Raw genomic sequence first — 109895 nt, forward strand, 5'->3', positions numbered from 1 at the left:
GAAACCGTAGGTGTCTACCCTCTTGCCCCGCCGCGGGGCGCGGCGTCTCCCACCGCTCCGCCAGAGCGCATTTCATTCTTTAGGAAACCGCAAAGTAATGCAAGTCCCCTCGCCGAGTACACTCTTCAGTTCAACCTCCGCATGATGCAGTGCCGCACCATGCTTGACAATCGAAAGCCCCAGTCCGGTGCCGCCGGTCATCTTGCTGTGGCTTTTATCCACGCGGTAGAACCGCTCAAACACGCGCTGCTGGTCCGCCGGTGCGATACCGATGCCGGTATCCGCCACCTGCACGAACGGCCGGCCGTTCTCTGTGCCGGTCACAAGCGTCACGCTGCCCTGCGGCTTATTATAATTGATGGCGTTATCCGTCAGATTAAAGATCATCTGCTCAAGCGTGCGGCGCTGACCGGAAACCGCAGCCGGTTCTCCCTCGATGTGCAGCGCAATGCCCTTGCCTGCTGCCTTGCTCTGCAGGCGGTCGCGCACAGTATCACAGAGTGCGGACAGCTCCACCGGCTCAAAGGCCACCGTTTCTCCGCCTTCATCCAGTCGGGACAGATGAATGATATCCTCGATGAGCGCCAGCAGCCGCTGCGCTTCCGTGCGGATCTTGCCCGCAAACGGCGCCACGTCCTCCGGCTTGGCAATGCCGCCCGCGATGATCTCCGCGTAGCCCATGATGCTGGTCAGCGGCGTTTTCAGCTCGTGCGACACGTTGGCGGTAAATTCCTGCCGCTGCTGCTCGGCACGCTCGCGCTCGGTAATATCCACGATCAGCAGCACGGCCGCGTGCCATGCGCTGTTCTCCTCCACCGAGCTTGCCGTAAGTTCATAAATGCGGCCATTCCGCTCAAGTTTTCCGTGCGCGCCTTTGCCGTCGAGCGCCTGCTCGACCACCTGAATGTAATTCGCATCGCGGCACAGCGTCAGATAGCTTCTTTCCGCACTGTCATGCGGAAACAGCGCCCGCGCAGCGTGATTGGCGAACAGAATCATGCCCTTGCCGGAAAACAGCACCAGACCTTCGTCCATGCGGGCCGTAATGTCGTCAAACTCAGCCTGACGACGCTGCAGCTCGTCCATCTGCGCCTGAATTTTGTGGTTCTGCTTGTCCATGCGGTGCAGCAGCGGCGACAGCTCGTCATAGGCTTCGCCCTTCATCGGATCATGCAGGTCGAGCGCTTCGATCGGCTTGAGGAACAGACCGGTCAGCCAGCCTGCCAGCACAGCTGCAACCAACAGCGTCAGCAGGATGATCAGCACAATCCACGGTGACGCATTCGACAGTGCGCCGAACACGCTGTCCGCAGTTGCGGAAATACGCAGAACATCGCCGTTTTTCAGACGGACCGCGTAATAAAACGTCTGCTCAGCGAAGGTTTCGGACAGACGGTTGTCCTCACCCGCGCCTTTCTTCTCTGCCGCCGCAATCTCCGGACGGACGGCGTGGTTCTCCATCTCGGAGGCATTCGTGCGGTTGTCGTACAGCACCGTGCCGTCCTGCGCGACCAGCGTCAAACGGTCGGCGTACACCGAGCCGCACTCCTCCAGTTCCTCCCGAATGTCATCCACCGCAGACAGGTAGCTGCTCTCCGTTATCAGCCGCTGCCGCATATCATTGGTCAGACCGGCGTGAACCGCCAGCAGCAGCAGCCCGGTCGTCAGCAGCAGCGTGACAAGCGACGTGAGAAAAATGCTGCCGAATACGCGCTTTCTCATGTGTGCTCTCCCATACGGTAGCCGACACCGCGGACAGTCTCGATCAGCGCACCGTCCGCGCCCAGCTTTTGCCGCAGCGTGCGGATATGCACATCGACCGTGCGGGTTTCGCTTTCATTATTATAGCCCCAGATATTCTCGAGCAGCACATCGCGCGTGAGCACGGCACCGCGTTTTTTCATCAGCAGGCACAGCAGCTGGTACTCCTTGAGCGTCAACTGCACCTCCTGCCCGTTAACGAATACGGTGTGAGCACGCTCATCCACACAGATGCCGCCGGCTACCAGCGGACGCGGCTCATCCTTGTCCTGCATATCCTCGGTGCGGCGCAGGACCGCACGAATGCGCGCGATCAGCTCCATCATGCCGAACGGTTGGGAATGTAATCATCCGCACCGGTGTCCAGACCGACTACCTTGTCGTACTCCGTGTTTTTCGCAGTCAGCAGAATGACCGGAACCCTCGCCGTATACGGCGCTGCGCGCAGACGACGCAGAATAGTGATGCCGTCCTCACCGGGCAGCATGATATCCAGCAGAATCAGCTGCGGCTTGCATTTTTTCAGAGCAGCGGTCAGCGCCGCACTGTCCTCGAAGCCGTCAGCCTCAAAACCGGTGTTGCGCAGTGTATACACCACCAGTTCGCGGATACCCGCATCATCTTCCACACAGTATATCATATATTACACTCCGATTTCTGTCAGCGTGCCGCCGCTTCCGCGCCGTGCATTGCACTTTTATGCGAGCCGGTGATGGAAAACTCCACCCATTCGGCAATATTGGTCGCGTGGTCGCCGATACGCTCCAGATACTTGGCGATCATCAGCACATCGAGTACGCGCTCGCCGTCCTCCGGGTTCTGCGCGATCTCCGCGATGAGGTCGCTCTTGCACTCGTCAAACAGGCGGTCTACCACGTCATCATATTCAATAACGCTCCATGCAAGGGTCAGGTCACGGCGGACAAACGCGTCCAGGCTGTCGGTCACCATTTTAATGGTTGCCTGCGCCATCTGGTCGATATGCGTGTTGTGACCGCACGCACCGGACAGATACGTTACAATCTCCGCAATATCGCTTGCCTGATCACCTATACGCTCGATATCCGTGATCATTTTCAGCACGGAGGAGATCAGACGCAGATCGCTTGCCACCGGCTGCTGCTGCAGCAGCAGCTTGAGGCACATGGACTCGATTTCGCGTTCCTTGCGGTCGATCTCCTGATCGATGCGGATGGCGGCCGCCGCCAGCTTGATATCGCCCTCAAGCAGAGCCTTTACCGCACTGGCGATTGCGTTTTCGCACAGTGCTCCCATCGAGATCAGCTCATTGTTCATCTCCGCAAGCTGATTGTCAAAACGGTTTCTCATTAGCCGAACCTCCCCGTAATGTAGTCTTCCGTGCGCTTGTCCGACGGCATGGAGAACAGCTTTTCGGTGTCATCCACTTCGATCATGTCGCCAAGCAGGAAGAATGCGGTCGTATCCGAAACACGGGTGGCCTGCTGCATATTATGCGTTACCATAACGATAGTATAATCCTTTTTGAGCTCGAGCACAAGGTCCTCGATCTTCGCGGTGGAGATCGGATCAAGCGCAGAGGTCGGCTCGTCCATCAGCAGCACCTCCGGGTCTGCGGCAAGCGCACGCGCGATGCAGATACGCTGCTGCTGACCGCCGGACATGGACAGCGCGGATTTTTTGAGGTTATCCTTGGTCTCCTCCCAGATAGCGGCACGCTTGAGCGAAGTCTCGACGATCTCGTCAAGCTGCAAACGGCTCTTGATGCCGTGCGTGCGCGGACCATAGGCGATGTTGTCATAAATCGACATCGGGAACGGATTCGGCTTTTGGAATACCATGCCGACACGGCGGCGCAGCAGATTGACGTCACAGTTCTTGTAGATATCCTGACCGTCAAGCATGATATCGCCCGTGATACGGCAGTTTTCCACCAGATCGTTCATGCGGTTGAGCGAACGCAGCAGCGTAGACTTGCCGCAGCCGGACGGTCCGATGAATGCGGTGATCTCATTCTCCTTGATATCCAGATTGATATCGTGCAGGGCGTGAAAATCGCCGTAATGCAGATTCATATTGTGAATTTCGATCTTATTTTCCATGTTCATTCTCCATTTACTTCTTGGTCAGCTTTTTCGCTGCCAGAGCGGAAAGCGTATTCATCAGCAGGACCACCAGCAGCAGAACAACTGCGGTAGCATTTGCCTCGTTCATGTGCAGCGCCTCACCCGAGAGCACATACATGTGGATGGCCAGCGTACGGCCGGACTGGAACAGGCCGGGAATCTGTGCCATGGTGCCTGCGGTAAAGATGAGCGCCGCGGTCTCACCGACGATGCGTCCGATACCGAGGATAACACCGGACAGGATGCCGGGACCCGCAGCAGGCAGCACGATGCGGAATACCGTGCGCAGACGTCCGGCACCCAGACCGAACGAGCCTTCGCGGTAGGAATCCGGAACCGCAATCAGTGCTTCCTCAGCGGTACGCATGATGAGCGGCAGGATCATGATCGCCAGCGTCATCGCACCGGCCAGCAGCGAGTATCCCCAGTGCAGCCTGGTGACGAAGAACAGCATGCCGAACAGGCCGTACACAATGGACGGAATGCCGGAAAGCGTCTCGGTCGTGATGCGGATGACGTTTACCAGCTTATTGCCGCGCTTGGCGTACTCATTCAGGTACACGGCGGTGAACAGGCCGAGCGGCACGGCCAGCAGCAGTGCCAGCGCGGTCGTTTCAACCGTAGTGAGGATGGCAGGCATCATCGAGACGTTCTCAGAGGTATAATTCCACTGAAACAGCGACGGCTTGAGATGCGGAATGCCCGTCACCAGAATATAGCCGAGCAGGAACAGCAGTACCGCAAAAGTCAGCATAGCCGCGCCGTACACCAAACCCTTGAGCACAGCCGCAGATGCGGCGCCGTGCACCTTTTCGGTCTTTGCCTGTACGCGCACTGCCGGTTTTGCAGCAGAGACAGCTTCTCTTGTCATGCTTCCTTCCTCCTCTTGAGAACCGAGAATGCCAGATTGATGAGCAGAATGAATACGAACAGCACAACGCCGGTCGCAATAAGCGCCTCACGGTGCAGGCTGGTGGCGTAGCCCATCTCAAGCACGATGTTTGCCGTCATGGTGCGGATGCCCTTGAGCATACTGCCGGTCAGCCGCGGCTGGTTGCCCGCTACCATGATAACCGCCATAGTCTCGCCGATGGCGCGGCCGATGCCGAGCACGATGCCAGCCAGCACGCCGGACTTGGCAGCCGGTACCATAACCGTGAATATGGCACGCTCATGCCGTGCGCCCATGGCAACGGCGCCCTCGTAGTAACTCATCGGAACCGCACGCAGCGCCGCTTCGGACACACCGATGATGGTCGGCAGAATCATAATGCCGAGCAGGATGGACGCCGCCAGAATGGACGAGCCGGAGATATCCGCGCCGAACACGCCTGCCACCGCACGGACTGCCGGTACGATAATGACCATGCCGAAGAAGCCGTATACGATGGACGGAATACCGGCCAGCAGCTCGGTGCACGGCTTGAGCAGACCGTACAGCTTTTTCGGACAGTAGAATGCCATGAATACCGCGGTCAGCAGACCGATCGGCACGCCGATAACGATCGCACCGGCGGTGATGTACAGGCTGCCGAGGATCATCGGCAGGATGCCGTAAATGTCGTTGCCCGGCTTCCACTTCGCGCCTGTGAGGAAGTCCAGCAGGCCAATCTCCTTCATGGCAGGCACACCGTTCGCAAACAGGAAAATACAGATGAGCACCACCGCAAAGATGGAGGTCAGCGCACAGAGGAAAAATACCATGTGCATCAGGTTTTCCCGAAGGTTTTTCATAAATCTTTCTCCTATACAGGCACAGGGCGAATCGCTTCGCCCTGTTTTATCAGTCTGTGAATTCGCTTACGCGAGATCGCCCCAGTCAGTGATGTCACCGACATAGATACCCTTGATCTGATCCATAGACAGGTCGTCAATGGTGTTCGCCGGGTTTACGACTACTGCGATGCCGTCCAGCGCGATGGCGGTGCCGGTCAGCTGTGCAGTCTCGTCATCCTTCAGCTCGCGAGATGCCATGCCGATGGCAAAGGTGCCGTCCATTGCGCCGGTCATGCCGGAGGTGGAGTCAGAGGTCTGCAGGTCGATGCTTGCGTTCGGGTTTACAGCCTTGTACGCCTCGATCAGCTTCTCCATAACCGGGGATACCGAGGAGGAACCGCCAACTGCGATCTGGCCGGAGGAACCGTCGGAAGTAAAGGCTGCTGCATTGTCGTCAACAGCGATGTACTTGTTATCGGTTACAACAGCCTGACCTTCCTTGGAGAGGATGAAGTTGATAAAATCCTTGGCTACGCCGGTCGGCTCGCCCTTGGTTGCAATATTGAACGGACGGGACAGCTTGTAGGTGCCTGCCTTTACGTTATCTACGGCAGCTTCTGCGCCGTCTACCTTGACAGCCTTTACGGTGTCGTTCAGCGCACCGAGGGAAATGTAGCCGATAGCCTTCTCGTTGCCTGCTACGCTGGTCAGCACAACATCGGTCTTGTTGGCGATCTCGGCATCCGCGGTGGTATTGTCGATCTTCTCGCCTGCGTCGTTCTTCTCCTCTACACCAGTCAGTTCGATGAACGCGCCGCGCGTACCGGAACCATCCTCACGTGAGATAACGGTGATTGCACCGGATACGCCGCTGTCATTACCGCTTGCTTGGGAATCCGAAGAATCGGAAGAGGAGCTGCCTCCGCAGCCGCTCAGTGCACCGGTCAGCATCAGTGCTGCCAGAAGCATGGAAATGCTCTTTTTCATAATTAGTTCTCCTTTTACATTCGTCTTCGTTTTTTGTTACAAGATTATCTTACGGAAGTTTTGTAAAATGCAAAAGCGAGAGTTCGTTAAGTTTAAGTAAAGTGTGTGTTTTCGAGTAAAATCTATGTTAAACCGAGGTTTTCGCCTGCGATTCAGCGGGATTTGTGCTCTGCGGAGTGCAGGAACGTGCGGCATCCGCCGCAGGGGCAAAAAGGAAGGACAACCTGCGGTTTTCCTTCCTCTTTGGACTCCTACCTTTCCCTTGCTTCCTAATCTGACGCAGATTACCTACATGTGACCGCTGCGAAACAGGGGAACGGCAGAGGATTTTTTCTTCCGTGTTTTTCGTGACCTGTTCGCAGGGTCGGATAGTGTTCTGCTACACAGGTCGGCTACTTCCAGCAGGCGCGGCACAAGGTGAATTGCCCGTAGGGCAAGAGAGGGCCCCCTGGGGGATGACAGTGCCGCGCAACTCTTTAACACGTTATACCGCACGGCACCTGCGAATTAAGCGTTTGGTACAATTTATCCTCGCAGACCCTGTCTATTATAACGCGCTCACGAATTGCGCGGCACGGTCATGCCGCGCCTGCGCAGAGTAGCCCGTATGTGTAGCAGTACGCTGTCTGTGAACTGCGAAAAGGCGGAGAAAGACACGCAAGAGTAACCCGACTGCCGTGTCCTTTTCCTGCTTACGCAGTCTACCGTCTGCACCCAATCTATCCTAACAAGGGAAAGGTAGGAGTTCAAAGAGGAAGGGAAACCGTAGGTGTCCCTTCCTTTTTGCCCCCGCGGCGGCGCCGCAACGTTCCCGCCGTCCGCAGACGGCGAATCCCCCCGCTTGATCGCAAGCGAAAACTCCCCGCCCGTTAAGGGCGAACCGCCTGCGCGGTTCGTATGCCTCGCCGAGTCGGTGCCTAGAAAAAGAGAACCCTCTCACGAAGGTTCTCTAAAAAAATCAGGTTTTTCGTTTTCGGAAGTACCCGAGGTACATAACCGCTGCCGCCATGCTCCAGAAATACGCCATCATATACGGCACCTCGAAGATATTCTCGAAGTAGCAGTGCACCAGCACGCCGCACATACCTGCGAACATGGAAACCGCCAGCACGCGCGTGCGGTCGCCCTTGGTGTAGCCGGTACGGCCGATCGAGCGCAGGCTCCACAGCACCAGACCGAACAGCAGCAGGATGAAGAACGCCAGACCGAGATAACCCATCTCGACCAGCGTTTTCAGATAATAGTTATCCATGTAGAAGTAGGAGAAATCCTTGGTCTCCTCGATGACCTTGTTCTGCATGGCAACCGCGCCGCCGAAGCGGCCGAGGCCGAAGCCAAGCACCGGATTGCTCTCCTGCAGCAGCTTGAGACCCTTGGACCAGCGAATGACACGACCTGCACGGCGGCTTGCAGCAAGGTAATCCGCGGTAAACAGATAAGTGATGCGGTTCGCAATAGACGGGATTGCCAGCAGTGCACCGACACCGGCCACGCCCATCAGCGTGATCAGGCGGCGGTCCAGAAAGATGGCGAAAATCACAACGGCTACTGCCAGACCGCCCCAGGCACCCTTGGAGAAGGTGAAAATGCAGCTCAGGCACATCATGCCGGTCGCGCAGATAGCCAGCACCTTGACCCACATTTTACTGCTGTAATATGCAAGTCCTGCCACCATCGGGGCAAACAGCACCAGCAGGCTGCCCATGATATTCGGGCTGCCGGTGAGCGAGTACACGCGCGTACGCACGCTGGCCTCGGTCTGAGAGACCCAGCTCGACGGGATCGGCGCGGCTACGATATACTGGTAAATGCCGTGCGCCGCAATGCAGAGCGCCATCACGACGAGCGCACCGTAGAATACCGCGAAATCGCGGTCGTTCTCAATCAGGCGGGTGACGAGGAAGAACCAGAACAGGTACTCCACAACCGCACGGTAGCCCGCTACCGCGATATGCGTATTCGGAGAAACCGCACACATCAGGAAAAAGCCGACCGCGATGAACAGCAGCAGATATGCGTCCACCGGCGTAGCACGCGAGCCGAGCGGCGCACGCTTCATCGCCATGTGCCACAGGATGTACGCAAACGCGGCAAGCATCAGGCACTCATCCCACACGGATGCCACAAACGACGGCAGATAGCCGGCATCCGACACCCAGCGGACAGCGGAATCGAGCGGCAGATACATCGCCAGGCAAATGAGCAGCAGACCGCGCATGCCGACGAACCTGCAGGCTCTGCCGATCAGGCCGCCGCCTGCGACACGCTCGATCGGCCGCCAGACAGCAAGGCAGATGCGGTAGATCAGGCTGTTTGCCGCAATTCCGCCCAGCTTTTCGACAAACCGGCGCAGCGCTGCCAGAATCCGCGCATAGATGCTGTTCGCCGAGGTACATATCGGTGCCGCGCAGAATTTATTCCACAGACGGCAGAATACCGAGCCTGGGTACGCCTGTCGGATACGGTTAAAGAATCCCGCGATAGCGCCCTCGTGGTACCATGCGCGCAGACACATCAACAGCCGCACGAACAGACTGTTTTCAAATAACGCTTTCATAGGCTTTAATTATCCGCAATATCGACCGAATCAATGTTGCCGGTCGTCTCAAAATCGTTGGTCTTTACAATGAATGTACGGCCTGCACGCACCTCCTGCGTACCGATGGCCGGTGCAGGCGTGCCCTTGGAAACCTTGGTCGTGATGGTGAATACCAGATCCTTCTTCTCCGGATCGGTTGCCGTTACAATGCGGCCGTCAGCGGTGGTAACCTGCTGATTGTAATCATCGATCTTCATATCAGTGATCTGCGCATTGACATAGCTGTTGCCGTTCACCAGCGACTTGCCTACCTGGCTGTTGCGCTGCACCTCGTTTACCAGGAACGGCGTTGCACCGCGTACACGGACGGTCATCGTCAGGGAGACCTGCGGAGACGCAACCTCCTTGATCTGCTTGGCAAACAGCTTGTAGCCGACACCGGCTACGACAGCGATCGCAGCGACCAGCACCAGCAGATCGACAACATTGATGATGCCGAACAGCTTGCCCTTTTCGTTAATGATCTTCATAAATTTCCTCCGTTGGCAAATGAATTTCGTGTTTCACTGTGTCATTATACCATAGAGCGACTGAAAAGTTAAGTGTTATCTTTGTGAAGCAGCAAGTCTGCCAGAAGTGACCGAAATTCCACCCGGTCGCTGCCTGTTCTGCTCTCACCTGCCGCCTCCTCGCAGGTGATGGAGAACGCCGTACACCACCATGCCGCACGAGGACTCTGCGGCGCAAACGCCGACCAGAACAGCACATAAACCGCTGTCAGCACTGCCGCGAGTGCCTTTCTATCCTGTTTCTGCATAACAAAACCGCCTTCCTGCATCCGGTGTACCCAGTATGCCCGAAAGGCGGCTTTCTATACCCGTTTAATTGCAGGTTTCCGTCAGGAATGTATCTGCGAAACGGCGGCGCAGCATTTTCGCTGCCGTTTTGGCGCGGCTCTCATCCGAGAACAGGCCGTACACGGTCGGGCCGGAGCCGCTCATCAGCGTACCGTCCGCACCGTTTTCTGCGAGAAACGACTTGATTTCGCCGATCTGGCGGCGTTTTGCCGCCGTAACGGTCTCCATCACGTTGGACAAGTACGCGCACACGCCCTCGTAATCTCCCTGATCGAGTGCAGCCATCATGCCCTTGTTGTCCGGATGCTCGAGGATATCCACGCTGTCGATCTCCTGATAGACCTCCTTGGTCGGCACCGCAAACGGCGGCTTGCACAGCACGACCCAGCAGTGCGGCATATCGGGCAGCAGGCTCAACTCCTCGCCAATGCCCTGCGCCAGCATGGTGCCGCCGCGCAGGCAGAACGGCACATCGGCACCCAGTTTAAGTCCCATCTCGCACAGCTCGTCGTCGGTCAGACCGGCTGTATGCAATGCGTTGAGCGCACGCAGTACAGCCGCCGCGTCCGTCGAGCCGCCCGCCAGACCTGCCGCAACCGGAATGCGCTTTTCGATATGAATCTCGCAGGTTTCGAGTAGTGCGCCGGTCTCCTTGTAGAACAGCTCCGCCGCACGGTACGCCAGATTGCGCTCGTCGGTTGGCAGAAACGGCAGGCTGCAGCTCAGCACGATGCCGCGCGGCTTTTTCTCTCCGTGAATGGTGGTAACGCGCACGGTATCGTGCAGCGCGATCGACTGCATGACCATCTCCACCGTGTGGTAGCCGTCCTCCCGCCGTCCCGTGACGTCGAGCGTCAAGTTGATCTTTGCACGGGCACGAACAGTCGTATCCGCGTGTGTAATTTCCTGTTTTCGTCTAAAAAGCATGTTGTTTCAGCCTCTACATTTATTTCAGTGCGATTTGCACCGGTTTGCGCTCACGGAACACGGTAACGTGAGTAAAGCCTGCGTCGAGTGCATTCTTCACGCAGTCGTCTACGCCGCGCGCCACGGTGTCCAGCGTGTGCGAATCCGAGCCGATCGAGATGCGCTCGCCGCCCATGCGCTTGTATTCGTACAGAATATCCTGCGGTGGACCGACCTTTTTCTGCCAGCCCGCAATGCCGGCAGCATTCAGCTCAAGCGCATAGCCGTGGTCGATGCACGAGCGCAGCACCTGCCGGACGCGGTCCATATAATTGTCAAACGATGGGATATAGTCGCCGTGCTTCATCACGCGCAGCGGATAGTCAATGTGCGCCAGCACATCAAAACCGCCGTGCTCCTCGAGCAGCAGCAGCTGATCGAAATACTCGTGCAGGAACTTGTCGCAGTCCATATTGGGAAAGTCGTGAAAGTAGATATCCAGATCGTTCGGCATGGCATGCAGCGAGCCGATGACCATATCGAACGGATGCGTGCGGACAAAATCGTCCGCATCCGGTGTGGCGTGCAGCTGGCCGATCTCCATACCCGCCAGAACCTCAATACCGCTGTTCCCTGCCGGACGGCGCTTTTCCCATACCTCGCGCGCACAGACTTCCGGGTCACGGTTGTCGCGCGTGCCGCCCGAACGAAGAAAATCCAGATGATCGGTAATGCCGATGATATCCAGTCCGGCCTGCTCGCAGGCGTGAATTTTATCGTCGATGGACTGCGGATACTGGGCGTCAGCAGAATATCCGGTGTGCATATGCAGGTCTACCCGCATGGACGTTCCTCCTTATAGATAATTGAACACGGTCTGTACAAAGCAGGCGACGATCAGCAGAAACATACCTGCATTCTGCAAAACGGCTTTAAGCGACGGCGCACAGGGTCCGTGCAGCCAGACCTGCTGTTTTCTGCCGCGAACGAGCAGGATCATGCCGATCACCAGCATTGCCATCCAGAACAGACCGAGCGCCGACTGCGCGGCTATGGTATCCGGCAGCAGCATGGGCACCACCGAGCCGATGATGTTGAACAGCATGTGCAGCAGCACCGAGGTACGCAGCAGTCCGGTGCGGTAGTACGCATAGGACAGCAGCAGACCGAGCGCAAAGGCGTAGAAAAACTGCTCCAGATTGGCGTGATACAGGCCGAACAGCAGCGCAGAAATGAATGCGCCCGGCTTCTGCCCGTACCGCGCGAGACGGCCGGCCAGCAGGCCGCGGAACACCAGCTCCTCACACAGCGGACCGATAATGCAGGCACCGAGAACGATGGCCGTCATGGACATCTGCGAAAAGCTCTCGTCCACCATGCCGACCGGATCGCGTCCGGTCAAGGTGTAGACCATGTCGTTGATATTCGTGCCGATGAGCGAACCGAGCCACATCAGCGCACAGCCGATGACAAACCACCGGCCCATGCGCTTTGCGCCTGCCCGCTCCCTGCAGAACGGCATCGGCGGTGTTTTACGCCACAAACAGAACACAATCGGCAGCGATACCGCATAATGTCCGACGAGCAGCAGCAGATAATACAGCGTTTCCGGTATGCGGAACGGCAGGATCCAGCCATCCAGCCAGTACAGGCCGAACTGCCAGAGGATCGACCACAGCATGATCGCCAGCACGGAAAATCCCAGCTTCGAGCAGTAGCGGCGCTCCTGCGGGATATCAATTTGCTCCATAAAAGTTTCCTCTCCGGGCAAAAACAGAGGCGGAGCCTATGCTCCGCCCCCATATTTGTCTAATTGACGAAAGGCTTACTGAGCCTTGGCCTCGTTTACCAGACGCTCGGTATCCTTGGCGATCATAAGCTCCTCGTTGGTCGGAATAACCAGAACGCGAACGCGTGCCCAGTCGATGGAGATATCCATCTGCTTGCCGCGGTACTTGTTCTTCTCCGGGTCGATCTTGATGCCGAGGTACTCGAGGTGCTCGCAGACATCCCAGCGAACCGAACGGTCGTTCTCACCTACGCCTGCGGTGAAGATGATAGCGTCTACGCCGCCCATCTCAGCAACGTAGGAACCGATGATCTTCTTAACGGACAGGTTGAACATATCCTTAGCCAGAGCAGCACGCGCGTTGCCGTCAGCAACTGCAGCGTCCAGATCACGGAAGTCGGAGGATACGCCGGAGATACCCAGCATACCGGACTTCTTGTTCAGGATATTGATGACCTCGTGTGCGTCCATGTGCTCGTGCTCAGCCAGGAACTCGATGATAGCCGGGTCGATGTTGCCGGCACGGGTGCCCATCGGCAGACCGTCCAGCGGAGTAAAGCCCATGGAGGTATCGAAGCTCTTGCCGCCGTTGATTGCGCAGATAGAAGAACCATTGCCGAGGTGGCAGGTAATCAGGCGCAGCTCCTCGAGCGGACGGCCGAGCATCTCAGCAGCCTGCTGAGAAACGTACTTATGGCTGGTGCCGTGGAAGCCGTAACGACGGATCTTGTACTTCTCGTAATACTCATACGGTACTGCGTACATATAGTGGGACTGCGGCATGGTCTGATGGAATGCGGTATCGAATACTGCGACCATCGGAACATCCGGGCCCATAACCTCGCGGCAAGCCTCGATGCCGGTCAGGTTAGGCGGATTGTGAAGCGGTGCCAGCGGTACGCAGTCCTCGATAGCCTTGAGGACCTTCTCGGTGATGATAACGCTGTCCGAGAAGAACTCGCCGCCGTGTACAACGCGGTGACCTACTGCGTCGATCTCGCTCATAGAGGAGATGACACCCTTTTCCGGATCGAGCAGAATGTTGATAACAGACTGGATCGCTTCCTTGTGGGTGGGCATTGCGATGTCAAACTTGAACTTCTCATCGGACTTGTTGCCGGTGTGGGTCAGCACACCGTCGATGCCGATGCGCTCGCACAGGCCCTTCGCCATTACCTCACCCGACTCGGTGTCGAGCAGCTGGTACTTCAGCGAAGAACTGCCAGCGTTGATTACCAATACTTTCATTTGCGAAAACTCCCTTATGCCGTATTTGGCGGCTTGCATAAAGCCGCGGAAGCCTATATAATAATGCTATATTTTTATTCTACACGATTCTTTGCAAATGTACAACCCCTTTTTCGAGGTTTTTACCTTGCAGACCGCTGTCATCTCGCTGAAAGGAGCACCGTCATGACCGTATGCGGCATCACCGCCGAGTATAATCCGTTTCACACAGGGCATCTGCACCATATTGCCGAAACCCGGCGCAGCCTCGGCGAAAACGCCGTGATCGTGTGCGTGATGAGCGGCAATTTCGTCCAGCGCGGCGATTTTGCCGTGCTGGATAAGTACGCGCGTGCCGAAATGGCCGTGCGCTGCGGCGCTGACCTCGTGGTTGAGTTGCCTCTTGCGGCAGCGCTGTCCTCTGCGGAGGCTTCGCCAAGGGTGCGGTGCAGACGCTGCACGCACTCGGGTGCGGCACGGTGTCGTTCGGCGCGGAGACTGCGGATGCGGATTTGCTTTTACAGGCGGCAGAACTCCTGAACAGCCTGCCGATGGAGGGTGAATCCGGCTCTCCGCACCTGTCCTACGCCGCCAGACGGCAGGAGGAATTAGCGAAAGTTCACAAGCAGGCGGCAGCTCTTTTAGACAACCCAAACAACACGCTTGCCGTGGAATACTGCCGCTTCCTGCTCCCGCTCGGGATGCATCCGCTTGCGGTGCTCCGGCAGGGCGCGGCCCACGATGCATACGCGCCGCACAGCGGCTTTGCCTCGGCGAGTCTGCTGCGAGCGCATTTGCGAGACGGTGATTTCGCGTTCTGCGCACCGTTCCTGCCGCCTGCGGCTCGCGCCGTGTGGAAGAAGGCCGCAGATTGCGGTGAAGCGCCGGTCGCTTTGCCGGAAGACACACTGCTCGCGCTGCTGCGGACGGCACTCTATCAAGGCAGACTGCAGAGCGGCTCGGCAGACGGCTTTGATGAGCGGCTGTGCAAGGCGGTCTATACGTCACATTCGTTCTCGGATGCTGTAGAAAAGGCTCGAACGCGGCGGTTTCCGGCGGCTCGTGTGCGCCGTGCGCTCCTGCGGTCTGTGCTCGGTGTGGAGACGGACGCACCCGTCTCCCCTGCTTATCTGCGCGTACTGGCGCTCGGCCCGCGCGGGCGCTCTGTGCTGAAAACCGCCTCCCTGCCCGTTATCGTCAAACCGGCAACGGAAAAACGGCTGCCCGCAAATCTGCAAGCGGCACTCTGCCGCGATGCCTTCGCGGACGACCTGTTTGCGCTTGCACTTTCCGATCCCGAACGGAGAATCGGCGGCGGGCATTTCCGCAAAACGCCGTTCTGTCTACGCTGAATTGACAATCCTCTCATTTTGCTTTACAATAAACTTTAGCGTTGTAAAGTGAAACGAGGGGATTTTATGATTGGTCTTGGAACCATTGTAAATGTTGGCACGGTGCTTATAGGCACTACTATCGGTATACTGTTAAAAAACGGTCTGCCGAAACGCTTTGAAAAAACGGTCATGCAGGGACTGGGACTAACCACCTGCTTTATCGGTATAGGCGGAACACTCAGCGAAGTATTGACCATACAGAATGGCGAAATCGGCACCCAGCATACCATGCTGCTTATACTCTGTCTGGCACTCGGCGCTGTCATCGGTGAAGCGCTGAATATCGAGCAGCGACTGGAGGATTTCGGTGCATTCTGTCAATCACACTTTGCTGCCAAAGGGGACAGCCGATTTGTTGAAGGCTTCGTTACCGCATCTCTTCTGTTTTGTGTCGGTGCAATGGCAATTGTCGGTGCATTAAACGATGGTCTGAATGGTGACCCAACCATGCTGATTGCCAAGGCTATTCTGGATGGTGTTGCCTCGATTCTCTTCGCCGCATCTCTCGGCAAGGGCGTATACCTGTCTATTGTGCCGATTTTCTTCTATCAAGGCGGCATTACATTGATGGCACGATTCATCCGTCCCTGGCTGACCGATGTCTTGATTGGTCAAATGTCGTGTGTCGGCTCCGTGCTGATTTTTGCCATTAGCTTGAATCTTATCTTCAACAGCAAGCTGCGTGTCGGCAACCTGCTGCCTGCAATCTTCCTGCCGGTGCTGTTTTTCTTTCTGGCGCGGTTTTTCCCGACTCTCGGCACCTTATAAAATCGACACCGTTTGACTTTCTTTTCGCCCTCCCGTATAATGGATACAACATTTAACGAAACGGAGCCGTAAACTATGCTCGCTTACACTTATCGAAAACAGGGTGAGTTTGCCCTGCAGAACAAGCCGGAACCCGTTCTCACGCATGTAGGAGACGCGGTAGTGCGCGTTACCATGTCGAGCATCTGCACGAGCGATCTGCACATCAAGCACGGCTCGGTGCCGCGTGCCGTACCCGGTATTACGGTCGGCCATGAGATGGTCGGCGTAGTCGAGCAGGTCGGTTCGGCAGTCAAAACCGTCAAACCCGGCGACCGTGTAGCCGTCAACGTGGAGACGTTCTGCGGACACTGCTTTTTCTGTCAGCACGGCTTTGTCAACAACTGCACCGATCCCAACGGCGGCTGGCACTCGGCTGCCGGATTGACGGTGGTCAGGCGGAGTACGTCCGCGTGCCGTATGCCGATCAGGGTCTGACCGTCATTCCCGATCGCGTTTCCGACCGGCAGGCGCTGTTTGCCGGCGATGTACTCGCCACCGGCTACTGGGCAGCCAGGATTTCCGAGATCCGGCAGGGCGACACCGTGCTTATCCTCGGTGCCGGGCCGACCGGTATCTGCACCATGCTGTGCGCCATGCTGCATCACCCACACAGGATCATCATCTGCGACCCCGATCCGGCGCGGCTGCGCTTTGTGCGCGAGCGCTATCCCGATGTGCTCACCATCACGCCCAACCACGCGCAGGAGTTCGTGCAGCTGAACAGCCCGCACGGCGGCGCGGATGTGGTCTGCGAGGTGGCAGGCTCGAACGAAAGTTTCCGTCTTGCATGGGAGTGCGCCCGTCCGAACGCCGTTGTCACCGTTGTTGCACTGTATGACAAGCCGCAGGTGCTTCCCCTGCCCGATATGTACGGCAAAAACCTGATCTTTAAGACCGGCGGCGTGGATGGCTGCGACACCGCAGAAATCCTGCGGCTGATTGAAAACGGTCAGCTGGATACCACACCGCTCATCACGCATATTTTCCCGCTGAATGAGATTGAAGCGGCGTACGATCTGTTTGAGAAGCGCCGCGACGGTGTAATGAAGGTGGCAATTACGCCTCCGGATAAGTAAAAACAAGCGGCAGAGGCACAGCCTCTGCCGCTTTTGCATTTTATTCGCAGTCGATTCTCTCGATGTTGAAGATAACCAGCCGCGCTTCGTCCGAACAGCAGGTTATCATCTCGTTTTCGCGCTTCATCCAGCCTTTCATAATCGAGCCGCCCTGCAATCCAGTATAGATATAGCACGAAATCGCATCCCAGACCTCGGAGCAGAACGGCAGTTTCGGACCGCCTGCAACGGCATCAGCATCACCGGTGGTTTTGGTCAGCGTGTTGATACCCATGTGCCAGAAATCGTCCCGCACATCATCGCGGTAGAATTCAAATTCATCTCCCACGTTGTAACAGGGGCACACGCCGAAGGACGGGTCGGCGCAATACTGCTGCTGCAGCTCCGGATACAGTTTTTTGTCCAGAACAGTTACTTGTTCATCACCATTCACCTGCTGTATTCAAGAGAAAAGCCACCATATCAGTCGATACAGTGGCTTTTATAGCATTATTTTTTAATCAACCAGCTTATCCAGCTCGGCAACATGATGCGTGCCGGTTGCAGTCTGGTGTTCCGCCTGCTTGGCATACATGCCGACTACCGCAGCGGATTTCTTGATGGACTGCATCGTGCCCGCACCGGCTACACAGCCGCCCGGGCATGCCATGCCTTCGAGCAGATAACCGTTGTACTTGCCGGCCTTGGCGGCCATCAGCAGCTTGCGGCAGTCGCGCAGACCCTCGGCGTTTGCCACCTTGATCTCGCGGTCCGGGTGCTTCTCGTTGATGACGTTGACAACGGCCTTGGCTACGCCGCCGGATACCGCAAAGTTACGGCCGTCCGTGGATGCATCGTTGATGCCGTGCGGGTCCTCCTTGAGATTTTCCACGTCGATATGGCGTGCGGCGAAAATACCGGTCATCTCCTCGAACGTCAGCACGAAATCGACCTCGCTTCGTACGTCCGAACGCATTGCTTCGAGCTTCTTTGCCGCGCACGGTCCGATAAACGCAACCTTTGCGCCCGGCTGATGGTGCTTGACCAGTCGAGCGGTCAGCGTCATCGGGGTGAGGGCCATCGAGATGCAGTTTGCCTGATCCGGGAACAGCTTTTTCGCCATTGCGGACCATGCCGGACAGCAGGAAGTCGCCATGAACGGCAGCTTCTCCGGTACTTCCTCCACAAAGTCCTCGGCCTCCTGTGCCGCACACAGGTCAGCGCCGATGGCAACCTCGATAATATCGGCAAAGCAAGGCGCTTCATCGCGGCACGCAGCTTGCCCGGTGTCATCTTCGGGCCGAACTGGCCGACAAACGCCGGTGCGACAGCGGCGTAGACACGCTCGCCCGCCTGAATGGCGCGGATCATCTGGAAGATCTGCGACTTGTCTGCGATCGCGCCGAACGGGCAGTTTACAAGGCACTGGCCGCAGGAAACGCACTTCTCGTAATCAATATCGGCTCTGCCATTGCAGTCGCTGTGGATGGCATCCATGCCGCAGGCTGCCGCGCACGGGCGCTCCTGACGGATGATGGCGTGATACTGACAGACATCCATGCAGCGGCCGCACTTGATGCACTTCTCCTGATCGATAACAGAACGGCCGTTGAAGCGGTCGAGCGATACTGCGCCCTTGGGACATACCTCAACGCACGGATGCGCCATGCAGCCCTGACAGCCGTCCGTGACCATGACCTCGTTCTCCTTGCAGGCGTGGCACGCGAACTTGATCACGTTGATGAGCGGCGGCGTGTAGTAGGTTTCCTCTCGGGTGGCAGCCTCGATGTTGTCGGACAGCGGCGCGTGCTCGGCCGCACTGCGGCACGGCAGACCCATCGCCAGACGCAGGCGTTCGCCAACGATAGCGCGCTCGAGGAAAATATCATTGCGAATGTTGCCAACCTCACCCGGCATGATATCGTACGGCAGTGCTTCGATACGGCGGTCGGTCGGCCACTCGGTATGGTACGCCATACGGGCAACCTCGGTGAAAATGCGGTGGCGGATCTCCTGAATACGGGTTTCTACACCTCTCATAGCCATAGTTTGTTTTATCCTCCTGAATTCCTTTGCGACCCGTTGAGCGGGTCGTCCCTTTGTCCTATCTTATGAGCGCTCCCGGCAGAGCGCATGTGCTCTTTTAACAGGATACCATAAACAGGGCTTTCTGCAAAGGGTATTTGTAGATTTTTTAACAATTACTTTGTTACAATTTTACCTGTGTTTTTTGGGCATTCTGTTGAAAAACAACGCGCAGACGGACAGGTGTCTTTCTATCCCTTGCAAAATCGAAGGTTTTACGCTTGACGAAAAGCGAGAGGTACGCTCTGCGGCGCGCGGGAACGGTGCCCGCCAACGCATTTATGTTATAATAAATTTATCCTCTCTGTCAGGATACGCAATCCTCAATCGTATTATAGGTGAAACAACGTTGCTTTCCAAAGGAGCTGAGACCAATGAAACAATTTAACAGGGCGGACGCCGAACGTCTGGTGCAGACGTACTCCGACCTAATCCTGCGGCTGGCTTACACCTATTTGAAGTCCACGCACGATGCCGAGGACATCTGCCAGAATATCTTCCTCAAGCTGCTGACCGGCGGTCAAACCTTTGACAGTCCGGCGCACGAAAAAGCGTGGATCATCCGCGCGACCGCCAACGCCTGCAAAGACAGTCTGCGTGCCGCGCACCGGCGCAATGTCGGTCTGGAGGCCGCTGCCACGACACCCGCGCCTACCGCACCGGATTCCGATGTGCTCGATGCGGTGATGGCGCTGCCGCGCAAATACCGTGAAGCGGTCTATCTGCACTACTACGAGGGCTATTCCGTACGCGAAATCGCGTCTCTGCTCGGTCAGAGCGAGTCTGCCGTTTCCGCACACCTGAGCCGCGGGCGCAAAAGCCTGCGCACCACCTTGGGAGGGGATCTTTATGAACAGAGAGTATAATGATAACAAAATGTATAATTCCGCACTAGACGAGCTTCGCTTCTCCGAAGAAGCGAAAAGCCGCATGGTTGATCGCCTGATGACTGCCGCCGAGCAGCCGGAGCAGCCGGTTACCATTCATCGTGTACGCCGTTTTCCGCGCATCGCGATGGTCGGCGTGGCTGCCGCTCTGGTGCTGAGCATCGGTGCGGGTGCGACCGGCGTATTCAAGTCCGCCGGTGAAGCGTTTGCAGGCGTATTTGGACCGACGGCGGATACCGAGATTATTGATCAGATCGGTCATCCCATTGGCGCAAGCGACACAGCAGGCGGCGTGACCGTCACCGCGGATGCGATTCTGTTCGATGGCTACAACTACCTTATCTCCTACACGCTCGAAAAGGAGGACGGTTCGGCGTTCGACTGCACGAAAAACCCGGATACCGGTCTGCTGAATGTGTACTGGAATCGTGCAGACAGCAATATCGGCCTGAATGCGCAAGGCGCAATCGGCAGTAGCTATTTCTATGACGAAAATCCGAATGATAATGCCATTCAGTATGTTGAAACCATGTCGTACACTGACGCAGTTACGACCGGTGGTACAGCAAAGATTATGCTCGGCGACCTGACAGCAGTAACTGATAACGGCGCTGAAACCAAAACCATCGCCGACGGTACCTGGCATCTCAAGTTCAAGCTGGAGGCCGATAACAGCGCGGTTGAACTGCCTGCCGGTCAGTCTATTCAAGTAGGTGGCAAAACCGCAACGATCAATAAAGTCCTGCTCTCGCCTATCGGCTATAACTTTGTCTACACGGTTGATGGCAAAGCACCGTTTGAGAATGCCGAAAGCGGTCAGGAACCCGCCAGCCACCGCGATACATGGGACGCATTTTCTGCAAAACTGCTTATCAATAAGAAGGACGGCACTGTAATCGACGTGCCAGGCAACGGCAGCAGCATGGACGTGCATGACGGCAAGACCGTCTGCACCCGCCAGGGCACGTTCGATACCATTCTCCCGCTTGATGAAGTGGCGTCCGTCACCATCGGTGATACTACGATTCCGGTAAAATAATCGGCGGAGTGCTTGCATTATCGCAAGATCGGTGCTATAACTATTAACAACAATGTGACACAGCCATGAGCTGCGAAAACCCCGGAGAGTGGTAGTCTCTGGGGTTTTCTCATGCCTAAACAAAAATGGAGAACGGAATGCTGCATGAGCATTTTCCATTCTCCATTCTTCATTTTCAATTAAATCGTCGTCAGCAGCTTTGCGAACTCCGCACGAGTGAACGTACCCTGCGACTTGATCGTGCCGTCGCTGAAGCCCTGCACCAGACCCTTCTGCATACACAGCGCAACCGCATTTCGACGGTCTGCCGCGATCGTGTCCGCATCCTTGACAGACACCAGCGTCTGTGCCGTTTCCGCATCACTCATGGCTGCTGTGCCGTCCGCCTGCAGCAGATTTGCAAAAAGCTGCATCGCGTCCTCGCGGGTCATGGCAGCCGTCGGCCGGAAGTCATTCAGGCCCTCGAGCAGACCGTTTGCGTACACCGCGCTGACCGCCTCCGAGTACCACTCGCCTGCGCGAACGCCTGCGGGCAACGTGCCGCTGCCGGACAGACCGCGCTGACGCGCGATGGTCGTGCAGACCTCAGCCGCCGTGATCTTATCGTTCGGACGGAATTTACCGTTCGCGCCGGTCATCAGCTTGCGCTCGGTCACTGTATTGATATACTGCAGTGCCCAGCAGGTACTGCTCACATCGCTGTAGCCGGTCGCAGCAGCCGAAACTTCGGGCGAATACGACGTCATCAACGCCTTATAGCACGCGCTGTTCCGGTTCAGCACATCGGAAAGCTGCTCAAACGTCAGCAGATATTCCTCTGTATAAGCTCGGCGGGAAGCGCTCTCATATTCGTTGTAAAAATAGGTTACGCCTTTCGTGCTGATGCGCGGATAGCTGTACAGATAAATCGCATGATCGTCCGGCAGCAGCTTCTTGACCGTCTCGATGTAGTCATCGGTCAGCAGGTCGTTCAGTGTGTACTGCGTGCCGGTGTGCAGATCAAATGCCAGACAGTTATTCCACACCGATGAACCGGCGCCTTTGCCGCTCTCGCAGTTGGCCCAGACAACGAGCACCGAGCCTTCCACGGACGCACCGTAGCTGCCCTCGAGCGCATCATACTCGGCGGTAACGGACGGTCCCTTGAGGAAGAACGAGCGGATTTCGCTGTTGATGGTGCTCTGCACCTTTTTGTCGCTCAGGCCGCTGATCTCCGGAAAATCGACATCCCATCCATGCTCCGTGCCGTCCTGCTGATAGCCCATGAACTTTTCGTAATGCACGGTCTTTGCAGTGATGCCGCCGCCAAGGTCGAACGACTTCGGCTGCTCGAACAGCGTTTTGCCGCTGCGCAGGTCAATATATTTGCGGGTGTCGTCCTGCGTGACGCAGACCACGTTCTCGGTCAGAATGGTCGGGTTCTCCGCCTCTTTAACGGATGCTGCAAAGCCGCCGTTTTTGCGGAAGAAAATCAATGTGCCGTCTGCGGTGTTGTGCCACGACAGACCGTAGCGCAGCTCGGAGAAGCCGCTGATGTAGCTCAGTGTGCGGTAAGACAAGCTGCCGCCCGCATCCACCGCGGAAACCGAACCGTCCTCACTGCGGGCCGCGTACAGCCCCTCGCCCATGTAGGACAGATAGTAATACGTCGGCGCCGTCAGCAGCTTGCCGGTGGTATCCATAATGCCCCAGCGGTTGATCTGACGAACCATTGCTTCGCCATCGTGAAACTCCGAAATGGTGTTGTACAGAAACTCGGTCAGCAGTTTGCCCTCCGAAAGCGAATACAGCGCCTGATTGGTGCCGTTGGTGACGACCACCGTGCTCTCGCCGTAAATCGCCATGTAGGAAGGCGTTACGTCATTCGGCAGAGTGTACAGCACCGTGCCCTTGGTGTCGATTGCCTGATAATCGCCGTCCTGCGTCTGCACAAGCGTTCTGCCGTTTGAGAACGCGCCAGCCTTACGGTAGCTGCCCGAAAAGGCAGTCGAACCATCCTGCTTGACATAGGAATACAGACCGGTATCCGCATTTCTGCACAGCAGCAGTCCGTCCTCAAAGAAGCCGACCGCGCCCGGATATGAGCCAATGCGCTTGCCGTCAGTCGCATAATACACGCTGTGGTCAGTGTAACGATACGCAACTATCGTATCCGAAAAATCAACCGAAACCGGCGAATCCGTGTATGCAATGACGAGCTTTCCTGTGCGGTCGATCACCGCCGTCTGCCACTGCTCGTTTTCTACGGCAGCGAGTCCGCAGTCCGCGAAATCGCCTGCCTGTGCGTAAGCAAACGGAAGCACGGTCATGCCGTCCTCATCCAGATAGCCTGCGCGTGTCACGCCGTCAATGTCGGTGTACTCTGCCGGAAAAATGGTGCCGGCCGCAGCCGCACTCACCAGCATCACACACGCAACCGCCAGCGCGGAAAGTGTTTTTTTGAACATATGCTTCACCTGTATATTGTGTAAAGTTCTCTATCCTTGTTATTCTTATACAATATACATTATAAGCACTCACGCACTCTCATACAAGGTCAGGCGGCAAAGTGTAACAATGGTGAAACAACCCGCCGGAATGTTACGATTATGTTACATTCCCAGAATGCACATCAGCTGCCGATAATCGGTGTTGCGCTCTTGGCGATGGATACCTTTTCCACATACGGCACATGTGCGTAAACGTTGGCTGTGGTGGAGATGTCGGAATGCCCCAGCCAGTCCTGAATCTGCTTGAGCGAAAGCCCTGCTGCAGCAGAATCGTTGCAACCGAATGCCGTAAATCATGAAACCGGATACGCGGCAGGCACGCACGGCGGCACACCCGCTCGAACTCACGCGAAATGTAATCCGGCCGGAGCGGCGAACCGTCCTCACGGCAGCAGACGTAATCGCTCTGGCAGTAGGCTTTGCCGTACTTTTTGCGGTTGGCGTTCTGTCTGCGGCGCAGATCGGTCAGATACCGTCGGAGCGAGTCGGACAGCGGCAGCGTCCGATAGCTGGATTTGGTCTTTACGCTGTCCGCGTAGATCACACGTCCGGAGGACAGCACCGCCGTATGATTGATGATCATGCTCCGTGCCCGAAAATCCACGGCACGCCAGCGCAGACCGGCGCACTCGCTGCGGCGCAGACCATAGGTTGCCGCCAGCACGAACGCCGCCTCTGCCGGCGACTGCAGCGCCGCTGCCAGAAAAATGTTGATCTGCGTCCGGTCGTACACCTGTCCTCGAAAGCGCGTCCGCTTGGGCAGCATGACATTATCCGACGGATTCGTCGGGATAATCTGCAGTGCTACCGCGTATTTCAGGCACTTGTGCATAATGGAATGGAACTTAACGATTGAAGTCGGTGAAAGCCCCTGATCGAATTTCAAGTTGACAAAATCCTGAAAATCCATCGGCCGTGCCGTAGCAAGCGTTGTCCCTCGTGCGGTGAAAAACGGCTTGATGTGCTTTTCAAATGCGTAGCGGTAGCCGTCCATCGTGTTTTCGCGCACCTGCGTTTTCATCTGGGTCAGCCAGCGGTCCATGAAGTCTGCAAACGGCGTTTTCGCTTCGGTCGAGTAGCGCAGCCGCATCAGTCCTCCGGACGCATGATAAAGTGAATGTAGCCGTCCTCCTCGTAAATGCGTATGTTCTCCATTGAGAAGCCTCCTGTAAAAATAGTCATCCTGCAGTATTCGGCAGCACCGCACAATGAAAGCTGCGGTGCTGTCTTGTCCTGCATTTCCATATTTTACGAAAATTCGACCAAATTCGACAATATTCAATTTGCACAGAAAAGCAACAAAAAACCGCTCCGAATCTGCATTCAGAGCGGTTTTATCGGTTTTATGGCAATTAGATCGTGCGGACAGAGATCATACCTTCGATCGCGCGCAGCTCGTCGAGGTTAGCCTCGGTCGGAGCCTCTGCGGTGTCGATGATGGTGTATGCATAGTCACCCTTGGAACGGTTGCCCATATTCTCGATGTTGCAGCGAACAGCGGAGGTGATGGACGCGATCATATTCGGGATGTTCTTGTGGATCATGCAGATGCGGTAGCCGCCTTCGTACGGAACCTTGAGGTTCGGGAAGTTGACCGAATTGCGGATGGTGCCCTTCTCGAGGTACTCGGTGATCTCGTAAACGGCCATCTTTGCACAGTTGTCCTCGCTCTCCGGCGTGGATGCACCCAGATGCGGGAGCGTGATGGCATTCTCCTGCTCAAGAATCTCGTCGGAAGCAAAATCGGAAACGTATGCTGCAACCTTGCCGCTCTCGAGTGCCTTCGCCATTGCCTTGGTGTCAACCAGCTCGCCGCGCGCAAGGTTGATGACGCGAACGCCGTCCTTCATCTTCTCGATCGCCTCTGCGCTGATGGTGTTCTTGGTATCCGGGGTCAGCGGAACGTGGATGGTGATATAATCACAGTTTGCGAAAATCTCGTCCAGCTCGGTAACGTGCTTGACCGAGCGGTCGAGCTTGAGTGCGCCGTCAACCGACAGGTACGGGTCATAGCCCCAGACCTCCATATCCAGGCCAACAGCTGCGTTTGCAACCTTAACGCCGATCGCACCCAGACCGATGATGCCCAGCTTCTTGCCGGCGATTTCCGGGCCTGCGTAGGTGGCCTTGCCCTTCTCGGCAGCAGGACCGATGTCCGGCGTGCCCTTGAGGCCCTTAACCCAGTTTGCACCCTGTACCACCTTGCGGGAGGCCAGCAGCAGTGCACAGATAACCAGCTCCTTAACAGCGTTAGCGTTTGCACCCGGCGTATTGAAGACTACGATGCCTTCCTCGGAGCAGCGGTCGATCGGAATGTTGTTGACACCGGCGCCTGCACGCGCGATGCAGCGCAGGTTCTTCGGGAACTCGACGTCATGCAGCTTGGCAGAACGAACCAGAACGGCGTCATAATCGGTGAAATCCTCGGAGCAGGTGTACTTTGCCGGATCGAGATCGTCCAGACCTACCTTCGAGATCTTGTTGTAGAGTTTTACGTTATACATGGGATTATCCTCCAATGGAAAATGGAGAATTGAAAATGGAAAATGCCGCTATCCTTGCGCGATACCGCAATTTCCCATTCTCCATTATCAATTCTCAATTATTGTTACTTGTTTTCTTCAGCGAATTTCTTCATGAAGTCGATGAGCTTCTCAACGCCCTCGATCGGCATTGCGTTATAGATGGAAGCACGCATACCGCCTACCGAACGGTGACCCTTCAGATTGGACATGCCGGCTGCCATGGACTCCTTGGCAAACTTTGCGTCCAGTTCGTCGTTGCCGGTGCGGAAGGTTACGTTCATGCGGCTGCGGGAATCTTTTGCGGCTACAGTCTTGTAAAAATCCTGGGAATCGAGGTAATCGTACAGCATGGAGGAACGCTTCTCAGCACGCTCCTGCATAGCCTTTACGCCGCCCATGTCTTCAACCCACTTGGCAACCAGACCGAGTACATAGATGCCGTACGTGGGAGGCGTGTTGTACATGGAATCCTTGTCAGCCATGGTCTTCCAGTCGAGCATAACCGGATATTTCTCGAGCGGATAGTTGCCGAGCAGATCCTCGCGGACGATAACAACGGTAACACCGGCCGGGCCCATGTTCTTCTGTGCGCCGGCGTAGATGACGCCGTACTTGGAAACATCAACCGGCTTAGACAGGATGTTGGAGGACATATCCGCTACCAGCTCAACGCCTGCCGGGGTCTCGGGATCGTACTGATACTCGGTGCCGTAGATGGTGTTGTTGGCGCAGATGTAGAAGTAGTCGGCATCCGGACGGATATCCAGCTCATCCTGCGTCGGAACGTGGTCGAAGTTGGTCTCCTTGGAGGAAAATGCAGCGTGCATGTCGCCGAACTTCTGTGCTTCCTTGTAGGCCTTGGAAGCGAAGCTGCCGGTCAGCGCGTAGTCAGCCTTGCCGGTCTTCAGCAGGTTCATCGGGATCGCTGCAAACTGGGTGGTAGCGCCGCCCTGCAGGAACAGAACCTTGTAGTTATCCGGAATGGAGAGTACGCGACGCAGCGTAGCCTCGGTCTCCTTGATGATGCCGTCATATACCTTTGAACGGTGACTCATCTCCATGACTGACATACCGGAGCCCTGATAGTTCAGCATGTCGGCTGCACAGCGCTCAAGCACCGGAACCGGAAGCATGGAGGGACCTGCGGAAAAATTGTAGATACGATTGTCTGCCATAGTGAATAGCCTGCCTTTCAAATATAAGCGTAAAGACGTTCCCAGTTTACATATCACGGTCTGTCGCGGTGATATTACTTTTATGAATGGAACGTATTATTTATTATAATACAAAGCCCTTCCGTTGGCTACCGAAAAATGTCCCAAAAAATCCGCAATGAATAAACGAATGTCTGCACATTGTGGACAGTTCATGAAAATTAGTAATGCGTAATCAAAAATCAGTAATTTTTTGTGATAGGTAAATGCATACCTGTGAATCACGGCAATTCCTAATTCCTAATTCCTAATTATGTGTTATACTGTATTATAGCACAATAATGTAAGGAGCCAACTCAACTATGCACCACCGCCGACCGGCTGCGCCGCACAGCCACCGTCCCAACCACAGACAGATCAACCGCCTGATGCCGTTCACGACGGCGCCGCTGTTCCATGCTCTGCAGCTGCTCGAGACCGGCGACTCCGCGCGGTTTCACATGCCCGGGCACAAAGGTGAGCCGATTTTCAACACATACGCGGATATTTTTGCCATCGACTTTACCGAAACCTACGGCACCGGCAACCTGTACACCGGCGAAGGTCCTATCCGCGATGCGGAGGTTGCCGCCGCGCGGTATTTCGGCGCGGAGGACTGCTTTTTCCTGACCGGTGGCTCGACGCAGGGCATTCTGGCCATGCTCGGCACAGCGGTCGGACGCGGCGGCGCTGTCCTGCTCGACCGTGAGGTACACAAGTCCGTCTGCTACGGCTGTGCACTGCTCGGCATTACGCCGTATTTCTTTTCTGCACCGCTGATCGAGCCATTCGCGGTTTCCGGTGCGCTTCCGGTCAAGGATGCGGAAGCACAGCTGATCGCGCATCCGGAGATCAAGGCAATCCTTCTGACCTCTCCGACCTATTACGGCATCCGGCGGGCGATTCCCGAGTTTGCCGATCTGTGCCGCGCGCACGGCAAGCTGCTGCTCGTAGACGGAGCACACGGTGCACACTTTCCTGCCGTCGGCCTGCCGACGCCGGTCGCGGAAGGTGCGGATATGGCCGTGCTCTCCATGCACAAAACGCTGCCGTGCATGGGACAGGGCGCCGTTCTGCTCTCCGCGGCAGGCGTGGACCGCCGCGCACTGCGCGAAAACACCATGCTGTTCGGCACATCCAGTCCGTCCTATCCCATTATGGCATCCATTGACCTTGCGCGTGCCTACACCGAGGGGCCCGGTCACGCGGAGTACCGCCGCTCGGCGGAAACCTGCGCCGAACTGCGTACCTATGTGCAGCACCGAACCATGTTCACCGCACTGACCGAGGATCATTTTCCGGCGCTTGACCCATGCCGTCTGACGGTGTGCACCGCCGGAACCGACATCACCGGTCACCAGCTGGCCGATACGCTGTGGAGCGAATGCGGCGTGGCGTGCGAGATGGCGGACGACCGCAATGTTGTGTTCATCCTCACCGGCTCCGACCCGAACGGTGCGATCAGCCGTCTGAAACGCGGTCTGCGGCGCATTTCCAGACGGCGTGAGCTGATTCCCCTGCCGTCCCTGTCCGCACCGTTTCCGCCCGCCGAGCGCGTGATGAGCGTGCGCGACGCATGGTTCTCACAGACCGGTAGAGTCCAGCCTGCCGCTGCCGAGGGTCTGGTCTGCGCCCGTCCGGTCACGCCGTATCCGCCCGGTGTGCCGCTGCTCTGGCCCGGCGAGAAAATTACAGGAGCGCACATTGCACTTATCCGTGAAAGATGGTACAATACAATAGATGAAATAACCGTTGTTGTCCATCAATAACGCGTCTCATCCAAGCAAACGATATGTTTCCGCGCAGCAATGCGAATAGGGGGTTACTATTATGAAAATGGTACTGGCTATCATCAATTACGATGATTCGCAGGATGTTATCTCCAGCCTGATGAAAGCAGGCTTCTCTATCACCAAGCTGGCGACCACCGGCGGCTTCCTCAAAGCAGGCAACGTCACGATCCTGATCGGTCTGGACGAAAGCAAGCTGGATGAGTGCTTTGACATCATCCGCGAGCACTCCTCCTCCCGCAAGCAGATCATGCCGGCAACCGCTGAGCTCGGCATGGGCTTTTTCCCATCCACGCCGGTGCAGGTCGAGGTCGGCGGCGCAACCGTATTGTACTCAACGTTGAGCGTTTTGAAAAGCTGTGATCTCATTTGACGCACTTGCGGGCAACAATGCGCTCAAAAACAGCCTGAAGCATGCGCTGAACGAGCGTTTTCCGCAGACCGTGCTGCTGTCCGGTGACGATCCGGCGGCGCTCAAAGCCCTTGCGAATGTGCTTGCAGCCGGTATTTTATGCGAAGGCGCGGGCAGTCATCCGTGCGGAAGCTGTCTGCCGTGCCGCAAGGTGGAGCAGGGTGTGCACCCGGATCTGATGATCGTGGACGAAGGAGAGGCCGAACTCAAGGTCGATCTAGCGCGTCAGATCAAGCGGAAAACGCCATTATCCCGAACGACGGCGAACGCCGTGTGACAGTCATTCACCATGCGCAGAATCTCAATCCCATGGCGCAGAATGCGCTGCTCAAGGAGCTGGAGGAGCCGCCTGCGTATGCGTTCTTCATTCTGACCGCCGAGCAGCCGGATTCGCTGCTGCAGACCGTGCGCTCGCGCTGCACTAAATTTGCGCTCGAGCCGTCGCATGCGGCGGTGTCGGACGAGGAGGCGGCAAGCCTGCTTGCACCCTATCTCTCTGCGGTTGCCGAACGGCGTGAGGACCGCATGATGCTTGGTGCAATGGGTCTGGAAAAGACGCCGCGCCGTGCACTGTTAGGTGTACTCGGCATTCTGCAGGCCGCTGTCCGGGACGCGATTTTCGTCTCGAAGGCTCTGCCGCAAAAGCCGCTGCAGCTGGCACTCCGCAAGCAGACGCAGGCACTTGCCGGCGCCGTCAGTACGGAACGCCTGCTGGCGGTCTACGATTTTATTGATGTGCTGATCGACCGTGTGTCGCGCAACGCGGCATCCGCGGCTGTCACCTGTGCATTAACAAGCGATATTTACCGCATCTGTTACGCTTCCTAAGCGTTTCCATCATACAGGAGGAAAACTTTTTGACAACAATAATCGGAGTTCGTTTCAAATCGAACGGAAAAATGTATTATTTCGACCCGCAGGGGCTGGAAATCGCACCCGGTACGGGTGTGATCGTCGAGACAGCACGCGGCGTGGAATACGGCGACTGCGTGCAGGGCAACACCGATGTGCCCGATCAGCAGGTCGTGCAGCCGCTCAAGCGCGTGGTCCGTGTGGCAACCGAGGCCGATATGAAAACGCTCGAGCGCAACAAAAAGCGTGCCGACGAGGCGTTTATTATCTGCAAGCAGAAGATCGAGGACCGCGGTCTGGAAATGAACCTTGTCACCGCGGAATGCACCTTTGACATGAACAAGCTGCTGTTTTACTTCACCGCAGACGGTCGTGTGGACTTCCGTGAGCTGGTCAAGGACCTTGCGAGCGTGTTCCGCACCCGCATTGAGCTGCGCCAGATCGGCGTGCGCGATGAGGCAAAGATGATCGGCGGTCTGGGCTGCTGCGGCCGCGAGTTGTGCTGCAGCTCGTATCTCGATGATTTCCATCCGGTCTCCATCAATATGGCAAAGGATCAGAACCTGTCGCTCAATCCGGCGAAGATTTCCGGTGTGTGCGGCCGTCTGATGTGCTGTCTCAAGTATGAGCACGAGGCCTACGCCGAGCTGCAGAAGGTCACGCCGCGTCAAGGCAGCGTGGTCGATACGCCGGAGGGCCGCGGCAAGGTAGTTTCCACCCAGATGCTGCGCGGCACCTGCAAGGTACAGCTGGACGACAGTCCGGAGCACTCGCTGACCGAGTTCCAGTGCACGCAGTGCTGCATGGTAAAGGGTGCGTGCCGCAACCGTCAGAATGCCGCCGCTATGGCCGAGGAACGCCGTAAGCGCGAGGAGCAGGAGGATGCTGCCGCTCCCGCACCCAAAAAGGATGCACCGAAAAAGAGCGAGGCTCCGCATCAGAAGCCGCAGCAGCCGCGTCCGCCGCGCAAGCCTGCCCCGCAGCAGACTGCCGCAGAAGAACTGCCCGAAGATGCTCAGAATGAGCTGTCTCCGGACGGTGAAGGTGCGCCGCGCCGTCGCCGCCGCAGAGGCGGAAGACGCCGCCGCAAGCCGAATGGCGAAAACGGTGCTCCGGAACCGAATTCCGGCGAAGAATGAGAAAAAGAGCGAAACCGCATGGTTTCGCTCTTTTTTTGCGCAAATACAGCCGCTCTCCTGTCTGCAAGCTCAGTGAAGAAAATCGGCTTCAATGAATCACGCTTTCTACCATTCTCCTGCTTATTTTGCCGTGGCAGCGTACTTATCAACCAGCGTCTGTGCCATTTCCATCGCCTTCTCGCCCTTATTCAGACGCAGCGACAGATACGGTGTCGAACCGGCGTTGAGCAGCAGGCGGCCCTTGAATTCACTGTCACCGCAGAGCGCGGACAGGCGCGCGAAATCGGTCTCGGAGAAGGTGAGCAGCAGCCGTCCGTCCTGCTGCTTGATCTCCGCAATCCCCTGCTCGCTGGCCTTAGCATGCAGCAGCGCGATATCCAGCAGCGCGATGGCCTCCGCAGGCGGCTCACCGAAGCGGTCGATCAGCTCATCGAGCATATCACTGCGCTGCTCGTCCGTGCGGATGAGCGCGATACGGCGGTACAGATCGACACGCTGCCCCGCATCCGCAACATAATCGGCGGGAAGGTTGGCAGAAATCAGCAGTTCGGCCGCACAATCGACACGCGGCTTGGGTGTTTCTCCCTTCTCCTCCTGCACAGCCTCTTCGAGCAGCTTGAGGTACAGATCATAGCCGACGCTCATCATGTGGCCGGACTGCTCGGGACCAAGCACATTGCCGGCACCGCGAATTTCCAGATCACGCATGGCAATCTTGAAGCCCGAGCCGAACGCTGCAAACTCACGAATCGCACCGAGCCGCTTCTGCGCGATCTCGCTCAGCGCCTTGCCGTGCCGGTAGCACAGGTAGGCGTAGGCGTGGCGCGACGAGCGGCCTACACGGCCGCGAATCTGGTGCAGCTGCGCCAGACCCATATTGTCTGCGTTCTCGATGATAAGCGTGTTCGCGTTCGGAATATCAATGCCGGTTTCAATAATCGTGGTGCAGACCAGAATATCAATCTCGCCGTCTGCCATCTCGTTCATAACCTTTGCAATCTCTTTCTGACCCATTTTGCCGTGAACGATGCCGATTCGCGCATCCGGAAGCCGCTGCTGCCACATGTTCGCACATCGCTCGATGGACTCCACGCGGTTGTGCAGGTAGTATACCTGTCCGCCGCGTCCCAGCTCACGCCGGATGGCATCAAGCAGCACGCCGTCGTTCTGCTCAAGCACGAACGTCTGCACCGGATGGCGGTTCTGCGGCGGCTCCTCGATGGAGGACATATCGCGGATACCGGACAGCGCCATGTTGAGCGTGCGCGGGATAGGCGTTGCCGACAGCGTGAGCACATCCACGTTTTTGCTCATTTCCTTGAGCGTTTCCTTGTGCCCGACGCCGAACCGCTGTTCCTCGTCCACAACGAGCAGACCGAGATCCTTGAACTTGATCTTTTTGTTGAACAGCTTGTGCGTGCCGATAACCAGATCGACCGAACCCGCCTCCAGCTTTTTGAGCAGCGCAGTCTGCTCCGAGCCGGTCTTGTAACGCGTGAGCAGCTCGATTGTGATGGGGTGACCCTGAAAACGCTGCATCGCAGTCAGGTAATGCTGCCGCGCGAGTACGGTCGTCGGTACGAGGATCGCCGCCTGCTTGCCCGCGAGAATGCACTTCATCACGGCACGCAGCGCGACCTCGGTCTTGCCGAAGCCAACGTCACCGCACAGCAGGCGGTCCATCGGCCGGTCGGACTGCATATCGTCCTTGATCTCGGCAATACAGCGCAGCTGATCATCGGTTTCCTCGTAGGGGAAATCCTCCTCGAACTCGCGCTGCCACGCGTCATCCGGCGGGAAGGCGTAGCCCTTGACCTTGGCGCGCTCGGCATACAGCTTGATGAGACCCTCGGCCAGCTCCTTTGCCGCCGCTTTGGCGCGTGCTTTCGCCTTACTCCAGTCCGCACCGCCGAGCTTGTTCAGCCGCACACGCTCGTTGTCGCCGCCGCCGATGTATTTGGAGATGAGGTCGAGCGAGGTTGCCGGAACATACAGAAAATCCGTTCCCGCAAACGCAATTTTGATGAAATCGCGCTCGGAACCGTCCACCGTCATGCGCTCCATACCGATAAACCGACCGATACCGTGGTGCTCGTGCACGACAAGATCACCCGGTGTCAGGTCAGTGTACGACTTCACCTTATCACGGTTGGACTTCTTGACCTGCGTTTTCTTTCGCCGGGCAAGAACCTGTCCCTCGGTCATGACAACAAGACCGAGATCGGGATACTCAAAACCGGCGGACAGCGTGCCTTCCATGATGTTGACGCAGCCGCCCTTGGGCAGCAGGTCGCTGATTTTTACGTTGAGACCGGTGTCGGTCAGCGCATCCAGCATGTTCCGGCAGCGCAGCGCACTGCCGCACACGACCGCTACCGCGCGTCCCTGCTCGGTGTAGCTGCGGATGTCGGCAGACGCCATGTCGAGGTTGCCGCCGTAGGCGTTCATCTGGTTGGCGATAAAGTTTTCCAGATGCTGCGGTGTCAGCTCGGCCACATTGTTGAGAAAGCTGTCCAGACGCAGAATCTGGCGTTTCATGCTGCATACGCCGACAAAATCGAGCGCATATTCTCCCAGATTCGGCGGCATTTCGCCGCGCTCGAGCAGCGCGGTTACGTCGTCGGCTACACGCGCGTGGAAATCGCGCACCGCGTCACGCAGACGCGGCGTGTCCTCGATGATGACGATGGCATTTTCGGCAGATAGTCGAACGCGGTCGCCATTTCGGGATAAATGAGCGGCATATACTTATCCGCTGCGGGCAGCGAACCGGTCTCGCGCAGACGTTCTGCGTCCCGTTCAAGGTTAGTCTGCAAATCCGCATGCTGCTTCTTCCGGCGGGTCGAGGTGAGTGCCAGAACAGCCTTTGCCAGTCCTGCCGCACCGCCCTTCGCCAGTGCCGGAATGGATTCCATACACGGCAGACAGCGCAGGCACTCGCACTGCTCCAACCGGCGCTGACTGCCGACGTCGAACGTGGAGATTGAGTCAATCTCATCGTCCCAGAATTCCACGCGGTACGGGTGCTCCGCCTGCGGCGGAAACACATCGAGGATGCCGCCGCGAATGGAAAACTGACCGGTGCCTTCGACCTGTACGCAGCGCTCGTAGCCTGCGCGCGTGAGCGACTGTGCCAGCTCATCCAGCGGCGCGGTTTCACCGGTGGCCAGCGACACGATTGCCGCCTTGAGCGCCTCCGGCGGCATGGTGCGCTGGGCCGCCGCCTGCACGGACGCGACCGCGAAATGCGCATCACGCAGCTCGTCCAGTGCTGCCAGACGGCGCTGCTCGTAGCCGCGCGACACACCGACTACATCCGCCATCACCAGCTCACGAGAGGGCAGCTGTACAATGTCACGCTCGGAAAAACCGCGCAAATCAGCGGCAAATCGATTCGCAGTGTTGTCGTCGTCGGTCAAAACCAGTACCGGACGGCCTGTATCCAGTCCTAACGCCGCCGCCAGATGCGCCTTGTGGATGGCTGATAAGCCAACTGCCAGCACCGGAGTTTTGCCCTCATCAACGGCTTGTTTTAACTGTTTGTATTCTTTTAGAAAAGTTATACTTTTTGTAATTTCGTTCAAGAGGTTCACCTCCCTTTCATAATGGAAAATGGAGGAGTCCGCCTGTAAAGGCGGTTATTGAATCATCGCGCAAAGTGCGATACCAGCGCAGCGCGACTGAAGTCTGCGCAAGGATAGCGCTAATTCTCCATTATTCATTCTTAATTATTGAGACACCAAAAGGGCAGATTTCTCAATCTGCCCTAATGTTATGCGTATTTTTTGCGGAATATGCGTGTTAGTCTGCCTTGTGGCAGGTCTCGCAGTCTGCATCGCAGCCGAGAATCTCGGACGGATCCTTGCCCAGACGCTTGTAATAGTCGGAAATTGCAGAGCGCAGCGCTTCCTCTGCCAGCACGGAGCAGTGCATCTTTACCGGCGGCAGACCGTCCAGAGCCTCAGCAACGGCCTTGTTGGTCAGCTTGAGCGCTTCCTCCAGGCTCTTGCCCTTTACCATCTCGGTAGCCATCGAGCTGGTTGCGATTGCCGCGCCGCAGCCGAAGGTCTTAAACTTAACATCCTCGATGATGCCGTCGTCCGACACCTTGAGGTAAATCTTCATAATATCGCCGCACTTTGCGTTGCCGACCTCACCGACACCGTTTGCGTCCTCAATCTCGCCAACATTGCGCGGATGCGTAAAGTGGTCGAGCACCTTTTCACTGTACTGCATAAAATCTATCTCCTTTTTGTCCAATCAAATGAATATATTGCAGGAAAATCAATCGTAGGGCGTGACGACCCCGGCGCGCCGAGTCGTCGCGCCTACGGGATACGTTTCCGCTTATCTTAATGTGCGTGCAGCTCGGTTGCAGCGGTCAGGTTAGGATGACCGTTCTCCCAAACCGGGCTCATCGAGCGCAGGGTCTTAACAACATCGGTGACCGTCTCGATGATATAATCAACGTCCTCCTCGGTGTTCTGCTCGCCAAGGGTCAGGCGCAGAGAGCCGTGCGCGATCTCGTGCGGCAGACCGATCGCCATCAGAACGTGAGACGGATCGAGCGAACCGGTGGAGCATGCCGAACCGGTGGAGCCGCATACGCCTGCGTTATCCAATCGCAGGATCAGGCCCTCGCCCTCAATCGCCTCAAAGACGAACGAAGCGGTGCCCGGCAGACGGTTTACCGGATCGCCGGTATAGTGGGAGTACGGAATGTTCTCCATGATGCCCTTAACGAGCTTGTCCGTCAGCTTCTTGACGTAGCCCATCTTCTCGTCCAGACCTTCAACGGCCTCCTTCATCGCTGCTGCCAGACCGATGCAGCCTGCGGTGTTCTCGGTGCCGGAAACCAGACCGCGCTCCTGACCGCCGCCGTATACCAGCGGCTCAAGGGTGATGCCCTTCTTCACATACAGCACGCCGGTGCCGCGCGGACCGCGGAACTTATGACCGGACAGGGACAGCATGTCGATGCCCATCTCCTGCACGTCAATGTGCATATGGCCGACAGCCTGCACCGCATCGGTGTGGAACTTTGCACCGACGGAATGTGCCAGCTCAGCAATCTGCTTGATGGGCTGGATGGTGCCGATCTCATTGTTGGCCGCCATAACGGAAACCAGTGCAGTGTCCTCGGACAGCTCTGCTTTCAGCTGCTCAAGATCTACACGGCCTTCCTTATCCACATTCAGATAGGTAACGCGGTAGCCCTCCTTCTCAAGCGCCTCGCAGGTGTAAAGCACTGCATGATGCTCGATCTTGGAGGTGATGATGTGCTTGCGGCCCTTGGAGGACGGACCGTGCATAAAGCCGCGGATCGCAAGGTTGTCCGCCTGCGAGCCGCCGCCGGTGAATACAATCTCACCCGGTGCATAGTCGTTCTTCTCGTTGACCGGCTCTGCCGCGTTCAGGCACTTGCCGACAACGGTACGCGCATCGTTGAGCGCTTCCTTTGCCGCACGGCCGATGCGATACAGAGAGGACGGGTTGCCGTAGTTCTCGGTCAGCCACGGCTTCATAGCGTTGAACGCAGTTTCGGACATCGGGGTCGTCGCCGCGTTATCCGCATATACAAATCTCTTTTCCATAGTATATCTGCCTTTCTTTGTCCAAAAAGGTTGTCTTAAACACAAGCTGAACAGGCGGTTTTCGACGCGCGAAAACCCGAGCAAAATGATAGGTTCAGCGGGTACTACTAATATACACCCGAAACGGGTATTTTAGCAAGTGAAAAACTGACGAAACAGCACGCGTATCCTGCTGTATTTTGCATTAGTTTGTGCATTTTGTGTAGTTTTATAAGGAGGTTAGCTGTGTTTTACCGGTGCGTGTGCGTATCGAGGCGCTTTTTCAGCCGTTCGAGCACCTCGGTATAACGCTCGGAGCGGGCGGTCGGGTTGCCGCGCAGCAGGCTTTTGCGGGTGCGGCCGAGTGCGGCTGCCCGCTCGTCAAAGCGGCGCTGCAGCTCGTCGAGCTTAGTCTGCAGCTGCTCGCGTGCAGCTTCGGTCTGCGCCCTGCGCTCGTCGGAGCGCATCTCATGCACGGCGGCAAGCTGTTCCTTCGCATCGTCCATTTTCTCGGAGAGCTGCGCTTTCGCGTCGGCAAGCTGCTCCCTGGCATCGTCCACACGCTCGGCAAGCTGTGCCTTCGCCTCGCCCACCTTCTCAGTGAATTCGCCGTGCGCTTCCTCTACACGGTAGGACAGGTTGGTCAGACCGACAAGCGCAGTCTCGGACAGCTGCTGTCGCAGCTCGGCTCCCTGCTCGCGCAGACGGTCGAGTTCCTCGAGCACCTTGGCAAGATCGAGTGCGCTGCGTACGGATACGATCACATCGCTGATAAATGCCGCCGAAAACAGAACGTCGATCACAATCAACCCGATAAACGGCAGACCGAGCACCAGCTTTTCAATCGGCGGATGAATGACGCTCGTCAGGATCAGGCCGAGAAAGCCCCAGCACAGTGACGAGCGCAGGCAGACATAGCCTGAAACTGGAATCTCTGCTTGGAGTAATCCCAGTATTTTACCTTGAATATCTTTTCCATCACCACGCCGACGATGTATTCAAACACGGTCGCCGCGATCATGCTCGCCAGATACAGCCACACCGGATGCTGCTTTAACGGCAGAGAAACATGCAGCAGGATCACGGCGCCGAAGCCGTAAATCGGCAGCATGGGGCCGCGCAGGAAGCCGCGGTTGACCAGTCTGCGCTGTCCTACCGAGACCACGGTGGACTCAAAGCACCAGCCGAGCATACAGTACAGGTAGAAAACCAGCAGCCACTGGGCGGCGGAATAACTGTAATACACGCTCTCACTCCTCACGATTCGGATTTCGTATTTATCTATTTTATCGAATTTTTTGACTTTTTGCAAGGGGAACGATATAATAGAATCATACTATTTTAATAGGAAGGGCAGGAACGCCTAATGCTGAATTTTAATCTGCACACCACGACTGAGATTGTATTTGGTAAAGATATTGAGGAACAGATCGGCCCGCGTCTGAAAGAGCTGGGAGTGCACCGCATTTTAGTGCACTTCGGCGGCTCGAGCGCACGCACGACCGGTCTGCTGGACCGTGTAGAAAAGAGCCTGTTTGCGGCGGGTCTTGCCTTTGTTGAACTGGGCGGTGTATCGCCGAACCCGAAGGTATCGCTTGTCCGCAAGGGCATTGCACTGGCAGAGCGAGAGGGCATCGACTTTGTACTGGCAGTCGGCGGCGGCTCGGTAATCGACTCGGCAAAGGCCATCGCCATGGGCGTTGCCACCAAAACCGATCCGTGGCAGTTTGCATCCACCGGCACAAAGCCGGATACCACGCTGCCGGTCGGCACTGTGCTGACGCTGGCAGCCTCTGGCTCGGAAAGCAGCAACTCCTGCGTACTCACCAACGAGGAGACCAAGGAGAAGCGCGGTATCACGAGCGAGACCAACCGTCCGCTCATCAGCTTCCTTGATCCGGAGAACACCTATACCGTGTCCAAATTCCAGACCGGCTGCGGCATTGTGGACATCATGATGCACACGCTCGAGCGTTACCTCACGCCGGAAGGCGGCGAAAGCGACATTACCGACCGCATTGCCGAGGGTCTGCTCATTGCCGTGCGCGATGCCGGCCGCCGGGCAATCGCTAATCCGCGCGACTACGAAGCCCGCGCTTCCCTGATGTGGGCGGGCAGCGTTTCACATAACGATTACACCGGCTGCGGCCGCAAGCGCCTGTTCCCGGTGCATAAGCTCGAGCATGAGCTGTCCGCGTTCCGCGATGAGATTGCACACGGTGCCGGTCTGTCCGTGCTGTTCCCTGCCTGGGCGCTGTACGAAATGAAGAACGATTTTCCGCGCTTTGCTCAGCTGGCGAACCGCGTATTTGGCGTGGAGATGGATTTCCATCATCCCGAGCGCACCGCGCGCGAAGGCATCCTGACCATGAAGCGCTTCTTTGAGGAGATCGGCATGCCGACGCATCTGACGCAGCTGGGCATCAAGCCGGAAAATTACGCACAGCTGGCAGCGAATACCGTCCGCACGGTCAAGGGTCCGGTCAAGAGCTATTCCGCACTTGATGAACAGGCTATCATCGAGATTTATAAGCTGGCGGAGTAAAACCGCCTGTGACAAAGGCAGCGCAATAAGCGTAACAGCTGCGAAGGGAAGGCTGTGCAGCAGCCGCCCCCTGTATCTCATCGCTATCGAGAACAAATGAAAGCAGGGATTTTATGCAAATTGTAGATACCGGCGTACTGACCCCATCCTTCATGGACTTCTCACTGCCGTCCGAATTTGCGAAAAGCGCGCTGTATTACTGCCCGCAGTTCGGTCAGTTCATCTGTAACAGAGATTACCGGATCGAACGAAACAGCATTGACCAATACCTGCTGATCTACATCAACAGCGGTTCGCTCTGCATCCGCACAGACGGTATGACCGCTGAGGCGCATGAGGGCGAAATAGCGCTGTTCGACTGCCGCAAGCCGCACTGCTACTGGTGTCCGGACAAGGTTGACTTCTACTGGTTTCACTTCAACGGTGCAAGCAGCAAGCAGTACACCGAATATCTGACCGAGCGCTTTGGCCTTGTGCACGAAAAGCAGCCGATGCTGTCGCTCAAGGACCAGTTCCGCACGGTTGTGCACTCGGCGCAGTACGGCATGAGCACGCAGTTTGCCTCCATGAACGAGCACCAGATTTCCATTGCCGTCCACAGCATTCTGGGCGGTCTGGCATCGCAGACCGTGCGAACCACCGTCATCAGCGAGCTGCTTGCACCGGCACTGGCGTACATTCACGGTCATTTTGCCGATGACATTTCGCTGAACGACCTTGCCGAGATGTGCGGCATCAGCAAATCCCACTTTATCCGCAGCTTCAAGCGATACGTCGGCTGTACGCCGCATGAGTATCTGCTGCAGTACCGTCTGCGTCAGTCCAAGCGTCTGCTGCTGTCCAGTGACCTGACCGTTGAGCAGATTGCCGAGGACTGCGGCTTCAACAGTGCGTCGCACTTTGCGCGGGCATTCCGGCAGGAAACGGATATTTCACCAACGGCGTTCCGGGCAATTTCCTTCTAAACGCACAAAAAAGACAGACCGCAAAACGGTCTGTCTTTTCTTCTTGTAAATCGTAATTCCGGCTGTCCGCAATGTGCTTCGTGCGGTAGCACGCATTCAATCGAATTTGCGAAGCAAATTCATAAAAAGGCGGGGCGTGTACGCGCAGCGCGACCGAGAAGTCGCGCAAGGATAGCGCCTGCCTTTTTATACAAGGGACGAAAAAATGTGTCCGCAGGACGCGGTTTTTCGTCGAAATTCGATTGAAACCGTGATTTCAATCGAGGCGAAGCCTTTAGCCGCCCAGACCCAGAGGAGAGAACAGCACATAAATGCCAACCAGCAGGATGAACGTAACTGCAATGACCGGCTTGCGGTACTTCCACGGGGTCATATCAACAACCTCAAGATCAGGCAGTACATAGGCTTCCTTGCGCGGTGCAGCCTTGGTCAGAATCGCCATCAGGATCAGGTCAATTACGAATGCGCCTACTTCAAAGTACAGGAAGTGGAACGGCAGAAGGTTCATCATCAGGCCATAGCATACGATATGGACAATGATGGCAGCCTTCGGTGCAAAGCTCGGCATGCGCGGAGCCAGAATACCCATAACAACAATGGCCAGAACCGGAACGCCGTAGTAGCCCCACATCTGATTGAGGAAGGTGCTGATGCCGGCCAGCAGATACAGCAGGAACGGTGCGATAATAGATGAACTGGATAACGCCGGGCGCTACCAGAAAGATCGGGCAGAATACGCAGGTAAGACCGGTCAGCAGAGAGCCCTTCTGTGCTTCCTTCAGGTTCTTAGCGCCGAGTACGCGCTGCATGATGGACTGGTTGGTGCACCAGTAAGAGATGTGGTTGATACCACAGCCAAGTACGATCATCGGCCACGGAATGTACGGCGGCTGTGCGTCAGCAGGCTGGATCGCATTCAGGTGCTCCGGAGAGGATGTAGCGAAAATGCGGATGCCTTCTGCGATGCTGCCGTCGCCCAGTGCGATAAATGCCAGAACCGGGATCAGGATGACCGCGCCGATGATAAAGATGATGCCGTTCAGAGAGTCCGATACGGCTACGGCCTTCAGGCCGCCGAAGATTGCATAGATACCGCCGATTATGCCGAGTGCAACGCACATTACGGTGGTTGCCATGAAACGGTTGCCGCCCATCAGTGCGGTAATGCCGAAGATACGCTCCATCGCTACCGAGCCTGCGTACAGCACCAGCGGCAGCATGGTTACAATATAAGCGACAAGGAAAATGAACGATACAATGACGCGGGTTGCGCGGTCAAAGCGGCTTTCCAGAAATTCCGGGATAGTGGAAATGCCGAGCTTGAAATACTTCTGGATGAAGAACAGTGCCATCAGCGTCAATGCGATCGGGCACATGGTCTCCCATCCCATTGCAGTCATGCCGGCTGCATAGCCCTGACCGTTGCGGCCTACCAGCTGCTCCGCAGAAAGGTTGGTCATCATCAGAGAACCAAAGATAACCAGACCGCTCAGGCTTCGGCCTCCAAGGAAGTAACCGTCTTTGCTGGTCTCGTCCGTTCCCTTGGTTTTAGCCAGCTTACGAATGCCACCGCTACGGTGACAAGCACAAATGAACCCAGTGTAAATACCATTTTCTTGAAACCCCTCTTGTTTGCTGTGTAAATACGCTGCCATGGGTGTTTGCAGCAGCGTGTCCCTCTTTTTCTCTGCAGCCTGCAGGATAATCTGTACAGAATTGCTAATTTTGTCTATCTCATCCAACTTCATTCCATAGCAATGCCCCCTGATCCCGCTTGGGCAGGAGCAGGGGGCACCACCATATAGAGAAATAGAATGAGAGAAAGGATCTTTGAAATTTGCGTTTATCCATTACGGATTGGCAGAACGTTGGAGCGTTTTCCTGCCGATCCGGAGAGAGTATCTTGCGCATGAACATTATCGCACAATCTGCGTTTGTGCGAAATGCAGTTTTCTTAGTGGAGCTGCGTCTTCAGGGTATCCAGGCGCTCCTGCGCGTTGTCCGGGGTAACTACGTCAGAACCGGAGTCAACGAACTCGTCAACGGTCTCGCCGTCCAGAACCTGAACCATGGTCTCAACAGCCTTGTAGCCCATCTCGTAAGCCATCTGGGCGACAGACATCGTCATCTGGCCGGCAGGATTGCTTCACAAGCAGCGCGGTCACCATTGAAGCCGAGGAAGATGGTGTTCTTGTATGCGTCATGGCCCTGCGCTGCACGGGCTGCTGCCATAGCCATATCGTCGTTGTTTGCGCAAATGATTGCGATGCCTTCCGGATGTGTCTGCATGATAGCTTCCATAGCGGTGGTAGCGCGGTCAGCAGTTGCGTCTGCGTACTGTACTTCGTCGCTCAGGAAGGTACCGCCTGCTTCTTCAACGCCAGCCTTGTAGCCGTTCATGCGAGCGGTGTTGGTCTGGTCGCCCTGTACGCCTGCGATCTCAATGCACTTGATATCGGTCCAGCCGGCAGCCTTGGCAGCCTCTACAGCAGCCTCGCCGCCCTTCTTGGCAGCAGCTTCGTTGCCGGTACCTACGAAGGACTTAACCTCCGGTGCCGTGAAGTTGGTGTCGATAGCAACAATCGGCAGCTTGGTGCCGCTGACGAGCTGCGCCGCGGTATCCGACTGCAGCGGAGAGATAATAACGCCGTCATAGCTGCCGGAGCTGAGGTCGGTCTCGATCATGTTCTGCATTTCATCGAACGCGGTCTCAGAGCTTGGACCCTTAACCTCTACCGTAACCTTGTCCGAATGCTCGGAAGCATAGTCCTCAGCGCCCGACTTTACATACTGCCAGTACTCGGCAGCCAGGGTCTTCAGAATAACGCTGACCTTGTAGCTGCCGCCGGAAGCGGATGCGCCACCGTCATTACTGCTGTCATCGGTCGAGGCAGAATTGCCGCCGCATGCGGTCATCGACAATGCCATCGCGCCTGCCAGCAACATCGCTAACACTCTCTTCTTGTTCATAATTTTTCTCCTTTCTTTTTCCGGGCCCTGCTCTCTCAGCGCCCTTTTACGCTTGTGTATTTCGCACTTGCGTGTACTCCTTATCAGCAGTCCCTCTTGATTTTCTGTTGGAGCGGAAATTCAAGAGGGACCGGATAACAAAATAATGAAAACGGGAATGGTGTAGATGCGATTGTAAAATGGGTATTGCGATTACTACTTAATTAGAAACCCGCCTTGCGGAGGTTCTCACGACCGATGGTCGCCTTTTCGAGCGGTACGTCGAAGGACTTTACCGGGAACAGATCCTGCTCTACGACGCACCAGCCGTCGTAGCCGCACTCGTCGAGTGCCTTATGCATTGCAGTGAAGTCGATGCTGCCCTTGCCCGGCTCAACCATGATATCCTCGGTTACAGCTTGGCAAAAGACCACTTGTTTTCGTCCATCTTTGCCTTGACTGCCAGATCGCAGTCCTTGAAATGGATGTACGGGATACGCTTCGCCCACTTCTTGTAGAAGGAAATCGGCTCGCCGCCGCCGTACACATGGTGGCCGGTGTCGAAGCACAGATCTACATTGGTGTCGTTCAGGAAGCGCTCGATCTGCTCCTCAGTCTGAACGTGGCTGTCAACATGCGGGTGGAACAGACCGATAAAGCCGTTCGCTGCGCAGCGGTCCGCGCACTTCTGCACGTTTTTGCAGTAGGTTGCCCACTCCTCGTTGGTCAGCTCCGGATTCATCTCCAGCTCGCCGGTAGCGAGGTTGGTGTACATCGGAGGCAGCAGAACGATATACTTCGCGCTCGGGAAAGCCTTCAGCAGCTTGGAGATATCGTCGATGTCCTTGAGCATGCCTTCAACAGCCGCGTCATCAAGGAAGTTGCCGCCCTCGGTAGCGCCTACGAGGGTCAGGCCGCGCGCGTCCATTGCGTTCTTGAGCACCTTGGGATCGTCGTTCGGCATATAGCCCCACGGACCAATCTCGCAGCCCTCATAGCCGGCGACCTCATTTCGTCCAGACAGCGCCACCACTGGGGCTGCTTTGCATTGTTCGGATCACTTGCCGGGAACCATACACCCCAGGAGTCCGGTGCAATACCAATCTTGATAGCCATAATTTTATCCTCCCTGTCAAATTATTCAGGAAACTGTCAGCCTTTCCGGCCTCGGCGGAATCACTCCCGCCGGAGACCGTTTCGGCATTATGTTTTAATTGATGTAAACGGGCAACTTACTTAACGTCAACCCACTCGCGAGTCTTGGAGGACTCGATAACAGCAGCTACGGTGCGGTCGATCTTGTAGCCGAACTCGAAGTCGGTTACATAGTCAGCGCCATTGGTGATAGCGTCGAACAGAGCGTGAACCTCGAGGATCTTCATGTCGTTGTAAGCGATGGAGATACCGCCTGCCGGCTGGAATGCGGAGTAACCCTTCATCAGCGGGTTGAGCAGTACGGTGCGGAAGCCGCGGTCGCGCTCGTTGTCAGACTGGAAGTAAACCTGAACTTCGCCCATGCGCTCCAGATCGTAGCGAACAGAACCCTTGGTACCCTGAATCTCGTAGGTCAGGTAGTTCTTGCGGCCGGTAGCAACACGAGAGCAAGCAATCTGGCCGATAGCGCCGTTAGCGTACTCAGCCATGAAGGTCATGATGTCCTCGTTCTCAACATCAACCATCTCGGTGGAGCCTGCGGACTTCGGACGCTTCGGGAATACGGTGGTAGCAACTGCGTTTACCTTGGTGATGTCGCCCATGATGAACTGAGAGATGGACAGCAGGTGGGAACCGAGGTCGCCCAGAGCACCGCAGCCAGCCAGCTTGTTGATGTGGCGCCAGGTGATCGGGAGGGACTCGTCGAGCAGCTGGTCCTGATCGTAGGTGCCGGTAAAGCGCATGATCTTGCCGAGAGCGCCGGACTGAACCAATTCACGAACGTAAGCGTTTGCCGGGTTCTGGGTGTTGTTGAAGCCAACGTAGTTGACTACGCCCTTCTTGGCAGCCAGCTCAGCCAGCTCTCTGGACTCCTCAGCGGAGATGGACAGCGGCTTCTCGCAGTATACGTTCTTGCCGTTCTCCAGGGCAGCCTTAGCAACTACATAGTGAAAAGCGTTCGGGGTAGCGATATCAACCAGGTCTACGTTCGGGTCGGTAACTACATCGTGCCAATCGGTGGAGATGCGCTTGAAGCCGATCTTCTTCTGAGCGGACTTTGCAGCCTCTTCGTTAGCGTCAGCTACGATCTCGAAGGATGCGGTGCCGTAGTCAGGGCCAAACAGCATCTCAGCGTCAGCCAGTGCAGAGGAATGAGCCTTGCCCATCCAGCCGGAACCTACCAGACCAATACGGATTTCTTTCATGATAATTTCCTCCTTGACATTTAAGTCTTAGACATACTCTTTTCACGATTTACCAGAAGTTTTTGTTTTGTTTTAACTTTCGGTGTTTTCGTTTGTTTGACTATATTATAGCCGCGAATGGGTTATGTCACAATGCACTGCGTAACTCTGTTCTATACAAAAATTACTCTTTTATTTCCCCTCTTGTACAGCTTGCACAGAGCCGGATGTGTGCGTTTGCACACCTTGAACGAATACCGATTTAGCGTAGAAAAGTCTTTCAAAATAAGAATATTTTCACATTTATCCTGTTCCCGCACCAGAGGAAATATAAAAAAGAGGTGCACCGAAGTGCACCTCTGAGGCTGAAACAGTATGCGGTTTTACTTTGCCTTTACCGCGCCGTCCTTGATGAGATCCCAGTTCTTCTTGAGATAATCATAGCCGGAGTAAATGGTAACCAGCGTTACCACCCAGCCGACGATGGTCAGCAGCAGCGGCATACCATCCGCATGAGGGATGAACATAACAGCGGTAACACCATCGCCGTCCGCGAAAGCGATACCGTTTGCCAGCGCACCCATGATGATATAATACAGATAAATGACGATGATGCCGCCAATCTGCACACAGGTCTTGACCTTGCCCGTCCACGTTGCGGCCATAACAACGCCCTTATTGGCTGCAACCACGCGCAGAGACGTGATGATCAGCTCACGCGCGAGGATAACGCAGACCATCCAGCCTGCCATCGCCTTCTGCTCTACGAACAGGATGAGCGCGGACGCTACGAGCAGCTTATCGGCCAGCGGATCGACAAATTTGCCGAAATCCGTCACCTGATTGTACTTTCGCGCCACATAGCCGTCCAGAAAATCCGTGAACGATGCCACGCAGAACAGCACGAGCGCGATGACCGTGCTGGTCGGGAACGCGGCGAGATACCGGGTCTCATCGATGATCAGCATGGGCTGCGCCGCAAAATAGATGAAAAACGGAATCATCGCAATGCGGGTCAGCGTGATTTTATTTGCGGTTGTCATAGGAAATTATGCCTCCTTCTGACGGACACCGAGTAGGTCGGGTCCAAGGCTTTCGGTGATGAGAACGGACACAAACTCGCCTTCCGCCGGTTCGTTATCCGCCGCGTCAAAGTAGACGTGGCCGTCTACCTCGACCGAATCCGCGTAGGTACGGCCATACCACAGGCCCTGCTCCTCGTCAAAGCCCTCGCAGAGCACCTGCATGACCTCACCGTGGCGGGAGGTATTGTAGTCGTCGAGCACACCGGACTGCAGCTCTTCGACGATCAGACGGCGGTTCTGCTTGGTCTCGTCGTCGATCTGGTCGGGCAGCTCTGCGGCCTCCGTGCCTTCCTCCGGCGAATACTCGAACACACCGACACGCTCAATGCCGACATTCTGCAGGAACTCACACAGCTCGGCAAACTCGTCCTCGGTCTCGCCCGGCAGACCGACGATCAGGCTTGTACGCAGTACAAGACCCGGAATACGCTCGCGCATATCCTCGATCAGCCTGGTAAATTCCGCGCCGTCACCCGGACGGTGCATGGCACGCAGAATGCGCTTAGAGACATGCTGCAGCGGAATATCCAGATACTTTACGATTTTCGGCTCATCCGCAATCACGTCGATCAGCTCGTCCGTAATCTGGTCGGGATAGAGATAGTGCAGACGAATCCAGGTAAAGTCCATCTTGCACAGCTCGCGGAGCAGCTCGGGCAGCAGACGCTTATGCTCGGGCAGGTCCATACCGTACTTGGTGATGTCCTGCGCGATGACGATCAGCTCCTTAACGCCTGCGTCAGAGAGCGCACGCGCTTCCTCGAGCAGCGATGCCATCTCACGGCTGCGGTAACGGCCGCGCAGCTTGGGGATGATACAGTACGCGCAGGTGTTCGAGCAGCCCTCCGCAATCTTAAAGTATGCGGTGTACGAGGGTGTCAGGCGGTCACGGCTGCCGTCGAGTGCAGCAGAGGTCATATCGGCCATGTACGCCGCCTGCTGCCCCTTGAGCGCCGCATTGGCCGCGTCCACGATGTCATCATAGCTGCCCGTTCCGCAGAATACGTCGATCTCGGGCAGCTCAGCGCGCATCTCGTCAGCATAGCGCTGCACCAGACAGCCGGTCACGACCAAGCCCTTCATATTGCCGGTCTGCTTATTCTGGGCGGTCTCCAGAATGGTTTCGATAGCCTCGGTCTTAGCGGCTTCGATGAAGCCGCAGGTGTTGACAACGCCAACGTCTGCTTCGGTCATATCCTCGGTGATCTCCCAGCCTGCGTCCCGCAGCCGGGCCAGCATGTGCTCGCTGTCCACGAGGTTTTTCGCGCAGCCGAGCGAAATAAGTCCTAATTTCGGCATGAGATTCTCCTTCTTGTCCACATTATTATTCTATTTTATTATACCGCACAATTTCGGGTTTGTCACCACTGACTGACGGAAATTTTGGCATAGAAAAAGACGCAGAGCAAACACTCTGCGTCTTTGGAATTGCTTGATTGCAAGCAGTTGGTTCGGTAAGGAAACCTTACTTCAGCTCAACCTTAGCGCCAGCAGCCTCGAGCTTCTCCTTGATCTCGTTAGCCTCAGCCTCCGGAGCAGCCTCCTTGATGGTCTGCGGAGCGGTGTCAACCTTCTCCTTAGCTTCCTTCAGGCCCAGGCCAGTGATCTCGCGAACAGCCTTGATAACGTTGATCTTGGAAGAGCCAGCGTCAACCAGAACTACGTCGAAGTCGGTCTTAGCGTCAGCAGCAGCTGCGCCGTCGCCGCCTGCTACAGCACCTGCAACAGCTACCGGCGTAGCGGATACACCAAATTCTTCCTCGAGAGCCTTTACCAGCTCAGAGAGCTCCATAACCTTGAGCTCTTTTACAGCTCCATAATCTCAGCAACAGTCATGGGATTAAACCTCCAATTTTAGATAATTTTTAAGTTAAAATGTGTTCCTGACCGAATAAATCAGTCAGTGCGGGGAAATTACTCAGCAGCTTCTTCTGCTGCAGCTTCCTTCGGGGCTACCAGTTCAGCAACCTTCATTTCCTCATTGCCCTCTGCCTTCTTAACGATAGCATCGCAAGCAATAGCGAGCTGCATAATGGGGTAGTTGAAGCTGTACAGTACCTGAGCGATAAGGGTTTCCTTGCTCGGCATAGCAGCCAGCTTCTTGACCTCGTCCTCACCGATGGCCTTACCTTCCAGGTAACCAGCCTTCAGGGTGAAGTTCTCGTGGGTCTTAGCAAAGTCAGCCAGGATCTTCGCCGGAGCGACAACGTCGTCGGTGGTGGAGATTGCCAGAGCGGTGGTACCGTGCAGGCACGCATCCAGCTCGTCAAAACCCAGTTCCTTAGCTGCAAAGCGGATCAGAGTGTTCTTGATGACAGCATACTCAACGCCAGCTTCACGGAGCTGCTTGCGGAGCTTGGTATCATCCTCTACGTTGATGCCCTTGTAGTCGACCAGTACACCTGCCGGAGAATTCTTGATCTTCTCTACCAGGGAAGCGACCAGAGCCTTCTTCTCTTCCAGAATCTTTGCGTTCGGCATCATTTTCACCTCCTGTAAAATAAAAGTACCCTCCGGTGCAAAGACACAGGGAGGGTACACAGAAAACATAATCAAATATGATAATAAACATGTCTGTGTTGACCTCGGCGGGCGGCGAATAAATCGCCATTTAAGCCTTGCGGCGCCAGCTGTCTTTGACCAAGCTCATTTAGTATAACGCATATAGAGCAGGTTGTCAACACTTTTTTCAAATTTTTTATTAAATATCATTCCTTCAGGATTAGAGGTGCAGTGCCGGCTTTTGATACCCTCTGTTCCGCGGTATTCTCTGCGATATGACCATTGTTTTCAACTGTAATGGTAAATTCATCACCGCACATAAGCCGTTCAACGGGATCGTCCGATACATATTCCTCCGGAGACGCAGCACTGGCCAGTGAAATAATATGAGATTCAAAGGAATGTTCCCCGATAGTCACCGAAACGCTTTCCTGTTTAACGAATTTGGCATACAGCGATCTGACGTGCTCCTTGAATATCGGATTCACTTCCGCATCCGACTTGAAATATAGGATGATACGGTTTTCTTTATAAGATACCTGCGCATCTGTTAATAGGATATCTGCTAAGCTGAGCATTCCCATATAATTATCCTCTGCACAATATAAATAGAGCGGAGAGCACTATACCCTCCACTCCAATTACTAACTACTGATTACTAATTAAAAATCAGTCGTTGATCGGACCGTCATTCCGCTCATCAATATTAACATACTCGATATTCTTCGCAACAGGCTTATACGCCGGACGGATGATCTTACCGCCGGTGGTAACTTCCTCAAGTCGGTGTGCCATCCAGCCGACGATACGCGCGGTAGCGAACAGCGGCGTATACAGCGACTTGGGCAGTCCGAGCATTTTATAAACAAAGCCGGAGTACATATCGACGTTTGCACACATCGGCTTGTCGCTGCCCTTGATTTCGGCAAAGACACCCGGCGTCAGCTTTTCTACCAGCTCGATCAAATCCATCTCGTCCGAATAGCCGGTCTTTTCCGCCAGCGGACGAGCAGCCTTTTTCAGTGCAACGGCACGCGGATCGCTCAAGGTGTAAATTGCATGACCCATGCCGTAGATCAGGCCGGAGCCGTCGCCTGCTTCCTTATTCAGAATCTTGCGCAGATAATTGCCGACCTCGGTCTCGTCCTTCCAGTTGTGGATATTCTCCTTCATCTCCTCAAACTGCTTGACGACGCGCAGGTTTGCACCGCCGTGGCGCGGGCCCTTCAGCGAGGAAACCGCAGCCGCGATCGCCGAATAGGTATCCGTACCGGACGAAGAAGTAACACGCACGGTGAAAGACGAGTTGTTACCGCCGCCATGCTCGGCGTGCAGGATCAGACAGCGGTCGAGCAGCTTAGCCTCGTCATCGTTGAATTCGCCGGTCGGACGGATGAGGTGCAGAATATTCTCTGCAGTCGAACGGTTCGGATCCGGCACATGCAGGAACATGGAATCATTATCAAAGTAGCGGCGTTTTGCCTGATACGCATGCGAAATGATAACCGGGAACTTGGCCATCAGGCTGATACCCTGACGCATAATGTTCTCGACCGTGGTTTCATCCGGGTTCGCATCATAGGAATACAGTGCCAGCGTTGCGCTTGCCAGCTTGTTCATGATGTCGCGGCTCGGTGCACGCATGATCATATCCTCGGTGAAGTTGTCCGGCAGGGCACGCTCCAGACCGATGGTGTGCTGAAATTCCGCCAGCTGACGGCGGCTCGGCAGCTTGCCGCACATAAGCAGATAACCGATCTCCTCAAAGCCGAAGCGGTTTTCTTGCTCCAGACCGTGAATCAGATCGTATACATTATATCCGCGATAGGTCAGGCGGCCTTCGATCGGCTCGCGCTCGCCCTCGTTCAGAATATAGCCGTGTACGTTGCCCAGATGCGATGCGCCGACCAGAACACCGGTACCGTCCGCGTTACGCAAGCCGCGCTTGATGCGGTAACGCGTAAACAGATCAGGTGGGAGCTGGTTGTGCATACAAAAGCTCTCACTCAGTTCATGCAAAAGTTCTTCCTTTACATAATCAGGCTGAATCGTCATTCCGCCTTCTCCTTTCCGTCCCAATAAATCAGATAATGAATATATTGTACCGCAATCCTGCAAAAATGTCAATCAACGACACTTGTATAAACCGACAAAAACCGCTTTTTCGCAGGTTTTCCGCTTGTTCATCCTGATATCACGCAAGATTTTTATTTGCGGCGTGCAAAGATTTTATCAATTTGAAGTGAAAAAGTCGACTGCAGTGTTGCCTTAGCACCGGTTGACCGATACACGCGTGCTGCGTCAGCAAGATGCTCTGCCAGTGCGGAAACACGCAAAAAGTCCTCTATCCACACACGAACAGAGGACTTTCTCTATCAAATAGTCAGGATTTGCGATTTAATTGCGGCTCCACTGCGTGCCCTGACGGGTATCCTTAATGGTAACGCCCATATCAGCCAGCACACCGCGGATACGGTCTGCCTCAGCGAAGTTCTTCTCCTTCTTAGCTGCGGCGCGCTGCGCGATCAGCTCCTCAATCTTCTCTGCGTCCGGATCAACCGCATCGTCGCGGTTCTGCACCAGATTGAGCACACCGGTCAGCTCCATGAACAGGTCATGCGCTGCGGTCAGGAATGCCTTGGTGGCATCCTGATGAGAGCCGTTGTACGCGTTGATCTCGCGGGTCAGCTCGAAGATGGCGGACAGTGCGTCTGCGGTGTTCAGGTCGTCGTCCATTGCGTCGATGAACTTCTGCTTGTAACCCTTCAGAGCCTCCAGCTTCTCGGCCTCCTCGGCAGTCATGGTGTCGCCGGATGCCTTTTCGATGCGGAACTCCATATTATTGCGGGCCTCGTACAGACGGGCAAGGGAGGCCTTGTTCATCTCAAGCGACTCAGCGGAGTAGTTAAGCGGAGTGCGGTAGTGCGCGCTCAGCATGAACATGCGGATGGTCTCATAGCCGAACTGCTTTGCTGCGTCGCGGACCATGAAGAAGTTGCCCTTGGACTTGGACATTTTCTCATTGTCAATGGTCAGGAAGCCGTTGTGCAGCCAATAATGCGCAAAGGTGCAGCCGTTTGCACACTCGGACTGTGCGATCTCGTTCTCGTGATGCGGGAAAATCAGATCAAGACCGCCGGAATGGATGTCGATGGTCTTGCCGAGGTACTTGTTCGCCATAGCCGAGCACTCAATATGCCAGCCCGGACGGCCCTTGCTGCCCCACGGCGTATCCCAAGCCGGCTCACCCGGCTTTGCAGCCTTCCAGACCGCGAAGTCCATCGGATCTTCCTTTACCTCGCCGACCGAGATGCGGGCACCGGCCTGCAGCTCCTCCATCGGCTGGTGGCACAGCTTGCCATACTCAGGGAAGGACTTGGTGCGGAAGTATACGTCGCCGTTCTCAGCAACGTAAGCGTGACCGTTCTCGATCAGGCGCTCAACAATATCAATAATAGCGTCCATGGTCTCGGTCGCACGCGGGTGCACGGTCGCCTTCTTGACGCCCAGACCCTGTGCATCAACGAAATATTCCTTAATATAACGCTCAGCGATGGTGTTGAAGTCCACGCCTTCCTCGTTCGCCTTGTTGATTACCTTGTCGTCAATGTCGGTGAAGTTCTGAACGAACTCAACCTTGTAGCCGCGGTACTCGAAGTAACGGCGCAGCAGATCGAAAATGATGAACGGACGTGCGTTGCCGACATGGAAATAGTTGTATACCGTCGGACCGCAGGAATACATCTTTACCTCGCCCGGCGTGATCGGAACGAATTCCTCCTTCTGACGGGTCAGCGTGTTGTAGAGTTTCATGATTTTTATCTCCTTTTGATGGTTTTCAGGAAAGCTATGCGGAGTTTCGGGAATAAAAAAGCCTCCCAGGGGATATTCTTCCCTCGGGAGGCGTGCAAACGCGGTTCCACTCCGATTTTTCGCTCGTGCAGTGCGGTAACGGGCACTTCCCGCAAGGCGTTTGACCCTGTTGCTCGGCAGGCGCACTTCACCGTTTCCCGCGCAAAGCCCTTTCAGCCGAGGAGCCTCTCTCTTTCGCGCAAGGCGATCCGGTTACTTTTCCTGCGTCATCGCATAAATAACGATTATAATGATTTTATTATAACCATTTTATGAGGAGAAGTCAAGCCGACCGGTGCAGGCCACAGCTTTCCGCAAAATTAAATACACCGCAGAGAGCACCATCTTGACGAACAGCGCTTTCCGCGGTATACTATGGATATACAGGGACACTGTCTATGCAGTCAGCCCTTTATCGAATCAAAAGTTTTATGCTAATGACCGTTCGGGGACCAGCCGAGCGGTCATCGCGCTTTTACGAAGAAAATGTACAGTACAATGACCGCACAAATAAAAAGCTGAAGTGCTTTCTTCTTCATCTGCGCCCACCTCCTTTCCACCGCAGACCGCGGGGAAAGAAAGGGCTGACCGCCATACAAAAACAGCGTGTATATATCCTTAAACAACAGTATAGCAGATTAAGGCGTATTTTGTCTATGCGCTGTATGACTATAAAAACACCGCAGCGTGCACGATTTTAACAGTTCGTGCACCTGCGGTATATTTTTACACATGATGAAACGCGGTCAGAAAATCATACGCATCGAGCAGATTGCCGATATGAAAATCCATAACCTGTGCATCCATCGGCGAGCACCGGCAGTAATCCTTAAGGTTTTCCGGCGCGGTAAGACCATGTGCCTCCAATCGCTCTATACTCTCCTCTCCGGGCGCCGGATTGGAGTCCATATTGCACAGCGCCGCCAGCTCACCGCACATTTTGGCAAGCAGCTGCTCGCAGCCGCGCAGATAGGCGGCCTCCTGCCGTCGGGCGGCAACACGCACGGCATGCTGCCACAGCGCTACCGGCTGCTTCTCGAAAATACGCAGCTCGGACGCAAGCGAGGTCATTTTCTCTGTCAGCGGCGTCAGATCCGGATAACGATGCTCGAGCACGCGCGACTGCAGCAGCGGCAGAAACATTTTCTGAATCTCATCCATCGTATTGATGATCTTCTGGCGGTTGTTATACGGCCGAATCACCACATTGACGAGCAGCGCCACCACCAGACCGACCAGCGTATCCGTGAAGCGGTGGAAGCCATACACGATTGAATCTCCGCCGGTATACAGGCACACATCCGCAAACACGATACTCGCCAGCGGAATCGCAAAATTCAGCTTGAGACCGATACACAGCGAAATCACACACAGCACGCCGAGCGCCATCCACACGAAAAACGTTGGATTGGGCAGCACGGTAACAAACACACATGCGATCAGATAGCCGAGAAATGTACCCGCTATCTGATTGAGGCTCTCCTTGAGCGAATCCACCCAGGTACGGCTCATCACCGAAATTGCACCGATGGCTGCAAAAATAGGCAGGCTGGAACCCAGCACCATCGCCAGTGCAAGCGCCAGACCGACCGATACCGCAGTCTTGATGGCACGCTGACCTACCCGAAACCGTTTGATAAACTGCAACGTCCTATCCCCTTTACCCCTGAATACCGTATGTTTTTAAGTGTACCACATTCTATCGGTAAAAGCCAACACAATCCTGTCACACAAAGAAAAAGGCTTCCCGGCCATCTGTTCCGGGAAGCCTTTATAAATTCGGTTTGATTACCGCTTACTTAGCAGTGCGCTCTGCCTTGCGAGCCTTAGAGAAAGAACGGCCGTTATCCAGCTCCATCATGCGTGCGCTTACCAGACCATTAAAGAAACCCTTCATCATGATATATACAACTCCTTAAAAGTTAATGACTAAATTACGTTTTTGTGTTTGGATCATTTCCTGATCACAGGTATTATAATACACGATAACCGCCTCTGTTACAAGAGCCATATTTTATGAACCTTTACCAATCGAAGCGCCATCTTTTTGTGCATATTTAACAGTATCCGTTTGCGAAGTGTACAAATCAAGCTATTTCAGCTTGTACGTTTTACATAACAAAGCTGGCAAATCCTCCAAATCGAGCATCCTCCCCTCGAATTTCCCTGCTTTTTGCGAGCAGAATCTGCGTATCACCTTGACTTTTACGGCATTTCCCTATATTATTATATGATAAAAATTTGTTTGCTACAATATAGATATAGCGCGACCCCAAACCGAGCCTGACCCGCTCGGTTTGGGGCTGCTACCTGTTTGGGGAGAGTGATGAGGATTGAATCAAAATCTGGTCGATCTGCAAAACCTGAAAAAAGAATTTGACGGAACGCCTGTGCTGCGCGGCATTTCGCTGTCCATCAAGCGCCGCGAGTTTGTGACCCTACTCGGTCCGTCCGGCTGCGGCAAAACGACCACACTGCGCATCATCGGCGGCTTTGAGCAGCCGGATTCCGGCGATGTATTCTTCGACGGCAAGCGCCTGAACGATGTACCGCCGTATCAGCGCGAGATCAACACCGTATTCCAGCGCTATGCGCTGTTCCCGCACCTGAATGTTGCGGAGAATATCGCATTCGGTCTGCACATCAAAAAGCTGGACCGCGCAGACATCAAGCGCAAAACCGCAGAAATGCTCGAACTGGTTGGTCTGCGCGGCTTTGAAAACCGCGATGTGACCAGTCTTTCCGGCGGTCAGCAGCAGCGTGTTGCCATCGCGCGTGCGCTGGTATGCGAGCCGCGTGTGCTGCTGCTCGACGAGCCGCTCGGTGCCCTCGACCTCAAGCTGCGCAAGGACATGCAAATCGAGCTGAAGCGTATTCAGCAGCGCACCGGCATCACCTTTATCTACGTCACACACGACCAGGAAGAAGCGCTGACGATGAGTGACCGCGTTGTCGTTATGAACCACGGCGTTATCCAACAGGTCGGCAGCCCGACCGATATCTACAACGAGCCGGTCAACGCCTTTGTTGCGGATTTCATTGGTGAATCCAATATCATTGACGGCGTGATGCTCGAGGACTGCAAGGTCGAGTTCTGCGGCCGCACCTTCGAGTGCGTGGACAAGGGCTTCGGCCGGAATACGCCGGTCAATGTCGTTATCCGTCCGGAGGATCTTAAAATCGTTTACGCCGGTGACGGTCTGCTGCAGGGCGTTGTTGAGTCGATCGTATTCAAGGGCGTACACTATGAAATGATGGTGCGTACCCAGTATTTCACCTTTATGGTGCATTCCACCATGGCGGAGTCGGTCGGCAAGACGGTCGGTCTGTCCGTCATTCCGTTTGACATCCACATCATGCACAAGAGTGCGGAGGCGCAAGCGTGAAAAAGTCCTTTGCCTATCCCTACGGCGTATGGCTCGCCGTATTTATTCTTGCCCCGATTCTGATGGTCGTGGTCTACGCGTTCCACAATGCGGACGGCGGCTTTACCCTGCATAATTTCAGCTATCTGCCCGGCTACCTGCCGATTTTCGGACGGTCGTTCTGGCTGGCGTTTCTCTCAACGGTGGTGTGCCTCGTGCTCGGCTACCCGATGGCGTACCTCATGAGCCGCCTGTCCGCCAGCAAACAGAGCCTTTGCATGATGCTCATCATGCTGCCGATGTGGATCAACTTTCTGCTCCGCACCTACGCATGGATGTCCATTCTGGAGAACAACGGCTTCATCAACCAGTTTTTCCGCTCCATCGGACTTATCTCGTTCCTGCAGAGCCATTTCGGCTATTCGCTGGATTATATTCCGCTTATCAACACACAGGGCGCGATCGTGCTCGGCATGGTGTACAACTTTCTGCCGTTCATGGTGCTGCCGATCTATACCGTTCTCATCAAGCTCGACCGCAAGCTGATCGAAGCCGCGCAGGACCTCGCGCGCCGACCCATCTGGTGTTCCGCCGCGTCATCTTCCCGCTGAGCATTCCCGGTGTGATTTCCGGCATTACAATGGTATTTGTGCCGTCTGTCTCCACCTTCGTTATTTCGCAGATGCTCGGCAGCGGCAAGAATCTTCTCGTCGGTGACCTGATCGACCTGCAGTTCATGGGAGGTGCGTACAACCCGCACCTCGGCTCGGCAATCGCGCTCGTCATGATCATCCTCATCTTCATCTGTATGTGGATCATGAACAAGTTCGATGACGGCTCCTCCGAGGAAGGAGGTCTGCTGCTGTGAAAAATTTTCAAAAACTTCTATCTGCTGCTGATTTTCCTGTTCCTGTACGCGCCTATCGTTGTGCTGATGATCTTCTCGTTCAACGATTCCAAGTCGCGCCGCCTGTGGAACGGCTTTACCACCCGCTGGTATGTCGAGCTGTTCCGCGATGCGGATATTCTCCATTCACTGTATGTCACGCTGCTCGTGGCTGTTGCCGCTGCCGCGATTGCAACCGTGCTCGGCACGATTGCCGCCATCGGCATCCACAACATGGGCCGCAGAGCCAAAGCGGCTTACCTGACCGTCAACAACATCCCGATGTCCTCCTCGGATACCATCATGGGCGTGACGTTCATGCTGCTGTTCGCCGCCATAGGTCTGGACAAGGGCTATCTGACGCTCATTCTCGCGCATGTTACATTCTGCACACCGTATGTCGTTCTCAACGTCATGCCCAAGCTGCGCCAGCTGGATAAAAACGCCTATGAAGCCGCACTCGACCTCGGCGCAACGCCGCATCAGGCGCTCCGCAAGGTCATCCTGCCCGAGATTATGCCGGGCATCGTCACGGGTGCTATCATGGCGTTCACCATGTCAATCGACGATTTCGTGGTGTCCTACTTTACCGCCGGCACGACTAGTCAGCCGCTGTCGGTCGTGATCTATTCGATGACCCGCCACCGCATGACACCGAAGATCAACGCCATCTCGACCATTCTGTTTTTGATCGTGCTGGCGCTGCTCATCGTCATCAATGTGCGTCAGTCCCGCGACGAAAAGCGCCGCGAGGCCGCCCGCCGGAAAGGAGCGATGCAGCCGTGAAAAAACGTATGCTTTCCCTGCTGCTGTGCGGCGCGATGTGCGCCGGCCTGCTCTCCGGATGCGGCAATGCGTCCTCAGCAGAGGTGCTCAACGTGTATAACTGGGGTGAGTACATCGACACCGACCTTATCGACCGGTTCGAAGAGGAAACCGGCATCAAGGTTATCTACAACACCTTTGATTCCAACGAAAACCTGTATTCGCGCATCCAGACCACGAGCTACGACGTCATTATCCCGTCCGACTACGCGATTTCGCGCTTTATCAACGAGGATATGCTCCAGCCGCTCAACTACGATCATATTCCGAATATGAAGCTGATTGACGAGAAATACACGCATCTGGACTTCGATCCGGAGCAGAAGTATTCCGTGCCCTATACCTGGGGCGTGGTCGGCATCGTGTACAACACCAAGTACGTTGATAAAGCGGATATCGGCTCATGGGATTTGCTGTGGAACCCCAAATACACCAACCGCACCGCGATGTTCAACAACTCGCGCGACGCGCTCGGCATTGCGCTGATGTACCTCGGCTATTCGCTTAACACCACCGACAAGGACGAGCTGCGCGAGGCGGCTGACCTTATCATCGCCGGAAAACCGGTATATCAGGGCATCTGGATGGACCAGATTCTCGAAAAGCTGCCGAGTGAGGAAATTGTGGCTGCACCGTACTATAACGGCGATGCCGTCACCATGATAGACGAGAATCCCGACCTCGCATTCTACGTTCCGAAGGAGGGTACCAACCTGTTTGTCGATGCCATGTGCATCCCGAAGAACGCGAAGAACGTTTCGGGTGCGGAGAAGTTCATCAACTTCATGTGCTCGACCGAGGCAGCGGTGGCAAACTGGGAGTATGTCGGCTATTCCAGTCCGCAGACTGAGGTCTATAACGAACTGAACGAGGAAATCACCAGCGACTCGCTGTATTTCCCGGATATTACGCAGTATCCGACCGAGGCGTATACCAATCTGCCGACGGAAATCAACCAGTATTACAACGACCTTTGGGTTGATATTTTAACGTGATTTAATATGTTTGCCGTAGGGCGTGACGACCTCGGCACGCCGTGTAAACCATCTGCAACCCGTTACAACGGCGCGCCGAGTCGTCGCGCCCTACAGATTTTGACATCTGCGGCAAAGAAAAAGAACGTATCCGATCGGATACGTTCTTTTTTGCACTTACTTTTGCTCCATCGCTGCCATCGCAATCTTTTCCGGCGTGATGGGAAGTTCATAGAACCGCTTGCCTACGGCATTTCGGATTGCATCCGAAATCGCCGGCAGCGGTGTGTTGATAACAACCTCGCCGATGGATTTTGCGCCGAACGGGCCTTCGCCCTCGTAGCTGTTCTCGAATTCCACGCGGATCTTGCCGATATCCACGCGTGCAGGAATCTTATACTGGAAAAGCGAATTCTCCATCGGATAGCCGCGGTCATCATAGGTAACGCTCTCAGTCAGCGTCATGCCGATGCCCTGCGCAATGCCGCCCTCGGCCTGCACGCGCGTCAGGTTCGGGTTGATGGGCGTACCGCAGTCCACTGCCGCAGCGTAATCCAGCAGGGTTACCTCGCCAGTTTCGGTATCCACCTCGATTTCAGCCGCACCGACCATATACGGCGGAGGCGAAATCTCGGACGAATGCGTAACCGTTGCCTGCAGCTCGATGCTGTTGCCGTTCATGGAAGCCGTCGCAATATCACTCAGGCTAATGGTCTTGCCTGCATTTTCGCCTTCCTCTACGCGGACTTCCCTGCCGTCGAAGCTGACCTGCGCCTTGTCGCAGCCGAGCAGCTTTGCGCCGAGCGCACAGATTTTGCCGCGCAGCTCAAGCGCGCACTTCTCGGTCGCCTTGCCGGTGACGTAGGTCGTGCTCGATGCATACGAGCCGGAATCATACGGCGACCAGTCGGTGTCCGCACTCAGCGTGGTGATGTTGTCAAGCGGACACTCAAGCACCTCTGCCGCAATCTGCGCAAGCGTGGTATCACAGCCGGTGCCCATGTCAGCCGCGCCGATGAGCAGCGTGTAAAAGCCCTCATCGTTGACCTTGAGCGTCGCACTGCCGACATCCATGCTCGTGATGCCCGAGCCCTGCATCGCCATGCCCATGCCGACCGCACGAATCTTGCCGTTTCCCATGTCCCGGCACGGATACTTGTTATCCCAGTCGATCATGTCGTGCACGCGCGCCAGACAGCGGTCGAGCGCACAGCTTGTGTTCATCTGACCGTAGTACGCGGGCATGATCTCGCCCTCATGCGTAATATTCATCTCACGGATTTTGAATGGGTCCATGCCGAGGATGTTCGCCAGCTCGTTTACCGCGCTCTCCACCGCGAACAGGCCCTGCGTCGCGCCGTAGCCGCGGTACGCGCCCGCCGACATGTGATTGGTATACACAACGTCACTCGTAAAGCGGAACGCCTCGGCCTTGCCGTACAGCGGAATCGACTTATGACCGGACAGACCGACCGTTGTCGGGCCGTGCTCACCGTACGCGCCGGTGTTGGACAGCGTGTGCAGGTCGATGCCGCGCACGATGCCGTCCTTGTTTGCGCCCAGACGGACGTGCATTTCCATCTCGTGGCGCGGCGAGGAGGCAATCTGGCTCTCCACGCGGCTGAAGATGATCTTGGACGCTTCTTTGTCATCCAGGTGACAAACGCCGGATACACCGCGCTGACTGCGGTCTGCTTGGCGCCGAAGCCGCCGCCGATACGCGGCTTGGTGACGCGCACCTTGCTTTTCGGAATATGCAGTGCGTTCGCCACAATACGGCGGGTATGGAACACGATCTGGGTCGAGCTGATGATGTGCAGACGGCCGTAGGTGTCGATCTCGCAGTAGGTGCGGAAGGTTTCCATCATCGCCTGCTGACATGCCTGCGTGTGGTACACGCGGTCGATAACAACATCGCAGTCCGCGAGGACCTCGTCAATATCGCCGTTGCCGCACTCGTCATGCGCACACAGGTTGCGCCTGTTGTCCGCGCCGACCGGTGCAAGGCTCTCCCAGTTGTCCTCCGGATGCACGAGCACCGGATTGTCCTTTGCCGTGTGGAAATCGAGCACCGGTTCGAGCACCTCGTACTCCACCTTGACCAGCTTCATCGCCTTATCCACGCATTTTTCGTCCGCACCGGCAAGGATGGCAACCACATCACCGACAAAGCGCACATGACGGTCGATAACAAGGCGGTCATACGGACTGGCCTCCGGATAAGTCTGACCGGCCTGTGTATAGCGGCGGCCGTCCTGATCGACGTCCTCCCAGGTGAAGATGGCCTCCATGCCGGGGACTTTCATCGCGGCGGTCTTGTTGATAGACTTGACGATGGCGTTCGCGTGCGGCGAGCGCAGCAGCTTGACGCACAGGCAGTCGCGCGGCGTTACATCGTCCACATACACCGGCTGACCGGTCACAAGCTGCATTGCATCCTTTTTACGGAGCGGCTGATTGACTACCTTCACTGTGCGTCCTCCTCTCTCTGCTTTTTCCAGTCGAGATAGGCACGGATACCGCGCAGCTGTCCCTCATACCCCGAGCAGCGGCACAGATTGCCTGCCAGATATTCCTTGATCTCCTCATCGGTCGGGTCCTGCTTTTCGCGGAACAGCGCGATCGCGTTCATCATAAAGCCGGGATTGCAGAAGCCGCACTGCTCCGCACCCTGATCCGCGATGAACGCGCCGAATTCGGCGGCTTCGCCCTGCAAGCCCTCCAAGGTCGTGATCGTATGTCCGCTTGCACGCGCTGCCAGCACCGAGCAGGACAGCACCGGCTTTTCGTCCATAAATACGGTGCACAGACCGCAGTTCGCAGTCTCACAGCCGCGCTTGACGCTCAGGCAGCCATGCCCCCGCACAAAGTCGATGAGCAGCGTGTCCGCCGCCACATCGTCTGCTACTTTCTTTCCATTCAATGTCATTGTGATCAGCATATCCGTTCCCCCTTACTCTGCATCGAGCGCGTGTGCCGCGCGGCGCACCAGCACACCCGCGAGGTGTCTGCGATATTCCGCACTGCCGCGCAGACTGCTGCCGGTCTTAATTTCCGCCCGAACAACTTCCGCCATCTGCTCTGCCGTTCTATCCACAGGCTGTGCATAAATCTGTGCGCGTGCCGGACGGGCACCGATGGCGAACCGGTAGCCGTTTTCGTCCTTGACGGACGCACAGGTCAGCACCGGAATATCGGTCTGGCTGATGCGCACAGACTGGTAGTTGAATTTCGCATTTTTCTTGGGCACGATAATGCGCACCAGAATATCGCGGTCCTTGGGTCTTTCGGCGTACTCGGAAAGCGGCACAATGCCGCCCTTGTACAGCTCTACCTGTGCGTCCAGCACGAGGAACATGGTCAGCACATCAGAAAAGCCGAATCGGCTGTACAGGCTGCCGCCGACGGTCGCCAGATTGCGCAGCTGCACGCCGACAATATGGCGCACAGACTCGCGCATCGCACCGTTCGTGTAGGCTGCCAGTCCTTCGTGCAGCTCCAGCGCGCGCAGCGAGGCCATTGCACCGATCCGGAACTCGGTGTCGGTCTCCTCGATGGTGTCCAATCCCAGACCGGACAGGTCGATTGCCGTGCCGACATTCAGCGTCTCCATTTTGAGCCAGATCATGCCGCCGATCACGCGGTTGGACTTTTTCTGGTTGAGCGCATACGCTTCCTCGAGCGACTCGGCTTTTTTGTATTCCCGTATCGTCAACATACGTTATATCCTCTCTCTTTCAGGGGAATGTGTTATCTTTTCAGTATACTACTTTTATTTTACCACAAAATCTGCTATAATGCCGTTGTGAATATCAAAATACAACGGAAAAGAAAAAGTTGTGGGAAAGGAGCCGCTATGCAGCCAAATATCCGCGTGATGCTGTTCGATGAGAACGGCGAACGCTTTTTCGGTGAGGGACCGTGCCGCCTGCTGCATGCCATCGAGCAGACCGGATCGCTTCGCGCTGCCGCGCAGTCCATGCAGATGGCATACACCAAGGCGCTCGGACTCGTCCGTCATGCCGAGCAGGTGCTCGGTTTTGCGCTCACCGAGCGCAAAATCGGCGGCAAAGGCGGCGGCGGCAGCGTACTCACCGATGAAGCAAAGGAGTTTCTCTATCGCTATGAGCAGTATCGTGACGCCTGCAAACAAGCAGGAAAACAGCTCTACCCGCAGTTTTTCCCCGACGAAAAGTGAAATCGGATGTGTGATCATGGCATCCGGACTGGCAAAACGGTTTGGCTCCAACAAGCTGCTCGCCGAATTTGACCGAAAACCACTGCTCTGCCGTGCGTTTGCCGTGACAGAGGGGTTGCACCGCGTGGTCGTTACCCGCTCGACCGAGGTGCAGACATTGTGTGAAGAATGCGGCATTCCTGTCCTGCATCATGCCCTTCCCTTTCGCAGCGACACCGTGCGGCTGGGACTGGAGTACCTGCTGCCGCGGTTTCCGGCCATGTCCGGCTGCGTGTTTCTGCCGGGCGATCAGCCGCTGCTGACGAGGAAAACGCTCTGCGGTATGGTGTCGGCGTTCTGTGCGCAACCGAGGAAACGATCACGGATTTTTCGCCTGTGCGAACCGCAAAGCGGTACGCCGGGCAGTCCCGTGCTGTTCGGCGCAGATTATTTTGAGGAACTGCGTTCTCTTCCCGAGGGCAGGGGCGGCGGCGTAGTTGTCAAACGGCATGCAGAACAGGTTGCGCTGTTTCCCGTAAAGCATCCGGCGGAATTGATGGACGCGGATACGCCGGACGTTCTCGCAAAATTAAAAATGATTTTTCAAAACGATTCATTTTATCAGTAATGCCAACCATTTGATGTGGCGTTACATGGGCGTACCTTGTGCGCCCCTACGGTTACGTTTGTGCAGTCGGTTTACACGGTGCGCCGAGGTCGTCGCACCCTGCAGTATCATTTTACGCCTCTCTCAATCGGAATGGCGAATGGTTGACCGTTACAATCATTTTCCATCCTCAATTCTCCATTCGCAATTAAAAACCCCGGAAAGAACTTCTTTCCGGGGTTTTGCATTATGCTTCGGTTTTCTTATCCTTCGGGAGCACGATATTGAGCAGAATCGCAACAAACGCTGCCGGTACAATACCGGAACCGCCGAAAATCAGCTGAACCGCCTGCGGCGCCTGTGCCAGAATGGTCATATTGGCACCCATGCCGTAGCCGACACCCAGAGCAACCGACACTATGGTCAGGTTGCGCGGCGTCATCTCCTCCTTGGTGATCAGCTGGATACCGCTGATAACAATGGACGAGAACATCATAACAGCCGCACCGCCGAGCACGGACTGCGGCATAATGGACACGATCGCGCCCAGCTTCGGAATCAGGCCGCACAAAATGAGGAAGATTGCGCCGACGGACAGTGCACCGCGGTTGACAACCTTGGTCATGGTAACAAGGCCTACGTTCTGGCTGAACGAGGTGTTCGGCAGTACGCCGAACAGCGCCGCAAACGACGAGCCGATACCGTCGCAGGCTACACCGCCGGACAGCTCCTTGTCGGTTGCCTCACGGCCCATGCCGCCTTCCATAACGCCCGAAATATCGCCGACGGTCTCGACTGCGGTAACAATAAACATAACCAGTACCGGCAGGATGGCACGCAGATCAAACACCGGCTTTACCGGCATCAGCTTCGGGATGGCAAACCAGCTGGCCTGTGCTACCTTGTCCCAGTTGAGTACCCATGCCTTGGTGAATTCTATACCGTCCGCGTCAACTGCGGTGGTCGGCAGAACCAGACCCATGATGATTGCCGCAATGTAGCCTCCAATAATGCCCACAAAAATCGCAGACGAGCCAAGAAAGCCCTTGCAGCCGTGCTTGACGACCAGAATAACCACCAGCACGAACAGCGCCAGCAGCAGATTTTCCATCGAGCCGAAATCCTTCGCAGAGTTGCCGCCGCCGAAGGAATTGATGCCGACCGAGATCAGCGACAGACCGATACTCAGCACGACCGTGCCGGTAACGACCGCCGGAAAGAATTTGCGCAGCGGCTTGAGGAAAAAGCCAAGTACCGTCTCAAACAGGCCGCCGAGAATGGACGCACCCATAATCGCGCCATACGCAATCACACCGCCGCCCATGGTAGCCGCAACGCTGTTGAACACGCCGATAAAGCCCGAACTTGTACCCATGATGATCGGCACCTTGCCGCCGATCGGGCCGATGGAAAACAGCTGCACCAGCGTTACCACGCCGGCCACGAACATCGCGTTCTGCAGAACGCTTACCTGCAGGTCCGCGAACTCGCCGCCTGCAATGCCGCACGCACCCATGATGATGAGCAGCGGCGTCAGATTGCCGACGAACATCGCAAAAACGTGCTGCAGTCCCAGCGGAATCTTGCGCGACAAAGGCATTTTTGCCTCAAAATCGTGCGCTGCGTCCATAGAAATTTTCTCTTGCATACCCACACTCCTTTGTGTTGTCCTGTAAAGTGCCGTGCCATTCATTCCCCTTAGCAAAACACTTTCTGATTTCATGCAAATAAATTATAACAAAAACAAATTCCTATGTAAATGGATTGCGCGGACAGCCGCAGGATTTTGGAGGTATGCGCAAAAATTTACGTTCTGCGACCTGTTTCCTTAACAATTTCCCGAATCCGCGCAAAAGGAAAGGAACAACGCACACAGGCATTGTCCCTTTTCGTATCGTTTCGAATTTCTGATTAACCCAGTCTTTCCTTGCGCTCACGTCCGTCTCTCAGCAGAATGGTCAGTTCCTCGCGGTCTCCTGCTCGGATGGCCTTGCGGTATTCGTCAAGGTGCTTGATGACCTCATCAATCTCCTCCGCGAGCGGCTCTGCGTTGCACAGGAACAGCTCGCTCCACATGGTCTCATTCAGCTTGGCAACACGCGTCAGATCCTTGTAGCTGCCCGCCGAATAGCCGTTGTGCTTGTCCGCCTCCGGACTTTTGATGTACGCCGAGGAAACCACATGCGCCAGCTGCGAGGTAAACGCGATCATGTGATCATGCTGCTGCGCCGTGCAGCGCACGGTCTGACCGAAGCCGAGCGACATGAAGTACGCTTCCAGCTGCTCAAGCACACGCTCGGTGCTGCTCTTTGTCGGCACAAAGATCATGCTCGCACCGTCAAACAGGGTCGACAGGGCAAAATCCAGACCGGAGAACTCACGGCCCGCCATCGGATGGCCTCCGACGTAGTGCACACCGGCGTCGAGCGCCGCCTGCTCCAGACGATCGACCATAAACTGCTTGACGCCGACCATATCCACGATCACGCAGCCCTTTTTCATCTTCGGCATGTTCTCGAGCAGCCAGTCTACCGTTGCCTGCGGGTACAGACCGATGATAACAAGGTCAGCCTCCTTGTACAGCGCTTCGGTCGCAATCGCGTCAATCGAGCCGTCAGCCAGTGCCTGCTCTGCAGTTGCACGCGTGCGGTTCCAGCCCAAAACGCGGCTGAGCGTGCGCGCCTTGATGGTTTTCGCCATCGAGCCGCCCATCAGGCCCAGACCGGCGATGAGTACGGTATCAAACATGAATGGGTTCCCCCTGTCTTTTGTTTTTTATTCAGTTAAAGTTTATAACGGCAGACAGGGTTTGTCAATGAAAAACCGACTGCCTTTGCAGCCGGTTGTCATTTCATCATTTCTTCGGTCTTGGATTGACACTGCAAATCCGGTGCCACAACGGCGTAATCCGGCAGATAACGAACACAAGCAGCGCACCTGCCAGATTGAGGATAAGATCATCCACATCGCACGAGCCCGTTCCGGTGTACACCTGCAGCACTTCCACCGCCGTGATGCTCAGCGTGAGCGACGCCGTGAAAAAGAAAATGCTTCTCTGCCAGCGGAACAGTGCGGGCAGAAATACGCCCATCGGCGCAAACGCAATCAAATTGCCTGCCAGATTGAGTACCACAAGCCGCAGCGAGATATTGCCGTAGCCGTAGGCCAGCAGGTAATTTTTCACCGTGCGGAGCGGCTCCAGATTTACCATATCGAGCGAGGTATGACCAAATCCGCGGCCGAATGCGTTATCGAAAAACAGCACATTCAGCAGCACCCATATGTAGTACAGAAACAGCACCAGCATGTACAGCCGCCGCCGTGTCGGACGCGTATTGTCCGGCACGCCGCAGAACAGCGCAGCACGCAAAAGCACCGCAAAAATCGCTGCAAACATGAATTTCTGCTCGGGTGCAACGGTGATTCCGGGTGCTAACTCATAATAGATGTTGAAGCACAGAAATACCGCTGTCAGCAGTACCGCTATGCCGCGAATTAAATTCTTCAAAAGGAGATTCTCCTTTGTATTGGAATATCATAGGGCGGGAGTACCCGCCCTATGTCAAAATTCTGTTACAGGCTCTCCGCTTCTCTGAGCCACAGCGCGGATACTGCGTCCGACGGCATACGCCAGTCGCCGCGCGGCGAAAGCGTTACGGTGCCGACCTTCGGGCCATCCGGCAGGCAGGAGCGCTTGAACTGCTGCGTAAAGAAGCGGCGCATAAAGGTCGTCAGCCACTTCTTGATGGTCGCGTCATCGTACACGCCCTCGAAGGTCTTGTGTGCGGCACGGAAGATCTTGCGCGGCGGATAGCCGAAACGCAGCATGTAATACAGGAAAAAGTCGTGCAGCTCGTACGGGCCGACCAGATCCTCGGTCTTCTGGCTGATTTCGCCGTCCTTAGGCGGCAGCAGCTCAGGTGATACCGGGGTATCGAGCACATCCTGCAGCACGTCGGACAGCTCCCCGAGGGTGCGATCGGCCTCATAGGCAACAAGGTAGCGCACCAGCGTTTTCGGGATAGAGCCGTTCACGCCGTACATGCTCATGTGGTCGCCGTTGTAGGTCGCCCAGCCGAGCGCCAGCTCGGACAGGTCGCCCGTACCGACAACCATGCCGCCGTTCTTGTTGGCGAGGTTCATCAGCACCAGCGTGCGCATGCGGGCCTGACCGTTTTCAAAGGTAACGGAAAGATCGTCCTTGGACTGACCGATGTCCATGAAATGCTGATCGACCGCCGCCTTGATATCCACGGTCTTGAGCGTAACGCCGTAGGCTTCCGCCAGTTTTTCTGCGTTGCCCTTGGTGCGGGCGGTCGTGCCGAAGCACGGCATCGTGACGGCCAGAATGCCCTTGCGGTCGAGTTCGAGCATATCAAACGCATGTACGAGCACGATGAGCGCGAGTGTGGAATCCAGGCCGCCGGACAGACCGACAACCGCCGTTTTCGCGTGCGTATGGCGCAGACGGGTCGCCAGACCGGTTGCCTGAAGCGTGAGAATCTCCTCGCAGCGTTCATCGCGGAGCGCCTTGTTCGCCGGAACGAACGGCGTGCGCGGGAACGTGCGGTCGGCAAGGTCGTTTTCCACCGGCTCGAGCGAGAACGAGAACACGCTGCCCTCGATAGACTCGAATGTGTTCATGCGCTGACGCTCGTGCGCCAGACGCTGGAGGTCGATATCCGCGTAAATGATGCCCTGCGAGAACATCTTGCTCTCAGCCAGCAGCGCACCGTTCTCCGCGATAAGGTCGTGACCCGCGAAAACAAGGTCCTGCGTGGACTCGCCGAAGCCGGCGTCCGCATACAGGTACGCGCACAGCAGTCGTCCGGACTGCTGACGAACAAGGTCGCGGCGATAGCCCGCCTTGCCGATGATCTCATCCGATGCGGACAGGTTGACGATAATGTGCGCGCCCATCTGCGCCAGCGTAGTAGACGGCGGATTCGGCACCCACAGATCCTCGCAAATCTCCACGCCGAAGGTGAACAGCGGCTGCTCATCGCACTGAAAAATGCTGTCGGTCACAATCGGTACATAGCGCGGCTCACCGGCTGTATCAGTAAGCGTTACGCTCTCGATCGAACCCAACGCATCTGCCGATACGAAATGGCGCTGCTCGTAGAACTCGGAGTAGTTCGGAAGATGGGTTTTCGGCACGAACGCCAGCACGTCACCGGCGTTTACGACAGCAGCCATATTGTACAGCTTACCGCGCACGCGCAGCGGCAGACCGACTACGATGACAGCCGCAAGCTCTGCGGTCTCGCGGCAGACCGTGTTCAGCGCCTCCAGTGCGCCCTCGAGCAGCGTTTCCTGCAGGAACAGGTCGCCGCAGGTATAGCCGGTCAGGCACAGCTCGGGGAATGTGATGAGCTTCGCGCCTTTGGCAGCGGCCTCCTTCGCCAGCTTTACGATCTCAGAGGTATTATATGCACAGTCCGCAGCGTGCAGATCAGGCGTTGCTGCGGCAATTTTGATAAATCCATCTCGCATCGGTGATGCTCCTTCCAGTGGGATAGTCCAGATAGAGTTAGTATACCTCTTTTTGCGCGTTTACGCAAGGGAAATGCCCTCAGAAGAAAACTTGTGCACCCACAAGACTGGGTACGCGAAGCGCGCAAGCGGTATGTTGTTTCCGAGCGAAGAGTTACCGCCTGCGGGCGGCGGGAGTTCGCCGTACCCACGGCGGGGCAAAAGGGTAGACACCTACGGTTTCTACCCTCTTGACTCCCGTTTCCCTTTATTTTTTAATCTGACGCAGACCAGAGACCGGCGACCGCTTCGAAACGGGGAACGGCAGAGGAGCTTTTCTACCGTAGGGGCGCACAGTGTGCGCCCATTTCTCTACCTATACGCAGTGTCAGATACCATTCTGCTACACATATCGGCTACTCCACGCAAGTGCGACATACCCGTGTCGCGCAACTCGTTTATCTGGATATTACGGACGGCACCTGCGAATTGCATTTGTCCATGTTATTCATTCGTACATATGGTGGGCGAAAACGAATCGCAAAACGAAAAAATGGAGAATGAAATGATTTCATTCTCCATTTTCAATGACTTACCGATCGACAACCGGAATCTCGGACTCATCCTTTTCATCCAGATGCTTCAGATAATGCTTTGTCTCTGCCGCGATCACGCCGGAGAGCAGCAGCACAGCGATCAGGTTCGGGATGGCCATGAAGGCATTGAGTACGTCCGCAATGGTCCACACAAGGTCGAGCGCAAGCACGGGGGCACACACAACGACCGCGATAAACAGCACCTTATACGGCAGAATCGCCTTTTTGCCGAGCAGATACTCGGCGGCACGCTCGCCGTAGTACGACCATCCGAGGATGGTGGAGTACGCGAACGTAATGATGCTGACCATCAAAATCAGCGGACCGATATACGGAATCTGTGCGAATGCTGCGGTGGTCATCTGACCGCCGTTTGCCATATTTTCCGCATTGACCGCCGGATTTTTCATCATCGAGGAGACAAGCACCAGACCGGTCATCAGGCATACGACAACCGTCGTCCAGAAGGTGCCGGTCGCGGAAACGAGCGCCTGCCGCACCGGATTGCGCGTCTGCGCCGCGCTGGCAACCAGCGGCGCCGAGCCCATACCGGACTCATTCGAGAACAGGCCGCGTGCCACGCCGTACTGCAGCGCCAGACGGATACCGCCGCCGACCAGTCCGCCGGTCACCGCGCCCGGCTTGAACGCCAGCACGAAAATGGCCTTGAGAGCCGGCAGCAGAAAATCGTAGTTGGCGCATAGAATAACGATGCAGCCGACCACATAGAACAGGGCCATCAGCGGCACCAGTTTTTCGCACACAACTGCGATGGATTCAATGCCGCCAATAATGATAATCGCGGTGATAATGCCGAAAATAATGCCGATTGCGATACGCGGCAGGCTGATGGGAAGGTTGGTCTCCAGTACCTCGGCAATCGCGTTGATCTGCGTGCCGCAGCCGATGCCGAACGAGGCGAGCATAGCGAACAGCGCAAACAGCACCGCCATCACCTTGCCGAACTTCTTCCACTTGAGGCCGCGCTCAAGCGCGTACATCGCACCGCCCATCATGCGGCCGTCCGCGGTCTGCACGCGGTACTTGACCGCGATCAGGCTCTCCGCGTACTTTGTGGCAATGCCGAACACGCCGGTCAGCCAGCACCACAGCACAGCACCCGGTCCGCCGAGATAGATGGCCGTGCCGACACCGATGATGTTGCCCGTGCCGATGGTCGATGCGAGTGCAGTCGTCAGCGCCTGAAACTGACTGACGTCACCCGGCGAATCCGGGTCCTTTGTCACCGACAAGCGAATGCCAGTGAAGGTTTTGCGCTGGATGAAGCCCGTGCGGAACGTCATAAAAATATGCGTACCGCACAGCAGCACCAGCATGGGCAGCCCCCAGATCCAGCTGTCGATTTTGTTCATTAATGCAACAAATACTTCCATGTATCCGATTCCTTCCTCACTTTTCTTCTCTTTCGGACAAGAGAAGGCGCTTACCCGCCATTTTTGTTCGGATAAGCGTCGCAGGCTTATATTATATCGAATTTTCCGGAAATATGCAAGCATATTCGTGCGTATTCGACACTTTTCCGACATTTGACGGGATATTGCGCGTTCTCCTATCGTATGCTATAATCGTATAGAATCAAAAACTATCGAGGTGTTCCCTATGAACTCTGTGAATTATAAACGGCTGGAAAAGAGCCTGACCGACGTCATCCAGGAAGCACAGCTCAAGATTGGCTACGACCACCACCCGATCACGCTGTATTATCCCACGGAATCCGTGGCGCGTCTGCTCGGCACACCGGAGGAGGACGCGGACAACACCGAGCGTGCGCTCGCTTCCCTTTCCGCGCACACCGCCGGCACGCTCGGCGCAATCCAAGTCATCCGCGATGACAAGCGCTTCTGCTTCCACATTTCCGCAGAAGGCACACAGTATGTGCATGAACAGCTGCCGGAACCCGCGTTTCTGCGTGCATTTCTGCAGGTAATGCGCGGTCTGACGGTCAGCTTTGACGATATTCTTGCGGTGTTCCATCAGTTTTCCGACAAGGTGCACTGTGAGAAGCTCGAGGGCAACGAGGAGTTTGACTACCTCGTGTACTTCGAGGACGGCACACCGGACAGCTACCGCTACTGCATCAAGCTGGATGATGACGGTGATGCCGTCTATCACCGCTTTACGCCAGAGGATTATGCGGCGTTTGGCTTCTAAACCTCACGCAGACATGAAAAAGGACGCTCCTTGAGTGTCCTGAGACTGTCGAAAAACTACAGTTTTTCCGACAATCTGTGTTTTGACTTCGCAAAACACGGTCGTCCGAAAGTTCCCATGCGGAAACTTTCTCCCGCTTAAAGTATCAAAACCGAGGTACACGCCCCGGTTTGATATATTTGCTTCGCAAATATTATTTCATGCGCGCTGCCGCGCAGCAGCGTCAGCATCGTGAAAACGGACTTTATTGACAGACAAAGGACGCTCCTTGAGCGTCCTTTCTGTTTTGCGGTTTTACTGAGCGGACTCGGTAGTAGCCGTCTGGGTCTCGTCCGTCGAGGACTGGCTGTCGGTCGCGGACTGGTCTTCGCTCTGCGCGTCCTCAGTCTGCGCATTACCGTCATCATCCGATGTATCGCTGTTCAGAACAGTCTGCACGTCAGCCGGCAGATAGTCCTTGGTGTTATCATAGGTGATCTTGTCGTAAGCATCGGTGGTCTGGATGTCAGCCTCGTCGATCCACTGCTGCATCATCTCGTCGATCGAGCCGGCAGTGCCCTTTTCGGAAGCAACAGCCGCAATGATGGAATCGCGCATGTTCTCGAACTCATCCTGATTCAGCTCGCAGCGCTTGATGATATGGTAGCCGTACTTGCTCTTAACCAGGCCGGAAACTTCGCCTTCCTGCAGCGCCTTGGCAGCGTTGTAGAACTCGTCTACCATCTGACCCTCGGTGAAGGTATAGCCCTTGGCATACTGTGCTTCGCCTGCATCCTCGTTCTTCTCGGTCAGCAGCGCGTCAAAGTCCTCGCCGTTGTTCAGGCGATCCAGAACAGCCTGTGCTTCCTTCTTTGCTTCCTCATCGGTGCGGGTGGTCTCGCCGGTGGACGGATTCGTAGTCAGAATGAGGATGTGCTTTGCAGTGATGTAGTTGTCATCGAAATACTTCTGCAGCTCGTCATCGCTCGGAACACTTACGCCGTTCTCGCCGAAGTAGTAATCCTTCAGCACCTGTGCGCATGCGCTGACATACTGGTAGTTATTGTAGTTGTCCATGTCAAAGCCGATCGAAGCCAGGCGCTGCAGATAAGCGTCCTCGCCGCCGAGCTGCTCCGCATTCTGCTTGTTTGCCGTAACAATGTTCTTCTTCTGGCTGTACGACAGGGACAGGCCCAGCTCATCCATCTTCTGCTTAACGATATGGATCAGAGCGACCTGCTGCTTTGCGGACTCCTTTGCGGCATCGCCGAATGTAGATGCCATATTCTTCTCCGAGAGACCGTACATAGCGTACATCTGCTGATAATTGATGATCTGGCTCATCATATAGCTTGCATACTCATCTGCGTGGATTTCCTCACCGTTGACCGTCATAACGACCGGTGCATCGCTTTTCAGCTCCTGATAATCCACCACAAAGGTGGATGCGCCGTATGCGGTTGCGCTCATAACGACAGCCAGCATAACGACCAGCGCAACGATGCGCTGCACTAACTTGCTCATATTACTATGCTCCCTTTTCTGTATTTTACGAACGCTATCAGTATAACACTATTTCGGAACAGGCACAAGCGAAAACACAGAAACATCACAAATTTCGCTGCCCGCTGGGGACGGCGTACCACGCCGCGGGGGCAAAAGGGTAGACACCTGCGGTTTCTACCCTCTTGACTCCCGTTTCCCTTTGTTTCTTAACCCGGCGCAGACCGGAGACCGGCGACCGCTTCGAGAAGGAGAACGGCAGTCGGGTTACTCTTGCGTATCTTTCGTGAAATATTCGCGGTTCACAGATAGCTACTGCTACACAGGCGGTTTACTCTCCGCAGGCGCGACACGAGGTGAATTGCCCGAAAGGCAAGAGAAGGTCCCCTGGGGGATACCCGTGTCGCGCAACTCATTGGCCTGGCAGCTACAGACAGCACCTGCGAATTTCATCTGATGATAAATGTTATACCGTAGGGTGCGCCGACTCGGCGCACCTTTTCTAACGAAAAAACACCCGTAAAATGCAAAAATGGAGAATGAAAACCATCTGGTCAATTCTCCATTTTCCATTCTCAATTACTGCAAACAAAAAGAGAACCGCTTCCGCGGTTCTCTCAGTCTGTCGAAAAAGCCGCATTCAACTCTTTCGGATTCGTGCGGCAGCACGCATAAAGTAGAATTTGCGCAGCAAATTCATAAATTCCGGGAGCATGTATCTCGGAATTTATACAAGGGAAGAAAAAATGTGCCCGCAGGGCGCGGTTTTTCTTCGGTTTCGCTCGAAAGCATGGTTTCGAGCGAGAGGCTGCTCGGAAAACGATAGTTTTTCGACAGCCTCAGAGAACCGCTTCCGCGGTTCTCTTTGCTCATTTCGCGTCAAACCCTTGACAGATAACCTCAAACAGCTCATTAATACGCTCATAGCGTCCCTTGAGGTACAGCCAGCCGAACAGCGCCTCGAGTGCGGTCGCGTAGGCATACTCTGCCACGGAGGCCGACTTCGGCACGGATTTCGGCTTTGCGTTGCGTCCGTGACGCAGAACGGTCTGCTCGTCTTCATCGAGCATAGGCTGAATGCGCTTTACCGCTTCCGCCTGCGCGGACGCACGAACGAGCTGGATCGTACGGCTGTGCAGGTTTTTCGCGGTCTGAGTGCCGCCGCACGCCAGATGCGTGCGCACGAGTATCTCATAAACAGCGTCGCCCACATGGGCGAGTGCAAGACTCGTCATGCGGGCGATCGCAGCGTCATCCAGCACAGGGTGCAGATGATCGGTCATTACTTGTCCTCAGCAGCCTTTGCTTCAGCGGCCTGCTTTGCAGCCTCAGCCTTAGCCTTGGCAGCAGCAGCCTGCTTAGCCTGCATTTCCTTGAACTTGGCCTTCTCTTCCTCGGTCGGAACCGGCTCGATGCAGCCCTTCGGGCAAACCTTGGTGCACATCTTGCAGTTCTTGCACTTGTCGTAGTCGATCTTGGCAACGCCGTCTACTACGTGAATTGCATCGAACTTACAGGTCTTCTCGCACATCTTACAGCCGATACAGCCGTTGGAGCAAACCTTCATAACTTCCGGGCCCTTGTCCTTGTTCACGCAGTTAACGTGAACCTTCTTGACCTCGGATACCAGGTTAATGATCTTCTTCGGGCAGGTGGAAACACACTTGCCGCAGGCAACACACTTGTCGGTATCAACCTTTGCAACGCCGTCCACGATGTGGATTGCGTCAAACGCACAGGCCTTTACGCAGGAGCCGAGGCCCATGCAGCCAAAGGAGCAAGCCTTCGGGCCGCTTGCTACACGCATTGCAGCGTTACAGTCCTGCAGACCCTCGTAGTTTGCCTTATCCTTTGCGTTGCAGCCGCCGTTGCAGTAAACGTGTGCAACCTGACGGTCGCCGGCAGCAACCTCAACGCCGAGTACCTTGGCGACCTTCTCAGCCGCAGCAGCACCGCCGACCGGGCAGCCGTTTACCGGCGCACGGCCCTCTACGATTGCAGCAGCCAGACCATCACAGCCCGGAAAACCGCAGCCGCCGCAGTTAGCGCCCGGCAGGCACTCGCGTACCAGCGGGATGCGCTCGTCAACCTCTACAGCGAAAACCTTAGCGGCAACGCCGAGCAGGATTGCGAAAACGATACCCATGATGAACAGTACCGCTACCGCATAAATAACATTTTGCATATCCATTTCTTGTGTCCTCCCTTACCAAATCGACAGGCCGGAGAAGCCCATGAAGGACATAGCCAGCAGCGCTGCTGCAACCAGCGAGATCGGGAAGCCTTCAAAGCACTTCGGGCACTTGGAAGTAGCGTCCAGACGCTCACGGATGGAAGCGAACAGCACGATTGCCAGCGTGTAGCCGACACCGGCTGCAACGCCGTATACCAGAGAGCCGATGAAAGAATAGCTGTTGGAAATGTTGGTCTTAGCTGCGCCAAGCACCGCACAGTTGGTGGTGATCAGCGGCAGGAAGATACCGAGCGCAGAGTACAGCGACGGCATAGCCTTCTTCATGAACATCTCGACGAACTGAACCAGCGTTGCAATTACGAGAATGAACGCGATGGTCTGCATATAACCCAGACCCAGGGGTTCGAGAATGAAGTACTGTACAGCCCAGGATGCTGCGGAAGCGATCGCCATAACGAAGATAACCGCCATGCCCATGCCGAGCGCGGTGTCGGTCTTCTTGGATACGCCGAAGAACGAGCAGCAGCCGAGGAACTGAACGAGAATGTAGTTGTTGACCAAGATTGCCGCGATTGCGAGCGACAGGATATCGGTCAAACCCATAGAGGCAGGTAAATTAAACACTTACTTGTCCTCCTTTCGAGCCATGATCTTCTGGATCGCAGCCAGGATGAAGCCCATCATGAGGAAGCCGCCGGCCGGCAGGATCATCATGACCATCGGGTTGGAGTTGAAGAACGGAACTGCGATGCCGTTAACGCCGTTAACGTAACCGGACAGGATGGTGCCTGCGCCGAGCAGCTCACGGAAGAAGCCCATGAGTACCAGAGCGAAGGTGAAGCCTAGGCCCATTACAACACCGTCGAGTGCGGACGGCAGAACCTTGTTCTTGGAAGCATACGCCTCGGCACGGCCGAGGATGATGCAGTTTACTACGATCAGCGGCAGGAACAGACCAAGGGACGATGCCAGCGACGGCAGGAATGCCTGCATGGACAGGTCGATCATGGTTACGAGGTTGCGATGATCGTGATGAATGCTGCGATACGGATCTTATCCGGGATAATTCTGCGCATCGCGGAAATAACGATATTGGAGCAGATGAGAACGACGGTAGCCGCCGCGCCCATGCCGATCGCATTCTGCAGAGAAGTGGTGGTTGCCAGCGTCGGGCAAAGACCGATCGTCTGCATGAAAACCGGGTTATCGAGGATAACGCCCGATTTCAGCTGTTCAGAAAATTTCATAGTGGCTTTTCCTCCTTAACCCAGAGTAGCGACATATGCTGCCGCAGTATTAACGCCGTCGGTTACAGCACGGGAGGTGATGGTAGCGCCGGTGATCGCATTGATCGTGCCGCCGTCCTTGGTCACCTTGAGCTGACCGTCAGCAGTCTGACCTGCAAACTGGGTGATCCAGTTCGGGTCTGCCTGGCTCTTCGCACCGAGGCCCGGGGTCTCAGCGTGAGAGGTTACCTTTGCGCCTGCAACGGTGCCGTCCGCATTGATGCCGACGATCATCGTCAGGTTGCCGCCGAAGCCCTTCGGCTCTACCTGTACGCAGTAGCCGATCTCTTCGCCGTCCTTGGTTGCCTTGTAAACGCCGTCGATCTGAGCAGCGGTACGGCCTGCCGGCAGGGTTACGCCAGCGGCTGCAACGTCCTCAGCGGACAGTGCGGTGCCGAGATCCTCGAAATCAGCGTCCGGGATGATCTCTGCCATTGCTGCGTTGCGGGTTTCGATACCGTTCTGGGTGATCTTATCCGCGGTTACACCGTTGATAACGCCCAGCAGCAGTGCACAGATGAACGTGATGAGGCCCAGTACGACGACAAGCTGTACGATGCCGCCTTCCTTTTTGCTGTTATCCATGATTTACTGCGCCTCCTTCTTAGCCTTGTCAAGCTGATAGCCGAACTTGCGCGGATGGGTCTTCTTGTCGATTGCCCAAACCAGCGTGTTCATGATCAGGATGGAGTAGGATACGCCCTCCGGCAGACCGCCGAAGTAGCGGATGAATACCGTCAGCAGACCGCAGCCAACGCCGAAGATGATCTGGCCCTTCGGGGTAACCGGGCTGGTAACGTAGTCGGTAGCCATGAAGATTGCGCCGAGCATCAGGCCGCCGGACAGTACCTGGCTGAGCATCCACTGTACGCGGGAAACATCGCCGGACAGCGGGAACAGGAAGGTGATGACAGCAACAGTAAGGATGTAAGCTGCCGGAATGTTGATGGTGATAACCTTGCGCCACAGCAGGTAAACGCCGCCTGCCAGCAGAGCCAGCGCGGAGGTCTCGCCGATAACGCCGCCGGTCTGACCGAGCAGCATCTCCAGCAGGCCGGTGTCAGCCGGTACAGCACCGGTCTTGAGGGTAGCCAGCGGAGTTGCGGTGGAAATCGCGTCGGTAACGGTTACGTTGCCGAACAGCGGCAGGTTTGCATGCGGAGCAGTCCAGGTGGTCATGAAACCGGCCCAGGATGCCATCATGAACGCACGGGCACCGAGTGCCGGGTTCATAAAGTTCTTGCCGATGCCGCCGAACAGCATCTTAACAACGATGATGCCGAACAGGGCACCGAAAGCGCTCAGCCACAGCGGAGCTGCAACCGGAATGTTGAATGCGATAAGTACACCCGTAACCAGGCAGGACAGGTCGCCTACGGTGTTCGGGTGATGAACGATTTTGTTGTAAATGGTCTCAAACACAAGGCTTGCCACCATTGCGATAACAACATGGATCAGCGCACGAGCGCCGAAGGTGTAAACTGCAACCGCCAGTGCCGGAACAAGTGCGATGAGCACATCGAGCATAAGGCTCCGGGTGTCATCATCCGCCTTGATATGCGGCGAGGAGGTTACGACTACTTTGCTAAGATCATAAGCCATTTTCGTTTTCCTCCTTACTTGTTCTCTGCGGGCTTTTCAGCCTCTGCCTTTGCAGCAGCCTCCGCCTCGGCCTTTTTCTTCTCAGCCTCAGCCTTGGCGCGCTCTGCAGCACGCTTTGCCTGGATCTTGCCCTTGGTCAGACGGAACTGTGCAACCAGCGGGATACGAGCCGGGCAGACGTAAGCGCAGGAGCCGCACTCGATGCAGTCCATCATGCCGCAGTCAACGGCGTTGTCCAGATCCTCCTGCTTGCCGTATACATTCATGTAGATCGGCAGGAGGTGCATCGGGCAGGCGTTGATGCACTTGCCGCAGCGGATACACTGGGGATCCTTAACGCGCTTATCCTCATTGCCTGCAAAGGCGAGGAATGCGTTGGTGCCCTTGACAACCGGGGCATCCAGAGAGAACTGGGCGTTGCCCATCATCGGGCCACCGGCAAGGAGCTTGTTCGGAGCTTCCTTGAAGCCGCCGCAGGCATCGATCAGCTTTTCGATCGGGGTGCCGATGCGTGCTTCGAGGTTCTTCGGCTCGGCAACAGCGGAACCGGAGATGGTAACGATACGGCGGATGACCGGCATACCGGTGGTGAAGCGGCGGTAAACCGCACCTGCGGTATCTACGTTGAATACCGCGCAGCCGGCGTCTGCCGGCAGCTTGCCGGACGGAACTTCACGGCCGGTGCAGGCATTGATCAGCTGCTTCTCAGCGCCCTGCGGGTACTTGCAGGTCAGCGGATACAGCTTGAGGCGGGAATCGTCCGCGATCAACTCCTCGATCTTGGCGAAGGTATCCTTCTTGTTTTCCTCGATCGCAATGATTGCGGTCTGTACGCCCATGATGTCGGCCAGCATCTTCAGGCCGCCGATGGTCTCTTCCGGACGCTCGAGCAGCAGGCGATGGTCGGACGTGATGTACGGCTCACACTCTGCAGCGTTGATGATGACCGTGTCGCACTTGCCGATACCGGACTGGATCTTGACATGGGTCGGGAAGGTTGCACCGCCATGGCCGACAATACCGGCAGAACGGATGCACTCGATACGCTCCTCATTGCTCATGGAAGCGAAGTCGTAGGGATGCACGGACTCGTGCTTGCGGTCCTCGCCATCATTTTCAATTACGATGGACAGAACCTTGCTGCCGTTCGGATGCAGGCGAGGCTCGATTGCCTTTACCTTGCCGGAAACGGTAGCATGGACAGGAGCGCTGACAAAGCCACCGGCTTCCGCGATAGGCTGTCCCAGGTCCACGGTGTCGCCAACCGAAACGATCGGCTTTGCCGGTGCGCCGATGTGCATGGAAACCGGCAGGATTACCTCATCGGGCAATGCCAGCTTCTCGATCGGCTTGGTGTTTGTCGCGGATTTATAGCCCGGGTCTGCGTGAGTACCCGGGTGTATGCCGCCACGGAACGAATACGCCATTTCTTTCACCTCTCTAATATTTTGCGCAAGAAGAACCGGACGCACGCCCGGCTTCCTCTTCTTCAGAAATTGGCTGGCTATGCGTGGAGCATAGCCTTACAGTATAGATTATACTGGTTTTTGTACAGTATTGGCAAGACCAAAAGCAAAAAAAAATCGAATAAAATACAGGGAAACTTTGTACATCTTGTTAAGTCTATCATTTTTATCCGCTTTTTCTTTGTGAATAACGCTCGGGTTCGGTCAGTTTAGACGGATGCAGGCATTCTCTTTCCGGCTTGCATTTTTCGCAAAACCGGCTGAAATGCGCGCAAAATGCGAAGTTTTGCCCTCTGCCTTTTGTGCACATTTTTCGTATACCGCTATTGACTTTCCCTTTCTCCAGTTATAATATGAATACATGAACATATGAGCAATCGTTCATATATTATTGACTATCACCGACAGGAGGCGATCCGAAATGGCAGACGAACACAAGCATGAGGATACCTTATTAAATGAAGAAGTGCATGAGCACGAACATCACCATCACGAGCACGATGATGACTGCGGCTGCGGCTGCGGTCACCATCACCACCACGATGAGGATGAGGAGCACGAGCACCACCATCATCATGACGATGACTGCGGACTGCGGCTGCGGACACCATCACCACCACGATGAGGACGAGGAGCACGAGCATCACCATCACGAGCACGCCGCCGGCGCGCACAGCGTCAAGCGCGTGTACACGCTGCAGAATGTCGGCTGCGCACACTGCGCGGCAAAAATGGAGCAGCGCATCAGCGAACTCGAGGGCGTGGAGGACTGCGTTCTCGTATTTGAGACCAAGCAGCTGCGCGTAACCGGCGAAAATCCGGATGCGCTCTTGCCTGAAATCCGCAAAATCTGCTCCGGCATTGAGAGTGAAGCCAAGGTCATCGCACCCAAGCCCAAGCACTACGGCAAGGACGGTCAGCGCGTTTACACGCTCGAAAACCTCGGCTGTGCGCACTGTGCCGCGAAAATGCAGCACCAGATCAGCCAGCTCGACGGTATCGATGACTGCGTACTGGTTTATGAGACCAAGCAGCTGCGCGTCAAGGGTGACAATCCTGATGCACTGCTCCCCGAAATCCGCAAAATCTGCTCAAATATCGAGAGTGACGTCAAGGTAATCGCTCCCGAGGAGGAAAAGGAAGAGAGCAGCAGCCATCCGCTTGCCGAAATGCTCATCGGTGCAGCGCTGTTCGTTGCCGGTCTGCTCATTCCGGCCATGGCTGTCAAGCTAGTGCTGCTCATCGCGGCTTACCTGCTGCTCGGCCGCCATGTCCTGCTGACGGCTGTCAAGAACATCGGCCGCGGTCAGGTATTTGACGAAAACTTCCTGATGGCCGTTGCAACCATCGGTGCATGGGCGGTCGGCTCGTTCGACGAGGCAGTCGGCGTTATGCTGTTCTACCGTGTCGGCGAATACTTTGAGGATCGTGCGGTTGACCGTTCGCGCAAGCAGATCATGGATGCGATCGACCTGCGTCCCGAGACGGTAAATCTGGTCAAGGACAACGGCGAAATCGAGGTTATTCCGGCCGAGGACGCACAGGAGGGCGACATTGTTCTGGTGCGCCCGGGCGACCGCGTTCCGCTGGACGGCGAGGTTGTCGAAGGCGAAAGCCGTCTGGATACCTCGGCTGTCACCGGTGAGCCGGTTCCGGTTCGTGTCGCTGCCGGCGACAAGGCAACCTCCGGCTGTGTCAACACCGACGGCGCAATCAAGCTGCGCGTCACCCACATTCTCGCTGAGAGCATGGTACAGCGCATTCTCGACAGCGTGGAGAACGCAGCGGCCCGCAAGCCGAAGATCGACCGCTTTATCACCCGTTTCTCCCGCGTTTACACCCCGGCTGTTGTTGCGATTGCCCTGCTGACCGCCATTATCCCGAGCCTTGTTACCGGCGAGTGCACAAGTGGGTCTACACCGCGATGACCTTCCTTGTAATCTCCTGTCCGTGCGCACTGGTGCTCAGCGTACCGCTGACCTACTTCTCCGGCATCGGCGCAGGCTCCAGACGCGGTATCCTGTTCAAGGGCGGCGCTTCTCTGGAAGCACTGAATAACGTTAAAACCATTGTTATGGATAAGACCGGCACCATCACCAAGGGCAACTTTGTAGTACAGAAGGTCGTTCCGGCGCAGGGCGTTCCGCTCGATGAGAATGAGCTTCTGTGGCTGGCTGCCGCCTGCGAGGGCGCTTCCACCCACCCGATCGCCAAGTCCATCATCAACTCCTACGAGGAGCGCAAAACGTCCGCGGCAAAGGCCGGCGACTTTTCTCTTGTTGCCGTTGGTGCAACGGTTGAGAACATCCGCGAGCAGGCCGGCGAAGGCATTTCCGCCGAGTTGGAAGGCAAAACCATACTCTGCGGCAACGTAAAGCTGATGGAGCGCAATAACATCGACCTTTCCGGCTACCACGGCACCCCGGGCAGCACGGAAGTGCTGCTGGCGATGGACGGTCACTTCCTCGGTCATGTTGACATTGCCGATACCATTAAGGCAGATGCCAAATCCGCAATCAGCCGCATGAAGGCTCAGGGACTCACCACCGCCATGCTGACCGGTGACGGTCAGGCCAGCGCGGATGCAGTCGCACAGGAAGTCGGTATCGACGAAGTGCGTGCCCGCCTACTCCCGCAGGATAAGCTGTCGGCGCTGACCGATATCCGCGAGAAGTGCGGTGCGGTTATGTTCGTCGGTGACGGCATCAACGATGCCCCCGTACTCGCCGGTGCAGACGTCGGCGCGGCAATGGGCAGCGGCGCAGACGCGGCAATCGAGGCCGCAGATGTGGTGTTCATGAGGCCGACCTGACTTCCATCCCGATCTCGATCAAGATCGCCCGCAAGGCGAATATCGTCTCCAAGGAGAACATCGTGTTTGCACTTGCGATCAAGATTCTTATTATGCTCCTCGGCCTGTTCGGCATCGCATCCATGTGGCTGGCCGTATTCGCTGATACCGGCGTGGCTATGTTGTGCGTGCTCAATTCGATCCGCATGCTGTATATGAAGACCGAATAATGCATACTCTTTGCACATTTTATATAGAAAGACTCCCGTCCGATTGGAACGGGAGTCTTTTGTATACCATATCGTCTGTGCTGATACGCAGGGTTTTCGCCCGAGAGGCGAACGGCAAACCACCGTTTACACCCGGCAAGCAAACTCATTTGTGGAAAACATACTCTTTTCTGAAAGTCCTCGGCGCCATACCCACCGCCTTGGAAAACTGCGCATTGAAATGGCTCGGGTTGTCATACCCCACCTGCGATGCAATCCGTGTTACCGGCAAATCAGTTGTGATAAGCAGCGTCTGCGCTTCGCCAATCCTGCGGCGCAGAACATACTGCAGCGGCGAATATCCGGTCACTTCCTTGCAGATATGCGCCAGATAGTACGGACTGACGTGCAGCGCATCCGCCATCTGCTGCAGAGAAAATTCGTCCGCAAAATGCTTGTCGATGTAGTCCTTGATGCGCTGTGCAAAAGCGTTGCCGCTGTGCGTACTGCCCTCGGCTGCGGTCGCGCGGAACTGCTGCACGAGCGTCAGGATCGCAAGTAGAAGATGATGCGCACCGTCGTCGTTGCCCTCGGTCAGCTCATCGTAAAGCACGTCGTACAGATGCTCCAGCCGCACGGTCTGCGGCTCGGTCAGGCGGCACACCGGACACGAATCCTCCGCGATCAGCGTATTTTCGCGCAGTCCGGGCACAGCCAGTCCGCCAAGCGCCAGACTTGAGGTTGCTACCGGACGATCCGGTCCGGACGGCTCATCGTGCACGACGCGGCTGTTGAAGATGAACAGATCGCCGCGGCGTGCCTCATACGGCGTGCCGCCGACAAAATAGCGGCTCTCGCCGCCTCGCACGAGCACGATTTCCACTAAATCGTCATGCGCGTGCATAACGCGCGGATGCGCCGATGCCTTTTCATCTGTGCGGCTGACCGAAAACAGACGCGGCATCTGCGTCAGGCCGAATGGCGCTTCATATTCCTTTTTCACAAAGCATTGAATCATAAAAACGCTCCTTTTTTCCTCAATTCTGCGGCAAAAGCGCCCTTCTGCGGCGGAGATAGTATCCGCAGCCCACAAAATCCGCGAGAAACCAGCCGATCGGGATAACAATCCGGATACCGACCTCACCGACCGGCCCCGCCAGCGCAAACCAGATCAAACCTTTGGCGATACTGCCTTTTGTCAGATCGCGGTACATAGAATCACCTGCATACTAAGATAAATTCATTATAGCGCTCCTGTGACGAAAACTCAATGCAGCGCTTCACCCGCTGCAGCCCGGCAGGGCTGCGGATAACAGAAAGCCTGCCACCTATGGTGACAGGCTTTCTCTATGCTGATTTTATCGAATCGGCAGCATCTTGCCGGTCTCAAAGGACTCCTTGCAGCGGTAAGCAGCCTCGGAAACGGCGGTGCCGTCATAAACGGTGAGGTCAGTCGGCTTGGTGTTGTCGCGGACATGGCCGGTGAAGGCAACCATCTCGGCTACGAAAGCCTCGTGCCAACGGCTCATGAAGTCCGGATAATACTCCTCGCGGGAGCCGTGCTCATCCACGATATTCAGCAGGTTCTTTGCGCCGACGTTTGCAATGCGCAGCGTGCCGTGGGTGCCGATAATCTCGGTCTCGACATTGCAGCCTGCGGCATGGGTGCGGTTAGTGAACATAAAGCCCATTGCGCCGTTCTCCATCTGGATGGTAGCAGCTGCGTTGTCCGCATCGTTCAGCTCCTTGTACAGGTCGAACTCGAATACGCCGCCGATTGCCCATACATTCTTGACATCCGAGCCGGTGAACCAGCGGATGAGGTCGATATCATGCACGCACATATCGAGGTACTGACCGCCGGAGTGCGGTGCAAACTTGAGGGTGGACTCGATAGTGGAGCGCGGGTCCTGCGTGTAGGAACGAACCAGAACTACCTTGCCGATATCGCCGTTGTCGATCTTGCGCTTTGCCTCGGCGTAGGACTTGTCAAAGCGGCGCATGAAGCCAAGCTGGAAGATCAGGTCGGGATGTGCCTCGATGACCTTCTCGGCAGCCTTGCACTGTGCAACATCCGTGCCGAGCGGCTTCTCGCAGAACACATGCTTGCCGTGGTTCATGGCAATTTCAATCTGCTGGCAGTGCAGGAAGGACGGGGAAACGATAACGATCGCGTCCAGCTCCGGATTCTTGCACATTTCTTCAAAATCGGTGTAAGTATTCGGCACGCCGAGCTCTGCCGCAACTTCCTTTACGCGGTTCGCATCTACGTCGCAGATGGCTGCCAGCCCACAGCCCGGAACCTGCGTTGCAAGGTTCTTTGCGTGCTCATAACCCAGACGACCCAGACCTACCGAACCAACCTTAACAGTTTCATGGTATATTCTCTCCTTTTATATGTAACTCTCTCACTCTTACGCGGCGGTTTTGCCGCTCTCCATTTGATGATTTTATTGTAGCGTTTCGGGAGCTGAAAAAACAGAGCATTCTTGCGAAAAGAACGCCCCTATTTGCGGGATATGAGCGGGACTCCCGGGCAAACTTTCAAATTCTTGCGGTCGATGTAAAAAGGCAGACCCGACGGTCTGCCTTTACGCTTACGTTGTTCAGCTGACATGAATGACGGCCACCGGACAGCCGCCTGCAGCCTCCTGCGCGCCCGCCTGCTCCTCTGCGGTTTCCGGCTGATGATGGACTTCGGCAAGGCCGTCTTCCGCCATGCGGAACACGGAAGGACAGGTTCCTTCACACAGGCCGCAGGAAATACAGCCGCCTCGTTCGATTGTAACGTGCATACCGATACACTCCTTTCGGAGATTCAGTTTGCCCCGTTTCCGATGATTTATGCGTTCCTGCGCGCGAAACAGCGATGGCGGATGCCGCCGAAGCCGCCCGCAGCTACGGTGCAGTCCTTCGCGGTGATGGTCTGTCCCGGCCGGATAAACTGCTCCACCTGATATACCTTATCTATATTCAGCGAACCGAAATTGATGATACGCACAGCTTTGCTCTCCTTCTCTTTTCTGGCAGTATAGCATATCCGTCCTCCAGCTGCCACTGCAAGCAGCTTTTTATTGGTATTTTCTCCAAAATCACTGAGTTGCAATTGACTTATCCGCCAAAAAGTTCTATTATTTTTTATATGTTTTTACAAGAAAGGGAGGGGACTTTTTTGAGTCGTTTATCCATTGAAACGCCGGGCAAGGCTGAGACCGTCATTGCCGGCTTGTACCGCGATATCGAGCGGCGCATCAGCGCCAGTCCTCCGGGTCTGTGTCCGGTGGATATGTCGCTGTCGTTCCTGCGTCTGTGCCATGCACAGACCTGCGGCAAATGTGTTCCGTGCCGCATCGGTCTGGGACAGCTGACCACTCTGCTCGAGCAGGTGCTGGACTCCACCGCAACACCGGAGACCATTGACCTGATCGAGAAAACCGCCCGTGTCATTCAGGATACGGCGGACTGCGCCATCGGCTATGAGGCTGCCCGCATGGTTCTGCAGGGCGTGCAGGGCTTCCGCGATGACTACCTCTCCCATGTGGAGAGCGGCCGCTGTCTGTTCGGCTGGGATCATCCGGTACCGTGTGTAGCACTGTGCCCTGCCGGTGTGGATATTCCGGGCTACATTGCACTCGTGCGTGCCGGCCGCTACAACGACGCTGTGCGCCTGATCCGCAAGGACAACCCCTTCCCGACCGTATGCGGCTATGTCTGCGAGCACCCGTGCGAGGCACACTGCCGCCGCAGTATGGTGGACGATGCGGTCAACATCTGCGGCATCAAGCGTTTCGCGTGCGACCACGCAGACAACACCACGCCGCCGGATTCCGCACCCTCGACCGGCAAGCGCATCGGCATCATCGGCGGCGGACCGGGTGGTCTGTCAGCGGCGTATTTCCTGTCGCTGATGGGTCATCAGGTCGTAGTCTATGACCAGCGTCCCAAGCTCGGCGGCATGCTGCGCTACGGCATTCCGGATTATCGTCTGCCGCAGGACAAGCTGGATGCGGATATCGACTTCATCCTGTCCACCGGCATTGAGGTGCACACCGGCGTTTCCATCGGCCGCGATATTTCGTTCGCTGAGATTGAGAACCAGTACGACGCGGTTTACATCTCCATCGGTGCGCATAACGACAAGAAGATCGGCATTCCCGGCGAGGACGCAGTCGGCGTACACTCCGCGGTGCAGCTGCTCCGCGACATCGGCGAGGGCCGCGTGCCGGACTTCAAGGGCAAGCGCGTCTGCGTCATCGGCGGCGGCAACGTGTCGATGGATGCAACCCGAACCGCTATCCGTCTCGGTGCCTCCGCAGTAACGTGCGTCTACCGCCGACGTGTGACCGATATGACCGCGCTCGCTGAGGAGATCGAGGAAGCACAGAGCGAAGGCTGCCAGATTCTCTCGCTGCAGGCACCTGATCACATCGAAACCGATGAAACGGGCCGCGTTACCGCTCTGTGGACACGTCCGCAGGTCATCGGCTCCTACGGCAAGGACGGTCGTCCGCGTCCCTACGATGCCGATCAGCCGCTGCTCCGCACGCCGTGCGATGTCGTTATCGTAGCCATCGGCCAGTCCATCGACGCAAAGCCGTTCGAGCAGATCGCTCCGGTCGTACGCGGCAAGATTCAGGCTGAATCCGACGCATTTGTGCCGAACACCCCGCATGTATTCGCGGGCGGCGATGCCGTTACCGGTCCGGCGACCGTTATCCGCGCGGTAGCCGCCGGCAAGGTGGCTGCAGCCAACATTGACGCGCACCTCGGCTTCCGTCACGTTATCAAGAGCGATGTTGAGATTCCGGCACCGCATCTGACCAATATGCCGGCCTGTGGCCGCATCGAGCTGCGCAGCAGACCCGCCGAGGAGTGCGTCGGCAACTTTGATCTGGTAAAGTGCGGCATGACCGAGCAGGAGGTTCATCAGGAGACCTCCCGCTGCCTGCGCTGTGATCACTTCGGCTACGGTATTTTCAAGGGAGGGCGTTCTTCTAAATGGTAAATCTGACGATCAATTCTATCCCGGTGACTGTACCGGAAGGCACCACCATTCTGGATGCCGCCGCCTCTGTCGATATCGAAATCCCCAGCCTGTGCTACTTAAAAGAGCTGAACGAAATCTCCGCCTGCCGCGTCTGCTGTGTCGAGGTAGAGGGCGAGGGCAAGCTGGTTCCCTCGTGCAACAACGTCGTGCGTGAAGGCATGGTCATCCGCACCAATTCTCCGCGTGCACTCGAGGCGCGCCGTGTCAATATGGAGCTTATCCTCTCGCAGCACGACAACAAGTGCGCGACCTGTATCCGCTCGGGCACCTGCCAGCTGCAGAAGATTGCAAACGATATGGGCATTCTGGGTGTTTCCTACCCCACCGACCTCGCACGCGGCAAAAAGGCAGACTGGACGACCACGTTCCCGCTCTACCGCGATGTAAATAAGTGCATCAAGTGCATGCGCTGCATTCAGGTATGCGACAAGGTGCAGTCGCTGTCCGTCTGGGATATCAGCGGCTCTGGTGCGCGCACCACCATTGATGTTTCGGAAAACCGCGTGATCAAGCAGGCGGACTGCTCGCTGTGCGGTCAGTGCATTACGCACTGCCCGACCGGCGCTCTGCGCGAGCGCGATGACACGCAGAAGGCGTATGCTGCGCTCGGTGATCCGGACCGCGTGACCATTGTGCAGATTGCTCCGGCTGTGCGCGCTGCATGGGGCGAAGCCTTCGGCATGCCGACCGGCAAGGCAACCGTCGGTCAGCTGGTGTCCGTTCTGCGCAAATTAGGCGCGGATTATGTGTTCGACACCACGTTTTCCGCCGATCTGACCATCATGGAGGAAGGCACCGAGCTGCTCCAGCGCCTGCAGGCGGGTGATCTGGACAACCAGCCGATGTTTACCTCGTGCTGCCCGGGCTGGGTGCGCTTTTTGAAGTCGCAGTTTCCGGAAATGACCGGCCGCCTGTCCACCGCCAAGTCGCCGCAGCAGATGTTCGGCGCGGTCGGCAAGACCTGGCTGGCGCACAATCTCGGCGTAGACGCGGACAAAATTTACAGCATCTCCATCATGCCGTGCATCGCAAAAAAGGCCGAGCGTGAGCTGCCGAGCATGGATTCAGCCGGTCACGGCAGCGATGTCGATCTGGTCATCACCACCCGAGAGCTGGCGCGCATGGCGCGTGCCGAGCACCTCGATGTGGAAAACATCGCGGAATCCGCGTTTGATTCTCCGCTGGGTGACGGCACCGGCGCAGGCGTTATTTTCGGCGCGACCGGCGGCGTCATGGAGGCTGCGCTGCGTTCGGCGTACTTCCTCACCACCGGCGAAAATCCGTCGCCGGATGCGTTCCGCGAGGTACGTGACGACGGCACGATCTCTCCGCTGCCGTGGCGCGAAGCGACGTTCGAGCTGGCAGGCCGGACTGTGCGCTGCGCGGTAGCGAGCGGACTGGGCAACGCGCGTCAGCTTCTGCGCTCGCTGCAGCGCCGTGAGGTACACTATGAGTTTGTGGAGATCATGGCATGCCCGGGCGGCTGTGCCGGCGGCGGCGGTCAGCCGGTGGACGGCACCGACCGCGAAAAGGCCGCCGACCGCGGCAAGGTTCTGTTCCGACTCGATCAGAATGCACCGCTGCGTTTTTCGCATGAAAATCCGGCGGTTCAGGCGCTGTACCGCGAGTATCTGGATGAGCCGTGCTCGCACAGAGCGGAGGAGCTGCTGCATTGCGACCATTTCGCATGGCAGATGAACGCTGCCCGCTGAGGGCACAAGAGGATAACAACCTACGGTTTTTACCCTCTTGTGAATCTCCCATTTCCCTTATTTCTTAATCCGGTGCAGATCAGAGACCGGTGACCGCTCCGAAAAAGGGGAACGGCAGAGGATTTTTCGTATACTTCGGACGGACCGACAGGTCCGTCCTTTCTTTTACCTATAAGCAGTTCAGAAAGTTTACTGCTACACAGGCGGGTTAGTCTACGCAGTGTGCGGCACAAGGTGATTGAACCACCGGTGTAGCAACAAGGAATCCGGCACTGCGTAGAGGTAACGAAATGGGAGCACACTGTGCTCCCCTACAGCAGAAAAGATCCTCTGCCGTTCCCCTTTTTCGCAACAGTCGCCGCTCTCCGATTTTCGCCAGACTATCTAACAAGGGAAAGGCAGGAGTTCAAAGAGGAAGGGAAACCGCGGGTGTCCCTTCCTTTTTGTCCCCGCGGCGAGCGCCGCACTCTCCCGCACTCCGCAGAGCGCAACTCTTTCGTTGAGATTCAGTGAAAAACTCCCCGCCCATTAGGGACAAACACGCCTACTCAGTTCGTGTCCCCCATCTATTCGGTGCAAAAAGAGACAGAAAAACGGCACAGCCAACGCTGTGCCGTTTCGCTTATTTACTCGATATTCTGTGCGCAGATAATGGAAATTTCCGACCCCTTATTACTGTTTTCCGGCTGAATATTCTTCTGCAGCAGATCTGCGAGCAGGCGCAGCGGCTGGCTGCCCTGCCGGAACATATCCTGTGTGATGGTCAGATCAAGCGAGCCGTCGAGCAGCATTTGCTTGCGGCGCAACGACATATCATGTGCGATCACACGCACCTGCTGATCCATACCTGCAGCTTTGAGCGCGTCCACGCAGCCGGTAACGCTGCGGTTTGCCATATAGATGGCGCCGGCGGATTGTCCGACTGCAGCGCCGCCGTGACTCGGTTATAGGTCAAACGGTAGTCGTTATAGGTCTCCTCAATCTCGATCTGCGAGGAAGAGAAGCCCTTTTTCTTAAGATGCTCGCAGAAGCCGTCTAAACGGGTTCGGTGGCCGTCGTACTCCAGATTGCCCGCCATCGCCAGCACACGCGCGTTTTTCGGCACGCACTTGCTGAGCAGCTCGGCGGCGATACGGCCGCTTTGTGCGTAATTTTGACCCACAAAGCACAAACGGCGGCTGTTCGGCAGATCCGAGTTGAACGTGATGCACGGAATGCCCTGTTCGGCCAATTCTCCGATGCGTGCTTCGATCGAAATATCATTTAATGCACACAGTGCGATGCCCTGCGCGCCCCAGCTTACCAGCTCGTCCAGCAGCTCGATGGTCTCGCGCGGAATATCTGTATCACAAGTGCACACACGCACCTCGACATCGCGCTTTTCCAGCTCAGAACGCGCAGCCTGAATGCCTCTCGGGACGTCCTCGTGGAACGGGCCGCTCCAGTTTGGCAAAAGCACACCCAAACGCACAGGTTTGAGCGGCAGCTTTGCCTCTGCGGCCTGCCGATGCGCCTCCTTCGGAGAAAGATAACCAGTCTCCTGAATGGCATTCAGCACGCGCGCACGCACATCCGCGCGCACATACGAACGATTATTTAATACACGGTCTACCGTGCCGCGGGAGACGCCCGCAAGCTCGGCAACCGTTTGAATGGTTGGTCTTTTGTTCATAATCCTTCACCTTTTCGTAATTGCTCTTTATACTATCCTGCATCTCTCTGCGATGTTTCTTTTCTCTGTGCTTATTATACCATATTTCTGTGCTTTGTGAAGACACAATCTGTGCTTTCCCTCTTTCCGTGCATTCGCACACACAATTTTCGGTACGAATTTTCCGATATATCCGGTGTTTTATGCTCTATTTTTTCATTTTTCCAAAACCATGTGCGATATTCTGTGTTTTTCACAGAATGTGTGCTTTGTGCGACATATACAATTGCACACACCAAACCTTGTGACCACCCTCGCTTTCCACATATTTGTTTTGTATTTCTCAGTTTATACGCATTTACACGCATTTTATCCATTTATTTTGACGTTATTTCCATTTTAACGATTTTCACACAGCAAATTGCCTGTTGACATTCCCGTACCCGCTCGCTATAATAAGCACATAAACAGCACAGAGCACACAAACGCACAGTGCTGAAAGAGAGACACGAGAAGAAAAACGAGAAAAGAAAGGGAGACTCACTATGAAAAAGAGACTGTTAGCAGCCCTGCTCACCAGCGCCCTCGCACTCAGCCTGACCGCTTGCGGCGGCAGCACCGATTCTTCTGCAGCAAACGACGGCGGCGACACCGCCTCCACCCATGACGGCCCGTACAAGATCAGCATGGTGCTCAAGACCAACGCTGCCGAGTTCTGGAACATCGTTCAGGCAGGCGCAGAGGCTTATGAGGATGAGCATCCGGATCAGGTCAGCCTGGACATCAAGGGTCCTCCGGCTGAGACCTACTACGAGGAGCAGCTCAACACCATCCAGACCGACCTTGCGGTTGAGTCCTACGATGGCTACCTGATCGCTCCGCTGCAGTCCGAGGCTGTTGCAACCGCTATCGCAAACACCGACAAGCCGGTCGTAGCATACGATACCCGCATTGATTCCGACAAGTGCCTCGCATTCGTCGGCACCGGCAACAAGGAAGCAGCCAAGGAGGGCGGCAAAGCCGCTGTTGAAGCTGCAAAGGCAGCTGGCTGGACCGATATCAAGTGCATCGAGATCGCAGGCGTTCAGGGTGACGCAACCAACACCGCCCGCATGGAAGGCTACCGCGAAGGCGTAAACGAAGCCGGCGGCGAGTTCCTTGATAACGAAACCCAGTACGCTAACGCAACCGCTGACCTCGCTGTAACCGCGATGGAAGGCATCATGAGCAAGTATCCGGAAGGCGTTGCCATTATCTGCTCCAACAACGACGATATGGCGCTGGCAGCTGCCCGTACCGCAAAGGACAATCCGAACTACGCAAAAACCATCTTCCTCGGCTTTGACGGCCAGAAGTCCGCAGTAGAAGCCGTTCTGAACGGCGAGCTGACCATGACCGCTGCACAGAACAACTTCGACATCGGCTACAAGGCAGTTGAGACCATCGTGAAGATCCTGAACGGCGAGGAGTACGGCGACGTAGACACCGGCACCGAGATCATCACCAAGGACAACGCACAGGCTCGTCTGGACAACTTCGCAAACTGGCTGAAATAATTCCTTGAAATGCACGCATTTCAAGGAGATGGGAAACACCGCGGCTTTGCCGCGGATGATTCCCGGGCGAAAATCAGCGCGTCGCACAGCGGCACACCGATTTTCTTACTTGTAAAAAAACGCAGATACATGCTCCGCGTTTTTTTGTGAAGGCAACGCCTTCACGATTTAATACCGCCTGCGGCGGAAATTATGTATGGAAACGCGCTCCAACGCTTCATACAAACCTCTCTTTTTATTCCAAATGTTCATTTAAGGAGGAACACCCATGAAAGTAGGTATTATCGGTGCGGGTCGTATCGGTAAGGTACACGCAAAGAACATTTCCATGTTCGTACCGGAGATGGAGATCAAGACCATCGCTGACCCGTTTATGAATGAGCAGACCGAGGCATTTGCCAAGTCCTGCGGCATTCCGAACACCACCAAGGACGCAAATGACATTCTGAACGATCCCGAGATCGAGGCAGTTCTCATCTGCTCCTCTACCGACACCCATTCCAAGTACATCATCGAGGCTGCTCACGCAGGCAAGAACATCTTCTGCGAGAAGCCGATCGATTATGATCTGGAGAAGGTTCACGCTGCCATCAACGCAGCCAAGGAAGCCGGCGTAAAGCTGCAGATCGGTTTCTGCCGCCGCTTCGACCACAACCACCGCGCAGTTTACGACATGGTTCGTGACGGCAAGGTCGGCAAGGTCAACATCATCAAGATCTCCTCCCGCGATCCGGAGCCGCCTCCGGTATCCTATGTTAAGGTTTCCGGCGGTATCTTCTACGATATGATGATCCACGACTTCGATATGGCCCGCTTCCTCGCAGGCAGCGAAGTTACCGAGGTAAATGCAGTTGGTTCCGTTCTGGTCGATCCGGGCATCGGTGAGGCCGGCGACGTTGATACCGCGCTCGTTACCCTCAAGTTCGCAAACGGCGCGATCGGCGTGATCGACAACAGCCGCAAGGCAGTTTACGGTTACGACCAGCGCGTTGAGGTATTCGGCTCCGAAGGCTGTGCCGAGGACCAGAACGACACCCCGAACACCGCTGTTCTGTCCACCGCAGACGGCGCTGTACACGGCGTAGCCTACAAGGTAATGTGGGACCGCTACACCGGCGCATTCGTTGCAGAAATGCAGGCATTCGCAGATGCCGTTATCAACGACAAGGAGACTCCGGTTACCGGCGAGGACGGTCTGTATCCGGTACTGATGGCAGCTGCTGCTACCAAGTCTCTGCATGAGGGCCGTCCGGTCAAGATCTCCGAGATCGAGGCTTGATCACAACTTAATTTTCACACCACGCACACAGTCTAAGCAATGTGCTAAAACCGTTGGTGCGCTATGCACCAACGGTTTTTCTATGCAAATTTGAGGGAGTTAGAACAGAGAAAATGTTATTCACTTGCGTAACCTTCGCCGACGGCTGCTTTCTGGCAGGCCGCGATCTGCCGGGTGTCGTTATCGCCGGCTCGCTGCTGGCGTTGTTTGCCGCGCCGCACTACCTGAAAAGCGGCATCACCACCATCCCGCAGCTGCTCGGTGAGCGCTATGACAGACCCACTAAGCTGTGGTTCTCCATCGCATACATCATTCTGTACCTGTTCGTGCAGATTCCGGTAATCCTGTACTCTGGTTCGCTGGTGTTTGAAAACATTTTCAACCTGTCCGGAATCCTTGGCATTACCAAGTTCCAGTCCATCGTTATCCTGTGTATCCTTATCACTATCATCGGCTCGATTTACGCTATCTTCGGCGGTCTGAAGGCTGTTGCAGTATCGGACACCATCAACGGCGTGGGCCTGCTGATCGGCGGTCTGATGATCCCGTTTCTGGCACTCAACGTGCTCGGTCATGCCTCCGGCAGTGAAAGCAGCGTTGCCATCATGGACGGCGTGCGCTACCTGATCCACAACCACGCCGATATGCTCAACTCCATCGCACCCGCGCAGAGCGAAGCACCGGCGGTTCCGTGGCCGACCGTATTCCTCGGTCTGGTATTCCTCGGCTTCCAGTCCTGGTGCACGCATCAGTCGTTCATCCAGCGCGTGCTGGCTGCCGAAAACCTCAAGGAAGCACAGAAGGGTGCGCTCTACTGTGCATTCCTCAAGATTCTCGGCTTTATGTTTCTCGCGCTGCCGGGCGTTATCGCTTACGCGATCTTCAACATCGAGGGCACGCAGGTATCCATGATGGATGATGCCTACCCGGCACTCATCACCCGCGTTGTACCGCAGCCGGTCATGGGCTTCTTCGCCGCTGTTATGTTCGGCGCGATCCTGTCCTCGTTCAACTCGGTTCTCAACTCGGTCAACACCATGTTCACCATGGATATCTACAAGGAATTTATCAACAAGAACGCAAGCGAGAGCAAGCTGGTTTCGGTCGGCAAGAACATCGGCATCGTGTTCGCCATCTTCTCCGTGATCGTCGGTCCGATGGTTTACTTCTTCCCTGCCGGACTCAAGACCTTCCTCGATTCGTTCGTTATGCTGGTCGGTCTGCCGGTTCTGTCCGGCGTATTCGGCGGCTTCTTCTTCAACTGCCTGCCGAAGTACAGCGCGCGCTTCATCATGGTGTTCCACATTATCTGCTACGGCGGCTTCATGCTGCTGTCCCCGAGCTACTCGCTGTTCGGCGGCAATGAGGGCAGCATCCACTACCTGTACGCCGTATCTATCCTGTGGCCGCTCGAGATGCTCATCATGTACCTCATGCACCGCCGCAACAAGAGCAAGGGCGCTGAGGTTTGGGTGCAGCAGGATGTCGGCGCGGTAGACCTGACCCCGTGGAAGTACAGCAAGCTGGTCAGCGTGATCGTTATCGTGTGCGTGCTGCTGGTTTATCTGGCATTCTCTCCGCTCGGCATCGGAGCATAATTTTTGGAAAACAGCGTTGCCTATCCGCTGCGCTTGATGTATCATCAATTTAAAAGAGTAAGACAACCGAAACAAGAAAATTTGGAGGTAATTTATTATGGCACTGAGAAAATGCGCTTGCATTGATACCCTTTACACCGAGCTGGACTGGCTCGACCGTTTCCAGGCTGCAAAGAACGACGCTTTGAGGCCGTAGAGTTCTGGGACTGGCGTATCCGCGATCTGGATGCGACCCGCGAGGCTGCTGAGAAGGCCGGCATTGCCATTTCCGGCTTCAACGGCGATGCGGACTACTCGCTCGTAGACCCGACCCACAAGCAGAAGTATCTGGACTACCTGAAGGAGTCCATCGCGGCGGCTAAGAAGGTTGGCGCAGCCAGCGTTACCATCCACTCCAACGCACTGGGTGATGGCGGCATTGTAGTAAACCACTACGATAACCTTTCCCACACCGTAAAGCTGTGCTCGATGTACGACACGCTGCTCGCCTGCGCTGAGCTGGCCGAGAAAGAAGAGATCAACCTCAACCTCGAGGCGCTGAACATCACCACCGACCACGTCGGCAACTTCCTCGCTACCACCCAGATGGGCGCTGAAATCGTTCGTCTGATCGGCTCTCCGCGTCTGAAGCTGCTGTATGATGTATACCATATGCAGATCAACGAGGGCTGCATCTGCGATACCATCTCCAACTACGGCGACACCTTCGGCCACATTCACGTTGCTGATGCTCCGGGCCGTCATGAGCCGGGCACCGGTGAGATCAACTATAAGAAGGTTATCCGTCACCTCGAGGAATGCGGCTACACCGGCCGTGTCGGCTATGAGCTGTTCCCGCTGACCGATACCGCAGCTGCCGTTAAGGCCATCATGGAAAACGCTTAAACTTCTCCTTTCTCTAACGTCCCTGCACCGTTTCGATGGTGCAGGGATATTTTTTGTGCTGTAATGCGTGCAGACCCTTATGGATTCCGATTCCAGAAAGGCAATCAGGCATCATGCATCCGTTTTCCGGTGCACACGAGTTGCACCAGAGAACAGATGCATAAATCAAACTTTCCGCAATAACAGAAAAGCACAAAGGACGAATGTCCTTTGTGCTTTTTACGCTTTAGAGGAACCCCAGCAAATGCTGCATTGCAATGCTGACGCACGCGATAGCGACCCAGCAGCAGAAGCCCATGAAAATCGGCTTGCCGCCGGTCTTGACCAGCTTTACGATATTAGTATTCATGCCGATAGCCGCCATCGCCATAACGATAAAGAACTTGGACAGCGTCTTGAGCGGCGTAAACACGCCTGCCGGTACGCCGACCGTGGTGCACACCGTGGTGATGATGGACGCGAGCACGAAGTACAGGATAAACATCGGGAACGCGCGCTTGAGCGAGAAGGCTTCGCCGCCCTTGCTCTGCTCGGTCTTGGCCTTGTGGGTGCGCCACAGCGCCAGTACGAGCGTGATCGGGATGATCGCCAGCGTGCGCGTCAGCTTGACGATAGTCGCGATTTCCAGCGTATTGCTGCCGTGGATGCCGTCCCACGCGGAAGCGGCTGCCGTTACGGACGAGGTATCGTTGACCGCCGTACCCGCAAATAGACCGAAGCCGTGGTCAGTCATGCCGAGCATGCCGCCGAGCGTCGGGAAGGTCAGCGCCGCGATGACGTTGAACAGAAAAATAACCGAAATCGCCTGCGCGATCTCCTCATCGTCCGCGCCGATGACCGGAGCGGTTGCCGCGATCGCCGAACCGCCGCAGATGGACGAGCCGACACCGACCAGCGTCGAGATGTTGGACGGTACCTTCATTGCCTTGCACAGCACGAACGATACGATCAGCGAGGTGCCGATGGTCGAAACGATGATTGGCAGCGACTGTGCGCCGACCTTTGCAATCTCGGACAGGTTAAGACCGAAGCCGAGCAGGATAACCGCGTACTGCAGCACCTTTTTCGATGTAAAACCGATGCCCGGCTGCACCTTGGTCTTGTTCTTCCAGAACAGCGTAAGCACCATGCCGATCAGGATGGAGAATACCGGTCCGCCGACAACCGGCACCGCCTGTCCCAGCAGCCACGCCGGAATCGCAATGCACAGGCATAGCAGCAGTCCGGCGCCGTTTTTCTTGATAAAATCCATTGTTTTACCCCCTTATTAAACCGAATATTAGTATACACTATTTCTGCCAGTCAGTTCAATACTCAGTTCGTGCAGAGGGCAAAGAAATCAGCCTGCAGGCTCTTTGCAGGCTGATTGGGACTGTTTAGAACTGATACGGCGGATTTCCGGAGAAATCAGCGATACTGCCGTGTGCATCCTCGAGATAGAACACCTCAAAGATCGGGTTGGTCGCCTCGCCGTACTGGCTCTTGACGATCGGGTTCTGGATGCACATCTCCTTGGCAGCCATATTGTTCTCGAAAACAGCCTTGCCGTGCAGGCGAATCCATGCGTACTCCGGGCTGGAAACCGAGATTTCGATCTCCGGGTTGCTCTGCATGTCCTTGTAAACGTCCTTAGTGTTGTTCGTGCAGAACCACAGCTTGCCGTCCATCTCGCCCGAGAACATGAACGGGCGGCACTTTGCCTTGCCGTCACGGCCTACGGTTGCCAGATACTGTACCGGATTTGCCTGCAGAAATTCTACGACCTTGCTCATGATAAATACCTCCATGAAAATTTTATTTTCGTTTTCTATATTGGGATTGCTTTTCCCTTTCGGTGATTCTATAATAAAGCCGTAGTGACAATCTGTAAAGTAAGCACAATATTGTGGTGTAGTTACCCAAAAGATACTATTGGCGAAAATCGCGTTAACAAGGAGGTTTTTCTCATGGAACTGACCGAATCGACCGCAAAACAGGAGCTGCCCGCCTGCCCTGTCGAGACCACGCTGACGCTCATCAGCGATAAATGGAAGGTGCTCATCCTGCGTGACCTGACGAACGGCACCATGCGTTTCGGCGAACTGAAAAAGTCCATCGGGCACGTCACGCAAAAGGTTCTGACCGCACAGCTGCGCCAGATGGAGGCCAGCGGTCTGCTGACGCGCAAGGTCTACGCCGAGGTGCCGCCGCGCGTGGAATACACGCTGACCGAACTCGGGTACAGCCTGAAACCCGTGATGGACGCCCTGTGGAAATGGGGAGAAAATTATCAGGCACAGTGCCGTTAATCCGGCTTTCTATCCGTAAAAACAACTTTCAGGAGGAAAATCATGCCTCATATTTTAATGATCGCCACCGGCGGCACGATTGCGTGCTGCGAGACCGAACGCGGTCTTTCCCCTGCTCTGGACGGCACCGCGCTGCTCGGCGCACTGCCTGAACTGTCTGCGCTGTGCACAGTCGAAACGCTCGATCTCATGCAGCTGGACTCGACCGACGTGACCGCCGCCGACCGTCAGCGCATGGCACAGGCGGTCTGGCAAAACCGCGAGAAATTCGACGGCTTTGTACTCACGCACGGCACGGATACGCTCGCATACACCGCCGCGCTGCTCACCCACCTGCTGCCGCATTTCGATAAGCCGCTCGTGCTGACCGGCTCCATGCTGCCAATGGGCGTGCCGGACTCGGATGCGCCGCGCAATCTGCTGGATGCGTTCCGCACTGCGGCAGACGGACGCGCAGGCGTGTACGCCGTAATGAACGGTCAGATTTTGCACGGCAGCCACGTTTTCAAGCAGCATTCGACCGAGATTGACGCATTTCTCTCGGCAAATGCCGCACCGGCCGGTGAAATCTGCGGCGGCAAAGTGCGCTGGAGCAAACCCGCGTCCACACCTTCCGGCGCGCCGCAGCTTATCGAGCAGATCGACACTCACATTTTGCCCGTGCGCCTGACACCTGATCTTGATCCGTCATTCTTCTCCGTGCTGCTCGGCTACCCCAAGGTCGTACTCGAAGCCTTCGGTGCAGGCGGCGTACCCGCCCGTTTGGAAGCCGCCGTGCGTGATCTGATCCAAAGCGGCACGCGCGTGTATATCACCACGCAGTGCCCGGAAGGCGGCGTACACCTGCACAAATACGAGGTTGGACGCCGTGCCGAAGCACTCAGTGCGATTTCTCTCGGCAGCCGTACCTTCGAGGACGCGCTCGGCGCACTCATGTGCGGTGAATTGTAAGATGTTCTGCCCGCAGCGTACAATTTAGAATACGCCAACCCGTCCGAAATAACACAAAATCCCGCCTTCTCACGCGAGAAAGCGGGATTTTTCTTTACTGTGCATTCTCCTTGCTGAACGGCAGAATGTGCATCCGATACTTATGCTTATCAACCAGCAGCGTTCTATCCGCGATCGGCATGATATCCGAAACCTTATCCGGCGGGGTGCAGATGATCGCCTGCAGACCCATTTTGCGCAGCAGACGCACGCTTTCGATGATGCGTTCGCTGTCCATCTTGTTGAATGCCTCATCGAACACGACCAGACGCACCGTGTTGCCGAAGCTGGACGTATCGCTCACGCGATACAGCTGCGCGAACGAGGCCAGAACCGCAATATAGAACGGCGTCTGCGTCTCGCCGCCCGACTTGGTGTTGAGCGTCTGCGACAGCAGCTGCTTGGAGCCGTTCTGATCGGTGGTCTCCAGATCGAACTTCAGATAGGTGCGGAAGTCGGTGTACCGCTCGATGTTCTCCTGCAGCTCACTCTGCTTGCGGGCGTTGAGCTGGGTATCGTCTGCCATGGTGATCTGGCTGAACAGCTTGTCGATCAGCGGACCGTATTTCTCCTGAAACTGTGCGGAAAACAGCGTAATATCGCCTTCCATCAGCTCCGGCGCCATAATCATGTCGTAATATTCGGCATAATCCGGATTGCGGTCCACGCGGAACTGGTAGCTGTCCGTGCCGAACTGCGCCTGCCGCAGTGCCCGATTGAGGTTCTTGACCTGATCCTGCACCTGCTCGATGCTGCTTTTCAGTCTGGACAGGAAGTCGTTCTGGAACTGCTCCATCGCACTCTCGCGTGCGGCACGGATTTTGGTGCGGTACTGCGGCAGCTCGCTTTCCTCGAGCACACGGCGTTCCGCATCGAACTCCGCATTGTCATCTGCCTCCACGTGGAACGAGCACGGCCCAAACCGCTCGACATATTCTCGGCGCGCCCGCAGGAGTGCCGCGCGGGCGTTCTCCATCTCGTTGACAACCTGTGCATGGTGGCTGCTGAAATTGCGGTACACGATATCCGGCCGGTGCAGACGCTCCAGCTCCTGCCGGTAGCGCGGCAGACCGATATCGTCGCGGTAGGTCTCCGAGAAGGTTTCCGCCAGCGTGCGCTCCATTTCGGTGCGGCTGCGGTACTGCTCGGGCAGGATTTCCTCGTCCAGCTGACGAATACGCTCCTCCAGCTTGGCCTTGTGTGCGATCTGCACCTCACGCTGACGACTCAGCGCCGCAATCTCGTCGCTGATCTCGGCGATCAGCTGCTTCTGCTGATCCAGCCACAGCAGGTCGAGATGGGAAACCTGCTCGTCGATCGCGTTGATCTCCTCCTCCAGTTCCGCGCGGTACAGAAAATCCGCCTGCCGCTGCGGTACGATATTTCGCACATAATATGGCGTCAGCATGGGCGTTTTCTGCTGAGAAACTGCCTGCCAAATGGGTTTCCTGTGCGAAATATTCTCCTGCAGACCGGCAGCTTCCTCTTCCAGACGAGAGATACGCAGCGTGACCGCATGACGGCCGATGAACGCATCCTCCATACGGTCTCTGCGGAGCGCACGCGCCACATAGCCCTGATACAGCATGCCCTCATCTGTGATAGCGGTTCGATGCCCGCGCAGCTGCTCAACCGTGTCACAGCACATCACGCGTCCGAGCAGATAATCCATGTAGGTTCGCGCAAGTGCGTTCCCAGTCTCCACCTTTTCCGCAAGACTGCCGCTCTGCGGGTCAATATGCTCACGCTCGCGCAGTGTGCCGATATCGACCAGACCGTAGGCGTTCAGGCTCTTTTCCCACTTAAGTTTGTTGTAAATACGCAAAGCCTGCTCGTAATATGCCGGTTCAACCAGAAAATAAAACTTCTGGTTGTTGAGATAGCCTTCCACAGCACCGCGCCAGCGCTCATCTTCAATTTCCAGCACATCCGCGAGAATATCTACCGCAACCAGCGTTCCCGCCTGCTGCTCCAGTTCCTCCGCCAGCTTGGCACGGAACAGCAGCAGTCCACGCGGATAATCCTTGATATTCCTGCGCAGATTGGCAAGCGCAGTCTGCTTTTCGGTCAGCTGCTGCTGCAGCTCTGCAACCTTATCGCCAAGCTGATGTGCCGCCTTCGCCAGCGCGTCCGACAGGGCCGCTGCCGCCTGCCGGGCGTCCTCGAATACGGTCTGCTCCTGCGAGAAGATTGCGCATTCGCCGCTCGACAGCCGTGCGTAGGTACGCTTCACCTGCTCTGCCGCCTGCTGCACCGGAACAAGCACCTCCTCGGCGTCCCATGCAAGCGCGGTCTCGCACAGGTGCGTCAGCCGCAGCGCCTCCCGCTTGATCTCAAGTGCGTCGCGCTCCATCTCCTGCACCAGCTTACTCTGCTCGGTCAGCAGCGACTGCTTCTGGTTGCCCAGCCGCTCGCGCTCCTGATAGGTGTCGCTCTGTGCATAATCGCGATCCAGCTGACGGCGGCGTTCCTCCTTCGCCTGCACCTGCCCGGCCAAATCCTCAATCGCGGTGTCCGCCGCGGTCAGCTCGGACAGACAGTTTCGCTTTTCCTGCTCGCGGCTGTCGATCCGCGCCTGCATGTCCTCCTTCTGCGCCCACTGCACAAGGAAGGACTGCACGCGCCAGCGGTCCACCGAGCGCGTCATTTCGCGGTACAGAGTGCTGATCTCCTGCAGCGCGGTCAGCTTTTCCTCCTGCTGCTGCGCCAGCTGCTCGTGCCGCTTGTAGTTGCGGATGTTCTGCTGCATGGCTTCGATATCCGGCTTATCCGGAATATCGCAGATATTTTCGGTGATAAACTGCTGAATATCCACGATTGGGCGGAACGACACCGCCTTTTTCATCATGCGGAGCACCTGCTCATTGTGCACGTTCCACCGCGAGAGCATATTGCGGCGGTACTCCCACTGGGTATCGTACACCTCGGCGCGAGAGAAATTCTGCTTGAGGAATTTGCGCAGATCGTGAATATCCATCGCCTCGCCGTCCTCGACAAAGCAGTTTTCCGGCAGTTTTCCGACATAGATAAAGAAATGATCGTGCTTGCTGCCGTCACTGCGGCAATCGAACATCACGCCGCACACGAAACTATTGTGCTCCACATCGTCCTCAAATTCACAGACAATATAGGTCGAAAAGTCCTTGCCTCGGCGGGAATACGGGTTATTCTCGTCCATGTCGGCACGCAGATAGCCGTCCAGCGTGCGCTGTGAGCGCTCATTCGCCGCCAGATTGAAGTTGCGCGCATTGGTCTCACCCAGGAGAACGATCTGCAGCGCGTCAATCACCGTGGACTTGCCTGCGCCGTTTTTACCGGTCAGAAAGTTCACGTCGCCGACCTCGATGATCTCCTTGCTGAAATACAGCCAGTTAATCAGCAGAATCTTCTTCAGTTTCTTCATCGGCGTTCTCCTCCTTTCGCAGCACGGCTGCGACCTCATTCAATCGTTCGCTCGAAACGGCAGTCTGAATGGTCGGCAGGATGGCAAATCTGCAGTCAGCCTGATTAAATTTTCCCTCGATGCGCTGCAGGATCGAGTGGTTTTCAAACACGGTCAGCGCCCGCTTGACCTCCTCCATATTCGGCTTGGCCGGCAGGATGGCGTAGTCGGTCACGATCTTTTCGAGCACCTCTCGCACGCTGCAGAGCGCATCCTGCTCGAGTCCCAGTCGCTCCTGGCTTTCGTCGTACAGCATGCGCAGGGCGAGCAGAATCGCGGTCTCGCGCTTGGACAGGATGCACCGGTTGGCTTCATCTGTGTTCAGCACATAAAAGTAGCCGTTTATGTCGTCGCGCCGCAAATCCCAGTCAAGCAGGCTGAGATACTCGCGCACGGACTCATAATGAATGGACAAAAAGGTGTAGTCCGGGTTGCTCACCCGTCCCCTGCCCGGACGGTACAGCGTGCGCACCACATAGGTGCGGCTGAGCAGCTGATTGCACACCGCTTTGAACTGCTCCAGCTCCTTTGCGGTAGCGGTATTCAGAAATTCCAAATTCATTCGTTGTTCTCCTTCCGGCTGATCTGCAGCTTCGGAATAGCATAGCCGTTTTCCCGGCGTTCGCCGTCCAGCTCCTGCACCGTGAAATCCGCCGAGCGGTCGCCGCCGGTCAGCACCGCCAGCAGGCTCATCACATAGTCCTTATCATTCTTGAGCGGAATATCCTCCGAGCGGCACACATCGCTTTCACCGAGCCAGCCCTGCACATACGCCGCGATGGCGCCGCGGCCATACTCCGAGCGCAAAAGTGCAGCCGCCTTTGCGGCGGCTGCCGTATCCGCTTCGATTTCCTGCACGAGCACAGGCGCGGCTTTTGTCCGCTTGCCCGGACGCTTGCGGTACCACAGGCTGCTCTCGGACAGGCAAGTCTGCTCGTACAGCCGGAATACCGGCTGAATCGTGTCCACCAGATCGGCGGCTCGCCGGTTGCGCGACAGCGCGTTCAGCACCGTGTGCAGGTTGCCGCGGATATTCTGATCTCGGTTGGTCAGGTTTTCGATCTTCTGCGTAGCCGCACGCGTGTAGCGGCGCACCTGTGCATCGATCTCATCCAGATAATCGCGTTCGAGATTGTCGTAGCATTCCTGTATCCAGTAAATTTTGCGAAGAAGATCGGCGCGGCAGTTCTCCGGCGTGTCACCTCGGCGGTCAGCCAAAGCGGCATTCGCCATGGCGATGAGCAGTTCATCGTTCTCCGCCCAGTCGTTTAATACATTCTGGATGGAAATGCGGTATTTCGGCACGGAATCCTTGATCTTGAGCGGACGGATGTACGCCTCCATCACCTTCTGCCCGAAATCATCAAAGTGCGATGCGAGCACTTCCCCGACATTGTGCATGTCGATCTGCATCTGGAAATAATGCTTGACGTTATGATACACCATCTGCAGCAGGTTGATGAGCGCGCGCGTGTTGTCATATGCGCCGTAGACAGCAGCCATTTTGTCATACACGCTGTCCGACTCATGCGCGACCTTGAGCGTGGAATAGGTGCCGAACACATACGAATAGCCGCGTGCAGGCGTGTCCTCGCGCAGCGCGTGGAACAGCTCGAGCAGACGGCTGCTGCAGCCCGGAACCGTAATGTATTCCCGAAAATCTGTGCCGCGCTCCTTTTCAAACCAGCCCTTGCTGCCCAGCTTGCGGATGAGGAAACGGGCACGGCCGGAAATATCGCGCAGCTCATCCTCGTCGATGTCCTCGCCCTCGAAGGTAGCCTCGGCCAGCTGCTGCTCGAGACGGCTCCGCAGCATGGAATACAGCATGTCCTCGGGCAGCTTCAGCTTTTCGCGGTACGCCGTGTACAGTACATCGAGCGCATCCGCGTACAGCACACGGTTCGGTGACGCCAGCGGTGAAAACAGCTCGTCCGGCACGGCTTCAAAAAATTTCATGTCCTCTATCCTCCTCTGCGGCGCAAAACGATAGATTCGGCACGCAAATTGCTTTTCTATACAAAAATATTATACAATTTTCGAGGAAAAATTACAATGATGAAATCCGTTTCCCGCGTATTGCGCCGCTGTCCGCCGCATGATAAGATAATGCCGCAGCTCTCATGCAAGGAGAATCATCGTTTCATGGCACAGACCAAACACAAGGGCGGTCTGGCGGACAAGCTGATTTTATTCGCGCTGCAGCTTGGTGTGGCCGGTGTGCCGATTGCGACCGTTATCTCCAATGTGCTGAGCGCAGGCATGGTTCTCACTCACCTTGCCCGCCGGAATGACGATTTTGCGTTACAATTAAGGCAACACCCGACAGGAATATCCTATCGGGTGTTTTTCTATGTCTAAGAGAGATTTTATCGCGGGTTTGGTGCTGAACACGCGGATATCCATCCGTTCACCTTTCGGGGCAACGCGCCAAGTCTGAGACGCACCCTTCTTCTCAACGGCAGCACTGCGAATCAGCTTGTCTACGTTCTTTTCTCCGAAAGTCATGGTAAATTTTCCTCTGCCGTTCCCTATATGGAAGCGGTCGCCGGTCTCTGACCTGCGGACTAAGAAATAAAGGAACCGGGATTCACAAGGGCGGAAACCTTGGTGTCCACCCTTGTGCCCTGCCGGGCAGGCAAGAGACCGCGATACCTTATCGCATAATAAGATACACCGTATAGACAGCATACATTGCCACCATGGCGATACCCGGTACACGTCCGAGCTTGCCCTTGCGCGCCGGCAGATAAAATACCGCGCTGATGGCAATCAGGAACAGGCAGTCAACGATAGAGGTCGCCTGCACCGGAATCGGCGTGATAACCGACGAAACGCCGAGAATCAGGAAAACATTAAACAGGTTCGAGCCGATAACATTGCCCATTGCAATGTCGTTCTGTCCCTTGCGTGCAGCCACGATAGAAGTGACCAGCTCAGGCAGGCTGGTGCCCATGGCCACAATGGTCAGACCGATGAGCGTTTCACTCAGGCCGAACATACGCGCAATGCCGGTCGCGCCGTTTACGGCCAGCTGACCGCCGATCACGATGCACGCCAGACCGAGCAGGATATTCACCCAGATCATCGCAGTGGACATGGGTGCTTCCGCTGCCTCGGCCTCAGCTTCTGCTGCTGCGGCAGCAAGCTGCTCGCGGTTCTGCAGTGCGGTGCGGATCTGGTGCGTCAGAATGAATGCGAATATAATCAGCAGTACAACGCCTTCCCAACGGGCGATGGTCAGGTCGGGTGCGATGGCGCCCAACAGCAGCACAGATGCGAGAATGGACAGCGGCCAGTCACGGCGGAGCAGCGTTTTATCCATCACAAGCGGACAGACAGCGGCGGACAGACCGGCCACCACCAGCAGATTAAAAATGTTCGAGCCGACAACATTGCCGACCGCAATCTCGTTTGCACCGCGCAGGGCTGCGGTGACACTGACCGCCAGCTCCGGCATGGACGTGCCGAACGCAACGATGGTCAGACCGATCAGCAGCGGTGATACGCCCAGCTTGCGCGCCAGTGCGGATGCACCCGCAACAAACTTATCCGCACCCCAGATCATAAGTGCAAAGCCGATCACCAGAAATACAAATGACAGCATACAGTTTCCTCCTTCGTTTCCGGAAATCCCGGGCAGCACCGCACCTTCACGGCAATGCCCTTGTCCCCAACAGTGTACATGCTTACGAGGGAGTTTTCGCTCGATTTCCGGCTGCAGCGCACAAAAAAAGACTTTTACCGCATACTGCGGTAAAAGTCTTGCTGCTTACGGCTCGGTACGGATTGACTTTTCGTCAATCGGGCTTGTCGGCACCGACCACGCGCTCTTGCGTGAGCTACTCCCTTTTACAGTAACTATCATATGGGAAAAAAAGCGATTAGTCAAGCCGAACTTGTGGAAATGTACACAATCTTTACGGGACAACCCCTTATAGCAGTTCAGACAAATACTGCAACAAGTGCGCGCATACAGCACGCAAATAGCATCGTCAATTTCATTCGCCATGCGCCCAGCATGGCTTCATAAAATTTCCTTGCTCTTTGCGCGCTTTATACGCTACTTTTGCCGCATTATTTATCTAAACTGCTATAATTCACGAAAAAATCTTTACAAGTCCCTCGTGAACCTATATACTATAAGGTACTGAAATTTTGAACAATCTGAAAGTGAAGGAGCATTTTCATGCTGGAATTTGAGGAATACAAGGTCAAGCTGAACAACCTCAAGCCCGAGCTTGAGGAGCTGTACACCTCGCTCGGTCTGGAGCAGGCGAAGCGTGAGGTAGAGGAGCTGGAGATCAAGTCCTCTCAGCCGGGTTTCTGGGATAATCCGGAGGAGAGCCAGAAGATCGTCTCCCGCATGGGCTCGCTCAAGGGCAAGGTTGAAGCGTACAACAAGATGACCGAGCTGTGCGATGACCTGCTCACCATCTGCGAAATGGCGATCGAAGAAAACGACGAATCCATGCTTGAGGAGCTGGAAAGCGGCTACAAGGAGCTGGAAGACGGCATTGCCGAGCAGAAGCTGCGCACGCTGCTGACCGGCGAGTACGACAGCCACAACGCACTCGTATCCTTCCACGCCGGTGCCGGCGGCACTGAGGCACAGGACTGGTGCGCGATGCTGTACCGCATGTACACCCGCTGGGCAGAGCGTCACGGCTTTACCTATAAGATCATGGACTACCAGGATGGCGATACCGCGGGTATCAAGTCCGCCGATATTCTCATTGAGGGCGAAAACGCCTACGGCTTCCTCAAGGGTGAAAACGGCGTACACCGTCTGGTCCGTATCTCTCCGTTTGATGCATCCGGCCGCCGTCAGACCTCGTTCTCGGCGGTAGAGGTCGTTCCGGATATTCCGGATACCTCCACGGACTTTGAGATCAAGCCGGATGATTACGAAATGCAGGTTTACCGTTCGTCCGGTGCAGGCGGTCAGCACATCAATAAGACTTCGTCTGCGGTTCGACTGATTCACAAGGCGACCGGCATTGTTGTAGCCTGCCAGACCGAGCGAAGCCAGCTGCAGAACAAGGAAAACTGCCTGCGCATGCTGCGTTCCAAGCTGGTTGAGATCAAGGAGCGCGAGCATCTTGAGAAAATCTCGGACATCAAGGGCGTTCAGCAGAAGATTGAATGGGGCAGCCAGATTCGCTCCTACGTTTTCATGCCGTATACGCTCGCCAAGGATACGCGTACCGGCTTTGAAAATGCCAATATCAACGCTGTAATGGATGGCGATATTGACGGTTTTATCAACGCATACCTGTCTGCACTCGCTACCGGCGTGTGGGAAGGCAGCAAGGGCGGCAGCATGTAATTTGCCGCCCTTCGCGTTACCGCCGTACCCACGGCGGTGGGCACAAGGATGGACACCAAGGTTTCCACCCTTGTGAATCCCGTTTCCTTTGTTTCTTAGTCTGGCGCAGATCAGAAACCGGCGACCGCTTCGAAAAAGAGGAACGACAGAGGATTTTTCCTCTCATAAGGACGGACCTATTTCGGGTCCGTCCTTTTCTTTTACCTATTCGCAGTTCGGTTACCCTACTGCTACACATATCGGCTACTCTGCGCAGGCGCGACACAAGGTGAATTGCCCGAAGGGCAAGAGAGGGTCCCCTGGGGGATGACAGTGTCGCGCAATTCGTTAGCTTGGAAATTACAGACAGCACCTGCGAAGATAAATTGTGCCAAACAGACAGATTCGCAGGTGCCTTCCGGTATAACGTGCCCAAAAATTGCGCGACACGGTTATGTCGCGCCTGCGTAGATGAAACCGTATGCGTAGCAGTACGCTATCTGACACTGCGAATAGGTCGAGACATGGGAGCACACTGTGCTCCCCTACGGTAGAAAAAATCCTCTGCCGTTCCCCCATAGTCTCAGCTCTCTGGCAGGCAGACGCTAAGAGGAAACGGGGGAGATTCACAAAGAGGGGGTGGAAACCTTGGTGTCCAACTCCCGTCT

Annotated in this window: 91 protein-coding genes, 10 pseudogenes and 1 other annotated feature; of the genes and pseudogenes, 31 read left to right on the forward strand and 70 right to left on the reverse strand. The window is 56.0% G+C overall.

The window, feature by feature from the left end; genetic code table 11:
- Positions 1–72: 72 nt before the first annotated feature.
- From DXB00_RS05330 to DXB00_RS05395, 14 genes and pseudogenes are all read right to left on the reverse strand, one after another.
- Positions 73–1722 (reverse strand): sensor histidine kinase, encoded by a 1650-nt coding sequence (locus DXB00_RS05330; RefSeq protein WP_118728791.1) that lies wholly within the window; start codon positions 1720–1722, stop codon positions 73–75.
- A pseudogene (locus DXB00_RS05335) lies at positions 1719–2401 on the reverse strand (winged helix-turn-helix domain-containing protein). The gene DXB00_RS05330 and the pseudogene DXB00_RS05335 overlap by 4 nt, the downstream one beginning before the upstream one ends.
- A gap of 20 nt (positions 2402–2421) precedes the next feature.
- Positions 2422–3090, reverse strand: a complete 669-nt coding sequence (gene phoU, locus DXB00_RS05340) for a phosphate signaling complex protein PhoU (RefSeq protein ID WP_116704734.1) — start codon at positions 3088–3090, stop codon at positions 2422–2424.
- The gene (gene pstB / locus DXB00_RS05345) at positions 3090–3842 is read right to left on the reverse strand and encodes a phosphate ABC transporter ATP-binding protein PstB (protein ID WP_118728789.1); all 753 of its coding nucleotides are present in this window, start codon (positions 3840–3842) and stop codon (positions 3090–3092) included. The genes phoU and pstB overlap by 1 nt, the downstream gene beginning before the upstream one ends.
- Before the next feature lie 13 nt (positions 3843–3855).
- Positions 3856–4737 (reverse strand): phosphate ABC transporter permease PstA, encoded by an 882-nt coding sequence (pstA, locus tag DXB00_RS05350; protein WP_118728788.1) that lies wholly within the window; start codon positions 4735–4737, stop codon positions 3856–3858.
- Positions 4734–5600 carry a phosphate ABC transporter permease subunit PstC gene (gene pstC, locus DXB00_RS05355; RefSeq protein WP_118728787.1) on the reverse strand — a complete coding sequence of 289 codons (867 nt, stop codon included), beginning with the start codon at positions 5598–5600 and terminating at the stop codon, positions 4734–4736. The genes pstA and pstC overlap by 4 nt, the downstream gene beginning before the upstream one ends.
- A 66-nt stretch (positions 5601–5666) precedes the next feature.
- On the reverse strand, positions 5667–6569 hold the full coding sequence (locus tag DXB00_RS05360) for a substrate-binding domain-containing protein (protein ID WP_118728786.1): 903 nt from the start codon (positions 6567–6569) through the stop codon (positions 5667–5669).
- 958 nt (positions 6570–7527) lie between these two features.
- A complete protein-coding gene (locus DXB00_RS05365; RefSeq protein WP_119214599.1) occupies positions 7528–9126 on the reverse strand; it encodes an O-antigen ligase family protein in 1599 nt (532 codons plus the stop codon).
- 5 nt (positions 9127–9131) lie between these two features.
- Positions 9132–9638, reverse strand: a complete 507-nt coding sequence (locus DXB00_RS05370; protein ID WP_110435405.1) for a DUF4330 domain-containing protein — start codon at positions 9636–9638, stop codon at positions 9132–9134.
- 68 nt (positions 9639–9706) lie between these two features.
- Complete coding sequence (locus tag DXB00_RS05375; RefSeq protein WP_119214600.1) at positions 9707–9925, reverse strand: hypothetical protein; 219 nt, start codon at positions 9923–9925, stop codon at positions 9707–9709.
- 64 nt (positions 9926–9989) lie between these two features.
- Positions 9990–10892: a 4-(cytidine 5'-diphospho)-2-C-methyl-D-erythritol kinase gene (gene ispE / locus DXB00_RS05380; RefSeq protein ID WP_117751096.1), complete on the reverse strand. Its 903-nt coding sequence runs from the start codon at positions 10890–10892 to the stop codon at positions 9990–9992.
- 19 nt (positions 10893–10911) lie between these two features.
- Positions 10912–11715, reverse strand: coding sequence for a PHP domain-containing protein (locus DXB00_RS05385; protein WP_119214601.1), 804 nt, complete (start codon positions 11713–11715; stop codon positions 10912–10914).
- Positions 11716–11727: 12 nt separating this feature from the next.
- Positions 11728–12621 carry a CPBP family intramembrane glutamic endopeptidase gene (locus tag DXB00_RS05390; RefSeq protein WP_118564211.1) on the reverse strand — a complete coding sequence of 298 codons (894 nt, stop codon included), beginning with the start codon at positions 12619–12621 and terminating at the stop codon, positions 11728–11730.
- Between the two features lie 75 nt (positions 12622–12696).
- Positions 12697–13908 (reverse strand): acetate/propionate family kinase, encoded by a 1212-nt coding sequence (locus DXB00_RS05395; RefSeq protein WP_118360029.1) that lies wholly within the window; start codon positions 13906–13908, stop codon positions 12697–12699.
- Between the two features lie 165 nt (positions 13909–14073).
- Between DXB00_RS05395 and DXB00_RS05405 the strand changes: the two are divergent.
- From DXB00_RS05405 to DXB00_RS05415, 3 genes and pseudogenes are all read left to right on the forward strand, one after another.
- Positions 14074–15239: pseudogene (locus DXB00_RS05405) on the forward strand (nucleotidyltransferase family protein).
- 66 nt (positions 15240–15305) lie between these two features.
- Entirely contained in the window at positions 15306–16049 is a 744-nt protein-coding gene (locus DXB00_RS05410) for a DUF554 domain-containing protein (RefSeq protein ID WP_118728781.1), read from the forward strand.
- A gap of 75 nt (positions 16050–16124) precedes the next feature.
- Positions 16125–17167, forward strand: a pseudogene (locus tag DXB00_RS05415) (alcohol dehydrogenase).
- A gap of 40 nt (positions 17168–17207) precedes the next feature.
- On the opposite strand, the gene DXB00_RS05420 reads toward DXB00_RS05415, so the two are convergent.
- Entirely contained in the window at positions 17208–17600 is a 393-nt protein-coding gene (locus DXB00_RS05420; RefSeq protein ID WP_118728779.1) for a TIGR04076 family protein, read from the reverse strand.
- A gap of 63 nt (positions 17601–17663) precedes the next feature.
- A pseudogene (locus tag DXB00_RS05425) lies at positions 17664–19186 on the reverse strand (4Fe-4S dicluster domain-containing protein).
- A 419-nt stretch (positions 19187–19605) separates the two neighbouring features.
- Between DXB00_RS05425 and DXB00_RS05430 the strand changes: the two are divergent.
- Together DXB00_RS05430 and DXB00_RS05435 are read left to right on the forward strand one after the other, a co-directional pair.
- Entirely contained in the window at positions 19606–20097 is a 492-nt protein-coding gene (locus DXB00_RS05430) for an RNA polymerase sigma factor (RefSeq protein ID WP_118728778.1), read from the forward strand.
- A complete protein-coding gene (locus tag DXB00_RS05435) occupies positions 20081–21157 on the forward strand; it encodes a DUF4179 domain-containing protein (RefSeq protein ID WP_118728777.1) in 1077 nt (358 codons plus the stop codon). Before DXB00_RS05430 ends, DXB00_RS05435 begins: the two co-directional genes overlap by 17 nt.
- Positions 21158–21336: 179 nt before the next feature.
- Here DXB00_RS05435 and DXB00_RS05440 read toward each other — a convergent pair whose 3' ends face one another.
- From DXB00_RS05440 to serC, 4 genes are all read right to left on the reverse strand, one after another.
- A complete protein-coding gene (locus DXB00_RS05440) occupies positions 21337–23604 on the reverse strand; it encodes an S-layer homology domain-containing protein (RefSeq protein WP_118728776.1) in 2268 nt (755 codons plus the stop codon).
- 139 nt (positions 23605–23743) lie between these two features.
- Positions 23744–24736 carry a tyrosine-type recombinase/integrase gene (locus DXB00_RS05445; RefSeq protein WP_119214604.1) on the reverse strand — a complete coding sequence of 331 codons (993 nt, stop codon included), beginning with the start codon at positions 24734–24736 and terminating at the stop codon, positions 23744–23746.
- A 262-nt stretch (positions 24737–24998) separates the two neighbouring features.
- Complete coding sequence (locus DXB00_RS05450) at positions 24999–26150, reverse strand: 3-phosphoglycerate dehydrogenase family protein (RefSeq protein WP_118728774.1); 1152 nt, start codon at positions 26148–26150, stop codon at positions 24999–25001.
- A 104-nt stretch (positions 26151–26254) separates the two neighbouring features.
- The gene (gene serC / locus DXB00_RS05455) at positions 26255–27346 is read right to left on the reverse strand and encodes a 3-phosphoserine/phosphohydroxythreonine transaminase (RefSeq protein ID WP_118728773.1); all 1092 of its coding nucleotides are present in this window, start codon (positions 27344–27346) and stop codon (positions 26255–26257) included.
- A gap of 341 nt (positions 27347–27687) precedes the next feature.
- On the opposite strand from serC, the gene DXB00_RS05460 reads away from it, so the two are divergent.
- The 4 genes and pseudogenes from DXB00_RS05460 to DXB00_RS17680 all read left to right on the forward strand — a co-directional run.
- Positions 27688–29133 (forward strand): aminotransferase class I/II-fold pyridoxal phosphate-dependent enzyme, encoded by a 1446-nt coding sequence (locus DXB00_RS05460; RefSeq protein WP_118728772.1) that lies wholly within the window; start codon positions 27688–27690, stop codon positions 29131–29133.
- 61 nt (positions 29134–29194) lie between these two features.
- Positions 29195–29527 (forward strand): cyclic-di-AMP receptor, encoded by a 333-nt coding sequence (locus DXB00_RS05465; protein WP_330426273.1) that lies wholly within the window; start codon positions 29195–29197, stop codon positions 29525–29527.
- Positions 29528–29597: 70 nt separating this feature from the next.
- Positions 29598–30394, forward strand: a pseudogene (locus tag DXB00_RS05475) (hypothetical protein).
- 29 nt (positions 30395–30423) lie between these two features.
- Positions 30424–31230, forward strand: a pseudogene (locus tag DXB00_RS17680) (PSP1 domain-containing protein); the annotation flags it as partial.
- Between the two features lie 447 nt (positions 31231–31677).
- Here the strand turns inward: DXB00_RS17680 and mfd are convergent.
- The 6 genes and pseudogenes from mfd to DXB00_RS05505 form a co-directional block, all read right to left on the reverse strand.
- Complete coding sequence (gene mfd, locus DXB00_RS05485; RefSeq protein WP_243107170.1) at positions 31678–34206, reverse strand: transcription-repair coupling factor; 2529 nt, start codon at positions 34204–34206, stop codon at positions 31678–31680.
- Entirely contained in the window at positions 34182–35141 is a 960-nt protein-coding gene (locus DXB00_RS17090) for a hypothetical protein (RefSeq protein WP_243107171.1), read from the reverse strand. Before DXB00_RS17090 ends, mfd begins: the two co-directional genes overlap by 25 nt.
- Positions 35142–35358: 217 nt before the next feature.
- Positions 35359–35793, reverse strand: a complete 435-nt coding sequence (gene nifU, locus DXB00_RS05490) for a Fe-S cluster assembly scaffold protein NifU (RefSeq protein WP_118477998.1) — start codon at positions 35791–35793, stop codon at positions 35359–35361.
- 116 nt (positions 35794–35909) lie between these two features.
- The gene (locus DXB00_RS05495) at positions 35910–37151 is read right to left on the reverse strand and encodes a cysteine desulfurase family protein (protein ID WP_110435446.1); all 1242 of its coding nucleotides are present in this window, start codon (positions 37149–37151) and stop codon (positions 35910–35912) included.
- Positions 37152–37381: 230 nt separating this feature from the next.
- Positions 37382–37933, reverse strand: coding sequence for a hypothetical protein (locus DXB00_RS05500; RefSeq protein WP_199697258.1), 552 nt, complete (start codon positions 37931–37933; stop codon positions 37382–37384).
- Between the two features lie 6 nt (positions 37934–37939).
- Positions 37940–38322, reverse strand: a pseudogene (locus tag DXB00_RS05505) (putative ABC transporter permease); the annotation flags it as partial.
- Positions 38323–38496: 174 nt separating this feature from the next.
- Between DXB00_RS05505 and DXB00_RS05510 the strand changes: the two are divergent.
- Positions 38497–39675, forward strand: coding sequence for an iron-containing alcohol dehydrogenase (locus tag DXB00_RS05510; protein ID WP_119214608.1), 1179 nt, complete (start codon positions 38497–38499; stop codon positions 39673–39675).
- Positions 39676–39788: 113 nt separating this feature from the next.
- Positions 39789–40640, forward strand: coding sequence for an AraC family transcriptional regulator (locus tag DXB00_RS05515; protein ID WP_119214609.1), 852 nt, complete (start codon positions 39789–39791; stop codon positions 40638–40640).
- Positions 40641–40914: 274 nt separating this feature from the next.
- Here the strand turns inward: DXB00_RS05515 and DXB00_RS05520 are convergent, their stop codons facing one another.
- The 15 genes from DXB00_RS05520 to DXB00_RS05580 all read right to left on the reverse strand — a co-directional run bounded on the left by DXB00_RS05520 (position 40915) and on the right by DXB00_RS05580 (position 55014).
- Positions 40915–41151 (reverse strand): hypothetical protein, encoded by a 237-nt coding sequence (locus DXB00_RS05520; RefSeq protein ID WP_118728765.1) that lies wholly within the window; start codon positions 41149–41151, stop codon positions 40915–40917.
- Positions 41114–42388, reverse strand: coding sequence for a sodium:solute symporter family transporter (locus DXB00_RS05525; protein WP_119214610.1), 1275 nt, complete (start codon positions 42386–42388; stop codon positions 41114–41116). The genes DXB00_RS05520 and DXB00_RS05525 overlap by 38 nt, the downstream gene beginning before the upstream one ends.
- Before the next feature lie 206 nt (positions 42389–42594).
- Positions 42595–42768: a hypothetical protein gene (locus DXB00_RS17095; protein ID WP_242994808.1), complete on the reverse strand. Its 174-nt coding sequence runs from the start codon at positions 42766–42768 to the stop codon at positions 42595–42597.
- A complete protein-coding gene (locus DXB00_RS05530; protein ID WP_243107172.1) occupies positions 42765–43610 on the reverse strand; it encodes a sugar ABC transporter substrate-binding protein in 846 nt (281 codons plus the stop codon). The genes DXB00_RS17095 and DXB00_RS05530 overlap by 4 nt, the downstream gene beginning before the upstream one ends.
- Before the next feature lie 203 nt (positions 43611–43813).
- Positions 43814–44023, reverse strand: coding sequence for a sugar phosphate isomerase/epimerase (locus DXB00_RS16165; protein WP_147359189.1), 210 nt, complete (start codon positions 44021–44023; stop codon positions 43814–43816).
- Positions 44002–44619: a TIM barrel protein gene (locus tag DXB00_RS05535; RefSeq protein ID WP_119214611.1), complete on the reverse strand. Its 618-nt coding sequence runs from the start codon at positions 44617–44619 to the stop codon at positions 44002–44004. The genes DXB00_RS16165 and DXB00_RS05535 overlap by 22 nt, the downstream gene beginning before the upstream one ends.
- Before the next feature lie 202 nt (positions 44620–44821).
- Positions 44822–45949: a Gfo/Idh/MocA family protein gene (locus DXB00_RS05540; protein ID WP_119214612.1), complete on the reverse strand. Its 1128-nt coding sequence runs from the start codon at positions 45947–45949 to the stop codon at positions 44822–44824.
- Between the two features lie 362 nt (positions 45950–46311).
- Positions 46312–46971 carry a CDP-diacylglycerol--glycerol-3-phosphate 3-phosphatidyltransferase gene (gene pgsA / locus DXB00_RS05545; protein ID WP_117751027.1) on the reverse strand — a complete coding sequence of 220 codons (660 nt, stop codon included), beginning with the start codon at positions 46969–46971 and terminating at the stop codon, positions 46312–46314.
- Positions 46972–46977: 6 nt separating this feature from the next.
- Positions 46978–48312: a 30S ribosomal protein S12 methylthiotransferase RimO gene (rimO, locus tag DXB00_RS05550; protein WP_118728760.1), complete on the reverse strand. Its 1335-nt coding sequence runs from the start codon at positions 48310–48312 to the stop codon at positions 46978–46980.
- 166 nt (positions 48313–48478) lie between these two features.
- Positions 48479–48805 (reverse strand): 50S ribosomal protein L7/L12, encoded by a 327-nt coding sequence (rplL, locus tag DXB00_RS05555; RefSeq protein ID WP_117488253.1) that lies wholly within the window; start codon positions 48803–48805, stop codon positions 48479–48481.
- A 122-nt stretch (positions 48806–48927) separates the two neighbouring features.
- Positions 48928–49497 carry a 50S ribosomal protein L10 gene (gene rplJ, locus DXB00_RS05560; protein ID WP_308744113.1) on the reverse strand — a complete coding sequence of 190 codons (570 nt, stop codon included), beginning with the start codon at positions 49495–49497 and terminating at the stop codon, positions 48928–48930.
- Between the two features lie 7 nt (positions 49498–49504).
- Positions 49505–49671, reverse strand: a sequence feature (ribosomal protein L10 leader region).
- A 50-nt stretch (positions 49672–49721) separates the two neighbouring features.
- Positions 49722–50099 carry a hypothetical protein gene (locus DXB00_RS05565; protein WP_118728759.1) on the reverse strand — a complete coding sequence of 126 codons (378 nt, stop codon included), beginning with the start codon at positions 50097–50099 and terminating at the stop codon, positions 49722–49724.
- A gap of 85 nt (positions 50100–50184) precedes the next feature.
- Entirely contained in the window at positions 50185–51570 is a 1386-nt protein-coding gene (locus DXB00_RS05570) for a citrate/2-methylcitrate synthase (RefSeq protein ID WP_118645842.1), read from the reverse strand.
- A 342-nt stretch (positions 51571–51912) separates the two neighbouring features.
- A complete protein-coding gene (gene cysS / locus DXB00_RS05575) occupies positions 51913–53328 on the reverse strand; it encodes a cysteine--tRNA ligase (RefSeq protein ID WP_118728758.1) in 1416 nt (471 codons plus the stop codon).
- A 765-nt stretch (positions 53329–54093) separates the two neighbouring features.
- Positions 54094–55014, reverse strand: coding sequence for an FUSC family protein (locus tag DXB00_RS05580; protein WP_118728757.1), 921 nt, complete (start codon positions 55012–55014; stop codon positions 54094–54096).
- Between the two features lie 686 nt (positions 55015–55700).
- Here DXB00_RS05580 and potA point away from each other — a divergent pair.
- The 4 genes and pseudogenes from potA (at position 55701) to DXB00_RS05600 (ending at position 59438) form a co-directional block, all read left to right on the forward strand.
- Complete coding sequence (gene potA / locus DXB00_RS05585; RefSeq protein ID WP_118728756.1) at positions 55701–56753, forward strand: spermidine/putrescine ABC transporter ATP-binding protein; 1053 nt, start codon at positions 55701–55703, stop codon at positions 56751–56753.
- A pseudogene (locus tag DXB00_RS05590) lies at positions 56750–57600 on the forward strand (ABC transporter permease). Before potA ends, DXB00_RS05590 begins: the two are co-directional and overlap by 4 nt.
- Positions 57601–57666: 66 nt before the next feature.
- Positions 57667–58404: an ABC transporter permease gene (locus DXB00_RS05595; RefSeq protein WP_118728960.1), complete on the forward strand. Its 738-nt coding sequence runs from the start codon at positions 57667–57669 to the stop codon at positions 58402–58404.
- On the forward strand, positions 58401–59438 hold the full coding sequence (locus DXB00_RS05600) for an ABC transporter substrate-binding protein (RefSeq protein WP_118728755.1): 1038 nt from the start codon (positions 58401–58403) through the stop codon (positions 59436–59438). The genes DXB00_RS05595 and DXB00_RS05600 overlap by 4 nt, the downstream gene beginning before the upstream one ends.
- A gap of 156 nt (positions 59439–59594) precedes the next feature.
- Here DXB00_RS05600 and DXB00_RS05605 read toward each other — a convergent pair.
- From DXB00_RS05605 to DXB00_RS05615, 3 genes and pseudogenes are all read right to left on the reverse strand, one after another.
- Positions 59595–61888 (reverse strand): annotated as a pseudogene (locus DXB00_RS05605) (xanthine dehydrogenase family protein molybdopterin-binding subunit).
- Positions 61885–62358, reverse strand: a complete 474-nt coding sequence (locus DXB00_RS05610) for a (2Fe-2S)-binding protein (protein WP_118360063.1) — start codon at positions 62356–62358, stop codon at positions 61885–61887. The pseudogene DXB00_RS05605 and the gene DXB00_RS05610 overlap by 4 nt, the downstream one beginning before the upstream one ends.
- Positions 62359–62370: 12 nt before the next feature.
- Entirely contained in the window at positions 62371–63135 is a 765-nt protein-coding gene (locus DXB00_RS05615; RefSeq protein WP_118728753.1) for an FAD binding domain-containing protein, read from the reverse strand.
- A 138-nt stretch (positions 63136–63273) separates the two neighbouring features.
- Here DXB00_RS05615 and DXB00_RS05620 point away from each other — a divergent pair, with 138 nt between their 5' ends.
- Both DXB00_RS05620 and DXB00_RS05625 read left to right on the forward strand, forming a co-directional pair.
- Positions 63274–63615 carry a winged helix-turn-helix domain-containing protein gene (locus DXB00_RS05620; protein WP_118360065.1) on the forward strand — a complete coding sequence of 114 codons (342 nt, stop codon included), beginning with the start codon at positions 63274–63276 and terminating at the stop codon, positions 63613–63615.
- On the forward strand, positions 63542–64222 hold the full coding sequence (locus DXB00_RS05625; protein ID WP_243022595.1) for a nucleotidyltransferase family protein: 681 nt from the start codon (positions 63542–63544) through the stop codon (positions 64220–64222). Before DXB00_RS05620 ends, DXB00_RS05625 begins: the two co-directional genes overlap by 74 nt.
- Before the next feature lie 226 nt (positions 64223–64448).
- Here the strand turns inward: DXB00_RS05625 and DXB00_RS05630 are convergent, their stop codons facing one another.
- From DXB00_RS05630 to DXB00_RS05650, 5 genes are all read right to left on the reverse strand, one after another.
- Positions 64449–65849: a uracil-xanthine permease family protein gene (locus tag DXB00_RS05630; protein WP_118728751.1), complete on the reverse strand. Its 1401-nt coding sequence runs from the start codon at positions 65847–65849 to the stop codon at positions 64449–64451.
- A gap of 263 nt (positions 65850–66112) precedes the next feature.
- The gene (locus DXB00_RS05635; RefSeq protein ID WP_118728750.1) at positions 66113–66949 is read right to left on the reverse strand and encodes a prephenate dehydrogenase; all 837 of its coding nucleotides are present in this window, start codon (positions 66947–66949) and stop codon (positions 66113–66115) included.
- Between the two features lie 106 nt (positions 66950–67055).
- Positions 67056–67709 carry a VanZ family protein gene (locus DXB00_RS05640; protein WP_118728749.1) on the reverse strand — a complete coding sequence of 218 codons (654 nt, stop codon included), beginning with the start codon at positions 67707–67709 and terminating at the stop codon, positions 67056–67058.
- 65 nt (positions 67710–67774) lie between these two features.
- Positions 67775–69697: an NAD(+) synthase gene (locus DXB00_RS05645; protein WP_118728748.1), complete on the reverse strand. Its 1923-nt coding sequence runs from the start codon at positions 69695–69697 to the stop codon at positions 67775–67777.
- 571 nt (positions 69698–70268) lie between these two features.
- Positions 70269–71666: an alanine/glycine:cation symporter family protein gene (locus DXB00_RS05650; RefSeq protein ID WP_118728747.1), complete on the reverse strand. Its 1398-nt coding sequence runs from the start codon at positions 71664–71666 to the stop codon at positions 70269–70271.
- Between the two features lie 226 nt (positions 71667–71892).
- Between DXB00_RS05650 and DXB00_RS05655 the strand changes: the two genes are divergently transcribed.
- Complete coding sequence (locus DXB00_RS05655; RefSeq protein WP_118728746.1) at positions 71893–72444, forward strand: DUF3877 family protein; 552 nt, start codon at positions 71893–71895, stop codon at positions 72442–72444.
- Positions 72445–72738: 294 nt separating this feature from the next.
- Here the strand turns inward: DXB00_RS05655 and DXB00_RS05660 are convergent, their stop codons facing one another.
- From DXB00_RS05660 to rsxC, 8 genes and pseudogenes are all read right to left on the reverse strand, one after another.
- On the reverse strand, positions 72739–73947 hold the full coding sequence (locus DXB00_RS05660) for a peptidylprolyl isomerase (RefSeq protein WP_118728744.1): 1209 nt from the start codon (positions 73945–73947) through the stop codon (positions 72739–72741).
- Positions 73948–74795: 848 nt separating this feature from the next.
- A complete protein-coding gene (locus DXB00_RS05665) occupies positions 74796–75209 on the reverse strand; it encodes a Mini-ribonuclease 3 (RefSeq protein ID WP_110435483.1) in 414 nt (137 codons plus the stop codon).
- Positions 75209–76117 carry an RnfABCDGE type electron transport complex subunit B gene (locus tag DXB00_RS05670; protein WP_117488130.1) on the reverse strand — a complete coding sequence of 303 codons (909 nt, stop codon included), beginning with the start codon at positions 76115–76117 and terminating at the stop codon, positions 75209–75211. The genes DXB00_RS05665 and DXB00_RS05670 overlap by 1 nt, the downstream gene beginning before the upstream one ends.
- A 15-nt stretch (positions 76118–76132) precedes the next feature.
- Positions 76133–76723, reverse strand: a complete 591-nt coding sequence (gene rsxA / locus DXB00_RS05675; RefSeq protein WP_110435485.1) for an electron transport complex subunit RsxA — start codon at positions 76721–76723, stop codon at positions 76133–76135.
- Between the two features lie 21 nt (positions 76724–76744).
- A pseudogene (gene rsxE / locus DXB00_RS05680) lies at positions 76745–77367 on the reverse strand (electron transport complex subunit RsxE).
- A 15-nt stretch (positions 77368–77382) separates the two neighbouring features.
- On the reverse strand, positions 77383–77991 hold the full coding sequence (locus DXB00_RS05685; protein WP_118477951.1) for an RnfABCDGE type electron transport complex subunit G: 609 nt from the start codon (positions 77989–77991) through the stop codon (positions 77383–77385).
- Between the two features lie 3 nt (positions 77992–77994).
- Positions 77995–79008: an RnfABCDGE type electron transport complex subunit D gene (locus DXB00_RS05690; RefSeq protein ID WP_110435488.1), complete on the reverse strand. Its 1014-nt coding sequence runs from the start codon at positions 79006–79008 to the stop codon at positions 77995–77997.
- Between the two features lie 14 nt (positions 79009–79022).
- Positions 79023–80435, reverse strand: a complete 1413-nt coding sequence (gene rsxC, locus DXB00_RS05695) for an electron transport complex subunit RsxC (RefSeq protein ID WP_117750996.1) — start codon at positions 80433–80435, stop codon at positions 79023–79025.
- A gap of 497 nt (positions 80436–80932) precedes the next feature.
- Here rsxC and DXB00_RS17915 point away from each other — a divergent pair, with 497 nt between their 5' ends.
- The 3 genes from DXB00_RS17915 (at position 80933) to DXB00_RS17925 (ending at position 83495) form a co-directional block, all read left to right on the forward strand.
- Positions 80933–82402, forward strand: a complete 1470-nt coding sequence (locus DXB00_RS17915; protein WP_330427914.1) for a heavy metal translocating P-type ATPase — start codon at positions 80933–80935, stop codon at positions 82400–82402.
- On the forward strand, positions 82399–83286 hold the full coding sequence (locus DXB00_RS17920; RefSeq protein WP_330427915.1) for a heavy metal translocating P-type ATPase: 888 nt from the start codon (positions 82399–82401) through the stop codon (positions 83284–83286). The genes DXB00_RS17915 and DXB00_RS17920 overlap by 4 nt, the downstream gene beginning before the upstream one ends.
- A gap of 62 nt (positions 83287–83348) precedes the next feature.
- The gene (locus DXB00_RS17925) at positions 83349–83495 is read left to right on the forward strand and encodes a hypothetical protein (RefSeq protein WP_330427916.1); all 147 of its coding nucleotides are present in this window, start codon (positions 83349–83351) and stop codon (positions 83493–83495) included.
- A gap of 145 nt (positions 83496–83640) precedes the next feature.
- Here DXB00_RS17925 and DXB00_RS05710 read toward each other — a convergent pair whose 3' ends face one another.
- The 5 genes from DXB00_RS05710 to DXB00_RS16620 all read right to left on the reverse strand — a co-directional run bounded on the left by DXB00_RS05710 (position 83641) and on the right by DXB00_RS16620 (position 86475).
- The gene (locus tag DXB00_RS05710) at positions 83641–84492 is read right to left on the reverse strand and encodes a helix-turn-helix transcriptional regulator (protein WP_117491843.1); all 852 of its coding nucleotides are present in this window, start codon (positions 84490–84492) and stop codon (positions 83641–83643) included.
- Between the two features lie 19 nt (positions 84493–84511).
- Positions 84512–84688 (reverse strand): hypothetical protein, encoded by a 177-nt coding sequence (locus DXB00_RS16285; protein WP_158578246.1) that lies wholly within the window; start codon positions 84686–84688, stop codon positions 84512–84514.
- Between the two features lie 144 nt (positions 84689–84832).
- A complete protein-coding gene (locus DXB00_RS05715) occupies positions 84833–85858 on the reverse strand; it encodes a Gfo/Idh/MocA family oxidoreductase (protein ID WP_119194958.1) in 1026 nt (341 codons plus the stop codon).
- 222 nt (positions 85859–86080) lie between these two features.
- Positions 86081–86269 (reverse strand): ferredoxin, encoded by a 189-nt coding sequence (locus DXB00_RS05720; RefSeq protein ID WP_118728741.1) that lies wholly within the window; start codon positions 86267–86269, stop codon positions 86081–86083.
- Between the two features lie 47 nt (positions 86270–86316).
- A complete protein-coding gene (locus tag DXB00_RS16620; RefSeq protein WP_188886293.1) occupies positions 86317–86475 on the reverse strand; it encodes a hypothetical protein in 159 nt (52 codons plus the stop codon).
- 171 nt (positions 86476–86646) lie between these two features.
- Between DXB00_RS16620 and DXB00_RS05730 the strand changes: the two genes are divergently transcribed.
- Positions 86647–88479 carry an NAD(P)-binding protein gene (locus DXB00_RS05730; RefSeq protein ID WP_118728740.1) on the forward strand — a complete coding sequence of 611 codons (1833 nt, stop codon included), beginning with the start codon at positions 86647–86649 and terminating at the stop codon, positions 88477–88479.
- Entirely contained in the window at positions 88473–90233 is a 1761-nt protein-coding gene (locus DXB00_RS05735; RefSeq protein WP_118728739.1) for a [FeFe] hydrogenase, group A, read from the forward strand. Before DXB00_RS05730 ends, DXB00_RS05735 begins: the two co-directional genes overlap by 7 nt.
- A gap of 626 nt (positions 90234–90859) precedes the next feature.
- Here DXB00_RS05735 and DXB00_RS17100 read toward each other — a convergent pair.
- Together DXB00_RS17100 and DXB00_RS05740 are read right to left on the reverse strand one after the other, a co-directional pair.
- Positions 90860–91129 carry a substrate-binding domain-containing protein gene (locus DXB00_RS17100; protein WP_330427917.1) on the reverse strand — a complete coding sequence of 90 codons (270 nt, stop codon included), beginning with the start codon at positions 91127–91129 and terminating at the stop codon, positions 90860–90862.
- Positions 91057–91905, reverse strand: coding sequence for a LacI family DNA-binding transcriptional regulator (locus tag DXB00_RS05740; RefSeq protein ID WP_243107174.1), 849 nt, complete (start codon positions 91903–91905; stop codon positions 91057–91059). Before DXB00_RS05740 ends, DXB00_RS17100 begins: the two co-directional genes overlap by 73 nt.
- 524 nt (positions 91906–92429) lie before the next feature.
- On the opposite strand from DXB00_RS05740, the gene DXB00_RS05745 reads away from it, so the two are divergent.
- The 4 genes from DXB00_RS05745 (at position 92430) to DXB00_RS05760 (ending at position 97202) form a co-directional block, all read left to right on the forward strand.
- Positions 92430–93440: a sugar ABC transporter substrate-binding protein gene (locus DXB00_RS05745; RefSeq protein WP_118728738.1), complete on the forward strand. Its 1011-nt coding sequence runs from the start codon at positions 92430–92432 to the stop codon at positions 93438–93440.
- A 268-nt stretch (positions 93441–93708) separates the two neighbouring features.
- Positions 93709–94719, forward strand: a complete 1011-nt coding sequence (gene iolG / locus DXB00_RS05750; RefSeq protein ID WP_118360080.1) for an inositol 2-dehydrogenase — start codon at positions 93709–93711, stop codon at positions 94717–94719.
- 113 nt (positions 94720–94832) lie between these two features.
- Entirely contained in the window at positions 94833–96317 is a 1485-nt protein-coding gene (locus DXB00_RS05755) for a solute:sodium symporter family transporter (protein ID WP_118728737.1), read from the forward strand.
- A 222-nt stretch (positions 96318–96539) separates the two neighbouring features.
- The gene (locus DXB00_RS05760) at positions 96540–97202 is read left to right on the forward strand and encodes a TIM barrel protein (RefSeq protein ID WP_243107176.1); all 663 of its coding nucleotides are present in this window, start codon (positions 96540–96542) and stop codon (positions 97200–97202) included.
- Positions 97203–97428: 226 nt separating this feature from the next.
- On the opposite strand, the gene DXB00_RS05765 is transcribed toward DXB00_RS05760, so the two are convergent.
- Both DXB00_RS05765 and DXB00_RS05770 read right to left on the reverse strand, forming a co-directional pair.
- On the reverse strand, positions 97429–98454 hold the full coding sequence (locus DXB00_RS05765) for a YeiH family protein (protein ID WP_119214613.1): 1026 nt from the start codon (positions 98452–98454) through the stop codon (positions 97429–97431).
- 124 nt (positions 98455–98578) lie between these two features.
- Positions 98579–98974: a pyridoxamine 5'-phosphate oxidase family protein gene (locus DXB00_RS05770; RefSeq protein ID WP_117555243.1), complete on the reverse strand. Its 396-nt coding sequence runs from the start codon at positions 98972–98974 to the stop codon at positions 98579–98581.
- A 174-nt stretch (positions 98975–99148) separates the two neighbouring features.
- On the opposite strand from DXB00_RS05770, the gene DXB00_RS05775 reads away from it, so the two are divergent.
- Together DXB00_RS05775 and DXB00_RS05780 are read left to right on the forward strand one after the other, a co-directional pair.
- Complete coding sequence (locus DXB00_RS05775) at positions 99149–99490, forward strand: winged helix-turn-helix transcriptional regulator (RefSeq protein ID WP_119214614.1); 342 nt, start codon at positions 99149–99151, stop codon at positions 99488–99490.
- Between the two features lie 42 nt (positions 99491–99532).
- On the forward strand, positions 99533–100441 hold the full coding sequence (locus DXB00_RS05780) for an asparaginase (protein ID WP_118728733.1): 909 nt from the start codon (positions 99533–99535) through the stop codon (positions 100439–100441).
- Positions 100442–100535: 94 nt separating this feature from the next.
- On the opposite strand, the gene DXB00_RS05785 is transcribed toward DXB00_RS05780, so the two are convergent.
- The 3 genes from DXB00_RS05785 to DXB00_RS05795 are packed head-to-tail and all read right to left on the reverse strand — an operon-like array spanning position 100536 to position 105878.
- A complete protein-coding gene (locus DXB00_RS05785) occupies positions 100536–103883 on the reverse strand; it encodes an ATP-binding protein (RefSeq protein ID WP_118564579.1) in 3348 nt (1115 codons plus the stop codon).
- Positions 103852–104484, reverse strand: coding sequence for a DUF4194 domain-containing protein (locus DXB00_RS05790; protein WP_118728731.1), 633 nt, complete (start codon positions 104482–104484; stop codon positions 103852–103854). The genes DXB00_RS05785 and DXB00_RS05790 overlap by 32 nt, the downstream gene beginning before the upstream one ends.
- Positions 104481–105878 carry a Wadjet anti-phage system protein JetA family protein gene (locus tag DXB00_RS05795; RefSeq protein ID WP_118728730.1) on the reverse strand — a complete coding sequence of 466 codons (1398 nt, stop codon included), beginning with the start codon at positions 105876–105878 and terminating at the stop codon, positions 104481–104483. Before DXB00_RS05795 ends, DXB00_RS05790 begins: the two co-directional genes overlap by 4 nt.
- A gap of 186 nt (positions 105879–106064) precedes the next feature.
- On the opposite strand from DXB00_RS05795, the gene DXB00_RS05800 reads away from it, so the two are divergent.
- Positions 106065–106280: a hypothetical protein gene (locus tag DXB00_RS05800; RefSeq protein WP_147358057.1), complete on the forward strand. Its 216-nt coding sequence runs from the start codon at positions 106065–106067 to the stop codon at positions 106278–106280.
- A gap of 295 nt (positions 106281–106575) precedes the next feature.
- Here the strand turns inward: DXB00_RS05800 and DXB00_RS05805 are convergent, their stop codons facing one another.
- A complete protein-coding gene (locus tag DXB00_RS05805) occupies positions 106576–107526 on the reverse strand; it encodes a calcium/sodium antiporter (RefSeq protein ID WP_119214615.1) in 951 nt (316 codons plus the stop codon).
- Between the two features lie 582 nt (positions 107527–108108).
- Here DXB00_RS05805 and prfB point away from each other — a divergent pair.
- Positions 108109–109248 (forward strand): peptide chain release factor 2, encoded by a 1140-nt coding sequence (gene prfB, locus DXB00_RS05810; RefSeq protein WP_117491877.1) that lies wholly within the window; start codon positions 108109–108111, stop codon positions 109246–109248.
- The last annotated feature ends 647 nt before the right edge of the window (positions 109249–109895 follow it).

Origin of the sequence: Butyricicoccus sp. OF10-2 (genome assembly GCF_003481925.1) — a bacterium.
GTDB lineage: Bacteria > Bacillota > Clostridia > Oscillospirales > Butyricicoccaceae > Agathobaculum > Agathobaculum butyriciproducens.

Coding starts and splice junctions, on each gene's coding strand:
- rplJ (WP_308744113.1), bottom strand. CDS start 49,497: ATGATGCCGAACGCAAAGATTCTGGAAGAGAAGAAGGCTCTGGTCGCT.
- DXB00_RS05775 (WP_119214614.1), top strand. CDS start 99,149: ATGGAACTGACCGAATCGACCGCAAAACAGGAGCTGCCCGCCTGCCCT.
- DXB00_RS05635 (WP_118728750.1), bottom strand. CDS start 66,949: ATGTTTGATACCGTACTCATCGCCGGTCTGGGCCTGATGGGCGGCTCG.
- DXB00_RS05735 (WP_118728739.1), top strand. CDS start 88,473: ATGGTAAATCTGACGATCAATTCTATCCCGGTGACTGTACCGGAAGGC.
- DXB00_RS05450 (WP_118728774.1), bottom strand. CDS start 26,150: ATGTATAACGTAAAACTCTACAACAAGATCTCGAAGGTAGGTCTGGAC.
- DXB00_RS05430 (WP_118728778.1), top strand. CDS start 19,606: ATGAAACAATTTAACAGGGCGGACGCCGAACGTCTGGTGCAGACGTAC.
- DXB00_RS05645 (WP_118728748.1), bottom strand. CDS start 69,697: ATGCGAGATGGATTTATCAAAATTGCCGCAGCAACGCCTGATCTGCAC.
- DXB00_RS05660 (WP_118728744.1), bottom strand. CDS start 73,947: ATGAGCAAGTTAGTGCAGCGCATCGTTGCGCTGGTCGTTATGCTGGCT.
- rimO (WP_118728760.1), bottom strand. CDS start 48,312: ATGCCGAAATTAGGACTTATTTCGCTCGGCTGCGCGAAAAACCTCGTG.
- DXB00_RS17915 (WP_330427914.1), top strand. CDS start 80,933: ATGAAGAAGTGCATGAGCACGAACATCACCATCACGAGCACGATGATG.
- DXB00_RS05440 (WP_118728776.1), bottom strand. CDS start 23,604: ATGTTCAAAAAAACACTTTCCGCGCTGGCGGTTGCGTGTGTGATGCTG.
- DXB00_RS05800 (WP_147358057.1), top strand. CDS start 106,065: ATGGCACAGACCAAACACAAGGGCGGTCTGGCGGACAAGCTGATTTTA.
- DXB00_RS05515 (WP_119214609.1), top strand. CDS start 39,789: ATGCAAATTGTAGATACCGGCGTACTGACCCCATCCTTCATGGACTTC.
- ispE (WP_117751096.1), bottom strand. CDS start 10,892: ATGCTTTTTAGACGAAAACAGGAAATTACACACGCGGATACGACTGTT.
- DXB00_RS17100 (WP_330427917.1), bottom strand. CDS start 91,129: ATGGCAAACCGCAGCGTTACCGGCTGCGTGGACGCGCTCAAAGCTGCA.
- DXB00_RS05410 (WP_118728781.1), top strand. CDS start 15,306: ATGATTGGTCTTGGAACCATTGTAAATGTTGGCACGGTGCTTATAGGC.
- phoU (WP_116704734.1), bottom strand. CDS start 3,090: ATGAGAAACCGTTTTGACAATCAGCTTGCGGAGATGAACAATGAGCTG.
- DXB00_RS05710 (WP_117491843.1), bottom strand. CDS start 84,492: ATGATTCAATGCTTTGTGAAAAAGGAATATGAAGCGCCATTCGGCCTG.
- DXB00_RS05790 (WP_118728731.1), bottom strand. CDS start 104,484: ATGAATTTGGAATTTCTGAATACCGCTACCGCAAAGGAGCTGGAGCAG.
- DXB00_RS05365 (WP_119214599.1), bottom strand. CDS start 9,126: ATGAAAGCGTTATTTGAAAACAGTCTGTTCGTGCGGCTGTTGATGTGT.
- DXB00_RS05685 (WP_118477951.1), bottom strand. CDS start 77,991: ATGGATAACAGCAAAAAGGAAGGCGGCATCGTACAGCTTGTCGTCGTA.
- DXB00_RS05570 (WP_118645842.1), bottom strand. CDS start 51,570: ATGACGATTCAGCCTGATTATGTAAAGGAAGAACTTTTGCATGAACTG.
- DXB00_RS05630 (WP_118728751.1), bottom strand. CDS start 65,849: ATGCAAGAGAAAATTTCTATGGACGCAGCGCACGATTTTGAGGCAAAA.
- DXB00_RS05520 (WP_118728765.1), bottom strand. CDS start 41,151: ATGATGAACCTTCTGCCGTTCCACTTCCTGTACTTTGAAGTAGGCGCA.
- pstA (WP_118728788.1), bottom strand. CDS start 4,737: ATGACAAGAGAAGCTGTCTCTGCTGCAAAACCGGCAGTGCGCGTACAG.
- DXB00_RS05385 (WP_119214601.1), bottom strand. CDS start 11,715: ATGCGGGTAGACCTGCATATGCACACCGGATATTCTGCTGACGCCCAG.
- DXB00_RS05595 (WP_118728960.1), top strand. CDS start 57,667: ATGATCTTCTCGTTCAACGATTCCAAGTCGCGCCGCCTGTGGAACGGC.
- DXB00_RS05530 (WP_243107172.1), bottom strand. CDS start 43,610: ATGAACAAGAAGAGAGTGTTAGCGATGTTGCTGGCAGGCGCGATGGCA.
- cysS (WP_118728758.1), bottom strand. CDS start 53,328: ATGAAACTCTACAACACGCTGACCCGTCAGAAGGAGGAATTCGTTCCG.
- DXB00_RS17920 (WP_330427915.1), top strand. CDS start 82,399: ATGACCTTCCTTGTAATCTCCTGTCCGTGCGCACTGGTGCTCAGCGTA.
- serC (WP_118728773.1), bottom strand. CDS start 27,346: ATGGCAGACAATCGTATCTACAATTTTTCCGCAGGTCCCTCCATGCTT.
- DXB00_RS05795 (WP_118728730.1), bottom strand. CDS start 105,878: ATGAAATTTTTTGAAGCCGTGCCGGACGAGCTGTTTTCACCGCTGGCG.
- DXB00_RS05465 (WP_330426273.1), top strand. CDS start 29,195: ATGAAAATGGTACTGGCTATCATCAATTACGATGATTCGCAGGATGTT.
- pstB (WP_118728789.1), bottom strand. CDS start 3,842: ATGGAAAATAAGATCGAAATTCACAATATGAATCTGCATTACGGCGAT.
- DXB00_RS05395 (WP_118360029.1), bottom strand. CDS start 13,908: ATGAAAGTATTGGTAATCAACGCTGGCAGTTCTTCGCTGAAGTACCAG.
- pgsA (WP_117751027.1), bottom strand. CDS start 46,971: ATGACAACCGCAAATAAAATCACGCTGACCCGCATTGCGATGATTCCG.
- rsxA (WP_110435485.1), bottom strand. CDS start 76,723: ATGGGTTTGACCGATATCCTGTCGCTCGCAATCGCGGCAATCTTGGTC.
- DXB00_RS05445 (WP_119214604.1), bottom strand. CDS start 24,736: ATGCGGCTGCGCTACTCGACCGAAGCGAAAACGCCGTTTGCAGACTTC.
- DXB00_RS05655 (WP_118728746.1), top strand. CDS start 71,893: ATGAACTCTGTGAATTATAAACGGCTGGAAAAGAGCCTGACCGACGTC.
- DXB00_RS05690 (WP_110435488.1), bottom strand. CDS start 79,008: ATGGCTTATGATCTTAGCAAAGTAGTCGTAACCTCCTCGCCGCATATC.
- DXB00_RS05435 (WP_118728777.1), top strand. CDS start 20,081: ATGAACAGAGAGTATAATGATAACAAAATGTATAATTCCGCACTAGAC.
- DXB00_RS05785 (WP_118564579.1), bottom strand. CDS start 103,883: ATGAAGAAACTGAAGAAGATTCTGCTGATTAACTGGCTGTATTTCAGC.
- prfB (WP_117491877.1), top strand. CDS start 108,109: ATGCTGGAATTTGAGGAATACAAGGTCAAGCTGAACAACCTCAAGCCC.
- rplL (WP_117488253.1), bottom strand. CDS start 48,805: ATGGAGCTCTCTGAGCTGGTAAAGGCTCTCGAGGAAGAATTTGGTGTA.
- DXB00_RS05740 (WP_243107174.1), bottom strand. CDS start 91,905: ATGAACAAAAGACCAACCATTCAAACGGTTGCCGAGCTTGCGGGCGTC.
- DXB00_RS05495 (WP_110435446.1), bottom strand. CDS start 37,151: ATGGAAAAGAGATTTGTATATGCGGATAACGCGGCGACGACCCCGATG.
- DXB00_RS05330 (WP_118728791.1), bottom strand. CDS start 1,722: ATGAGAAAGCGCGTATTCGGCAGCATTTTTCTCACGTCGCTTGTCACG.
- DXB00_RS05620 (WP_118360065.1), top strand. CDS start 63,274: ATGCAGCCAAATATCCGCGTGATGCTGTTCGATGAGAACGGCGAACGC.
- iolG (WP_118360080.1), top strand. CDS start 93,709: ATGAAAGTAGGTATTATCGGTGCGGGTCGTATCGGTAAGGTACACGCA.
- DXB00_RS05540 (WP_119214612.1), bottom strand. CDS start 45,949: ATGAAAGAAATCCGTATTGGTCTGGTAGGTTCCGGCTGGATGGGCAAG.
- DXB00_RS05665 (WP_110435483.1), bottom strand. CDS start 75,209: ATGACCGATCATCTGCACCCTGTGCTGGATGACGCTGCGATCGCCCGC.
- DXB00_RS17095 (WP_242994808.1), bottom strand. CDS start 42,768: ATGACGATGTCTGTCGCCCAGATGGCTTACGAGATGGGCTACAAGGCT.
- DXB00_RS05460 (WP_118728772.1), top strand. CDS start 27,688: ATGCACCACCGCCGACCGGCTGCGCCGCACAGCCACCGTCCCAACCAC.
- DXB00_RS05360 (WP_118728786.1), bottom strand. CDS start 6,569: ATGAAAAAGAGCATTTCCATGCTTCTGGCAGCACTGATGCTGACCGGT.
- DXB00_RS05525 (WP_119214610.1), bottom strand. CDS start 42,388: ATGAAGTTGGATGAGATAGACAAAATTAGCAATTCTGTACAGATTATC.
- DXB00_RS05755 (WP_118728737.1), top strand. CDS start 94,833: ATGTTATTCACTTGCGTAACCTTCGCCGACGGCTGCTTTCTGGCAGGC.
- DXB00_RS16285 (WP_158578246.1), bottom strand. CDS start 84,688: ATGTACCGCGATCTGACAAAAGGCAGTATCGCCAAAGGTTTGATCTGG.
- rsxC (WP_117750996.1), bottom strand. CDS start 80,435: ATGGCGTATTCGTTCCGTGGCGGCATACACCCGGGTACTCACGCAGAC.
- DXB00_RS05610 (WP_118360063.1), bottom strand. CDS start 62,358: ATGCTGATCACAATGACATTGAATGGAAAGAAAGTAGCAGACGATGTG.
- DXB00_RS05745 (WP_118728738.1), top strand. CDS start 92,430: ATGAAAAAGAGACTGTTAGCAGCCCTGCTCACCAGCGCCCTCGCACTC.
- DXB00_RS05375 (WP_119214600.1), bottom strand. CDS start 9,925: ATGCAGAAACAGGATAGAAAGGCACTCGCGGCAGTGCTGACAGCGGTT.
- DXB00_RS05720 (WP_118728741.1), bottom strand. CDS start 86,269: ATGCACGTTACAATCGAACGAGGCGGCTGTATTTCCTGCGGCCTGTGT.
- DXB00_RS05770 (WP_117555243.1), bottom strand. CDS start 98,974: ATGAGCAAGGTCGTAGAATTTCTGCAGGCAAATCCGGTACAGTATCTG.
- DXB00_RS05510 (WP_119214608.1), top strand. CDS start 38,497: ATGCTGAATTTTAATCTGCACACCACGACTGAGATTGTATTTGGTAAA.
- pstC (WP_118728787.1), bottom strand. CDS start 5,600: ATGAAAAACCTTCGGGAAAACCTGATGCACATGGTATTTTTCCTCTGT.
- DXB00_RS05650 (WP_118728747.1), bottom strand. CDS start 71,666: ATGGAAGTATTTGTTGCATTAATGAACAAAATCGACAGCTGGATCTGG.
- DXB00_RS05670 (WP_117488130.1), bottom strand. CDS start 76,117: ATGGATATGCAAAATGTTATTTATGCGGTAGCGGTACTGTTCATCATG.
- nifU (WP_118477998.1), bottom strand. CDS start 35,793: ATGCAGTACAGTGAAAAGGTGCTCGACCACTTTACGCATCCGCGCAAT.
- DXB00_RS05565 (WP_118728759.1), bottom strand. CDS start 50,099: ATGGGAATGCTCAGCTTAGCAGATATCCTATTAACAGATGCGCAGGTA.
- DXB00_RS05780 (WP_118728733.1), top strand. CDS start 99,533: ATGCCTCATATTTTAATGATCGCCACCGGCGGCACGATTGCGTGCTGC.
- DXB00_RS05615 (WP_118728753.1), bottom strand. CDS start 63,135: ATGTTGACGATACGGGAATACAAAAAAGCCGAGTCGCTCGAGGAAGCG.
- DXB00_RS05625 (WP_243022595.1), top strand. CDS start 63,542: ATGAGCAGTATCGTGACGCCTGCAAACAAGCAGGAAAACAGCTCTACC.
- DXB00_RS05805 (WP_119214615.1), bottom strand. CDS start 107,526: ATGCTGTCATTTGTATTTCTGGTGATCGGCTTTGCACTTATGATCTGG.
- DXB00_RS05390 (WP_118564211.1), bottom strand. CDS start 12,621: ATGGAGCAAATTGATATCCCGCAGGAGCGCCGCTACTGCTCGAAGCTG.
- DXB00_RS05370 (WP_110435405.1), bottom strand. CDS start 9,638: ATGAAGATCATTAACGAAAAGGGCAAGCTGTTCGGCATCATCAATGTT.
- DXB00_RS05765 (WP_119214613.1), bottom strand. CDS start 98,454: ATGGATTTTATCAAGAAAAACGGCGCCGGACTGCTGCTATGCCTGTGC.